The sequence below is a fragment of the Gordonia mangrovi genome (assembly GCF_024734075.1).
Lineage (GTDB): Bacteria > Actinomycetota > Actinomycetes > Mycobacteriales > Mycobacteriaceae > Gordonia > Gordonia mangrovi.
Genome location: NZ_CP102850.1, coordinates 3,506,846 through 3,622,188, shown reverse-complemented (window position 1 = coordinate 3,622,188; position 115,343 = coordinate 3,506,846). Strand labels below are relative to the sequence as shown.

Below are 115,343 nucleotides of genomic sequence, written 5' to 3'. Positions count from 1 at the left end.
CGGCGGCGGAAGCGGGCTATTCCGGATGGAACGAGTCGCCGCAATGCTCAACCACCTCGAGTGCGGTGACGATCCCGCCGTCCGCGAAGCATACGCACGCCTCCATTCCGGGGTGGTGTGCGCCAAAAACATGCGAGCACGCGCCGAGGCCGGCGCGAAAGCAGGCCACGCACTTGGACCGGAGATGTCATTGTCAAAGTTGGCTCTCACCGAAAACCTTGCCGCACTGTCGAACTTGATGAGCTTGGCCCTCGGACCCCGATTGTTGGCCGATACGGGCGAGTGGGGCACGTACGCATGGAGTGAGTTCGTTCTGGGCGTGCCCGGATTTCGCCTGGGCGGAGGGACCGACGAGATACAGCGAAATATCATTGGCGAGCGCGTGCTCGGACTCCCGAAGGAGCCATGACCAGTAGCACGGCTCAGATCAGATGGCCGCCCGGGCCAACTAGGTGATGCAGAGCACTTGACATCTTCGATGTGACAGTGACAACATCCGAAGGTCTACTACTCGACAATAGGGAACACGACTTTATCGCCGAGACGTCACCGAGGGAGCTTCCACATGGTTCGGTCAGCCGTTTTCAATCCGTTCAGGGCGGTCAAACCCCTTTTGCCTCATCCCGCTCGTGCTGCAACCTCGATCGCTGCGACATTGGTTGCAGTGTTGGCACTCTCGTCATGCGGGTCGACCGATGACAAGGAGGTAGGAGACGTCGGACCGTCGGGCGATGCGGCCTGGCAGACCGTGATCGAGGCCGCAAAAGAGGAAGGCCAGGTCAATATCTACTCGGGGAACATTCCGGACTCGTTGAAGTGTCTCGCAGACTCTTTCAAGAGCACGTACGGGATCACGGTCAACGTGACCAATGGCATCAACGCGGTCAATCAGACCAAGGTGGACACCGAACTCCAGACCGGCAACGTCACCGTGGACGTCATCGATCAAACCGAAGCATCGTGGTCTGTGCCTCACGCCGATGCTGGTGACTTCGCTGCGCCGACCGGCCCCGCGTTCGACAACCCCGACTTCAATGCCGCTGAGAACCTCAAAGAGGGTGGCTGGTTCATTTCGGATGCAAGTATGACGACTTTCGTATGGAACACCGATCTCTACAGCAAGGGGCTCAAGGACTACGACGGCGTCCTCGACCCTGAGCTGGCCGGAGGCAAGATCGGGGTCATCGAACCGAGCGCGCCCGTGCTAGTCGAGTTCTATCTCTATCTCGAAGAGCGATTCGGCCCCGGGTTCATCGAGAAGCTGGCAGCCCAGAAGCCGCGTCTGTACCCCAGCGCCTTCCCGCTTACCCAGGCCGTGACTTCAGGCGAGATTGCAGCCAGCATTTTCTCGGTTCCGGTAGTCAACGAGAAGGCCCAGGGCGCACCCGTCGACTTCGCACTGTCCGATCCGATCTTCGGCACACGTTTCAATACTGCAGTTCTGGCAGAAGCCCCTCATCCTAATGCCGGGCAGCTGCTCGCCAATTTCATGATTACTCCCGCTGGTCAGCAGTGCATCGCCAACCGAGCAGCAGCGATTCTTCCCGACATCCCGGGCACTCTCGCGACCAAGGATCAGATCATCGACCCGTCCGCCGATGGCGAACTCACCCCGGAAGAAGTGCAGGCGTTCAAAGACAAGTTCAACCGACTGTTCACCTGAGACATCACTCGCGTAGACAACAGAATCCGCCGAAATTCAGGAGTACACAGTGGCGTACGTTTCCATTGAGGGACTGACCAAGAACTTCAAAGGCAATCCGCCCACCACCGCGGTTGACGATCTCCACCTCGAGATCGAGGAGGGCGAGTTTCTCGTCCTCCTGGGTCCGAGTGGGTGCGGCAAAACAACGACCCTTCGTTGTCTCGCCGGTCTGGAACGGCCGGCCGAGGGGCGGATCGTGGCCGGAAGCTCCACTGTGTACGACAGTGCGCGACGCGTAGATGTCGCACCCGACAAGCGGTCGATCGGCATGGTCTTTCAGTCATATGCACTATGGCCGCACATGACAGTACGCAAGAACATCCGCTACCCACTGGCCGCGCGCCATCTCCGGGACAAGATCAAAGACGGTAGCGTCGAGCGGATCGCGGAGGCCGTCCACTGCGGCGGCCTTCTCGATCGGTACCCCGCGCAACTCAGCGGCGGTCAGCAGCAGCGAGTCGCCCTCGCACGCGGGCTGGTGTCGGAACCGGATCTGGTGCTCTTCGACGAGCCGTTGAGCAATCTCGACGCACGTCTACGCCAGCAGGTCCGGGCCGAACTGCACGAACTGCACCGTACCCGCCCGTTCACTGCGGTGTTCGTGACACACGATCAGTCCGAGGCGTTGTCGTTGGGACAGCGTATGGCCATCATGCGCACCGGCACAATCGAACAAATCGGCAACCCACGCGAGGTCTTCGAGCACCCTGTCAGCGACTATGTGGCCGAGTTCATCGGCATGTCCGAACGGCTCGAGCTGACCCGTAACGGAGACGGATGGTCGTGCGACGGCCAGGCGCTGGAGGCGAACGGCAATCATGTACCAATATCAGCTCCCGCCGGAGTGGTGCGACTACGTCCGGACGACCTCCGGCTCGTCGAAGACCTCTCCCTTTTGCGAGACAACGAACTGGGGCTCGAAGCCACGGTGATGGACGTGTCCTACGGGGGTCGTCATCTCGATGTCTCCGTTCAACTGACCGGCAGCGATACCCGTGTCAATGCCCAGGTCTCGACGAAATCCTCTGGCGGACAACTTGACAGGTGGGCGACAGGGGAACGTACAGTCATCGCGTTTGAACTCCGAAATGCCAGGTATTTCGAGCTCGAGAGCTCTCTGGCGGTGGCCGCATGACCGTCCTTCAGGCACGACCGGTGACAGCGTCCGGTCCCGTCGAACCATCTCGGTTCGCCAACCCGCTGCAGCCCAGGAACCTCAACCGTGCGGCCCTGATCGTGTTCATACTGATCCTAGGGTACTTGATCATCACTCCGCTGGTAAAGCTTCAGCGAGAGGCCTTCTCGGATGGGGCAGCGGGATATTCGCAGGCATTCGGTGCCGATCGGATCGGTCGGACCATCGGGTACACAATTGGATTGTCGCTCGGCTCGTTGGTCATCGCGTTGGTGCTCGGGACTGCTCTCGCTTGGTCCGCGAGCCGGCTACCGTCGGGTCTCGGATTTCTGCGAATCGTACCGATTCTGCCCATCGTCGTTCCAGCGGTAGCCAGTGTCGCAGGGTGGGCTTTTCTCTTCTCGCCTCGCCCCGGATATTTGAACGCGCTCTTGCGAAAACTGCCTTGGTGGTCCGATCTCACGGAGGGACCGGTAGATGTCTACACGCTGCCCTGGATCGTTTTCATCACCGGTATCGGGCTGAGTTCGTTTGTCTTTTTGTTCGTCAGCGCCGGCTTTCAGAACATCAATTCCGAGATACTTGAAGCCGCGCAGGTCAGCGGTTCATCCCAGATCAAGGTGTTCTTCAAGGTAACGCTGCCGCTCTTGCGACCGACATTGATCTACGGCGGAAGTGTGGCATTCCTGTTGGGGCTCGGACAGTTCACCGCACCGCTGCTACTGGGTACGAACAGCGGCGTCACGGTCATCACGACCGAGATGTACTTCCTGACGACTCAGACACCGGTTCAGACCGCAGCCGCGGCGGCTCTCGGTTCCCCACTGATGGTCATCGGCCTGCTGCTCGTGTTGTTCCAGAAGCTCGCGCTGGGGAACCAAAAGCGATTCGTCACACACGGCGGCAAGGCATTCCGGTCGAGCGGGCGGCCATCCTGGCTGGGCGCAAGCTTCATCGTCCTGTATTTCGTCATCTCCACGGCGCTTCCGATCGCGGCATTAACGTTCGTGTCCTTGTCTCGATTCTGGAGCAGCAAGATCGATCTGACGAAGCTGACCACCGCAAACTTCGACTCAGTGATGAGTGACAGCGTCGTGCCGACCGCGATCCAGAACAGCCTGATCTACTCGATCGTCGCGGTCGCCATCGCGTTGCCCGTAGGATTCATCGTCGCTCAAGTCCTCGTGCGGGGACAAGACTTCCCGGTATTGCGTACGATTTTGGATTTCGTCGTAGCGGTCCCACTCGGCGTCCCGGCAGTGATCTTCGGAATCGGGTTCCTATTCACTTACAGCGAAGGACCGTTCGTCCTCTACGGGACGCCGTGGGTGCTCATTCTCGTCTACGTCGCTCTGATGGTGCCCTTCGCGACGCGGATGCAACTGTCCACGATGCTTGCACTCGGCGACCAGTATATCGAGGCATCACGAGTGAGCGGAGCGGGGCGTCTGCGCACAAACATTCTGATCTTGTTGCCCCTCATGCGGTCGTCTCTAGCAGGTGCCGCCGCACTCATCTTTGTATTGCTGACGCACGAATTCAGCGCGTCGTTGCTGGTCCGCTCGTCCACGACCCAAGTCATGGGTACGGTTTTGTTCGACTTCTGGAATACCGGTACCTATCCACTTGCGGCGGCCGTCGCGCTGATAATGACGGGCGTGACCGCGGTCGGCGTTGGGTTGGCCGTCTTGCTCGGCGGTTCCGAATCTTTGTCGAAGTTGTAGACAGTGCATCGATCGGATCTCCAATACTCTTTGGCTCAATAGTCTAGTATGCGTGTATTGGTTCTAGACAAGAACTGATCGCAACGACTGGCAATCGGCCGAGATGCCCAACGTGCACCGCGGATCCACTCGCTGCGGGAGCGCCGACACCCGCGGGTGTTGGAGGCTCCTAGTACAAAAAGGCCTGACAGCCAACGACTACGGAACGGTGAACACTATGGATACGTCGCTGATCGACGAACTGAAGATCATTGATACCGACACGCACGTCATCGAGCCCCCGGACCTGTGGACGTCGCGGGTGTCGGTCAAGAAGTGGGGCGATCTGGTGCCTCACATCAAGCCCGACAATGACGGAAATCCGGCTTGGTATGCCGGCAGCAACCGGATGCTCGGAATCGCGGCCGCCGCTATGGCCGGGTGGAAGGAGTATCAGCCGGATCACCCACTGTCACTCGCGGAAGCCGAGCGCTCGGCGTGGGACCCGGTCGAGCGTCTGAAGCGGATGGACAGTGACGGAATCCACGCTCAGGTGCTGTATCCGAATGTGGCGGGCTTTGGCGGCGGCAACTTCACATCGGTCAAAGAACCGGACCTCATGCTCGATCTCGTTCGGGCGTACAACGACTTCCTGACCGACTATGCCAGCGTCGCTCCCGGTCGATTCATACCGATCAGTGCACTCCCCTTCTGGGACCTAGACGCCGCGGTCAAGGAAATTGAGCGCGTCGTCGATGCTGGACACAAGGGCGTCATCATGACCGCCGGGCCCCAGAACTGGGGCCAGCCGATGATCGAAGATCCCCACTGGGACCGTCTGTGGGCCACCGCGCAGGAGGCCGGCCTACCGATCAACTTCCACATCGGGTCCGGCGACATCGGTGACTACCCAAGGCATCCGGGGGGCAAGCACGCCAACTCCGCATCGTTGTCTTGCATCAACTTCATCAACAACGCGCAGGCGATCGTGCGCGTCATCTGCGGCGGCGTGTGCCACCGCTTCCCAGACCTCAACATCGTCTCTGTCGAGAGCGGCGTGGGCTGGATTCCGTTCATCCTCGAGGCACTGGACTGGCAGTGGTACAACTGCGGCGTTCCCGAAGAGCACCCCGAATACGAACTGTCGCCTCGTGAGTACTTCTTGCGCCAAGTGTACGGCTGCTTCTGGTTCGAACGTGACACCGCGATGAGCGCAATCGAACAACTCGGCGCGCGCAACTTCCTCTATGAGACCGACTATCCCCACCCCACCAGCATGTCCCCGGGGCCGGCGTCGATTGCCACCACACCCCGCGAATACCTCAAGAGCGCACTCAAAGACCTTCCAGAAGAAACAGTCCGACTACTGTTGCAGGACAACGCTGCTCGAATCTACAATCTCGACCTGAAGTAGCGCCACAGGCCGGCCGGCGTTCGATCACTCGACGCCGGCCGACCTTTCGCGTGTCACGACACTTGGATGAAGTCCCTCGAGAAGGCACGGATATCGGCGATAGCTGTGCTCGTACGGCCCCATGGCGCGACAATTACCCGTGACACGCCGGATGTTCGCCATCCCGCGACATCGACTTCGCCGGGCGGTGCGGCCACGGTCACGCTGAGCGGCTCCACCCTACCGGCGGCAGCGCAGAGTTCGTTCAACTTTTCGACGATCGGCGCTACAGATTCCGGGGTGTGATGCATTCCAATCCAGCCAGTTCCGGTTCGAACCGCTCTCCGCAGCGCGGGCGGCGACTCACCGCCGATGAGTAGCGGCAGGTCGGCTCCCTGGATCGGTTTGGGCTCGAAAGCGACCTCGGGGAACGAGTAGAATTCTCCCTCGTGGGCGACGGTTTCCTCGGTCCATAACCGTCGACAGACTGCAGAGACTTCGTCGAGACGGCGACCGCGACTGTCGAATGGGAGACCTGCGACCTGCCATTCGGCGCTGGACCATCCAGCGCCGACACCCAGCTCGACCCTTCCCCCGGAGACGACGTCCAATGTGGCCACGGCCCTCGCCGCGGAGAAAGGATCTCGCAATCCGAGCTGGTATACGAAAGTGCCCAGACGGATTGTGCTCGTCCGCGCCGCGATGGCCGCGAGATAGACCATCACGTCGAAGATCTGGGTGTTCGGCGCTATCGGTAGTTTTCCATCCGGGTAGTCACCACTGTCCAGATCGACGGGTAGTACCAGGTGGTCTGACATCCAGATGGATTCGAAACCCACTCGCTCGGCCTCTTGGGCCAGATCCGACCAGATTGCAGGGTTCGCGCGCAGTAACGAGATGCCAAACACTGTCATCCGGATGCCGCCCCGAGTCGCTCGACTACTTTTACCGACCGTCGGGCAAATCGCCAGCCCTCATCGAGACGCACGTACTCATCACGGTAGATGCCCCATTCCGCCAGACCGGTCGCGCGCAGGAGTGAGACATACGCCTGACCGCTGGCATGGGATTCGTCCTCGACGTCGATGATATGAGTGGTGGCGCTGTGGAACACGTACGCGGAGTTCCCCGCACTCGTCGATTCCGAGATCCACCGTCGCTGCATTGAGCGCATGAACTCCGCGATCTCGTTGCGGCCCTCGATGATCAACTGCTCGTTTCCGTCGCGATACTCGAACTGAGCCGTGGGCGCGAACAATTGCGTTTGTATATCGATCTTTCCCATGTCCCCGTATGCGTTGTATCTCGCCACGAGATCTCTGGCCGCCTCGCGGACCAGCAACTCCGTCATATCCATCTCGGCACTCACCAATTCGTCACTAGTTGTTCTCGGCACCTATGTGGCCGTCTGTCCGGCGTCCACGGGCATCACAGCACCCGTGATGTAGCGGGCGTCTTCGGACGCCAGGAATGCCACCAGCGCAGAGACGTCTGATGGATTGATCCACGGCACCGGTAACGCGTTCAACGCAGCGAAGCGGCTCGCGACGTCAGCCCTTGTGGGTATATCGATGTCGGGGGCGAACAGATCGTATGCGGCCTGATTGTGTATCAGTGGGGTGTCCACGCTGGTGGGCACAACCATGTTGACCCGGATATTCCGGTCGGCAAGCTCCAACGCGAGGGTCTTGCCCAAGCCGATGACTCCGTGCTTCGCGGCTGAATAATGAGCAATATTCGGAATTCCCCGGACACCAGCGGTCGAGCTCGTCAGAATCATCGAGCCACCGCGATCCGCCAGATGTGGAATTGAAGCCTTGGCGGTATGCCACACGCCGGTTAGATTGATTCCGATCATGTCACCCCACGCCTCGGCCGTCAACTCTTCCGCTTTCCCGAAACCCCCGATTCCAGCATTGGCACAAACGATGTCGAGCCTGCCGAGCTCGGCGACGCCCGCGTCAACCGCAGACTGCACAGCGTCGAAGTCGCGCACATCAGCGATTCGCCAACTCATTCGGCGATCGAGCGCCTCGACCTCTTTCGCAACGCTTTCCAGGTCTGCCTGCTCCGCCATCGGATACGTCACCGAGTCGATCGGCGCGCAAAGGTCGATGGCGATGATGTCGGCGCCCTCCCGGGCCATCGTCAGGGTGTGGCTACGGCCCTGCCCTCGTGCCGCCCCGGTGATGAACGCTACTTTTCCGTCGAATCGACCCATCGCTCAGTCCCTTAGGTAGTAGTCAGCTGACTGATATACTCTACCAATAGACTATCTATACAGGGACGACTTTGCGATATGCGGGTGCTAGTTTCTCTTCCATCAAGGTCGTGCGATCGTCCCCGGAGTGAGACCACTCCGGCCTCCGTCACAACCGGTAGGACAACGCCGGTGACGAACGAGGCTTCGTCTGACGCCAGGAACGTCACGACGTTTGCGATCTCATCGGGATTTGCCACTCGCCGTTGGGGAGTCTGCTGCGCGACGTGCCGCTGCTATGTGAGACCGACGGATCGATGGCGGCCGCCCGTGCTACTCATCACCCGAATTCCCCATTGCCCGATCTCCTCCGCCATCACACGCGTAAGCGTACTGATGGCACCCTTACTGACCGAATAGGCCGGGACCGATGGGTCACCGAGAGTGCCGTCGATCGACCCAAAATGCACAATCGCCCCCGAACCCGAACGTCTCAATGCTGGGAGGAACGCCTTCGCGCAAAGGACAGGGCCAGGACGTTGATCCGCAACGCGCGTTGCCAATCCTCAACGGACGCAGCGACAGAACCCCAGGCGGCTCCGTGTGGACCGTCACGAGTACGTCACCTAATCCTGACGAACGGGCCGGCAGCGCCTCGGCAACCCCACGATCTCGGCTCCAGATGCCAATTTGGCCCGCTAGAATTCCGATCCCGGATCAATCGTTCGCGGTGCCGCATCCGACCCGATCACTGTTACACGGGCTCCGTCGGCAACGAAACGTCAAACGCAGGCGTCTCGGATCACTCCGCCGGATCCAACGGTGACGACCAGCTTCTGCACTTGGCCGTTCTGCAACATGACCTCCTGAGGGCCCAACATTGTGTCTACACCTCTACTACTAATAATCTATGTAAACAGAGGGAATTGGCACCTTGCGGAAGTGCCTGCACACCCGGGTACCAAGAAAGCGAATTCGAACCGATGAGAGACCAAACTTGGCTATCCGGCGCCTGGAACTTTCGGGATGTCGGCGGTGTCCGCAGAACTGATGGCCGCACAATCAAACTCGATAAGTTCTTTAGATCTTCGCACCTTGCACGCCTGGATGAGGCTGGTCGCGCGGCACTCTCGCGCTCGGGGATCACCGATGTCTGCGACCTTCGACGAGACATCGAAGTTGAGCGCACCGGACAGGACCAACTCCCTCCACATGTCCGGCTGCATAGGTTGCCGTTCGACTATGACCACGACGCGCCGCACGAAGCCGAACTCCAGTCAGAGGAGTTCGCCGTCAATCACATGGTGTCGGTGTACCGAGAATTCCCGGTGCTCGAACGCGCCAACAGGACAATCCTCGAAGTGGCTTCGCTACTGGCACAAGGTGCCACTGTGCTCGTCCATTGCGGCGCAGGCAAAGACAGAGCCGGCTGGGTGGTGGCCACCATACTGAGATCTGTTGGGGTCACCGAATGCGACATTGTTACCGACTATCTAAGGAGCAACTCCGCCATTGCTGAGCTCCGGCAAGCGGTCGGCAGCAACCCCCGCCAAACCCCCGAGTCGATGATTCCCTTGCTCAAGGTTCGCGAGGACTACTACGAGTCCGGAATGAGCGGCATAGCTGAGTCATTCGGTTCCTTCGCCAACTACCTCACACACATCGGTTTCCACGACGACCTCCTCAGACGACTCGAAACTGCGCTCGTGCGCTGAGTAACGACGGCAGATGGTGGCCACAGCTCGACCCCCAAACCATGCAAGAATCGGCACGGGGGCCCTCGGCCCCGAGCATTCGCTAGTCGCGCTCGTAGACTGCCAACGCCGAAGCCACTACTTCGCGCCCTCCCAGGGTGCAGACATCTACGTCCACATATGTTCGGTTTTCGTAGGCGCCGACCAATCTTGCCTCGATCTTTACAGCCGCGTAGGACGGCGACGGTTCTGCAAAGTCGACACTGAGTTTTGCTGCCGTCGCTGGTAGCCCAGTCTGTTGTTGCGCATGGTCTGCGGCCTCGCAGTATCGCGGCGCTCAGGATACCGGGTCGGACGTGGCCGTCGGTGCCATAGGCTTGCCGTCCTATCGAAAACTTGGTCTGTACGCTGACTCCATACCCTGCATAGAAGTCGAGGCGCAGACCATCAGGGTTGCTTTGGCCGCACGCGTAACACATAGCACCATGCCGCCGAATCAGGTTTCCAGGAGCTGGTTCAGTCTTCGATCGATCTACTGCAACAATCACGTCGAACGGAATGGACCACTTCACACTCGCCAAATTAGTCGTAGACTAGACAAAGTTCAATTGACCGGCGTGAGTGCGGCGGAACCACGTGCCGCAAGAGCCCGCATCGCACGCTTGTCAAGCTTTCCTACGGGCGTCCGCGGCAGGTCGTCGACGAGATACGTCAACTTCGGCAGCTTGTACCCCGCAACGAGACGCCTGCTGAATACTTCGATGTCGAGAAGCGTCGGAGGTTCAAGTGCGTTCTCGGCTACGACGAGCGCGGCCAAGGTCTCACCCATCGCTTCATCAGGTATTCCAACGCATGCGACATCGGACACCAGTGGATGCTGAATCAGGACTTGCTCCGCTTCAGCTGGGTAGATGTTGACCCCACCGGACACAACCATGTCCGACTCGCGGTCGGTAATCCACACGTAGCCGTCATCGTCCATGCGTCCGATCTCACCGAGCGTGAATTCGGGCCCACTGAAATAACCAGAGGTGTAACGGATTCCGTGGCCTGAATCATCTCGAAACCAAAGTGGCCCCTCAGTGCCCGGCGGAGCGTGCCGGCCATCGGCGCCGCGGATGAATGCATGGAACGGCTCAATTGCCCGGCCGACCGAACCCGGACGTTCGAGCCACTCACCCGAACTGATCATGCAGGTAGTTCCAACTTCGCTGGCGCCGTAGCTCTCCCAAACGATTGGGCCCAACCAGTCGATCATGGCCTCCTTCACTCGGACTGGACACTTCGCACCAACCTGTAGCACGAACTCAAGCGACGAAAGGTCCGCAGACCTCCGCTTCTCCTCAGGCAACGCCAGCAGTCGCTGGAAGTGGGTAGGCACCATAAAGACAGACTTGATCCGATCGCGACCGATTGTCTCGAGAAGTGCTGCCGCATCGAACTTATCGAGGATGGTGACAGACGCTCCGCCAGTGAAGAACCGAGTTGATGCGAGTGGGCCTGAATGATACATGGGTCCAACGACCAGATGGCGCCCGTGACTGATCATGGCGTCTTCACCAAGTCGTTTCTGATGTTCATCGATGTCGAGTCCACCCACCCACGACGTATGTGGCAGCTCAACACCTTTGGGTCGTCCCGTTGTGCCTGATGTGTAAACCAGTGGTCGCGATGGCGCGAGATGTGTGCGCGGCTCGCGCGAATCGGTGCACAGGTCCGATATCGCGACAACGCCAGTCGGCAGGCGCCCGTCTCCCCAAGCGGCCACGGTAGAAACCTCGCTTGCTCGCGCAGCCTCAGCTGCCACGAAGGCCCTATCGCGATCGCAAAGTACCATTCGAGATTGCGAGTCTTCGAGAATGAACGCGATTTCAGAGTCGGTGAGATGCGAATTCACCGCCACAGCCGACGCGCCGGCGAGGGTACAGGCAACGTACGCGAGGAGTGTGTGCGCTGAGTTGCCTGCCACAATAGCCACACGCTTGTATGGTCCGAGGTCTGCCGCTTGCAGCATGTTGACGACTGGACGCAACCAATCATCGGCTTCCTGCCAGGTGAGCATGTGCTCATCATCTCGAACCGCGAATTCCAGAGGCTTCTTGCGCCCGACGGCAGCAGCGAACGTCATCGCGCACCCCGACAACTGCTCACGTGATCGGACTCGGGTTTACGCTCCGAGACAACGCCCGGCCTTGTATCCAGGGTGACCGCTCTCAATTTGGCTCCCGCAGCTCGTAGAAGTGAATCGGATCACATCCTAAGAACATGATAGACAAAAGTCTAGTATCTCGATCATGTGGCAGACTTCAGCCGTGGACGATTCGACGCAACAGGTCGACCGGCGGGAGAGGCTTGCCAACACGGCAGACGCACGGATCTTCCGGACGCGGACGAAGCTGGCCGATGCGCTCCTAAGCGAGCTGCGAGATGACTCCAAAGCAATCTCAGTTGGTTCGGTGGCTGCCCGGGCGTCCGTCGGTCGAAGTACCTTCTATACACACTTTGCCACCCTGGACGAATTAGTCTGTTACGCAGTTGATCTGCTGTTCGACGGTTTTGGCCCGGACGATCTGGTCAGCCGACGAAGTGCAGCGAGCTCAACGCGAGATGGCGCGCGGGCCGGCTTTGAGGACTTTCTGGATCGAATTGAAATGCGCGGACGTGACCTCTTGAAGTCGCGTGCGCCTACCGTCCGTGTGGTCGTACACGAACGCTTCGCGGCTAGGTTCGCGAGCAATCTCCAGGGAGTCCTGGTTGCCGAGCAACTCGCAACCGGTAGAGAGTGGATACTTGCGGAGTATGTCGCCGGCGGGGTGACGCGAGTCTTGGTTGCTTGGGCTACTGGTGTCGGCGAGCTAGATAGATTCCAGGCAATTGACTACATCATGGACTTCATGCCTTCGCAGATCATCGAAGGAACGATCGCGCCACCAGCAGAATCGACATCACCGAGGGAAGTGCCGAATTTGGACGACTAACCAATGCCAAGCAGCTCCCGATGTGGGCGAACCGGCAAAATTCCTCGACTGCCAGTGCGCCAGAGCGAGTACGGTCCCCCACAATGCGCGGTGCGGATTTCACGGCCTTTAACAAGGAAAGTAGATGTGAGCTGATACCCAATGATCCCTGGTAAGAGGCCCAATCGGCTGCCGTAGACAGGCATTTCCCCGACTAGTAAGCGCACGTTGTCGCGTGCTTCAGCATGTTGCGATACTCGTCGCCAACCACGAGGGTCGCTACCTACAGCGAATCCGGGCCGAGCGACGTGAGGAGCCAGTCAATAGTCTCGATCCGACAGGTAGCCGGGAAGTCTGCGGCGATCGGGGACCTGCCACGGGCGGTCACTCTCCACTTGATCTCCGATATGGCCTGCTATCAAGCCCCCTGAACACCAACGAAAGGTTCACTAAACGATGCCACGCCTGTTCACCAAGCCGACGTCCGACCACACCGCGGTTCAACTACTACTCCGCGCTGCCATCGGCGGCACCATGATCGCGCACGGCGTCAAGCATGGTCGCAGCCTCGAAGGCACCGCCGGTTGGTTCGGCTCCATCGGTTTCAAGCAACCCAAAATGCAGGCCCAAGCCTCCGCCGTCGTCGAAGTCGGCGCAGGTGCTGCCATCGTCGCCGGCGCCGGCACCCCGCTGGCCGCGGCCGCTGTTGTCGGCACCATGGCCGTCGCAGCGCGGTCGGTTCATCTGCCGAACGGCTTCTTCATCACGTCCGAAGGCTGGGAGTATGTCGCCAACCTGTCAGTGGCGGCCATCGCCCTGGCAGCAATCGGACCGGGTCGCTTGAGCGTTGACCGAGCGCTCGGAGTCGACGCCAAACTCAGCTCCGGCCAGGCGACCGCCGTCGCAACCGGCCTCGGATTGATATCCGCCGCGGCGCAACTGGCGGCGTTTCACCGCCCGCAGTAATCTGAACCTCCCCAGTTTGAGTGGACACCTGAGATAGCGGGACAGAGGGTCCTGCTGGAAGGATGTCTACATTTCCAGGACGCGTCGGTCGTTTACGCCTGGGTTCAAGGTGGAGGCTGTGGTTCCTCCGGAATCGTGGAGGACTCCTCTATACGGCTTCGGGTTCGGTCAGCGCGGCGTTCTCGTAGTCGACGGGACTCACCATCCCGATCGCGCTGTGCGGGCGCTGGTGGTTGCAGAAGCCGTAGCACCAGCCCAACACCGCGGCCTGCGCCTCCATGAGAGTATGGAAATCGTTGCGTGACAACACTTCCCACTCCAACGATGAAAAGAACTCCTCCGCTGCGGGGTTGTCGAAACACGATCCGACACGCCCCATCGACTGCCGGATACCCATCCGTCGGCACAGCTTGGTGAACTTCTTCGCGGTGTACGTGGACCCTCGATCGGTGTGGAAAATCAGCTTCTGCGCATCGTCATCACGCCATATCGCCTGCTTACCGCCCCGCGTGGCGACCGCCATCTCGATGGCCAGACACGCCAGCGCCGCATCCGGGTGGCGACTGGTGGCCGCACCCAGCAACCGACGGCTGTAGAGGTCGATGACCGTGGCCAAATACAGCTTGCCCGCCGCGGTCGGGATCTCGGTGATGTCGCCGACCCACCGCTGATCGGGGCACTGAGCAGCGAAATCGCGGCACAACAAATCGGGGACTTCGGGGCGCTCTTGTCCTGGCGGGTCAGCCCGTTGCGCCCACTGATCCGCCGCGCCACCAGGCCCTGGCGGCTCATCGACTCGGCGACGGTCTTCTCTGACACCGTCCGCCCCTCAGCACGCAAATCCGCATGCAACCGCGGTGACCCGTGCAGCCCGCGGGCCTTGTCGAAGGCCACTTTCACCGAGCGGTCGATGGTGTCTCTCCGGTAGTCGCGTGTGGTGTGTAAACCCGTTGCCGCGCCTGGAGATTGCGCCCTTTCATGCCATTTGTAGAACCTGGCCTCACTGACCTCGAGCAGTTGGCAGGTCACCGCGTGTGGCACTCGGTAGTTGGTCGGATGGTCGGCGATGAAGCGTGCCACGCTCACTTCGTCGCCTCCTTGACACCCGACCACCGATCGCTTGAGGACATCACGCTCCATCCGCAACTCGGCGACCTCCTCGCGCAGCCGTTTGAGCTCGACGGCGTGGTCTGCGGTCAGCTCACCGCGGCCCTCTCGCTCGGCGCGCGCCCGCTTGACCCAGTTGCCCAACGTGCCCTCGTTGATCCCCATGTCCCGGGCGACCTGAGCGATCGGCTTACCTGTCTCTTCGACGATCCGAACAGCAGCCAGAAATGGCACGGCGGCAGACTCGTGAGCTCACGCCACACAGACTCACTCGCGATCTTCGTACGTTTCGGGTGACGACGCTCTCACGAGTTGGGGCAAGCGATCACCAGTCCGCGTGGTCGGCGGCGTCAGCCGACCCCTTAGCTATGGCTGCGACCTTCCGCTTGATGACGGGTGCTCGTCGAGCTTCTGCCCCATATTTGCGCCCAATGGGGCGCGAGAATCCGACCCTGATGGAGGACCGGATCAAGAGAGAAAACTCTCTGACCTGGGAAACTAATGGTGGCCAGGGCCGGGATCGAACCGGCGACCTTCCGCTTTTCAGGCGGACGCTCGTACCAACTGAGCTACCTGGCCGGACGGCACCCGAACCGAATGCCAATCGCAAGAGACTTGCGACCCTGACGGGACTCGAACCCGCGACCTCCGCCGTGACAGGGCGGCGCGCTAACCAACTGCGCCACAGGGCCATGTTCTGTTGTGCACACTTCCTCCGACCCGCGAAGGTCTGAGCAAGCGTACCCCCTACGGGATTCGAACCCGCGCTACCGCCTTGAAAGGGCGGCGTCCTAGGCCGCTAGACGAAGGGGGCCGGTTCTCCGTGAGGAGGTCTCCGTTGGGAGCCGACTCAGCTTAGGACACTCTCTCGACAATTCACAAATCGTGAGGTCGGAGGTGGTTTCGTCGTCATCGGTGCGGTTCTGGTCCGAAGTGTCCGTAGTGCGGTCGAAAACGGCAACCCTTCACTGAAAACGATTCCGCGTTCATGATAGGCAATAGGGATGGGGGAACAACTCTTCGTGCGTCCGGCGGCCCCATCGGCCGATGGACAGACGGCGTCGTTCGACGGCGCTGCCATCCGGCGGTTCGTCGCACGGCACCTGCTCCCGATCCGGACGACGGAGCTCGACGCCGACGACGCCCCTACTGTCGACGGGCAGTACCGGGTCAATGGGACGACCTACGTCGATCGGTCCGGTATCCGGGTGGACGTCGGTCCCGAGGCGATTGTCGTCCATGACTCCGGAGTCGCGGCCGAACAGACGATCTTCGCCGCCCTGACCGAGATCGGCGGCATCGCGATCGATCCGGAACAAGCACTGGCGATCAGCTGCGACGCGACCTGGCTCGACGCCACCCGCAGTCCGATCGACACATTGGTCGTGGTGTCCACCGCCACCGAATTGAGCGCGGCGATGCGCGCGCCCCAGCCACGGTCGGGCATCGTCGACGGCCGGCGGTGAGCACGGACGCCGACGACGCACCGGCACGGCCCGGCGACGATGCCGTCGGTGATGCCTGTAAACTCGTCGTCGCCCTCCTCGCAGGGCACGCCCCTATAGCTCAGTTGGTAGAGCTACGGACTTTTAATCCGCAGGTCCCAGGTTCGAGCCCTGGTGGGGGCACGTACGCCGCCTCGTAAGGGCGGTTTTCGCTGTTCGAGACCGCTCCCCCACGTAGGTCGCCCCGCCATCACCCCGACACGCGGCGCCCGTGGCGAGTGTCGGGGTTTGCGTCGCCACCACCCACGACAACAAGCGCGTCCGGCTCACCATCGGCCACCTGCCCGCACAGAGCGTTGGCCGTCACCCATCAGCCGACCCCTGAGAACCGGATCGTCACGCCCGGTATGCGCGCGCGAGTACGGTCGCGTCCACATCGCGGTTGATGCTGCCCGGGGCGGCTATGAGGCCAGTCGTGCTTGATCGGCTCCGGGCGTGTTCGATGCCAGCTCTCGCGATCGACGAGGGCCTCCGTCCATGCCTCGTCGGGGATGTCGCAGAGTTCGCATGCCCGATCGACCGCCGTGAACCAGCCCCGGAAACGGAAGACCTGAGTCCCAGCCCTCCATGCATTTCATCCGCGCATCGAAGATCCGGCGCATCCCGAAGATCGGCCCCCTGTCGAGCCACCGCAAGGGACCGCCTTCCAGCAGCAGATCTCCACGAGAGTTGACCGAGACGTCGACCTGGGTCAGCATCTCCGGACCGTCACCGAAATAGTCGGTGATCCCCGCCGAGGCGGCGACCTTGACCGAGTTGAACCTCGTGGGTCCCGCCGAGTACTCGAAGGTGCCAGGATCGCCAGACTTTCCCGTTCCAGCTCGTCGCGGTAGCAATAGTGGGTCTCTGCGAACGGAACCATCCGGCTCGACCGGCTGCCGCGGCGTTATCGAATCGTTGCACATTCCGTCGCGCACTCGTCGACGACGATGCCGGAGGCGAGGTCCTCGTCCATGCCCAGGCCGTACCCATTGCTGGACTCCGGGGCCTCGATCCGGTCGTCCGAATCGTGTTATGACGGTTCGCCGCCAACGAAATGCTCTGGCCGAGTGGACAAATGGACGCCTCCGGCGCACTCGCGTCGGTGCGTGCGCCGACCCTGCTCATCGTGGGTGGGCGTGACAAGCGCGTGCTGATGCTCAACCGGCAGGCGCAGCAGGCCATGACGGCCGAGTGCCGGATCGAGGTCATCCCCGGTGCCACGCACCTCTTCGAGGAGCCCGGCACGCTGGAGAAGGCCGCGGAGTCGGCGCGTGACTGGTTCTCGACGCACCTGGCCCGGTGACATCAACCAGGCCGGAACTGCGCGAACACGCCGCCGCGCCGGTTCATCAGCGCCTGCTCAGTGGACTCGGGAGGTCTCGCGCCGCGCCCACACCGATTTCTCCGCCGCGACCACCAGGCTCGCCAGGACGGCGATGCCGACGATGCGCAGCCAGACGCCGACATCGAGCGGCGCGGTCTGGAAGACGGTGTTCATCACCGGCAGGTAGGTGATCGCGAGCTGCGCGATGGCCTGCACGGCGACGCCGACGACAAGCCAGCGGTTGGTGAACGGACCGATGCGCCAGGCCGAATGCGTCAGCGAGCGGCAGCTGAACAGATAGAACGCCTCGACCACGACGAACAGATTCAGCGCCGCCGTACGCGCCTCGGTCAGCGTGGCGCCGTGGGCCTGTTCCCATTCGAACAGCGCCCAGGACCCGGCGACGAGCAGACTCGACACCAGCAGGATCCGTCCGACGAGAGCCCGGGTCAGCAGCGGCTGCCTGGGGTCGCGTGGTGGGCGGGTCATGATGCCGGCCTCCTTGGGCTCGAAGGCGAGCATGAGTCCGAGCGCCACGGCCGTGGTCATGTTGATCCACAGGATCTGCGTGGGCAGGATCGGCAGCGCCGTCCCGAGAGCGATCGCCACCAGGATCACCAGCCCCTCACCGATGTTGGTGGGCAGCGTCCAGGTGATGAACTTGGTGAGGTTGTCGAACACGCCGCGACCCTCTTCCACGGCCGCTTCGATGGTGGCGAAATCATCGTCGGTGAGGATCATGTCCGCGGCGTCCTTGGCGACCTCGGTGCCTCCTCGACCCATGGCGACCCCGATGCTCGCCTGCCGCAGCGCGGGTGCGTCGTTGACGCCGTCGCCGGTCATCGCGACGATGTGTCCTCGGCCCTGCAGCGCCTCGACCAGCCGCAGCTTCTGCTCCGGTGAGACCCGGGCGAAGACGTCCGCGGCGTCGACGGCGTCGGCGAACTCCTCGGGGGCCAGCGCCGACAGTTGCGCACCGGTCAGGACCATCTGCCGGTCGGAATGGTCGCGGTCGAGCACCCCGACGCTGCCGGCGATGGACTCGGCGGTGCGGGCGTGGTCGCCGGTGATCATCTTCACCGTGATGCCCGCTGAATGACAGGCGGCCACCGCCGAGGTGGCCGCCGCCCGCGGCGGGTCGAGCATGGCCTGCAGACCGGTCAGCGTCAGCGTGCCCCGCAGCCCATCCTCGGTGAGGTCGGCGTCGCCTGCGGGGCTGCGCATGGCGGTGGCCAGCACCCGCAGCCCGTCGGCGGCGAGTGCGTCGGCGGCCCGCAGGACTGCGCCCCGGTCGATCGGTCCGCGGGAGCCGTCGGCGTGCATCTCGCTCTCGCAGAGGTCCAAGACGCGTTCGACGGCACCCTTGACGAGCACGACGCGGTCGTCGATGTCCGAGCCGTGCGCGGTCGCCATGTACTGCCGCTCGGAACTGAACGGGATCGTCGAGACACGGGGCAGCCGGACACCGACATGGTCGGTGGTCAGACCGGTCTTGGCGGCGACGACGAGCATGGCCGCCTCGGTGGGGTCCCCGGCGATGTCCCACCGCTCGTCGTCGTAGGTCAGGGAGGCGTCGTTGCACGCTGCGCCGGCCAGTAGCGACCAGCGCAGCGCGGCGTTCGCCTGCACCGGGGCCGGCGTGCCGTCTCGGTGGCGGATCTCGCCGTCGGGGGTGTAACCGGAACCGGAGACCTCCACCGTCGTGTCGGGTGTCCAGATCTCGCGTACCGTCATCTGGTTCTCGGTGAGGGTGCCGGTCTTGTCGGTGCAGATGATCGTGGTGCTGCCCAGGGTCTCCACGGCGGGGAGGCGCCGGATGACGGCCTTGCGCCTGGCCATCCGGGACACTCCGATGGCCAGGGTGATGGTCACCGCGGCGGGAAGGCCCTCCGGGATCGCGCCCACCGCGAGCGCGATGGCCGCGGTGAAGGTCTCCACCGCATCCTGTCGGCGCAGCAGTCCGATCGCGAAGGTCGCCGCCGCCAGCGCCAGGATGCCGACGGTCAGGATCTTGCTGAACCAGGCCAGCTTGGCGGTCAAGGGGGTGTCGAGCACCTCGGCGGCCCCGACGAGCCGGTGGATCTCGCCGATCTCGGTCTCCGCGCCGGTGGCGACGACGACACCCACACCACCACCCGAGGTCACCAGGGTGCCCGAATAGGCCATGTTGCGGCGATCGGCAACCGGCGTCGTCTCGGGCAGGACGATCTCGTCCTTCGACACCGATCCCGACTCGCCGGTCAACGCCGACTCGTCGACCCGCAGTTCGGTCTCCCTGAGCAGTCGCATGTCCGCGGGCACCTTGTCTCCGGCCTCGACCCGCACCAGATCGCCGGGCACCAATTCGTCGGAGGCCACGACCTGTTCGCGGCCGTCACGCACCACGGTCGCATCGGTGTGCACCATCGCGCGCAGCCCCTGCAGCGCCGCCTCCGCCCGGGACTCCTGGATCAGCCCGACGACGGCGTTGACGAGCACCACGCCGAAGATGACCGCGGAGTCGATGTACTCGTGCAGGGCCGCGGTGACCGCACCCGCCACCAGCAGGACATAGATCAGCGGGTGGTGGAACTGACGCAGAATCCTGAGTAGCAGACCCGCACCGCGCGGTTCGGGCAGCGCGTTGGGGCCGAACTGCTCCAGGCGCTCGCGGGCGGATGCGTCGGAGAGTCCTCGGTGCGCATCGGTCTCCAGCAGCAGCACCACCTCATGGCCGGGGAGCACGTGATGCGAGTTCGGTGCGGCGTCGTCCGGTGCAGTCATCAGATCAGTGCGGGGACGACGACCGGCGCTGCGGTGACCGCGGTATCCACTCCCTCAACAGTGCCAGACCGGACACATCGTCGCAGTTCGCCCGCCCCACAAGCCTCGAGGCAGCCGCCGAGCGGCCACAGCTGATGGGCTTCGTCCGTCACGGCCATCGAGCCGACGGGTGCGTGATCGCGGATCATCGAGGGCGCGAATGCCGCCGCGCGGTGCGTTCGACTGGGCGGGGTCTGCGTGGGGGGCGTACCCGCGGGGGTGCGGATACACGGTGGTGGGGGCAACGGGCCCACCTGGAACCGCAGCAGGCCGCGAGCTGATCAGCGCGCGACGACCGGCGGTGGCACGTAGGTGTTGTTGGCCGGACCCGAGCCGGGGATGACACCGTAGAGCCGGAGCATCACGTTGAACGGTCGGAACCCGACCGGCAGCCAATTGGCCTCCGGCACCCCGGCCGGCTTGACGCGCGCGATGTGGATCGTGATCGATCCGTCGCGATTGCGGACGAGTCCGGGAGTGTAGCCGGCGACCAGGTACTTGTCGGCGGCGTTGGGGATCAGCTCGATGGAATTCGGTGTGTACGCGGTCAGCGACCAGAAGCGGGAGGCGTCGGGGATCGCGTTGGCCGGGAACGTGAGGGTGTACCCGCCCGGCCGATTGCCGTCCAACGGTGCACCGTTGCCGTCACGGAACGCGTGATAGTAGGCGGCCGTGGAGATCCCGTTACCGAACTGGATGAACTCGTTCAGCGACGCGCGGTCGAGGACGTTGTTGCCCCACTTGCCGATGTTGGTGAAGTGAATCCAGTTGTTGCGGTCCCGATTGCTGAGGTAGTTGCCGATGATGGCGGCGTGCGCGGCCCTGGCACCTGATGAGACCGCGGGCCAGACGGCCGGGTCCGCGCCGCCGGCGAACACACGGTTGAACGCGTCGGCGAGGGCACGATGACGCGGCGCCAGCGGTGGTACCCGCAACCCGTCGCCCACGGCCCGCTGCGTCTGTCGCAGGAACTCCACCGGAGCGGTGTTGATGAGCGTGTCGGCCATCGTCTTCACCGGCAATGCGAACTCGGCCACGGAACGGACCGCGGTGGCGCCGCCTTGCGGGTTGGCACGCCAGGCGCTCAACGTCTGCATCTTCAGCGCCGCCCGGAACCTGCCCGCCTGCGCAGTCAGATCGCGGTTGTCGCTGAACCGGTCTGCGCGGAAGATCAGGATCATGAAGGGGTGCTGGAGGCGCACCCGGGTGACCCCCGCCGGCAGTCCGCCGCGGTAGCCGGGTGCCACCAGGCCGTAGACCTTGGTGGGTGTGTTCACCCCGGCCTGCTTGGACGGGATGTCGACCGGGTAGGTGTTGCCGAAGGCGTCGAGCAACAGCACCGAGTAGCTCGCCGGCGTGCGCGGTACGGTGACCATCACCGGTCCGCCGGAGGTGTCCACCGGCGAGCTGGCGTACAGCGTGTCGTTGTTGATCGCCACCACCCCCTGGTAGAGGGGGTTCACGATGTCGGGGCCGATCAGCCGATTGTGCGGTGCCACATCGAACTGCAGCTGGGTCAGCCACAGGGGATAGAACGTCTCGACGTAGCGTTTGGTCAACGCGCTGATCGTCTCCGCGCCGGCCGGGGCGGTCACCGTGGCGAGTGGCAGCAGGGCAGCAGCCATGGCGATCACCAACATCCAGATGGTCTTGCGTGCAACGGCTTTCGGAGCAGTCATGATGGTCTCCTACCGAGGGATACTGCTGTCGCCTTCACCTGCGCATCCGCCATCCACTACCCCGACGGCAGCTATGAGCCTAGGCTTGCCCCGAGCGTTTCACAGCATTTTCTCAGATTTAGGTGCGCGGGCTTGGGTCATCGGCCCGGGCGTTGGCGCTGATGGGCGCTCTCGGACAGCACTACGTGCTGCACGCCTTCACTCCGCAGGCCCCAGGTTCGAGGCCCGGGTGGCGGCATCACCGTCCCGACGGCCCGACCGCCGATCTCGCCGTTCGTCCTGCGCCACGCGCGTCGGACGGCAACGTCCTTCGCTTCCCCTCATGTGACGAAACGTTAAGTATCCATGACCATTCGGTTGGCTCGGGCCCGTGACCGAAGGATCGTTGCTAACGTTGCGATCCATGACTCAGCCGCCGTCAGAGCAGCCTGACCCGGACCACCAGCAGCCATCAACTCCAGGAGATGGCCAGCAGCCACCATCGCCCGAGTATGGCCAGCAGCCACCACCCCCTGGCTACGGGCAACAACCTCCGCCACCGGGCTATGGGCAACAGCCACCGCCCCCTCCCGGGTACGGACAGCAGCCGCCACCGCCGCCACCCGGCTACGGACAACAACCTCCGCCACCGGGCTACGGCCAGCAACCCCCGGGCTACGGCCAGCCCCCTCCCGGGTACGGACAGCCAGCGCCTCCCCCTCCGGGTTACGGCCAGGCGCCGCCACCCGGGATGCCACCGGCCGATCCCACAAAGGTCGATGTGGGCCGGGCGTTCTCGTGGGCGTGGGGCAAGTTCAAGAACAACGTCGGCGCCACGATCCTGCCGGGCCTCGCAGTGTTCGCACTGCTCCTGGTCGCCCTACTGCTCAGCATCTTCAACGCCGCAATCTTCGGCACCACGGAGACCACCACCTACGGCTCGGGCAGCGGCTACACCTATGAGATCACCACCGAGTCGATGGGGGCGGGCGGCTGGATCATCTTCGGCCTGATCCAACTCGTCGTCTACGTGGGCATCCTCTACCTGATGGCCAGCATCATCTCGGGGGCGATCCGAGTTGCCAACGGGGAGGCCGTATCCGCCAAATCGTTCCTGGTCCCCATGCGATTCGGCCCGGTGTTCCTCACTGCGATCCTGGTCGGCATCATCTCGGCCATCGGGTATGCGCTGTGCATCATCCCGGGTCTGATCGCCGTATTCTTCCTGCAATTCTCGGTGGTCGCGACGATCGACAGATCACTTTCCCCGATCGATGCGATGAAGGCATCCTTCGAGCTCGTCAAGACCAAGCCTGGCGACTCATTTCTCACCCTGATCGTCGCCTGGGCGATCAATTTCGTCGGCGCCATCCTCTGCTACATCGGACTGATCGTCAGCGCACCTATTGCGGCTTTGTATTACGTACATTGCTGGCGCACACTCAACGGCGCGCCGATCGCCCCACCCGACCCCGCGTAACCCCCTCTCGACCAAGCGTTTCCGCGCCGCCGTCGGCGCGCTGACTTCACTCCCTCGTTCCGTTCACGCTCCCTCGATCGATGCAGCGATGACGAGACGAGGGAGCGAAGATCGTTCGGAATTCATTGCGATGGACATTGTGATTTCGGGAATCCGCACAATGTCCGCAGGGTGACCGAACAAGATCGGCGGAGAATTGGCGCACAACTTCGGTCACGACGTGATAAACCTGTGCACGACGGCCTGGTTCACCGCAACGCTCCGTCGCAATCGGGCTGTCGAGTCGTCCGACCGTCTCGAGGAGTCCAAGTGCGTCGTGCCCTGAATTCGATTCTGATGTCCGGCATGGCAATTGCCACTGCCGGTGCCGTCTATGCCGGTACTGCCGTGAGTCCGATCGCCGCCAATCCACCCCCCGTTCCGCCACCGATCACCGCAACCGAAGTGGTGTCCACCCACGTCGTTCCGACCGCATTCGTGAACCCGTTCGTCACCTGGGGCGAGTTCATCGGGGACACCGCCGGAAACATCGGCAACATCGGCCGACTCGCCCTGTCGGAGCCACCCCCGATCATCATCAAGGTCACCGGAAATCAGATCGCCAACATCAGGTATCTGATCCGTGCCGGTGCAGGCAATGTCGCCGCGCTGGGCCCCGTGATCGCCAGTATCCCCGGCGCACTGCGCGACGGCGTCACCTACCTCATCAACGGTGAGCTCGTGCAGGCCCTCGGCGCAGTCCTTGCACCTGCCGGTCAGGCGGCCCGGATTCTGCTCGTCGGCACGGCCGGCGCGTTCGCAGCCGTCGGGGCCAACATCGTCGGCAACGCCGTACGCGCGGGAGCGCTGGCACTGTTGTTGGTGGCGCCGGCGGTACTCGGCACGGTCGCGTCGGTCGGCATCGTGGCGGGCGCCATCAGCGTGCGATTCCTCGGCTCACTCGTCCTGGGCAATTGGCCCACTGTGATCAGCGAGGTCCTCAATGCACCGCCACGTCTGCTCGACGCCGCACTCAACGGGGTCGAGGGCAATCTCGGCTTCAGCTTCTCGCTGCCGATCATCGGGTCCGTGGGCGTGCAGGCCACGCTGGGGCTGCCCGGTCTGTTGGGTGGTAACCCCACCGGGGTGACCGTCGATGCCCCGTTCTTCCGGCCGATCGACATCATGGTCGGTGGTAACGGCGGTGTCGTGCCCACGCTGCTGCGTATCCGCAGCATCATCGCCGACGCCCTGCGGCCCATCGATCCGGAACTGGTCCCCGGCGGCGGAGGCGGCTTCGGCAGCAGCGACTTCGGTAGCAGCGACTTCGGCAGCAGCGCCGCCGGCGCGACACAGACAGCCGCGCCCGCGCTGCCCGCAGCACCGATGCCGATCCCCACACCGATCCCGGCGATCGAGCAGGGTATCGCCGATGTCCAGCATGGGGTGACCGACATCCAGCACAAGGCCGCCGACGTCACCACGGTGGTCAACGACACGATCGATCAGGTGGCGGCCGGCCTCGCGCCCGCTCCGGCGGCAGCGGGTCCGCGTCCGAGCCCCGCAGACCTGGTGGGAGACATCCAGCAGGCCTCGCAGGACATCATGTCGATCGTCACGCGGCCGGCGGCATGACAGTGACCACAGCCCGCTGACGTGAGGAAGACGACGCCGGGGTGACTCCGATACATGCGGAGCCACCCCGGCTGTCGTTCGTCGTGCGATCAGTGCCGCACCGGTGTACTTCCCAGTGGGGCAGATCGATCGGATCGGCAGGTCGTCCTCCCGGCCATGATCTCCTGAAATCAGCTTCCTGACGTCGACCCGAGGGGATATCCCCTCGGGTCGATCTGTGAGTGCGGCTTCCAGTCATGCGGTGACCGCCGCCCGTTGACGTGAGGAACACGAAGCCGGGGTGATTCCGATACATGCGGAGCCACCCCGGCTGTCGTTTGTCGCGTGATCAGTGCTGGACCGGTGGCGCCATTCCCAGGAATGCCACGATCTCGTGACCGCCCGGATTGCTCTGGATCGGCACCTCGTCCCAGTTGTTGGCGACCCACACATTGCCCGACTGGTCCACCGCCACACCGGTGTTACGAACGAGGCCGTCGAAGGCGTAGCCGGTGATCTCCGGCGAGATCGGCGCCCCGGTCCGCTTCCCCGGCGGGCACGTCCGGGCGTTGACCCCGCAGAAGTGCGACAGGCGCTTGCCGCCGAAGTTGGCGACCCACACGTTGCCGTCACCGTCGGTCGCGATGCCCCATGGCAGGGTGGCGCCACCACCGTAGAACGGCCCCGCCACCGGCTTGCCGTCCGGGCTGATCAGACTGACCGAGCCGATCGTCGACGGTGTGCTGGGACGCTCCGGGCACGGCAGCGTGACCGCACCCGAGTTGGCAACCCACACGTTGCCGTCCTTGTCGCCGGCGATGCCCATCGGCTTCTGGAACCGCCCGGTGAGCGGAGGGCGGACCAGGGTGCCGTCGTAGTCGAACACGGCGACGTTGTTGGTCTCCATCCCGGTGACCATCACGTGCCTGCCGTTGTCGACCACCCCGAAGGCCTGCTTCAGCCCGGCGTCGATGGTCCGTGCCCGTGTGGGGTCACCGCCGGGATAGAGCGTGACCGTTCCCGAGCCGCAGTTGGCCATCCAGAGGTTGCCCTTCTGGTCGAAGGTGACTCCCTGCGGCCAGTCCAGCTTGCCCTGGGTGATACCCGTGGACGGTGAGATCGGTTTACCCTGCGCGGTGAACACCGACACCGAGTTGTGCGGCGGCTGATCGGTACAGCCGGGTGCGGCGAAGCCGTAGTTGGTGGCCCACACGTTGCCCGCCGGGCCCAGCGTCACGCCGAATCCGGAGCCCGACAGCCCGCCACCCCGATATGGCGAGCCGTCGACCAGGGCGCCGTCGGGACCGAACTTGAACAGCAGGTCGCTGGCGCAGACCGGTATCCGGCGGTCTGAGTTGTAGACGTAGTTGTTGTTGACCCACAGGTTGCCCTCCGGGTCGATGGCGAAGTTGCCGGGCCCGTCGAGCAGGCCACCGCCACCGTCGAAGCGCAGCGCCAACGTCCAGGAGGTGGGCGGCAGGCCGACTCCCGGACCGAACGCCGGACGCATCTTGGCGAGGGTGAACAATTCGAGTGGCTTGTTACCCGGATTGCGGGTGATCGAGGCGAACGCCCGGAAGCTGTCCGTCGGCGCCGGCCAACCCGGAGTGGTTGCTGCCGAACGCAACGCGTCACAACCCGACGGCGCGGCGACACAGGCGGCGAGCATGTTCGACATCGAGGTGAAGGTGGCCAGCGTCGACGTCTGTCCACCGTTGGGTGAGGTGGTGATCACCCGTCCCAGCCCACCGGTGGCCAGATCGACCAGATTGGGCACCATCGACGCGGCATTGGCGACTCCCGGAGCCCTCCCGGCGATGCCGGCACCGCTGATGAACTGGGCCATCGCGACACCGGCCGCGACCGTGGTGCGTTCATTGAGGACCACTCGCCCGCTGTAGCCGGCCGGCAGAACCGTCGCGAAGGTCGGCCGGTTGCCGGGTCCCGGCGCTGTCGCCGTCAGATAGAGGACGCCGCCGCGCCCCGGGTTCTGTGACACCGGCACCGCAAAGGATCCGTTGGGCGACGAAGTCGCCCGGCCCACGACACGTGCGGCCTGTGCCGGTGTCCCCGACACCGCCGCCGTGACCACCCATCCGGCGCCGTCGCCGGCCGACGGGCGCACCGCGCCGCCGACCGAGGCGCCGGGCGCGGCGAACGCGGGGACGGCGACGGTACCGGCCGCCACCATGGTGATCGCTGCGATCAGTGGGACGACGAGCCGATATCGCATCTTTCGCCCAGCTTGTCCGGGTGGTGCGGTCGGAGAGCCGACGAAGGAGTGAGAACCCTTGGTACGCAAGGTGTAAACCGCCTTGATCCCGGCGCGTCGGGATCGCGCGCGCGACGGACGCCGTGCTGAGGAGAGCCAATTCGGTGCTCTCGCATGGTAAGCGACCCTGCGGAGGATTGCTGTGTAAACAGTGAAAGCCGCGGTGGATATCCGCCTTCGTGTGCCCACCCTGGGCAGTGACCTTCGCCCCTGCTGCCGCGCGACGACGGATTCCATACTGGAATCGTGGACGGTCGCCGGTGGGCTGTGTTCGGACTGGTACTCGCGGGCGCGATCGAGGTTGCCTTGATCCGCCTTGGGCGCGGGTATGGATCGACCCCGGCCGAACGCCACCGCATCCTGCCCGGCGACGATCTGATCTCCCGTCCCGATACCTGTACCGACCACGCGATCACCATCGACGCCGCGCCCGAACAGGTGTGGCCGTGGCTCGTGCAGATGGGCTGGGGCCGTGGCGGCTGGTACACGGCGCGATGGGTGGATCGTCTGTTGTTTCCCGCCAACGGCCCCAGCACCGATCACGTCGTCCCGGAATTGCAGCATGTCGCCGTCGGCGATTTCATTCCCGACGGCCCTCCCGACACCGAATGCGGCTTCATCGTCGAGATCGTCGATCCCGGACATGCACTCGTCCTGCGCTCGATCAGCCATCTGCCGCGGAGTTGGCGCACCTTCGCCTCGGTCGACTGGTCGTGGGCGTTCATCATCTCCCCGGCCGAAGACGACACCGGCCGCAGCCGGTTCCAGTTCCGCTCCCGATGGACCACGTCCCCGTGGTGGTTCACCGCGGCCACCTATCTCACGGTGGTGCCCGCCGACTTCGTGATGTCGCGCAGCATGCTGACCGGGCTGCGCAGCCGCGTCGAAGGGACACGCGTTCGGGCATCGCGCTGCGGGTCTCCATCCGGTGATGGATGATCGCAGCATGAGGGTTGCCCTGTTCGCCACCTGCTTCAACGACACGATGTGGCCGGGTACCCCGAAGGCGACGGTGCTGCTGCTCGAACGGCTGGGTGTCGATGTAGAATTCCCGCTCGAGCAGACATGCTGTGGCCAGATGTTCACCAACACCGGGTACGCCGACGAGGCGATCCCCGGTGTCCGCCGATTCGTCGAGGTCTTCGACGGATACGACGCCGTGGTGGCGCCATCGGGGTCCTGCGTCGGCTCGGTCCGCCATCAGCATCGACTGATCGCCGACCGGAGCGGAGATCGAACGCTGAGGTCGGCGGTCGACGCCGGCGCACCAAAGGTCTACGAGCTCAGCGAGTTCCTCGTCGACGTCCTCGGGGTCGTCGACGTGGGCGCCTATTTCCCCCACCGGGTCACCTATCACCCGACGTGCCATTCGCTGCGGATGCTGCGCGTCGGCGACAAGCCGCTGCGGTTGTTGCGTGCGGTACACGGCATCGACCTCGTCGAGCTGCCCGACGCCGAACAATGCTGCGGTTTCGGAGGCACTTTCGCGATGAAGAACGCCGATGTCTCGGTGTCGATGGGATCGGACAAGTGCACCAACGTCAAACGGTCCGGCGCCGAAGTGCTGGTGGCCGGCGACAACTCGTGCCTGGCACACATCGGCGGCCTGCTCACCCGTGAACGATCGGGTATCCGCACGATGCACCTGGCCGAGATCCTGGCCTCCACCGAAGCCGAGCCCGCATGAACACCATGCCTTCGTTCGGCGAGCATCCGCATGTCGGGGTCACCGCCCAGTTCGTCGGCATGCCGAAGTTCCCGGATGCCGCACGCACCGAGTTGGCCGACGCCACCCAGCGCCGAAACCTTGCCCACGCAACCGGGATCATCCGGACCAAACGTGCCGAGGTCATCACCGAACTGGACAACTGGGAGGAGCTGCGGGCCGCGGCTGCGGCCATCAAGGACCGCACTCTGCGCCATCTGGATGAGTACCTCGTACGGTTCGAGGAACGCGCCACCGCCGCCGGTGCGGTGGTGCACTGGGCGCGGGATGCCGAGGAGGCCAATCGGATCGTCATCGACCTCGTGCGCGCCACCGGCGCCGACGAGGTGGTGAAGGTAAAATCGATGGCCACCCAGGAGATCGAGCTGAACGAAGCGCTCGCCGAGGCCGGGATCGACGCCTGGGAGACCGATCTCGCGGAGCTGATCGTGCAGCTCGGCGACGATTGGCCCAGCCACATCCTCGTCCCCGCCATCCACCGTAACCGCAGCGAGGTACGCGAGATCTTCCGGCGGCGAATGGGTCAGGTGGGACGACCCGCCCCGGACGACCTCACCGACGACCCCCGCCGGCTCGCCGAGGCCGCGCGACTTCACCTGCGGGAGAAATTCCTTCGGGCCAAGGTCGGGATCAGCGGCGCCAACTTCGCCATCGCCGACACCGGCAGCCTCGTCGTGGTGGAGTCCGAGGGCAACGGCCGGATGTGCCTGAGCCTGCCAGAGACCCTGATCTCGGTGGTGGGCATCGAGAAGATCTTGCCGACCTGGGCCGACCTCGAGGTCTTCCTGCAGGTGCTACCGCGGTCGAGCACCGGTGAACGCGAGAACCCCTACACATCCATCTGGTCCGGTGTCACGCCGGGCGACGGACCCCAACAGGTGCACATCGTGCTGCTGGACAACAACCGCAGCACCGTGCTGGCCGATGAGGTGGGACGAGATGCGTTGCGCTGCATCCGTTGTTCGGCGTGCCTGAATGTATGCCCGGTGTACGAGCGCACCGGCGGACATGCCTACGGCTCGGTCTACCCGGGTCCGATCGGGGCGATTCTGACCCCACAGCTGCGTGGCACGAACTCGGCCGTCGATGCGTCGTTGCCGTTCGCGTCGAGCCTGTGCGGCGCCTGCTCGGATGTGTGTCCGGTCCGCATCCCCATCCCGGAACTGTTGGTCCACCTGCGTACGCGGGTGGTCGACGAGCATCGCGGCGGCGTACCGACAGCGGAAGCCGGTGCGATGAAGGCGATGGCGTGGATGTTCGGCAGTCATCGTCGACTCGAGGCCGCGCAGAAGGCGGCAACAGCGAGCAACCGCTTCTTCGGCCGCCGCACGAGTATCGGCGCGCTGCCGGGTCCGCTCGCCGGGTGGAGTTCGGCCCGCGACATCCCGGTCCCGCCGGCCGAGTCGTTCCGTGAATGGTGGAAGCGGGAACGCGCCGGACGAACCGACGGCGACGGGGCACAGCCGTGAACGCCCGCGAGGAGATCCTCGGCCGGGTCAGGGCCGCGCTGGACGACGTGCCCGACCCGAACCCCGCCGAGACCACCGTCGACTGGACCTACGGCCAAGCCGTCGACACCGGCGATCTTTCCCCGGTGGACCGGTTCGCCGAGCGGGTGGCCGACTACCGCGCGGCCGTCGAGCAGGTGGCCGAGCCCGACCTGGCGGCGGCGGTCGCCGCGGCGTTGGCGTCGGTGCGCGGTCCGATCCTTGCCGACGACACCGTGCGCCGGCGCCTGGGCTCCTCGAGCCTCGAGTGGCTCGACGACGCGCAGCTGTCGGCCGACGATCTGGATGCAGCGGGCGCGGTGGTCACCACCGCTGCGGTCGGCATCGCCAACACGGGCACGATCGTGCTCGATCACGGTGCCGGACAGGGCCGACGGGCGGTGTCGTTGGTACCGGATGTGCATCTTTGCATCATCGACGCCGCCCAGGTCGTCAGCGACGTACCGGAAGCGGTCGCCCACCTCATCGACCACGGCGTGCAGCACCGTCCACAGACCTGGATCAGCGGTCCCAGCGCGACCAGCGACATCGAGCTCGACCGGGTGGAAGGGGTGCACGGCCCCCGCACCCTGCACGTGATCATCGTGCGCTGAGCGACGCTTCTCCTGTCGTCGGCGATGCCGCCGCGGCCATGGTCGCCACCTGCACCGCATCGACCGCCTCGACGAACGGCGGGATGAAGAACTGCGCGCCGAGTACGCAACAGGCGTGCCCGCCGTCGACCTCGAACCGGCGGGCCGACGGGATGCCGTCGACCAGCAACTGCTGGCGCGCGGGCTCCACCACGCGGTCACGGACCGAGACGACCACCGACGTCGGGACGTCGATGTCGGCCATCCAGGCGCGGGAGTCGAACCCGCCCAACCCCTCACCGAAATGACCCATGTGCGACAGCGGGGTGGAGAAGAACTGCCGCAGCGCCCACATCGAGGTGTGGCCGACCGGAGCGTCGAGCCGGCGCAGCCGTGGGCTCGGCAGCACACGGTAGAGACCGGTCATGACACGGCCGGTGCGATGCGACTGCGCACGCAGGTCCGGGTCGTTGGTGCTGAAGTACGGTCCCGTCGAGCACAACACCAACCCCGACACACGGTGCCGATGACGCCGCCACACGAGTTGGGCGATGCCCCCGCCCATCGAGAACCCGGCCGCGGTGAACCGGTCGATACCGAGTTCGTCGGCGACCGCGGCCACATCGTCGGCGCAGTCACGCAGGTCGAACCGCTCCGACCGGATACCGCGCCCGTGCCAGCGCTGATCCATGGTGATCACCCGGTACCGCTTGTTCAGCTCCGGGATGACCGGATACCAGCAGAGCAAACCGGTGGTGAGCACCGAATGCAGCAAGAACACCGCGGGCGCGTCGCGCGGGCCGGAATCGGTGACGAACACCGGACCGCGTCCCGGCAGTTCCAGTACCGCTCCCGACGGGACGTCGCGTGCCGGATATGGCCGCAGCACATGGCCGAATGCCCGGCCGACGCCACGGACGAACTGAGAACCCATGGATACGACGCTACGCGCTTTCGGTTGAGAATCAGTTGTGCTCACCACGGCCGACGCTCACCGGTAGTCGATCACCATCCGGCCCTCGATCTTGCCGTCCTCCATCCGGCCGAAGACGTCGTTGATCTCGTCGAGGCGCATCGTCGCGACGGTCGGCTTCACCAAACCGCGCGCGTAGAAGTCCAGTGCCTCGGTCATGTCCTGCCGCGTGCCCACGATCGAGCCGCGGATGGTGAGTCCCTTGAGCACTACATCGAAGATCGGTGCGGGAAAATCGCCGGGCGGCAGACCCACGAACACGATGGTGCCGCCGCGCCGGGCCATGCCGATGGCCTGCCCGAACGCCTGGGGATGGACCGCGGTGACGAGCACGCCGTGAGCGCCGCCGGTCGCGGCCTGGATCTGGTCGACGACGTCGGTGGTCGCGGCGTTCACGGTCACCTCGGCGCCGAGTTCGCGCGCGAGAGCGAGCTTGTCGTCGCCGATGTCGACGGCGGCCACCCGCATCCCCATGGCCGTGGCGTACTGCACGGCGACGTGTCCGAGACCGCCGATCCCGGAGATCACCATCCACTGGCCCGGTTTCGTCTCCGATACCTTCAGACCCTTGTAGACGGTGACACCGGCGCAGAGGATCGGGGCGACCTCGACCGGGTCGACCCCGTCGGGGATGCGTGCGGCAAACCGTTCGTCGACGAGCATGTGCGTTCCGAAGGACCCGTTCACCGAGTAACCGCCGTTCTGCTGTTTCTCGCACAACGTCTCCCAGCCGGTTCGGCAGTACTCGCAAGTACCGCAGGCCGACCACAGCCACGCGTTGCCGACCTTGTCACCCACCGACAATTCGGTGACCCCCGGTCCGAGGGCGACCACCGTGCCGTATCCCTCGTGGCCGGGCACGAACGGCGGGGACGGTTTGACCGGCCAGTCACCGTGCGCAGCATGTAGGTCGGTGTGACACACCCCGGACGTCTCGAGCTTCACCAGGGCCTGACCCGGCCCCGGCTCGGGCAACTCGAGTTCGGTGACCTCGAGTGGATCGCCGAAAGCGGTGACCACCGCCGCAGTGAATTTCCGATCTGACATCGTCTACCACCTGTCGTCGCACACGGATCCCCCGGCAGGTCCAGTCTTCGCGATTGTCAGCGCGCTGGTCGCGGTTTTCGTGTGAACAGTCGATTGCGATCACCTACCCGGCGCCGCCGCACCACCATGTCCAGCCGTCGACCCCAGGGCTCGTGATCCACACCACAGGCGAACGTGGGATGCTCGAGTACATGATCGACATCGACCGCCCCAAGATCGAGGGGTCAGTCAGCGTCGGAGCCGACGGCCGGCGCCGGATCGGCTTCGCCGAATTCGGGTCGGCCACCGGCCGTGCCCTGTTCTGGCTGCACGGCACACCGGGTGCGCGACGACAGATCCCGACCGAGGCCCGGGCGTTCGCCGCCGAGCACGGGCTCCGCATCATCGGCCTCGACCGGCCCGGCGTCGGTTCCTCCACGCCCTATCGCTACCGGAGCGTGGCGGAGTTCTCGCTGGATCTGGAGATCGTGGCCGACGCCCTGGGTATCGACGAGTTCGCCGTCATCGGGCTCTCCGGCGGCGGACCCTATGCCCTCGGTGTGGCGCGCGCCTTCCCCGACCGGGTCGTCGCGGCCGGCATCCTCGGTGGAGTCGCACCGACTGTCGGCCCGGACGCGACGCCGGGCGGCGCAATGCGGCTCGGTCGCGCCGCGGCACCCGTCCTCGACGTCGCCGGCGCACCGATCGGCAAAGTGGTCAGTTCGGTGCTCGGTGTCGCGCGTCCGATCGCCGATCCGGCGATCTCGATCTATGGGCGGTTTTCTCCGCAGGGAGATCGAGAGTTGTTGTCGCGGCCGGAGTTCCGCGCGATGTTCCTCGACGATCTGCTGCACGGTGGATCCCGGCGGATGGAGGCCCCGTTCGCCGACATCGTGGTGTTCTCCCGCGACTGGGGCTTCCGGGTGCCCGAGGTGACCGTGCCGGTGCGGTGGTGGCACGGCGACCGCGACCACATCATCCCGCACGCGCACGGCGAACACATGGTGGCGCTACTCCCCGACGCCAAACTTTTCACGATGCACGGTGAGAGCCATCTCGGGGCTCTCGGCCTGTCGGTCGACATCATCACCGAGTTGCTGACCGTCTGGGATCAGCCGCGCTGAACAGTCGACGACCGGGGAGCGGCCCGCTCAGCGCGTGATGAGTCCGGTCTCGCCGGCCCACTCCTGCACGCGGTTCATTCCCTCGTCGATGGAGACGAGCGGCTCGTAGCCGAGCACTTCGCGCGCCTTGCCGATCGAGTAGGTGCCCGGCCGGTTGAGCAGCCACATCGTGCCCGCGCACAGGTCGCTGGGCTGCCCGAGCCGACGCAGCAACCCGCCGAGCACGTCGGCGAGCGGGGCCGCGACCGACATCGGCAACGTGCGGATCGTGCCTCCGCTCATCTCGGCGAGATGGCCGAAGAAGTCGGCACAGCGCACCCCGACCCCGTCGGTGATGGTGAACACCTGGCCCGCGGCCCTGTCCGAGGCGATGGTGAGCACCATGCCGTCGACGAAGTTGTCGATGTAGACCGGCGAGAAGATGCCGTTTCCCCCGCTGGGCAGCGGGAAACCGGTTGGCTTGAGCATCTCGGCGATGGGCGAACGCACCCACACCGAGCCCGGGCCCCACACGTCGCCCGGCCGGATGATCGTGGTGTCGATCTCGCCGGCCCCCTGTGCGGCCAGCACCACGGCCTCCGAGTTCACCTTGGTGTCGGTGTAGACGTCGCCACACACCTGTACCGGATAGGTCTCGTCGACACCGTCGGGATAGTCGAATCCGTAGGCGGCCACCGACGAGAGGTGCACGAAGCGCGCCACGTCGGCCTTGATCGCCGCGCGTAGCACTCGGCTCGTGCCCATCACGTTCACCTCGCGCGATCGGTCCAGCGGGTGGGCGGCCCCGAGCAACGCGGCGGTGTGGATGACCGTGTCGACACCGGCGAGCGCGCCCTCCCAGGTGCCCGGTTCGACCGTGCTGCCGGCGACGACGTTGTTGTCGGCGTCGCCCGCCAGGTCCACACCGCCGACCGTGGCGCCGAGTTCTCGGAAACGCTGCGCCAGCGCGCGGCCGATGAAGCCGTTGGCGCCGGTGATGAAGATGGATCGGCCGTCGAGCGACGGAGCGGGACGGGTGGCGGGAGTGGTGTCGGTGACCGGTGTCATGTGATGCCTCTCAGCGATGGCGGTGCATGTGATGCCCATCATGGGATACCCGGCGATCGCCTCCTTGACTTGAAGAGACAGTTCCTTGACACTTTCGGACATGTCTGTGATCCGCGGCACATGCCTGACCGGATTCATGGAGGAAGCTGCTGCGCTCGGGGCGGACGCGCCGACCCTGCTTCATGCGGCCGGTATCCGGCCCTCGGATGTGGGCAACTTCGAGTCCTTCTTCACCTACGTCGCGATGATCCAGGTACTCGAGGCCGCCGCACAGACCACCGGGACCCCGGACTTCGGCCGCCGCCTGGCCCGCCGCCAGGGCATCGAGATCCTGGGTCCGGTCGGGGTCGCGGCCCGCACCACCCGCACCGTGGCCGACGCATTGCGCGTCTTCGAGAACTATCTGGCCGCCTACAGTCCGGCGATCACCATCGAGGTCACGCCGCTACCGAACCCGGACACCGCGTTCATGGAGTTCCGGCTGCTCATCCCGGATCCCCCACCCCACCGACAAGCGATGGAATTGTCACTGGGGGTGGCATTGCGCGTCCTGCGCTTCCTGCTGGGGTCGACGTTCTCGCCGCTGACCGTGCACATCCCGCACGAGCCGCTCGGCCCCCGCGACGACTATCTCACCGAGTTCTCCTGCACGCCGCGCTTCTCCCAGCCCAAGGCCGGTTTCACGCTGCAGGCCTCCGACCTGGCCCGGCCACTCGTCGCCGACGAGACCGCCCACCGGGCGATGGTGGGCTACCTCGACACCGTGATCGACCGGCAGGATCGGCGGCTGAGCGGCTCGGTACGTGAACTCGTCCGGCAGCTGCTGCCCACCGGCAGGGCCACCCTGGCCGTCACCGCCCGGCAGTTCCACCTCCACCCCAAGACGCTGCAGCGCCGGCTCGCTGCCGAGCACACCACCTATGCCGACATCGTGGACTCGGTACGACGTGAACTCGCCGAACACTGGCTGCGCGACACCGACATGACCCTGATACACCTCGCACACGAGCTGGGTTATTCCGAACAGAGTGTGCTGACCCGCTCGTGTCGCCGGTGGTTCGACTGCGGACCGGCCCAATTCCGCGCGGCCCATCGCCGCGCGGCCCACGCGACGCAGGTCGCCCCGGGATAGTCGGGCGACACCGCACCAACCTCAATGGTGCTCCGGATCACATTCTTGTCCCCTGGGGTCAAAAGACTGTCGCCTCATGTCAAGGAATACATCCGCACGCTTGGCATGGTGTTCATCACAGCCCAACCAGCGGTGAAAGGAACACCACAATGTCTGCACCCACCACCACAATCACCCCCGTCGGCCCGGTCTCCACCTCGTCCGGCGCCATGCTGCCCGTCGTGGCGCTGCCGCAGGGCGAGCTGCTCACCGTCAACGTGGAGAACAGCCCCCTGATCAAGGACTCCCTCGGCCCCGGCGTGCACTTCAAGCCGCTGCGCCTCGACCTGGAGAAGGGCGAGTGGGTCGTGCTGGCCACCTTCGCCCCCGGCGCCCGCGTACCGCTGCACTACCACACCGGCACCGTCGACGGGTACACCCTGAGCGGCAGCTGGCACTACGAGGAGTATCCGGATCAGCCGCAGACCGCCGGCTCCTACCTCTACGAGCCCGGCGCCTCGGCCCACACCTTCGTCTGCCCCGAGTCCAACACCGAGGACACCGTCGTGTTCTTCTCGATCACCGGCGCCAACATCAACTTCAGCGAGGACGGCACGTTCCACTCCATCCTCGACGCCGCACTGATCCAGCACCTCACCGGCACCCTGTCCGAGGCTCAGGGTCTGGGACCGGTCAACTACATCACCGGCGGCTATGCCGGCTACACCGTGGAGACCATCTGATGCGCGCCGTGTTGATGCAGGACGAGAAGTTGCGCGTCGCCGAGGTGCCGGAGCCCACTCCGGGCCCGGGCGAGGTTCTCGTCGATGTGCTCGCCTGCGGCATCTGCGGCTCGGACCTGCACGCCATGCATCATGGCGAAGACCTGAACGCCACGACGAAGGCAGTGGTCGGCTTCGAGATGATGGACCTGTCCAAGCCGCTGGTGTTCGGCCACGAGTTCGTCGGACGGGTCGCTTCGTACGGTCCGAACACCGATCAGAAGATTCCGGTCGGCCGGCGAGTCGTGTCCATGCCGATCCTGGCCCGCGAGGCGCCCGTGTTCCTCGGCTTCCAGGGTCCGGACGCGCCGGGCGCATACGCCGAGAAGATGCTGCTGTCGGAGCCCCTGCTGATCGAGGTCCCGGACGAGATGTCCACCGAGCTCGCGGCATTGACCGAGCCGATGGCGGTCGCCTACCGCGCGGTCGGACACGCCGGGCTGGGCGCCGATGACGTCCCGCTGGTCGTCGGCTGTGGTCCGATCGGGCTCGCCATCATCGCCGTCCTGAAGATGAAGGGCATCGGACCGATCGTCGCCGCGGACTTCTCTCCGGAACGCCGTGAACTGGCACAGCGTCTCGGCGCCGACGTGGTGGTCGATCCCGCCCAGAGCTCGCCCTACGAGGCGTTCATCGCCGCGGCCGCCACCGACGACCCCGCCCGGATGGCCCCGCCGACCGGAATGCTCGGTCAGATGCCGTTCCGTCGAACCGTCGCCTTCGAGTGCGTCGGTGTGCCCAACCTGATCCAGCAGATCATCTCCGGCGTACCGGCCGGATCGACCATCGTGGTCGTCGGCGTGAACATGGAGTCCGATGCCTTCATGCCTGCCCAGTGCATGATGAAGGAGATCGCACTCAAGTTCTCGGCGTACTACACGCCGCAGGAATTCGCGGAGACCTTCGCGCTCCTGGCGGCCGGGAAGATCGATGCCGCACCGTTGCTCACCGGCACGGTCGGACTCGACGGGATCGCGGACGCATTCGAGCGTCTGGCGAACAACCCGCACGACGCGAAGATCATCGTCGACCCGTCACTGTGACCGCCAACGGACACCACCGACCGCCCCCACCGGTCGGTGGTGTCCGTGGGCGCTGTGAGGCGGCCTCCCCCGCTGCCGTGTTGCGCCCCGAACGCACCCTCTCCCGCGAACGTCCGAGAAAGTCTCCCCCCACATGCGCGCCCTGACCAGCCTCGACAACTTCTTCCTCGCCGCCGAGGACGGCCGAACCGTCACCAACCTGTCAAGCCTCGTCATCCTCGAGCGGCCCGACGACGACGCCGCACCCCTGACCCGCGACGACCTCGCCGATCACGTCGCCGAACGCCTGCACCTGCTGCCACCGCTGCGCTGGCGTCTGGCCGAGGTTCCGTTCGGACTCGGTCACCCCTATTGGGTGGACGGCGACGTCGACCTCGACTTCCACATCCGCGAACTGGCACTCGTGGCGCCGGGCGACCGCGCCGCCCTCGAGAGTCAGGTAGCCCGCCTGTCCGCGCATCCGATGGACCGATCGCGACCGCTCTGGGAGATGTACCTGATCCACGGACTCGCCGACGGCGGCGTCGCGGTCCTCACCAAGCTGCACCACGCCGCAGTGGACGGCGTCTCGGCGGCCGAGGTGATGAGCACGCTGCTCGACGATTCGCCCGCCGGACGCAGGATCGCGCCGGCACCCCGCCACCGGGCCGAACAGGCCCCGAGCCAGGTCGGGATGCTCGCGCGCGGCGTCATCGCCGAACCACGACGACAGCTCGGCACCGTCGGCGCTGCCGGGCGGATGCTCACCAATCTCGATCACGTGGCGGTCCTACGCTCGATCCCCGGCATTCGTCCGGTCGGCCGGATGGTGCGGGGGATCGCCAAGCTCGGGCGGATCGAGTCGGTGGCCCCACCGGCGCCCTCGGTGACCGCGCCGCGGCTACGGCTCAACGGCAAGATCACCTCGCATCGCCAGGTGGCGCTGACCAGCGTCCCCCTCGAGGACGTCAAGGAGCTCAAACGCGCGCTCGACTGCACCATCAACGATGTCGTCGTCGCCTTGTCCACCGGCGCCGTGCGACGGTGGCTGGAACGACTCGGCGCATTGCCCGACCAGCCGCTGGTGGCGGTCATCCCGGTGTCGGTACGCACCGAACGCGAGGCCGGCGCCTACGGCAACAGCGTGGCGTCTATGGTCACCGCGCTGCCCACCGACGAGCCGAATCTTCTCGTCCGGCTGCGCCGCTGCCGTCGGGGCATGCTGGAGGCGAAGAATCGGCACAACACGGTGCCGACCACGCTGATGCGCGACGTGAACGACCTCGTCCCACCGATGCTGTTCGGCCAGGCCACCCGCACGGTCACCCGGCTGGCCTCCAGCGATTCGTTCGCGCCGGCGGCGAACCTGGTCATCTCGAACGTGCCCGGACCCCGCAATCAGCTCTTCTTCGCCGGCCGGGCGGTCCGCGAGAACTTCCCGATCTCCACGATCAGCGACAGTCTCGGACTGAACATCACGGTCTTCAGTTACTTCGACCGGCTGCAGATCGGCCTGGTCGGTGACCGCGAGATCGTCGACGACCTGGACGGTCTCGCCTGCGCGTTCCACACCGAACTGCAACTGATGCAGAAGGTCACCGCCGATATGCACGCCGAAGGAGCCACCCGATGAGACGACTCAGCAGCGTCGACGCCCAGTTCCTCGCCATCGAGGACGGCCGCACCCATTCCCACGTCTGCCAGCTCACCATCCTGGAGAACACGACCGTCGACGGTGACCCGGTGACCGCCGCGCTGATCGCCGACCAGATCGCCGCCCGCATCGATGAGCTGTCACCGTTCCGGTGGCGGGTCCGGGAGGTGCCGTTCGGCCTCGACTACCCGGTGTTCGTGGAGGATCACTCCTTCGACATCGATTCGCACATCTGGGAGACGGCGCTGCCTGCCCCGGGCACCGCCGCCCAGCTGTCGGAGGCCGTCGGTCAGATCGCTTCTCGCCCACTAATGGGAGCTACTGGGTCTGGTCGTGAGTTTGGGTCAGACTTGGTGTTGGTGGCTGCTGCTGGGTGAGCACTCGTGCCTACGGAACCGTTGATGGCGAGTTCTGGATCGAGACCGTGCCCCTGGTGGTCGGCCAAGAGGGTGTGATTGCTGCTGGGATGTCGTGCCGGCTCCGATGTGGTTTCGGGGTGTGAGCACTGAACCATTAGTTCGCGAGGGTCCTCCGGCCAGCTGCCGTGTTGAACAATCGACGGCTTGGTAGCTGTGAGGAGGCACCGGCAGTGGCAGTGTTGTTCGTCGGGGATGATTGGGCCGAAGACCACCACGATGTCGAGTTTCAAGACGAGCGTGGGCAGGTGTTGCGGCGGGCGCGGTTGCCTGAGGGGATCGCCGGGATCGAGAGGTTCGGGGAGATCGCGGCGACCTTCCTCGACGAGGGCGATCAGCCTGACCAGGTGCTGGTGTGTATCGAGATCGATCGCGGTCCGTGGGTCAACGCGTTGATCGCTGCGGGGTATCGGGTATTTGGAGTCGATCCCAAACAGGCCCATCGCTACCGCGAGATCGTGGTCAGTTCGGGCGCCAAGAGCGACAAGGGTGATGCGCATGCGCTGGCCGAGATGCTGCGGAGTCGTCGCCACCAGTTGCGGGAAAGTGGTGGGGACTCCGAGATCGCGGACGCGGTCAAGGTGGTGGCCCGCGCGCATCAGACGATGATCTGGGAACGCACGCGCCACATGCTGCGGGTGCGTGCGGCGCTGCGCGAGTACTTCCCGGCGATCCTGCTGGTGTGTTCGGCGTTGGATCTGGAATTGACGAGCCGGCCGATCCTGGGCTTGCTGACCAAGGCGCCGACCCCGGCGCGGGCGGCGAAGCTGACCAAAAGCCAGATCCTGCCCCTCCTCAAGGGTCGCCGCAACAAAGACACCAAAGCTGTTGAGATACAACAGATCCTACGCGGACAGCACCTCGGCCAACCTGATCGGGTCACCGACGCCTACGCGGCCTCGGTGCGCGCCTCGGTGGCGGTGCTGGGTGTGGTGATCGAGCAGATCGACGAGCTCGCCGGCGAGGTCGATGCCCATTTTTCCCAGCACCCGGACCATGAGATCTACCTCAGCCAGCCCGGCATGGGGCCGACCGTGGGACCCCGGGTGCTCGCCGAGTTCGGGGACGACCCGTTACGTTTCCGCAACAGCAAAGCCCGCCGCAACGCGGCGGGCACCAGCCCCATCACGAAACAGTCGGGCAAATCGCGGATCGTCTCCGCCCGCTACGTCCACAACGACCGACTCGTCGACGCCCTGATGGCCCAGGCCCACGGAGCCTTCATGCACGACGACGGCGCCCGCGCCTACTACCGCAAACAACGAGCCCGAGACGTCGACCACAACGCCGCGCTACGCCAACTCGCCAACCGCCTCGTCGGCATACTCCATGGCTGCCTGGCCCGCGGTATCCCCTACGACCCCGCCACCGCATGGAAGGACCAAACCCCCGCCGCGGCTTGACATCAAACCTTCAGGGATGTCTCGATCGGGCACGTCCACTGTGGGAGATCCACGTGATCCACGGTGTCGAGGACGGCCGTGTCGCGATGCTCACGAAGTTGCACCACGCCGCGATCGACGGCGTCTCGGGCATCGAACTGCTCAGCGCACTGCTGGAGCCGACACCGCGGCCCCTCCCACGCGAGGTCGTCGCAGACGAGAAGGGCTCGGTCGGGCACGAGCCCGGCGATCTCGAATTGTTGGCGCGGGCGTTCGCGGCACTCCCGATGCAACCGATCCGAATGATGCGCGCACTGCCGGCGACCCTGCGCCACATCGATCAGCTGCCGACGATGCGCAACCTGCCGGGCACCGAACTGCTGTCCGCCGCCGCGGATCGCGCGGCCCGGATCGCCACCCGCAACCGAGACGGACGCACATTGGAGCGCCCCACGGTGAGCCGCGCACCCAAGACATCGTTCGGTGGCCGGATCTCGCCACACCGTCGGTTCGCCTACGGCACACTGCCGTTGACGACGGTGCGGGCCGTCAAGGACGCGCTGCCCGGTGCCACCGTGAACGACATCGTGGTCGCGCTGTGCGCAGGCGCCCTGCGGCGACGGATGGCCGCGCGCGGCGACGATCCGAACACTGCGCTGGTCGCGATGGTGCCCGTCTCGGTGCGGACCAAGGATCCGGCGCAGGGCAACACGTACGGGAACCAGATCTCATCGATGATCGTCACCATCCCGACCGACGAACCCGACGCCCGGGCCCGGCTGGAGCGGACCGGGCATGTCATGCGGTCGGCCAAGGAACGTCATCGCGCGATACCTGCGCAGCTGCTGCGCGATGCGAACCACACGGTCCCGCCGGCACTGTTCGGGCGCACCGCCCGGATGATCTCCGCGACCACCGGTGCCGGCTGGATCCGACCGCCGTTCAACGTCACCATCTCCAACATCCCCGGATCTCCGAAGCCGCTCTACTGTGCCGGCGCCCGGGTGGTGTCCCAGCATCCGGTGAACGTCCTCATCGAAGGGGTGGGGCTGAGTCTCACGTTGCTCAGTTACGAGGATCAGCTGGACTTCGCGTTCACCGCCGACCGCGAGCTGGTCCCCGACGTGTGGCAGCTCGTCGCGGAGATGCGCACCGAGCTCGACCTGTTGGCCAAGGAGGTGGGCGTCGCCGATCAGGGTGCGGTGCCCGCGAGCCCCACCGCGAGCCCGAGTACCGAGCCCATCACGACGAGTTCGGCGAACGCGTAACGCAGCGAGGCCGTCTCGGCGAGCCGATGACGGCCGGCCTGCGGTACCCAGCGTCGCCGCGCGTGGACGCCGAACGCGACGAGGACGGTGAGACCCGCCGCCTTGGCCAGCAGGATGCGTCCGTATCCCGTGTCGAGGAGGTCGCCGACGCCGGTGTCCAGCAATCCGCTGACGACACCGGTGGCGGCGATGACCGCGACGGCCCACAGGGCCCGGGCGGAGAATTCCGGCAGTGCGACCGCCCATCCACGGCGCCCGCGCACGACGAGGATCATCGCGGCCAGCGTCCCGCACCACCAGGCGGCGGCCAACGCGTGCGCGCCGATCAGCACCGGACCGATCGAGTGTTGCCCGGGGTGACCGGTGATCGACGTCGCCAGCACGCCGATCGCCGCGAGGATCGCGTAGGCCGCCGCGGGGGGATCGGCACGTCCGAACAGGTGCACGCACACCAGCACGACCACCGCACACGACGCGAGGAGGGTGACGAGTTCCGGCGCTCCGGCGCGGAGGGTGTCGACGAACTGGCCGAGCCCCACGGCGGTCGGTGCGAGACCGGTCTGGTCGGCAGTCCGCATCCACGCGGTCAGCGCGACACCGACGAACCAGGCCGCGCCGGCGCTCCCCACCGCCACCGGCGACGGCTCGAGACCGAGGACGGGCAGCGCGCCGAGCCCCACCAGTAGAACCGCGGCGGCCAGTCCCAGAACTCCGGGCACCGCGGTCGCCTCCGGCCCGTCGGGCGCGGCGAGCAACCAGCACAGCCCGAGTCCGGCGAACATCGCCGTCAGCGCGGCGAAGATCGCCGCGACGCGCAGCCGCTGGTGTTCCTGCGGGACACTGCCCGCCGTCGAGGTCACCGCTCGTCGGTCAGGACGACCGGCGGCCCGACCGCCGCGAGAGCAGCAGCACGATGCCGAGTCCCCCGACGAGCACCACCACCGCCACCACGATGAACGGCCACAACGGCGGGCCGCCGTCGTCGGAGTCGGCCGCGGTGTCGGCGACCGGGCCGGGCGTACCGCTCCCGGCGACCGTCAGGTCGAAGCTGCGCTGGCCCTCGACGGGGTGCCCGTCGGCGGAGGTCACCCGATAGTTGAGCGTGTAGGTGCCCGCCGGGCCCAGTTCCCGCACCGCGACACTCAGTTCGGATCCGGTGACCGTCGGGTCGCCCTCCTGCCAGTAGCGCCCGTCCGGACCCACCACGGTGAGTACCGCGAACGACTCCTGCAACGGTTCGTTGAAGGTGACCGTCACCCGCTGCGGGCCGCTGCGCACGGTGGCCCCGTCATCGGGGTCCGACGACACGACCTGCGAATGCGCGGCGGCCATCGGCGCCAGTACGGTGCCGATGAGCAGCACCCCCATCATCAGCGCGAGAGTGGCCGGGATCAGTCGACGATCACGCATTGTCATCACTGTTCCCTTTCTCCCCGCCCCGGTTGGTCCGCCGCCCCGAGCGGGTCAATGCCGCCACCCCGACCACCGCGCCGAGCGCGCCGAGCGCGAGTCCGATGCCGCCGAGCCACCGCGCGGCGTCGTCGGTGGAGTCCTGCGCCGCTGCTGCCTGGGTCGTCGCGGAGTCGTCTGTCGCCGACCCGGTGGTTGCGCCGTGGTGGCCGGCGTCGGGGTCGGCCGCCGGCAACGTCACGGTCGGCGCGGGATGCTCGGGCTCCTCCCCGTCGGCACCCATCGGCTGTGTCCAGTCCACCGTCTCGCCGTCGCCGTAGGTCTGCGTCGCGGGCAGCATGACCGTCTCCTCCTCGGGGAAGGGACCACCGGAGATGCGGAACTGTGCGAACTCGCCGACCGGCACCCCCGGTGTGCCCGGCAGCGCGGTCCAGGTGATCGACGTGACCTCCTCGGTCGCGGGATCCGTGGTGACGTTTGATCGCCATCCGGACATCACTTCGGGCCGCGCGGATTTCAGGTTGGGCAGGGTCACGGTCAGCTCGGTGGTGGCGGCGGTGTCCGACTCGTTGGGGACCACGAAGGTCACCACGCCGTAACCGCCCTGGGTGAGGGTGGGCGCCGAGGCGCTGACATGTGCTGATGCGGCGCCGACGCCGACGAGCATTCCGGTGGCGGCCAGCGCGACGGCCGCGACGGTCGCCGCACACCGGCGGAGAACTCGGTGGGTCATGAAATGGGTCTTTCTGTCGGGTGGGCACGCGAGCATGCCCTGGTGAGCAGGTCGGCTCGTGGCAGACGGCGACCGGCGTGCGCCGATGGCCGGACGTGCCGACGGTGGTGGTCGGAGTTCAGACCCGAACCGGAGGACCGCGCATCCCGCCACCGCCGGCGAGGGCCACGGTGCGCAGGGTGGGAGCCACCCATTCGACGCGTGAAGCGACGGACGCGGCCACGATGGGCGGACCTGCGAGGGTGCGGATCGTCGAGGTCAGGGCTGCCAGCAGCCCGGCCGCCGCGACGATGAGCACGGCGCTGACCGGTATCGCGACGGCGTGGGTGAGGGCCATCGGCAGCAGGCCGCCGTGGTGGACGTGCATCGACGCAGGTGCGGCCCCCACCGACATCGCGAGGTGTGCGACCACTTGCGCGGCACTGAGGACGCCGGCTGCGGACAGCGTCGCGCCGCGCACCGATCGTCGGCGTGGACTGCGCAATCCCAGCGCCGCGAGCGCACCGATGCCGACGGTGAGCAGCATCCCGCCCGTCGTCGGGAGCCCGCCGGCACCCATCCCGTGCGCGGCCACCGCGACGACCGGCACCACGACCGCGGAGGCGACGCGCGTCACCGCATCATCTGCCCGATCGGACGCCGCTGTACCCATGATGGGTCAATGCTAGTGACCCGCGCCGCGACGCAGGGTGACGCGGTAGGTGTAGTGCTCGGGCAGGAAGTGGCTGATCGCCAACTCCACCGCGTGTCCGTCGGCGTCGCTGTAGAGCCGATCGACGCGCAGCATCGCATGTCCCTCCGCACAGTGCAGGTGTTCGGCCACCGTGGCGTCGGCCGATCCGACCGTGATCGACTGCGCGGCCTCGGTGATCGGGCGTGGCAGCAGCGGCTCCAACAGTCCGATCATCGTGTGGGTGCCGACGGCCCCTTCGGCGAGATCGTCACGATCGGCCACGAGTCGTCCCACCCAGTCCGGCCACCACACCGTGGTCGACACGAACGGAAGACTGTCGTGAAATCGCCGAAAGGTCAAGCGATGGACCAGGTCGGTGTCGAGACGGAGCCGGCCGGCCGCGTCCAGGTCGACCTGTCGCCGCGGCGCCGACACGACCTCCATCGTGGTGTCGGCCGACAGGTTCATCAGATCCTCGATGGAACCGAGCTGCCGCAGATAGCGCCCGGCCCCCTCCGTGGCGAAGGTGCCACGGCCGGGCACCCGATAGACCGCCCCCTCGGACACCAGATCCTGGAACGCGCGTCGAACGGTCTGCCTGCTCAGTCCGAACTCGTCGGAGAGTTCGGATTCGGTGGGCAGGCGCACCCCGCCGCGATAGCGCCCCTCGGCGATCCGCGCACGCAATGTCGCGGCGAGCGCCCGGTAGGCCGGTTCGGCGAGATCACGTGAGGTCATCGGGGTGATCCTATCGGTCGTCAGAGGCCGCCTCGGGCAACGAGTTGGGCGGCTATCACATTGCGCTGGATCTCGTTTGTGCCCTCACCCACGATCATCAGCGGGGCGTCGCGGAAGTAGCGTTCGACGTCGAACTCGGTCGAATAGCCGTATCCGCCGTGAATCCGCACCGCGTTGAGTGCGATCTCCATGGCCACCTCGGATGCGTAGAGCTTGGCCATACCCGCTTCCATGTCGCAGCGTTCGCCCTTGTCGTACTGCTCGGCGGCATGCCAGGTCAGTTGTCGCGCGGCGGTCAGTTTGGTCGCCATGTCGGCGAGGTAGTTGCCGATGGATTGGTGTTTCCAGATCGGTTGGCCGAAGGACTCCCGCTGCTGGGCGTAGGCCAGCGAATCCTCGAGCGCGGCGGTCGCCACGCCGAGGGCGCGGCACGCAACCTGGATGCGGCCCGTCTCCAAGCCCTTCATCATCTGTCCGAAGCCCTTACCCGGCGTCGCGCCGAGGATCGCCGACGTGGGCACGCGGTAGCCGTCGAAGGACAGCTCGCAGGTTTCCACGCCCTTGTATCCGAGCTTCGGGAGATCACGCGACACGGTCAGCCCGGGGCCGTACTCGCACAGCACGATCGAGATCCCGCGGTGGCGGGGCTCGGCGGCCGGATCGGTCTTGCACAGCAGGGCGATCAGGCCGGATCGGCGGGCGTTGGAGATCCACGTCTTCGATCCGGAGATCACCAGGTCCTCACCGTCCGGCATGGCGGCGGTCGACATGTTCTGCAGGTCCGAGCCCCCGCCCGGCTCGGTCAACGCCATCGTCGCGCGCATCTCGCCGGTGGCCAGCCGGGGCAGGTAGTTCTGCTTCTGCTCTTCGGTGCCGAACAGCGTCAGCAACTTGGCCACCACGGTGTGACCGCCCATCGCCCCGGCGAGACTCATCCAGCCCCGCGCCAGTTCCTGGGTGACCTGCGCATAGCAGGGCATCGAGACCGGCGACCCGCCGTATTCCTCGGGCACCGCGAGACCGTAGATGCCGATCTGCTTCATCTGCTCGATCCAGCGCTCCGGGTACTCGTTCGCGTGCTCGACCTCCTGCACGGTCGGCTTGACGTCCCGATCGATGAACGCGCGCACCGTCTCGACCAGGAACGACTCCTCCGAATTCAAGCTGCCCATATTCACCTCATCGAGTCCGGGCATAACGCACAACATTTGTACGGCCATTTCTTCCACAGCTTCCATCGCCTGTCAACCCGCACATCTCGACTTCACAAGCGACATCGAGATCTGGTAAGAGTCATGGGAAAGCTGATTTGGCCGCACATTTGTGAAACGGTTGATCAGTTCCCACTGATCGACACCCGATGGATCGAGGCTCTCGATGAACACAGCCAGACGACGAGCGGTTCTCGTCGCGCCCGCCTCCGACGCGCGCAAGGCGCGCAAAGCGCTGGGGTCGGCAGCCGACGAGGTCGTGCTGGATCTCGAGGACGCGGTGACCCCCGACAACAAGGCATCGGCCCGGACCGCGGCCGCCGCACTGGTCGCCGAGTTCGGCGCGCACCGTCCGGTGTCCATCCGCATCAACGCCTTCGACTCCGAGTGGTTCGCCGACGACCTCACCGCATGTGCCGCCATGGACACGCTTGCCGCGGCCGTAGTCCCCAAGGCCGAGTCACCCGCGCAGCTGACCGAGGCGGACCGCCTGCTGGGCCCGGCACCGGCCCGTCTGCAGATCCTGGTCGAGACACCGATCGGTATCCGCGACATCGCGCAGATCTGTTGTGCCACCGACCGCCTCGACGCGGTGATCATCGGCTACGCGGATCTCGCCGCGACATTGGGACGCCCCGCCCCGGTGGCGCAGTCGATGTGGCATCCGATCCAGGACGCCGTGCTGGTCGCCGCCCGCGCCGCCGGGGTGTCGGTGGTGGACGGGCCACACCTGACCATTGCCGACGACGACGCGTTCCGGTCCGCGAAGACGTGGGTACGCGACTTGGGCTTCGACGGCACCTGGGTGATCCATCCCGCCCAGATCGATTCGGCGCAAGCGATCTTCACCCCCACGCCGGCGGCCGTCGAGGACGCCCGGCGGGTGCTTGCGGCGCTGGACGAGGCGGCGGCGCGTGGCGACGGCGCCGCGAAACTCGATGGCCGCATGCTCGACGAGGCCCTAGCGGTCTCGGCGCGCCGAGTGCTGGCCAAGGCGAACCCGGTATGACCGGCCCAGTGGCCGTCGGCGGGCCCTACTTCGACGAGCTCGTCGTCGGACAACGTTTCGACGACGCACCGTCGGTGACGCTGACCTCGGGGCTGGCCGCCACCCATCAGGCCATCCTGGGTGATCGGATGCGTTTGGCACTCGACGCGACACTCGCCCGGCGGGTGACCGGAGCGCCGGAGCCGGTGGCCCATCCCGGGCTGGTCTGCGACCTGGCCATCGGTCAGTCCACGCTGGCCACCCATCACGTGAAGGCCAACCTCTTCTACCGCGGGCTACGCTTCCTTCGCTTTCCGCACATCGGCGACACGCTCACCACCACCACCGAGGTCGTGGGGCTGCGGGAGAACTCGGCGAAGCCCGGTCGGGCGCCGACGGGCTTGGCTGCGCTGCACATCATCACCACCGATCAGAACGGACGCGCAGTGCTCGACTTCCATCGGTGCGCGATGCTGCCGCTGAGCGCCTCCGTTGATCCCGGCCGCACCCGGCCCGCCGATGATCTCCACGAGATCGGTGACGCGTCGTCGACGCCCACGCTGCCCGAGTGGGACCTGGCAGCATTCCGGGAAACCGTTCCCGGACAGCACTTCTCCACCGATCTCGTCGGTACTGTCTTCGCCTCGAGCGGTGATGTGGTGTCGAGCGCACCGGAGCTCGCCCGTCTCACCCTCAACATCGCCGCCACTCACCATGACGTCCGGGTCGGGCGGCAGGGACGGCTGGTCTACGGCGGCCACACGATCGGACTCGCGCTGGCCCAGGCCAATCGCGCATTACCCAACCTCGTGACCGTGTTGGACTGGCAGTCGTGTGATCACACCGGTCCGGTTCACGAGGGCGACACCCTCACCAGCGAACTGCACGTCGAGGACGCCGCCGCACTCGACTCGGGCGGCGGGATCGTCGCACTGCGCTCGATGGTGGTCGCCCACGACCCCGATGGCGCCGAGCGACCCGTACTCGACTGGCGCCTGCGCGCCCTGATGGCCTGACCCGAGGAGGCTCATCGTGACCGATCACGACCGTCCGCTATCCGGCCTGCACATCGTCGAGGTGTCGAGTTTCATCGCGTCGCCGCTGGCCGGTCTCACCCTGTCGCAGTTGGGGGCCGAGGTGACCCGGGTCGATCCGGTCGGCGGCGCCGCCGATGTCCATCGGTGGCCGGTGACCGCCGACGGCGAGTCGATCTACTGGACCGGGCTCAACCGGGGCAAGTGGTCGGTGACCGCGGATCTGCGCAGCGAGGCCGGACAGTCGATGGTGCAGCGCCTCGTCACCGACTCGGGGCCCGGCGGCGGCATCCTGCTGACCAACCAGGCCGGCCGTTCGTGGATGAGCCATGACACGCTCGCGGCTCTCCGCCCCGACGTGATCACCCTGGAGTTGCTGGGCCGTACCGACGGCACGCCGGGCGTCGACTACACGGTGAACGCCGGACTCGGCTTCCCGCAGATCACCGGGCCGGTGGGGATTGCCGAGCCGGTGAACCACGCTCTCCCGGCGTGGGACGTCGCCTGCGGACTCTATGCCGCGCTGGCGATCTCGGCCGCGGTTCGCCGCCGGGAACGCACCGGCTCCGGAGCACAGATCACCCTGCCGCTCGAGGACACCGCGCTGTCGCTCGCCGGCACACTCGGATACCTGACCGAGCCGCAGATCAACGGCCGCGGCCGCGTCGGCACCGGCAACGACGTGTACGGCACGTTCGGAACGGATTTCGTCACCGCGGACGGCGGCCGGTTCATGATCGTCGCACTCACCCCCCGCCACTTCCGCGATCTCGTGGACCTCACCGGCGTCGGCGATGCGGTTGCCGCCGTGGCGAAGGCCCTCGGCGCCGATTTCCGTCGCGAGGATGACCGATTCACCCACCGCGCAGTGCTCAACGGCCTGATCGCACCCTGGTTCGCCGCCCGATCCACTGCGGAAGTGGAAGCAGCACTGCAGAACTCGTCGGTCCTGTCGCAGCGGTATCGTACATTCGACGAGGTGGTCGCCGACGGTGTCCTGAGCGCCAACCCGATGTTCACCGAGGTCGATCAGCCCGGCATCGGCCGCTACCTCGCCGCCGGCCTGCCCGCCGCCTTCGACGGCGAGCACTACGCCACCGGTCCGGCCCGCTCCCTCGGCGCCGATACCCCCCGCAACCAACCCGCCCAACCCACCTGACGGAGGCCGACAGAACCCGGAAATCCGCCGACAGAACCCAGCCCCCGCCACCTACCGCACTTCTGCGTCAACGCTGGGTTCTGTCGGCGGATTTCCGGGTTCTGTCGGCGTCCATGCTGGGCGCGATGAGTTGTCGGTTACGGCTCGTTCTTCTCGACCTGGGCCAGCTCCGCGAGGACGGCGGCGGTGTGTTGGCCGAGCGCGGGGACGTCGCCCATGGGGAGTTCGACGTCGGCGAAGGTCATCGGGGGCAGCACCGCGCGGACCGGGCCCACCTCGGTGCCGACGTCGCGCCATCGGTTCCGTTCGGCGAGCTGCGGGTGGCTGACCACACCCTCCAGGTCGCGGATCTCCGCGGCCGGCACGCCGGCGTCGGCCAGCTTTGCGTCCAACTCGTCGGTGGTGAACCGCTTGGTCTCCGCGGCGACGAGGTCGTCGACCTCGGCCCGCCGTTGCACGCGGGCGATGTTGGTGGCATAGCGCGGGTCGTCGGCAAGCTCGGGTCGACCCAGCACCTCGGCGATGAGTACCCGCCAGCCGCGGTCATTCTGCACACCGATGAGAATCTCGCCGTCGCTGGTCGGATACCGGTCGTACGGCACGATCGCCGCGTGGCCGACACCCGAACGCGGGGTCTGGCGGTCACCGTAGAGCCGCATGTACAGCGGATGACCCATCCATTCGACGGTGGCATCGAACATCGACACCGCCACCGAGGCGCCCGCGCCGGTGATCGCGCGACGCACCAGCGCACTGAGCACCGAGGTCAGCGCGTACATGCCGGCGGCGATGTCCGACGTCGGGATTCCGGTCTTGGCCGCGTCGTCGGCGGTGCCGGTGACCGAGATCAGACCGGTCTCGGCCTGCACGAGCATGTCGTAGGCCTTGCGATCACGATAGGGACCGGCGTCCCCGTATCCCGACATGTCGATGACGACCAGACCGGGATTCTCGGCCCGCAGCTCCTCGGCACCGAATCCGAGCCGCGCCGCGGCGCCGGGTGCCAGGTTCTGCAGGAACACATCGGCGCGCGCGATCAGTCGGCGCAGCACGTCGCGTCCGGTCTCCGTCTTCAGGTCCAGCTCCACCGACTCCTTGCCGCGGTTGAGCCACACGAAATGGGAGGCCAGGCCGTGGACCGCGTCATCGTAGTTCCGGGCGAAGTCGCCCTCGCCCACCCGCTCGATCTTGATCACGCGCGCTCCGAGGTCGGCGAGGTGGCGGGTGGCCAGCGGCGCGGCCACCGCCTGTTCCAGCGCGATGACGGTGATCCCGGCCAGTGGCGGTCCCGCAGAGTTGTCGATCACCGGGCAACGATCGCCCGAGCACGTCGGCCACGTCAACCGGAGCGTCCGGGCTCGAGGACGATCCGGCATAGGTAGTTCCTCATCGAGCGTGAGCCGGACCCACTTTGTCCGGGATTCGGCCCGCGTGATCGGATGGAAGTTGATGCGCGCAACTGTCTATCTGTGCGCGACGATCTGGAGGTGCAGATGACCACGATCGAGGTCACCGGACATCGTCAGCGGGAGGCGTGGGCCGAGAAGGTTCTCCCCCCGGTGGAGGAGGTCCGCCCGGGACTCTGGTCCATCCCCGTCCCGATGGCACCCAACCCGCTGCGCTATGTCCTGATCTACGTCCTGGCACTGCCCGACGGCATCGCCCTGATCGACACCGGTTGGCCCTCGGACGACTCCTGGCAGGCGCTGGTCGACGGCATCCACGCCACCGGCCACGACATCACCGACGTGCGGCACGTCTCGATCACGCATCTGCATCCCGATCACTTCGGCCTGGTGCCGCGCCTGCTCGAGCACGTCGATCCGGTGCTCGCGATGCATCGCAACGATGCCCGTCACCTGCACCATGTCACCGACACCGAGATCGAGCAGCAGCTCTCGAATGCCAAACGGGAGCTCGAGGCGCTGGGCGCGCCGGACGTCACCGACAACGGCTTCCGGCACATCGCGCGACTGCCCAAAGGCCGCCCGATGGACGTCGAACTCGAACACGACGAGCCGCTGAACCTGCCGGGGTGGAACGTCCGCGCGCTGTGGACGCCCGGACACACGGCCGGCCATCTCTGTTTCGCCGACGACGACGCCGGGGTCATCTTCACCGGCGACCACCTGCTGCCCCGGATCAGCCCGAACGTGTCGACCAATGCATTCCAGTTGCACAACCCGCTCGACCAGTACCTGGTCTCCCTCGCCCACACCGAGAAGCTCCCCGACCTCGAGGCACTCCCGTCCCATGAGTACCGGTTCCGCGGACTCGCCGACCGTGTCACGGACCTTCTCGAACACCACGAAGAGCGACTGCGAGAGATCACCACGGCGGTCGTCGAGAGTCCGGAGAGCACCGCGTGGGAGATCACTCGGTCGGTCACCTGGTCGCGTCCATTCGAGCAACTCGGCACCGATCTCGCCCGGATGGCGATGCGGGAGACCCACGCTCATCTCGTCGTCCTCCAACAGCGCGGCGTGCTCACTCCGACCGAGGGCTCGCCGGTCCGCTGGCATCTGGCTGTACCTGTCGCCTCCACCACCCCCGACGGGAGCCCCCGATGAACGCCTGCGGCGATGCCTTCGGCCACCTCGAGGTTGACCGCGTTCTTGGCCTCCGGCCGGTTGATGGTGATGACGGCGACGCCGTCGGCGAATTCGGTGGTGACATGGACCTCAAGGCCTTGACCCGAGGGGAGCGGCCGGGCACCCGTTGGACCGGCAAGTGACCGCTCGACGATGACCGAGCGCGCACTGCGCGCTCCGGCCTCCGTACGATGAGCCTGTGGATCTGCATCTGGTCACCTACTTCGTCGCGGTGGTCGACCATGGCGGGATCACGAAGGCAGCCCAGTCCCTGTACATCTCGCAACCGTCGCTGTCCCAGGCGATCCGGACGTTGGAACGCCGACTAGGGGTCACGTTGTTCGACCGGTCGGGTCGACGCCTCGAACTGACCGAGGCGGGCCGCAAACTCGACGTCGCGGCACGTCGAATCCTGACCGACGTGGACCGGGCCAAGGCCAAGGTCGACGCCGTCCGCGAACTCCGGTCGGGCCGCGTCGACGTCGTCACGCACAGCGCCTTCAGCATCGATCCGATGGTGGAGATCGTCCGGGTGTTCCGGGATCGCTTCCCACGTCTCGCCGCGCGCATCGTGGCCGCCGACGGCCCGAGCGGTGTGCTCGCCGCACTCCGCCGAGGTGATGCAGAGATCGGAGTGATGGACACCTCCGCCGAACATGCAACGTTCACGGCCGTTCCGCTCGGTACCCAGGAACTCGTGCTCGCGGTGCCCCCGGGTCTCACCGCCGGCCTGCCGGAACCGGTGCCGCGAGCCGATATTCGTCAGATCCCGCTCGTGGTCGACCTGGGCGATCCCGGCACCTCCGCAGTGCTCTCGGACGTGATCGCCGACAACGGTCGCAATGTGGTGGTCGATTGCGCACATCCCACGGCCACCTGGGACCTGGTGGCTCGCGGTACCGGTGCCACCATCGTCCCCGATGTCGTTGCACAGCAACAGATGCCGGACACACTTCGGTATCGCATCGACCCGCCGCTGACCCGCGGATTCGGGCTGGTGCTGCGATCGGGTCGACCATCGCCGGCAGCCATGGCATTCCTCTCGGTCGCCCGCGACCTGGCCGACGCGGCAGCCGGTGAACCGGCCGACGAACTGACCGACTTCGGCGATTGGTGAGGCAGTGGAACTCCGCCAGATCGAGTACTTCCTCGCGGTCGTCGAACACGAGGGCATCGGGGGTGCCGCAGGTGCCCTCGGCGTCGCCCAGCCGACGGTCTCGCAGGCACTGCGCGCTTTGGAACGCGAACTGGGCGTGCAGCTCTTTCACCGGATCGGCCGTGGCATGGTGCTCAGCTCAGCCGGCCGCACGATGGTCGGTCCGGCACGACAGATCGTGCGCGACGTCGACGCGGTCGGAGATCTGTTGTCCGCGTCCTCCGACGAGTTGACCGGGCGTCTCGACATCCTCGCGGTGCCGTCGGTGGCATCGGGCCCCCTCGTCGACCTACTGGTCCGATTCCGATCCGAGTTTCCCGGTGTCACGGTTCGTTTCGGCGAACTCCGCGACGAAACCCAGGCTGCGTCGGCCATCGAGGACGGCCACTGCGAGTTCGCCGTCGCCCATCTGCCGATCGCCGGCGACGACCTCGAGGTCATCGTCGTGGGCGAGCAGGAGTACTTGCTCATCTACCCACCCGGGACCCCGGTGCCCGACGGCCCGATCCCGCTGGAGGCGTTGCCCGCGGTACCAATGGTGTTCGTGCCGCGCGGGCAGTCCGTGGCCGACGAGATCGAGGAGGCGATCCGGGTCGCGGGTTCCCGACCGCCGCTGGCCGTCCTCTCCGAGCATCGGGAGGAACGACTTCCCATGGTGCTCGCCGGCATCGGTGGAACCATGCTGGAGAAGACGATGGCCGAGGCCGCCGCCGACCGCGCCGTGGTCCGGACGGTGGAACCGCGCTTCGTCCGTCCGTTCGCGATCGCCTTCGACCCCGCCACGTTGTCGCCGGTCGGTCGGGCGTTCGTGGACCTGATCCGCCTTGTCGTGTCGAGTGGTCGCTAGGAGACGCGCTCGAAGACCGCAGCGAGGCCCTGTCCGCCGCCGATGCACATCGTCTCGAGGCCGTAACGCACCTGCCGCCGGTCCATCTCGCGTGCGAGCGACGCCAGCATCCGAACCCCGGTGGCACCCACCGGATGTCCGAGAGAGATACCCGATCCGTGCACATTCGTGCGGTCGAAGTCGCCGCCGGAACCGAAGCGTCCGAAACCCCATGCACGGGTGACGGCCAGCGCCTGGGCGGCAAACGCCTCGTTGAGTTCGATGAGGTCGATGTCGGCCAGCGAGAGACCGGCCTTGGCCAGCGCCTTCTCGGTGGCGGGCACCGGGCCGATGCCCATGGTGCGAGGCGGGACGCCGGCCACCGCCCACGACACCAGCCGCACCAGCGGTCGCAACCCGTGCCGCTCGGCGACGTCGGGGGTGGTCACGATGCACATCGCGGCCGCATCATTCTGACCGCTGGCGTTGCCGGCGGTCACCGTGGCATCGGGATCCTGTTGACCCATGATGGGCCTGAGCTTGGCCAGCGCATCCACGGACACGTCCGGCCGGGGATGCTCGTCGGTGTCGATGACGCGTTCGCCACCCTTCCCGGCGACGGTCACCGGGATGATCTCCTCGGCGAGGATGCCGTCCTTCTGCGCGCGCACCGCGCGCAGATGCGATTCCACTGCCAACTCGTCCTGTTCGGCGCGACCGATCTCGTATTCCTTGCGCAGGTTCTCCGCGGTCTCGATCATCCCGCCGGGGACCGGATAGTGTTGGCCACCCGCGGTAGAACGCGCCCGAACCAGACTGTCGTGCATGGTGATACCGGTCCGCGCACCACCCCACCGCATGTCGGTCGAGTAGAACGAGGCGTTGCTCATCGACTCGGTACCCCCGGCGACGACGATGTCGTTGTCGCCGCCTGCCACCTGGAATCCGGCCTGGATCACTGCTTGCAGCCCCGACCCGCAACGTCGATCGATGTGCATGCCACCCACGGTGATCGGTAGACCCGCATCGAGCGCGACGACCCGTCCGATGGCGGGGGCCTCGCTGTTGCCGTTGCAGTGTCCGAGGATCACGTCCTCCACCGCCTCGGGCGCCAGGCCGGACCGCTCGAGCATGCCACGCAACGCGGTCACCCCGAGTTCGACTGCAGTGACATCGCGGAACATACCGCCGTACCGCCCGATCGGGGTGCGAACGGGTTCACAGATGACGATGTCCCTCATTGGGCGCCTTTCGTGGTCAACGGTCGGATGGTAGAGCCCGCGGCGGTCACATGAACCGCCCGCCGGTCACCTCGAGCACGGTGCCGGTCATGTACGACGACATGTCGGATGCGAGGAACAAGGCGACGGAGGCGACTTCGTCGACCTCGCCGGGCCGTTGCATCGGGATCTCGGCCATCTTCTGATCCCACGCCTTGGCCGGCATCGCCTCGGTCATCGCCGAACGAATGAGACCGGGCTGGATGGCGTTGACGCGTACCCCGTGGTGCGCCATTTCCTTGGCCGCAGCCTTGGTCATGCCGACGATGCCGGCCTTGGCTGCCGAGTAATTGGTCTGCCCGACCATGCCGACCTTGCCCGAGAGTGACGAGATGTTCACGATCGCACCGCGTTTGGCCTCCCGCATGATGGCGGCCGCCTTGCGCGTCCCGTTCCAGGTGCCCTTGAGGTGAACCGAGATCACCAGATCGAAGTCCTCCTCGGTCATCGTGCGCATGGTCGCGTCCCGCGTGATGCCGGCGTTGTTCACCATCACGTCGAGCGAGCCGAAGGTGTCGACGGCATCGGCGAGCAGGGCGTCCATCTCGGCCGCCACGGTGACATCGCACCGCACCGCTCGCGCCACCTGGGCACCGCCGAGTTTCTCGGCGGCCGCGGTCACGGCGTCCGGGTTGAGGTCGCCGATCACCACGCGCGCCCCCGCCTCGGCAAATGAACGAGCGATCTCGAAACCGATCCCCTGAGCGGCGCCGGTGACGACCGCGGTCCGTCCGTCGAGGAGCAGCTGGGATGAAGAATCCATGTGTCGGAATCTACCGCTCACCGACGCTGAGAACGCTCGTTGATCCATTCAAAGCAGCTAAGGGTGCGAAAGGGAGTTCGATGTGGACCGCCTACGTACGAACCGTCAGAGTGAGAGGATGACCAGTGTCATGAGCAACAGCACCCAACCGCAGGTCAGCGACGACGACTTCGCCGACATTCTCGCGGCGACACGCGAATTCATCCGGGAGAAAGTGCTTCCGCGGGAACAGGAGATCCTCGACGGCGACGCGATCCCCGAGGACATCCGCGCGACGGCCAAAGACATGGGGCTGTTCGGCTACGCCATCCCCCAGGAGTGGGGTGGACTGGGACTCGATCTCACCCAGGATGTCGAACTCGCGATGGAGTTCGGCTACACGTCACTGGCCCTGCGGTCGATGTTCGGGACCAACAACGGGATCGCCGGTCAGGTCCTCGTCGGGTTCGGCACCGACGAACAGAAGTCCACCTGGCTGGCGAAGATCGCCTCGGGCGAGGTCGTCGCGTCATTCGCCCTGACCGAACCGGGTGCCGGCTCCGACCCGGCCGGCCTGCGCACCAAGGCAGTCCGCGATGGAGCGGAGTGGGTGATCAGCGGTGAGAAGAGATTCATCACCAACGCACCGCTCGCCGATCTGTTCGTGGTGTTCGCGCGCACCCGCCCCAAGGACGAGAACGGCACGGGCATCGCGGTGTTCCTGGTTCCCGCCGACACCGCAGGCGTGACGGTGGGCAGCAAGGACCGCAAGATGGGACAAGAGGGTGCGTGGACCTCGGATGTGCACTTCGACGACGTCCGGGTGCCCGGCAGCGCCCTGGTGGGCGGCAGCGAAGATGTCGGCTATCGGGCCGCGATGACCTCCTTGGCTCGCGGGCGCGTACATATTGCCGCGTTGTCGGTCGGCACCGCCCAGCGCGCTCTCGACGAATCGGTCGCCTGGGCCGCCACCGCGACGCAGGGCGGCGCGCCGATCGGCACGTTCCAGCTGGTGCAGGCCATGCTCGCCGACCAACAGACCGGGGTGATGGCCGGCCGGGCGATGGTGCGCGACGCCGCCCGGGCCTGGGTGGACAACACCGATCGACGCATCGCCCCATCTGCCACAAAGCTCTTCTGCACCGAGATGGTGGGTAAGGTCGCCGACCTCGCCGTCCAGATTCACGGCGGCAGCGGTTACATGCGCGAGGTCCCGGTGGAGCGCATCTACCGCGACGTGCGACTGCTGCGACTCTACGAGGGCACCAGCGAGATCCAGCGTCTGATCGTCGGCGGCAACCTCGTCAAGCAGGCACAACGGTCCCGCTGACCCGACTCCGAGCCGGTAGGGCTGTTTTGTGTGTCCAGGGTCGGCGCAGCGACCTCACCGGTGTGCAGAGACCCTCCGCGCTCCCGAGGTCTTCGGCGAGAGGTGAGGTCTCTGCGTGGGACGTCAGAGCAGCTCGACGATGGTGGCGTTGGCCATTCCGCCGGCCTCGCACATCGACTGCATCCCGTACCGAATACCGTTGTCGCGCATGTGATGTACCAGTCGTGTCATCAGGATCGCACCGGAGCCGCCGAGCGGGTGTCCCACCGCGATGGCGCCGCCGAGCGGATTGACCCGGTCGGGGTCGGCGCCGGTCTCGATCTGCCAGGCGAGCGGGACGGGCGCGAAGGCCTCGTTGATCTCGAACGCGCCGATGTCGCCGATCGCCAGCCCGGATCGATCGAGCGCCTTGGCAGTAGCTGCGATGGGACCGGTCAGCATGATGACCGGATCATCACCGGCCACCACCGCGGTATGTACCCGGGCCAGCGGCGTGAGTCCGTGTTGTGCTGCGGTGTCCGATCCCATGACGAGCAGCGCCGCGGCGCCATCGGAGATCTGGGAGGCGTTGCCGGCATGGATGACACCGTCGTCACGGAAAGCGGGCTTGAGCGCCGCCATCGACTCGAGCGTGCCGCCACGACGAATGCCCTCATCCCCTTCGAGAACACCCGGGATGGGTGCGAGTTGACCGTCGAAGGCGCCGGCATCGGCTGCCTGCGCGGCCAGTTCGTGGGAGCGAAGAGAGAACGTGTCGAGAGTGGTCCGGCTCAGCGACCATTTCTGCGCCATCATCTCGGCCCCGATGCCCTGGCTGAAACGATCGACGCCGTAACGGTCGAGGACGGTGGGTGGCTGGCTCTCCCCGTTCGGGGCGGCGCTGCCCATCGGTACGCGGCTCATCGACTCCACGCCACCGGCCACCACGATGTCCTGCTGCCCGGACACCACCGCAGCGGCGGCCATGCTCAGCGCTTGTTGGCTGGAACCACACGCTCGGGTCACCGTGGTACCAGGCACCGACTCCGGCCACCCGGCCGCGAGGATCGCGGTACGGGCCACATTGCCGGCCTGCTCGGAGGTCTGACTGACACAGCCCCAGACCACATCGTCGACCGACGCCGGGTCGAGACCGGTGCGCTCGACCAGGGATTCGAGCACATGAGCCGACAGATCGGCCGGGTGTATCCCCGACAACGCTCCTCGACGGCGCCCGATGGGGCTGCGTACGGCATCCACGATCACTGCATCACGCATGGATCTCCTTCTTCCTTGGCTGACGAGGCGGGCGGCGCGGCCCGTGTGGCCCGCCTGCCGTCATCGCGTGGTCATTCCGCCATCTCGAATACACTCTGAGTGCGGCACGATCACAAGTCGTTTCACGCTCAGGGTCGGATAGGTCCCGCCTATGACTGCCCGATCCACGACCACGGCTCATTGGCTCCCGCTAACCATCCGATAGCCGATGTCCTCGTTCCGCCCGGGACCACGAGCGGGCATGCTGAGAGTGCTGTCACAGCGCAGTGAACGCCTCCAACGAGCGGAGAAAGAGGTCCCGATGGCCCGACTCGCACAGACCCTCGGATTGACCGACGTGCAGTCCGACATCGTCGCGAATGTGCGCCGGTTCGTGGACAAACAGGTCATCCCGGTGGCGCAGGAACTCGAACACAGCGACACCTATCCGCAGGAGATCGTCGACGGAATGGCCGAGATGGGCCTGTTCGGCCTGATGATTCCCGAGGAATACGGCGGCCTGGGTGAATCCCTGCTCACCTACGCGCTGTGCGTCGAGGAACTCGCCCGCGGATGGATGAGCGTCTCGGGCGTGATCAACACCCACTTCATCGTCGCCTACATGATCCGGCAGCACGGCACCGACGAACAGCGGCAACGCTTCCTGCCGCGGATGGCGACCGGCGAGGTGCGCGGCGCGTTCTCCATGTCCGAACCCGAACTCGGCTCCGATGTTGCCGCCATCACCACCACCGCCAAACGCTCCGGCGACGACGAGTACTCGATCACCGGGCAGAAGATGTGGCTCACCAACGGGGCGAGCTCCACACTGGTGGCGGCGTTGGTCCGGACCGACGAGGGCGCCGAGAAACCGCACAAGAACCTGACCACCTTCCTCGTCGAGAAGCCCGCGGGGTTCGGGGAGGTGCTGCCCGGAGTCACCATTCCCCGCAAGATCGACAAGATGGGGTACAAGGGCATCGACACCACCGAACTCATCTTCGACGGCTACCGGGCATCGGCGAGCGACATCCTCGGTGGTACGCCCGGCCGCGGTTTCACCCACATGATGGACGGCGTCGAGGTCGGTCGGGTCAACGTGTCGGCACGCGCCTGCGGAGTCGCCCAGCGCGCCTTCGAACTCGCCGTTCGCTACGCCCAGCAACGGTCCACCTTCGGCAAGCCGATCGCGCAACACCAGGCGATCGCGTTCAGCCTCGCCGAGATGGCCACCAAGGTCGAGGCCGCACATCTGATGATGGTGAATGCCGCCCGGCTCAAGGATTCCGGCGACCGCAACGACGTGTCGGCCGGCATGGCCAAATACCTCTGCAGCGAGTACTGCGCCGAGGTGACCCAGGCGAGCTTCCGCATCCACGGCGGCTACGGCTACTCGACGGACTTCGAGATCGAACGCCTCATGCGGGAGGCACCGTTCCTCCTCATCGGGGAGGGCACCAGCGAGATCCAGAAGCAGATCATCAGCAAAGGCCTACTCCGAGACTATCGCGAGAACTGAGGGGAAACATCGTGCAACGCACCGTGTTCAACGAAGATCATGAGTCATTCCGCAAGACTCTGCGCGACTTCATCGCCAAAGAGGTGGTGCCGCAGTACCCCGATTGGGAGGAACAGGGACACCCCCCACGCAGGTTCTACAACCGTCTCGGCGACCTCGGCGTGCTCGGGATCAAGTGTCCCGCGTCGGAAATTCGTTTCATGAGTTCGGCGGTCCAGGTGGATGCATCGCGAGGCGGCGGAGGAAGCAGGTACTGGATGTACCTGCGACAACGCCAACGAAGCGAGGCGCCGCCTGGGCGTCGAAATCATCAACGAATTTCCGACGCGGGACACTAGTAGGACTTTGTTAGGTCGGTGTGTCGCAACGGATTTCGCTGGTGCGGCTGGGATAATCGTGAGGTGGATGACAGGGAGTTGCGGCGGGTCGAGACGGAGCTGGATTCGTTTGTCGATCAAGTGTTCTCATCGTTGCTCCGCAAGGATCGGCGGGCTGTCGCGGGCTTGTATCTACGTGGCGTGATGCTCGATGGTCGACGCAAATCGATGCAGCCGATGGCGCAGCGATTGCGGGTGGATCATCAACGGCTACAGCAGTTCGTCACCACCTCGCCGTGGGATGTGGGTCCGGTGCGGCGAACACTGTCTCGCAAAGCGTGCGATCTGATCAGCCCGGATGCGTGGGTTGTTGATGACACCGGGTTCGCCAAAGACGGGCCGGCATCGGCGTGTGTGGCTCGCCAATACTCGGGCACCCTCGGCAAGGTCGGCAATTGCCAGATCGCCGTCAGCGTGCACGCCGCGACCGACATTGCCTCAGCTCCGCTGGATTGGCGACTATTCGTACCTGAGAGCTGGGACGATACCGGCGAGGACCTCGATGACTCCAGTCGGGCAGCGATCAGCCAGGCACGCCGCCGCTGCGCGATCCCGTCGGCCGAGCAGCACCGCCGCAAGTGGGAGATGGCCGTGGAGATGATCGATGAACTCATCGACTGGGGACGCATCCCACCGGTGGTCGTCGGTGACGCCGGCTACGGCGACGCCACCGAGTTTCGGCGCGCCCTGACCGACCGCGGCATCGACTACGTGCTGGCGGTCAAATCCGCCACCACCGCCCATACTGGCGATGCGGTACCGGTCACCACGGCGCCCACAGGCCGCCGAGGCCGTCCGGCCGGACCCCGATACCCCGACCCACCGGCGTCCTGCAAAGAACTCGTGATAGCCGCCGGCCGTGCCGCGGCCACCGAAATCACCTGGCGCCAGCCCACCAACCCCGACCCAACTGCTCATGCCACGGTGATGCGCTCACGCTTTGTCACCCTGCGTATCCGACCTGCCAACCGCGATATCCCCCGAGCCGCCGACGGCAGTCTGCCCGTACTCTGGCTCATCGCCGAATGGCCCAGCGGCAAAGCGGAACCCACCGACTACTGGATGTCCACCCTGCCACCCGACACACCCGCCAGCACCCTCGTACGCCTGGCCAAACTCCGCTGGCGCATCGAACACGACTACCGCGAACTCAAAACCGGACTCGGCCTCGACCACTTCGAAGGCCGCACCTGGCTCGGCTGGCACCACCACGCCACACTGGTCACCGCCGCCCACCTCTTCCTGACCACCCTGCGGCTGACCCACCCAAAAGCCTCTGGGCAGGCCTGACCCTCTACGGCGTACTGCGCGAAATCCAACGCGCACTGGCCCATTGGATCGGCACCTGCCCGCTCTGCCACCACACCTTTCCAACCTAACAAAGTCCTACTAGGCCCCCGAGGAGTTCGGGGGTGGCGGTATCAAGGATTTCACCTACTCGATGGTGGTCGCCGAGGAGACGTCGGCGGCGGGGGTGACCTTCGGCAGCTACTCGGTGCACACGAACCTGATCCTGCCCTACCTGATCGAATACGGTTCCGCGGAGCAGAAGCAGCGCTGGTTGCCCGGATTCTGTTCCGGCGACATCATGTTCGCCATCGCGATGACCGAACCGGGCACCGGCTCGGACCTCGCGAACATCTCCACCACCGCCAAGCTGTCCGAAGACGGCAGCCACTACATCCTCGACGGCGCGAAGACGTTCATCACCGGCGGCGCCCTCGCCGACCGTGACCTCGTCGTCTGCCGCACCTCCCCGTTCGACGCGCAGAACCGCCGCTCCGGACTCTCCATCCTCGTCGTCGACACCACCTCCGAGGGGTACTCGGTGGGCCGCAAGTTGGCGAAGATCGGGCTGAAGGCGTCGGACACCGCGGAGCTGTCGTTCAACTCGGTGCGGGTACCCGTCGAGGATCGGCTCGGCGAGGAAGGCGCCGGATTCTCCTACCTCACGCACAATCTCGCGCAGGAACGGCTGACCATCGCCATCGGCGCATCCGCAACCGCGGCCGCGGCCGTGCAGCACGCGCTGGCCTACACCAAGGAGCGCGACGTCTTCGGCAAACCGGTCGCGTCATTTCAGAACACCAAGTTCGTGTTGGCCGAGTGTTCCGCCGACGTGGAGGCGATCCGGCAGTTCGTCGATCGGGCCCTGGAGCTGCACAACGCGGGTGAGCTGTCGGTGCCCGACGCGGCGCGAGTGAAACTGTTCGCCACCGAGACGGCCGGACGGGTCATCGACAAATGCCTACAGCTGCACGGCGGATACGGCTACATCCTCGAATACCCGATCGCCCGCCTCTACGCCGACACCCGAGTGTCGCGCATCTACGGCGGCACCAACGAGGTGATGAAGACGATCATCGCGAAGGACCTGGGCCTCTGAGGCATCGACCATCACGGCCACGACATCGATGCACACCGACTGACCGACGTTTGGCCACACACACCTCGGGATAGGCTCGCAGGGTGTCTGTCTACGACCACGGATTCGCCAGGGTGACCGGAGCGGTGCCGCTCGTCTCGATCGCCGACCCGGCCACCAACGCCGAACGCACCATCGAACAACTGCGCGCGGCCGCCGACGATGGCGCGTCGCTCGTCGTGTTCCCCGAACTGGGCTTGTGCGGCTACAGCATCGACGACCTGTTCCACCAGGATGCGGTGATCGATGCCTGTCTGACGGGTCTGGCGACGATCGTCGAGGCGAGTGCGGGTCTGCGACCGGTGGTCGCCGTGGGCTTGCCCTTGCGCGTCGGTGACGGGCTGTACAACTGTGCCGCGGTGATCCACGACGGCGAGGTGCTGGGTGTGGTACCCAAGTCGTATCTGCCGAACTATCGGGAGTTCTACGAGCAGCGCTTCTTCGCCGCCGCCCGCGACGCACCGGTCACCACCGCCACCGTGCTCGGACGCGAGGTCCCGTTCGGTGCCGATCTGATCTTCGAGGCAGACGACCTCGAGGGTTTCCGTGTGCACGTGGAGATCTGCGAGGACGGCTGGGTCCCCATCCCGCCGAGCACCTGGGCCGCGATGGCGGGTGCGACGGTCCTCGTCAACCTCTCTGGCAGCCCCGTCACCGTCGGCAAAGAGAGCTACCGAAAAGCTCTGTGCACCAGTCACTCCGCACGATGCATCGCCGCCCACGTGTATGTGGCCGCCGGGTTCGGCGAATCCACCACCGACCTCGCCTGGGACGGGGACGCCCTGATCACCGAGAACGGCACCCTGCTGGCCCGGTCCGACCTGTTCGAGATGCAGCCGCAGACCATCACCGCCGACATCGACCTCGATCGCCTCCGGCAGGAGCGGATGCGGATGATCAGCCTGCGCGACCAGGTCGGCGACTTCGCCGACGATCTGAAACCGCTGCGCCGAATCCGGTTCACCCTGGGTCAGGCGACGTCCACCGACGACACCCTGCGCCGCGAGGTGCCGCGCTTCCCGTTCGTGCCGGCCGACTCCGCCGACCGAGATGCCCGATGCCGCGAGGTCGGCAACATCCAGGTGCAGGGCCTCGCGGCGCGGCTACGCGCCACCGGCATGGAGAAGATCGTGATCGGTGTCTCCGGCGGGCTGGACTCGACCTTGGCGTTGCTGGTCGCGGTGGACACCTTCGACCGGCTCGGACTGCCGCGACAGAACATCCTGGCTTACACGATGCCCGGTTTCGCCACCGGTACGGACACGCTGCGACGCGCACACGTGCTGATGGACACCCTCGGCGTGAGCGGCAGTGAGATCGACATCCGACCGTCGTGTGAGCAGATGCTGGCCGACCTCGGACACCCGTACGCACGTGGCGAGAAGGTCTATGACGTGACGTTCGAGAACGTGCAGGCCGGTGAACGCACGTCGCATCTGTTCCGGTTGGCCAACCATCAGGGCGCGTTCGTGCTGGGCACCGGGGACCTGTCCGAGCTGGCGCTGGGGTGGTGCACCTATGGTGTCGGTGATCAGATGTCGCACTACAACGTGAACTCGTCGGTGCCCAAGACACTCATCCAGCATCTGATCCGGTGGATGATCGCGACCGGCGCGTACTCCGACGAGACGGCCGAGGTACTGACCGAGATCCTCGACGACGTGATCTCCCCGGAGCTGGTGCCCGCCGACGACGACGGGCGGATGCAGAGCACCGAGGACACCGTGGGCCCCTATGAGCTGCACGACTTCTTCCTGTACTACCACACCCGCTTCGGCTACCGACCCGACAAGATCGCGTATCTCGCCGGGCAGGCGTGGGGGGATCGTGACCGCGGCGCGTGGTCGGCGCTGATGGCGGTCGAGCGGCGCAACGAATACGACGCGGAGACGATTGACAGCTGGCTGCGGGTGTTCTTGACGCGGTTCATGACCAGCCAGTTCAAACGCAGCGCGATGCCCAACGGACCGAAGGTCGGTTCGGGTGGTTCACTGTCGCCGCGCGGGGACTGGCGGGCGCCGAGCGACGCGGGTGCGCGCACGTGGCTGGAGAGTTTCTGAACCGACGTCCGTGATGTCACCCCACCGTCGTCACCCACCGACGTCGACCCGATCTCAGTCGCAGACTTCGAGGAGCTGTTTGAGTTCCTCGTCGAACGCATGCGCGATCGACCAGACATCGGGCGTCTGATCGGTACACGCGACGACGCCGACGTTGAGGTGACCGTCGGCGGAGAAGACGGTGATGTTGAGGCCGAGACCATGGAAGATCGGCCCGAGCGGATACACCGAAGTCACCCGGGCACCCAGGAAGTACAGCGGGAAGTCGGGACCGGGAACATTGGAGACGAGCACGTTGAAGATCGGCGGATGACTGGTCGCCAGGTGGCGGTCACCGTAGAACTTCATCAACGTCGACATCGTGGTGCCCGGCGCGAACTGCGCCCAGCCCCGCAACATGTTCGCGTCGATCTCGGCGTGGTGTTCCTTGGAGGTGCGGGTGAGTTCGGCGGCGCGCTCCACCCGCTCGACCGGGCCGGCCAGGTCCGACGGCAACCGCGTGAACATGCCGGTGACCTTGTTCGTTCCGGTGGTGACCAAGGAGCTCTCGTCCGAACCGTGCACCGACACCGGCACCATCGCGATGAGCGGTTGCTCGGGGAGCTCGTCGTGTTCGAGCAGGTAGCTGCGCAGCGCTCCGCCGGTGATGGCGAGCACCACGTCGTTGACCGTCACCCCGAAGTGGTTCTTCACCCGTTTCACGTCTCCGAGTGAGAGCTGGGTCAGGGCGATCGCCCGGTGCGGTGTGATGGGGCTGTTGAAGCGGGTCCGCGGTGCCTGAAACGGTGCGGGCATCGCCGACTTCGAGCGACTGCGGCGGAACCACCCGATCGGGACGCTGACGGTGCCCGGCACCAACTTGGCCATCGCGATCGGTCGCTGCACAAAGAAGTTGACCGCACCGCCCACCGCCATCGAGGTTCGCGATGACGGGCCCGCCGTCTCCTCCACCTTGTCGTGATCGAGATCCGGCGATTCGGGTGTGAGCGTGCACAGTTGGGCGAGCATCTCGGCGCTGGTCACCCCGTCGGTGCCGGCGTGATGCATCCGGAGCATCGCCGCGATCTTCCCGTCGGACAGACCTTCGATGATCCAGAGTTCCCACAGCGGCTTTCCGCGGTCGAGGGTCTGACCGGCGAGATGGCCGCACAGTTCGGCCACCTCGAGTTCACCACCCGGCGCCGGCACCGCGACCCGATGCACATGTCGTTCGATGTCGAACCGGTCGTCCTCGATCCAGACCGGATGATCGATGTTGAGCATCGAGTTGTCGAGTTTGCGGCGGAACGTCGGCATCGCGGCAATCCGGCGTTCGAGTTCGTCGCGCATCTTCTCGAAGCTGTAGCCGCCGGGCACAGTGGAGGGGTCGATCTCCATCAGCCCGATCACTTGCATCAGCTGAGATCTTGTCTCCAAGTACAGAAATGACGCGTCGAGTCCACTCAACCGCTGCATGCGATCACCACCTGCTCCCACCGATCTACCTACACACCCACCTGGTGGCGCCCGAATCGCGACGTCGCCGGCCGGCCCCCTCCGAATATGCGAGCCGCACTCAATCATGCCTGAGCACCCCACCCACCCGCGCCGGTTCAGCTCAGGTGGCCGGGCGCCGGCGAAGCGGCACGAACGAGAACATGTTCAGGGTAGGGTCGCACCCCGATGAGCACATTCAGCCACGCCGAACTCGACGACGCATTCCGTGGATTCCAGCAGACGGTCGCCGAGATCGCGGTGTCGCGCGACTGGGACCGGTTCGCCGAGATGTTCACCACCGACGCCCGGTACATCGAACACGCACTGGGCACCATGTCCGGTCGCGCGGAGATCCGGGCATGGATCTGGAAGACGATGACCGCATTTCCCGGCAGCCACATGACCGGGTTCCCGTCGCTGTGGCACGTCGTCGACGCACCGACCGGCCGGGTGATCTGCGAGGTCGACAATCCGATGCGGGATCCCGGCGACGGCACACTCATCACCGCCACCAACATCACGATCCTCACCTATGCCGGAGAGGGGCTGTGGAGCTGCGAGGAAGACGTGTACAACCCCATGGAATTCGGGCGGGCCGCGGCGAGCTGGTGTGAGAAAGCGGAGCAACTCGGTACCCTTGACGCCGAAGCGGCTCGATGGCGGGCGAGCATCGGGACCATGTTCGCCCGACCCACCTGAACCGCACTGCACCGAGCGTCGGGGTCGGTGAGAAGCCGGTGGACGCCATCCTCCGGCCGGTGGTGAATCCGCCCGATCGGCTGTGAATTCACTGCGAACGGTACCGGCACGAGCCGGTATCGGGCACCATCGACGAGGCGTCGCAGACAACGTCATCGCAGGTGACCGAGGACACGTGAGCCAGACGTAACGAAGCGTGGCCGCGGTTACGATTGCGTAGGTATGGACTTGGGTCGACCGGCCCGGTGACGTACGCTGGACGACTGATCACCGTGTCAGTCGGGCGCCGAGACCACCAGACACGATATGCGGACAACACCGTTCGGAGGAAAGAATGGCACGCGAGCTGACCCAGCTTGAACTGCTCAAGGAGCTGTCGCCGGTCGCCGAGGAGAACGTCAACCGGCACCTGAAGATCGCCAAGGACTGGAATCCGCACGACTATGTCCCGTGGGACGAGGGACGTAACTTCGCAGCACTCGGTGGCGTCGACTACGACCCCGAGCAGTCGCAGCTCGACGAGGTCGCCAAGGCCGCGATGGTCACCAACCTGCTGACCGAGGACAACCTCCCCTCGTATCACCGGGTGATCGCCGAGAACTTCTCGATGGACTCCGCATGGGGTCACTGGGTCGGCCGATGGACCGCCGAGGAGAACCGGCACGGCATCGTCATGCGCGACTACCTCGTGGTGACCCGTGGCGTCGACCCGGTTGCCCTCGAGGAAGCCCGGATGATCCACATGACCAACGGCTACGATCCGCTGCTGGCCGCCGCCGACCGCGCCGAGGAGATGAAGGAGAAGGGCGAGGAGGTCGGACTGCTACATTCCGTCGCCTACGTCACCTTCCAGGAGCTGGCCACCCGCGTCAGCCACCGCAACACCGGCAAGGCCTGCGCAGACCCCATCGCCGACAAGATGCTGCAGCGCATCGCCGCCGACGAGAACCTGCACATGATCTTCTACCGCAACATCTGCGGCGCCGGCATGGACATCTCCCCGGACCAGACGCTGCGCGCGGTCACCGACATCGTCACCAATTTCCAGATGCCCGGTGCCGGGATGCCGAACTTCCGCCGCAACGGCGTGCTGATGGCCAAGCACGGCATCTACGACCTGCGCCAGCACCTCGAAGAGGTCATCATGCCGGTCCTGCGCAAGTGGAAGGTCTTCGAGCGCGAGGACTTCACCGCCGAGGGGGAGAAGACCCGCGAGGAACTCGGCGCCTTCCTCGAGCAGCTCGAGAAGGACACCATCCGGTTCGAGGAGATGCGCGACCGCTCGCTGGCCCGCGAGGCCAAGAAGCGGGAACGGGAGCAGCAGGCATCCTGAGCACCACCACGATCAGCCGACCGGCGCCTTCGGACACCGAAGGCGCCGGTTCGACGTTGCCCGCGCCCCACCCTGCCCTGCGCATCGGCTCCATCGAACTCGCCAGTCCGGTGGTGCTCGCGCCGATGGCCGGCGTCACCAACGTCGCCTTCCGCACCCTGTGCCGCGAGCTCGAGCTCGCCCGCACGGGCACCGTGTCCGGCCTGTACGTCTGCGAGATGGTCACCGCCCGCGCGCTCGTCGAGCGGCATCCGGTCACCATGCACATGACGACCTTCGGTCCGGATGAGAATCCGCGATCGATGCAGCTCTACACCGTCGACCCCGAGAACACCTACGCGGCCACCAAGATGATCGTCGACGAGAATCTCGCCGACCACATCGACATGAACTTCGGCTGTCCGGTGCCGAAGGTGACCCGTAAGGGTGGCGGGTCGGCAATTCCCTACAAGCGCAAGCTTTTCGAGCGCATCGTTGCGGCCGCGGTGAAGGCCACCGAAGGCACCTCGATCCCGGTGACCGTGAAATTCCGCATCGGCATCGACGACGACCACCACACCCACCTGGACGCCGGCCGCATCGCCGCCGCCGAAGGCGCACAGGCCGTCGCGCTGCATGCGCGCACCGCATCCCAGCGTTATTCGGGGACCGCGAACTGGGACGAGATCGCGCGACTCAAGGAGCACGTCAGCGAGGTGCCGGTACTGGGCAACGGCGACATCTTCGAGCCCGCCGACGCCGTCGCCATGATGCGCCGCACCGGTTGTGACGGCGTGGTGATCGGACGGGGTTGTCTCGGCCGACCGTGGCTGTTCGCCGAACTCGCCGCCGAGCTGAACGGATTCGACGCTCCCGCTGCACCCGACCTCGGTGAGGTGTCGAAGATCATCGTGCGCCACGGCGAGCTCCTCGCCGCGCACCACGGCGAGAACAAGGGCATGCGCGAGATCCGCAAGCACGTCGCCTGGTACCTGCGCGGCTTCCCGGCCGGCTCGGATCTGCGCAACCGGCTCGCACTCGTCGGCACCCTCGACGAACTGCGAGAACTGGTCGCGACGCTGCCCGACGATGCACCGTTCCCGGAGGACGGCCACGGACCGCGAGGCCGGCAGGGTTCGCCGGCGAAGGTGGCGCTGCCGGAGGGATGGCTCGACGATCCGTACGAGGACGTCGTACCCGAGGGTGCCGAGGTCATGCACTCGGGCGGATGACCACCGGCGCGCACGTCCGCGCGGTGGCTGAGAGATCTTCTCAGGTGCAATCAGTACTATGACGCGGAGGTTCCGCGTGCGCGGGGCCATGTCATGGTGCGCCAGAAGTGGTGCGCGAGAGCCGACAACCCGGCGCATCGCGTCGGGGTCGAGGGGAATCAGAGTTGAGTCGTAGGCGATCGGGACCGGACGAACCGGCCGACGAGGGCAACACGCCCCGGCGGAGTCGTCGCGCGGGCCGCTCCGGAGCCTCCAACGACTTCTCGGAGATGTTCGGGCAGGCGCCCGCCAACGACATCCCGGCCCACGGCGCACTCCATGAGCCGCGCGCCACCGACCGCTACGTGCGTGGCCGCACCCGGCTCACCGTGCGTGAGCTGATGGAACAGATGAACGCCGGCGGCGAGGCCACCGGAGCGGCCGAAGATGCCGGCCCGCGCAGGCAGCCGCCGGCCGACGAGGCGCCGACCGAGGTACACCGGTTCGACGACCTCGAACGCTTCCCCAACGCCAACGACGTCACCCAGAAGATCCCCATGGTCCGGCCGCCGGAGACGGTGTCCGACGCCGGCGTCGACCTGTCCGACGACGCCACCCGCGAGCGTGTCACCGCCGAGTCGCGCGGCCAGGGCAGCCGGGTGCGGCCCCTGCAGCCCACCCCGGACCTCTCCGACACCATTCCCCCGCGGTCCCGCCCGCTGCGCCACCCCGGCGCCGGCGCCCGTACCGACCGAGCCACCCTCGGCCACAACGTCACGGTCACCGGCCGCATCCTGGTCGCCGTCGCCTGCGTGATGGCACTGGTGGGCACCGGGTTCGTCTGGGGATATCTGCAATCGGTGGACGGCAACTGGAAGACCATCAACGCGGTCAACCCCGAAGACACGAACATCCGCAACAAAGAGGCGCAGTACGGCGACGAGAACTATCTCATCGTCGGCACCGACACCCGCGCCGGGCAGAACGCGAAGGTCGGCGCCGGTACCACCGACGACGCGGCCGGCGCCCGCTCCGACACCATCATCCTGGTCAACATCCCGGCCAACCGCAGCCGTGTCGTCGCCGTGTCGTTTCCGCGCGACCTGCAGGTGGACCGGCCCGAGTGTCAGCAGTGGGACAACGAGACCGGCACCTACGGCGAGCCCCTATCCGCCGCATACGGGGTCAAGCTGAACGGCGTCTACGCCGATGGCGGGCCGAAGTGCCTGGTCAGCGTCATCACCCAGATGAGCGGCCTCAACATCAACCGATTCATCGCGATGGACTTCTACGGGTTCGAAAAGGTGGTGCGCGCGGTCGGTGGCGTTCAGGTGTGCTCCCCGACCCCGCTCTACGACTACGAACTCGGCCAGGTCCTGCGCAAGCCGGGTACCCAGACACTGAACGGACGCCGCGCGCTGAACTACGTGCGCGCCCGCAACATCGCGTCGGAGGGCAACGGCGACTACGGACGCATCAAGCGGCAGCAGCTGTTCATGTCGTCGCTGCTGCGGTCGACACTGTCGGGCAATGTCCTGTCGAGTCCCAACAAGCTCAACAGCATCGTCAACACGTTCATCGAGTACAGCTTCGTCGACGGCGTCGACACCCAGTCGCTGCTGAATCTGGCCGAGTCGATGCAGGGCATCGAAGCCGGACGGGTCACCTTCCTGACCATCCCCACCTCGGGTACCACCACCGATGGTCTGAACAACGAGATCCCGCGCACCGACGACATCAACGCGATCTTCAACGCGATCATCGACGATGCACCGCTGCCCGGTGAGCAGGCCAGGGAGCAGGCGTCTTCCTCGAGCAGTTCGGCGACGTCGTCGACGACATCGAGCAGCACGGCGTCGGAGGCGGAGGTGGCGCCGACCCAGCTGTCGGCGACCGCGCAGAATCCCGGCAATGTGGGTGTCCGGGTACTCAACGGAACCGGGCGGGCCGGGGCCGCCGGCGACACCTCCGATCAACTCGTGTCGATGGGCTTCGACGTACGCGGGGTGGCCGATGCGTCGGAGAACCGCGAAGACACCGTCATCCGGTACGGCGCCGGTGAACAGGACTCCGCCGCCACCGTGGCCACGATGTTCCCAGGTGCGTCGATCCAGCTCGACCGCACGGTGAAGTCCGGAGTAGAGGTGATCCTCGGGTCCGACTACGACGGGTCGGTGGGGTCTGCGGCCGCGGTCGGCAGCACCATCTCGGTCCCCCACCTGCCGCCTGCCTCGAACTCGTCGGGACTGCCCAACGATCTCGCGGTGACCAACGCGGGCGACACGACCTGCAGCTGACCTGCGGGAACGCACCGAACAGAACAGTTTGCACCGGGCGTTCACGGCTCGTTCATCCACAGGGTACGCAGTCGGACGGATGTGCCACGTATTGTGGTGACCATGCGTACCGCCTACCATGAGCAGCTCGATGCGCTCAACACCATCCTCGGCGAGATGTGCGAACTCGCCGGCTCCTCGATGGCCCGCGCCACTCAGGCCCTTCTCCAAGCCGACCTGTCGGTCGCCGAAGAGGTCCTTTCCGAGACCGAGAAGATGAATCAGCTGTCGGCCCGTGCCGAGGAGCAGGCGTTCGCCCTACTCGCCCTGCAGGCGCCGGTGGCCGGCGATCTCCGTGGCATCGTCAGCGGGTTCCAGATCGTCGCCGATGTCGACCGTATGGGCGCACTGGCACTGCATGTGGCCAAGGTGGCCCGCCGCCGCCACCCGGCCAAGGCCCTGCCCGAAGAGGTGAACGGCTATTTCGCGGAGATGGGCCGCCTGGCCGTCCAACTGGCCACCACTGCCCGTGAGGTGCTGAACTCGCAGAACCCGCAGGATGCCCTCCGCCTCCAAGAGGACGACGATGCGATGGACGACCTGCACCGGCACCTGTTCACGGTCCTGATGGACCGTGAGTGGAGCCACGGTGTGGCAGCAGCCGTCGACGTCACCCTGCTCGGCCGCTACTACGAGCGGTTCGCCGATCACGCGGTGCTGATCGGTCGCCGCGTGGTCTTCCAGGCGACCGGGCAGACGCCTGAGCAGTTCCAAGAGGTCTCCTGAGACACTCCGTTGCCTTCTGGTGAGCAAACGTGAGCATTGCTGCTGTGTCTGCGGTGTCATCAGGCAGCCTCGCCTTGCGGTGAGGCGGTCCCCGTCTGACCAACACTGGTGGTGTTGTGCGGGGTTGACGTTTCATCGCCTCCTGCGTCGCCCGCTTGCGCGGGGTCGGTCTCCTGGCTGGCTCCACGTCCTGCCACCGAGCCACTCTCGGTGGGACTCTGTTCACCCAGGGTGCGGGTGTCGCCGAGTCGGGCGAGGTTGATCGCGGCGTTGCGATCACGATCGATCCGCACGCCGCAGTTGTCACACACGAACACCCGATCCGCCAGCGACAGTTTGGTTTTCACTGCCAGGCAGGCCGAGCATGTTTTCGATGACGGATACCAACGGTCGGCCTCGACGAGAACCGAACCGTACCACCGTGTTTTGTAGCCGAGCAGCCGCCGGATTTCGGCAAGCGACGCATCAGCTAACGCCCGATTCAGGCCACGTTTGCGCGAACCCCCGGCCGAGCCCATCCCGGCCGCGTTCAATGTTTCCACCACGATCACCTGATGGTGCTGAGCGAGTGTGGTGGTGGCCTTGTGTAGGACGTCGCGGCGTACCGCTGCGGCGCGGGCGTGGGTACGCCCGATCCGCTGCTGCGTGACGCGCCACCGGTTCGACGGCTGCTGCCGAGTCTGGGTGGCCGAATCATAGCGGCCACGCTGGCGGGCAGCGCGCCGCTGCAGCGCCCGTAGCCGATGCTGGGCGGCGGTCAACGATTTCGGCGCCGCGACCCGCGCCACTTCACGCCCGTCCGGGGTAGCCACAACCAGCAGACTGTCAGCCTTCACCCCGACATCAACACCCACCACCGGCGCCTGGGCACCGACATGGCCGGGTACCGCGACTGCTCGCTGCACGACGACCTGAAATGCCACATGCCAGCGGCCTGACGCGTCTTCGGACAGAGCGGCCGAGAGAACCCGGGCTGTCCCGTTATCGATGCGGCGAGCCAACTTTCGGGTCGACTCGTGCGTCTTGATCCGCCCGATCCTGGGCAGAGTGATGTGGTGGCGGTCGGTCTCGACCCGGATAGTGCCGGTCGTGAACCGCACCGACCTACGTGCCCGCGCGGACTTGAACCGCGGGAACCCGACCGGTTTCCCCGCACGTTTGCCTGCACGCGACTTGCCCCACGCGTCCAAGCCCCGAGCCAAGGCGTCGAGTCCGGAGCTGTAGGCCTCTTTCGAGTTGTCACCCCACCACGGGGCGACCTCGTCCTTGCGCGCATTCCACTGCTTACGTAAACCAGCCAACGACCAATTCAGTAGCGGCGTCAACTCAGCCTCGACGATCCCGTACGAGCGTTCCGCGGCCCGTTGATCGATCACCGCCTTCACCACCGCCAGCATCACATTGTGGGCAAATCGTGCACCCCCGGCATGAGACCGGAACGCCCGCACCTGCGCAGGCGTGGGATCGAGCGCGAACCGGTACGCCTGGACCGTCCAACCCGCGGGCACCTCGAACCGGGCCATCAGCCGAGCCCGGTCGTCTCGGCATGTTTGGTAGCGGTGACAGCGCGCATCGCCCGATTGCGTGCACCACGACGGCCATACAAACGCGCGCACATCGACGTCAACACCTCGATCATGTCGCGGACCAGATCATCGTCGGTCTCACCCTCATCAGTCACCACGATCCGACGCCCCTGCGCCGACAACGCCGCTTCGAGATACTCCACCCCGAACCGCGCCAGACGATCACGATGCTCCACAACCACCACACTGGCAGACGGGTCCGACAACACCCGCCGCAGTTTCGGACGCTTCCCATGCAGTCCCGACCCGACCTCACACACCACCTCACCAACCTCGTGGCCATTCGCAGTCGCCCACTCGGTGAGCCGGGCCACCTGACGATCCAAGTCCGCGCGCTGATCATGGGAACACACCCGCGCATACACCACCACCCGGCCACCACCACCGACCTCAGCAACATCGACCCAGATCGTGCCCGACTCCAGACGACGAGCAGACACCGGCATCCGATCCTCCCGAAACCACCGATACGCAGTCTGCGGATGCACCCCCTGCGACCGCGCCCACTCAGCCAACTTCACCCCACTCAGCAAAACACACATTCGATCACGTTTACTCACAACGTAAGGAACAGTTCACAACCCCGACCGCACCGCCGGACCCGTGTGACGAGGCCGGCGGTGCGGTCGTCTGCGGGGTGTGTCGTCAGTGGCGTCCGATGCGAGGCAGGCCCCTGCGCCACCCCACTGAGATGGCGCTCACCATGTCTGACTTGGGATTTCGTCGACCGCCCCGACGCACGCTATGGTGTCCGACATGGATCGACACCATCGTGTGGAACCAGATTTCAACGCCGCCGACGACGACGATCACGCAGCGGCGGCGCATCGTCGGCAGATCCTCACCTACAGTGGCGTCACCCTGTCGCTGATCGCGCTGCTGGTACTGCTGATCGCCAGTATGTGACCTCGGCAGCTCGGTAGATCCCCAACCCGGTAGATGACCGGCAGATCCCCTCGGGCAGGGACGACTCCACACAGAAATGACTTCGCGCCGCGACCCGGTGGGGTTCGCGGCGCGAAGCCTTCGAGTGGTCCTCGGCGGATCAGCCGAAGCGACCGGAGATGTAGTCCTCGGTCTCCCGCTTGGTGGGTGCCGAGAACATCGTCTCGGTGTCGTTGATCTCGATCAGCTGTCCGGGCTGCCCCACACCTTCGAGATTGAAGAACGCCGTCTGGTCGCTCACACGCGCGGCCTGCTGCATGTTGTGGGTGACGATGACGATGGTGTACTCCTTTTTGAGCTCACCCATCAGGTCCTCGATGGCCAACGTCGAGATCGGGTCGAGCGCCGAACACGGCTCGTCCATCAGCAGCACGTCCGGGGAGACCGCGATCGCGCGGGCGATACACAGACGCTGCTGCTGGCCGCCGGACAGGCCACCACCCGGCTTGTCGAGCCGGTCCTTGACCTCTTCCCAGAGGTTCGCGCCGCGCAGGCTGCGCTCGCACACCTCGTTGAGCTGCGACTTGTTGCGCACACCCTGCAGCTTGAGTCCGGCCACCACGTTGTCACGAATCGACATGGTGGGGAACGGGTTGGGCCGCTGGAAGACCATGCCGATGGTGGTGCGCACCGCGGTGGGGTTGATGCCCTTGGCGTAGATGTCCTCGCCGTCGAGCAGCACGCTGCCGACCGCGTAGGCGCCCGGGATCTCCTCGTGCATACGGTTGAGCGTGCGCAGCACCGTCGACTTGCCGCAGCCCGACGGGCCGATGAACGCGGTGATGCTGCGCGGCGGGACCGACAGCGTGACGTCCTTGACGGCGTGGAACTTGCTGTAATAGATATTCAGATCTTTGATGTCGAGGCGCTTGGCCATGATGGTGCCTTTGCTGTCTGGCGGCGGTCGGAGGCCGTTACTTGGTCTTGGGGGCGAGGAACTTGGCCGTCATCGCGGCGATGAGGTTGAGCACCGCGATGATGATGATCAGCGTGAGCGCAGCACCCCAGTAGTAGAAGTCCGATGCCGGCTGCGCCGCGGCCCACATGTCCTTGATGAACAGCGGCAGCGAGTTCATCCCACCCTCGAACGGGTTCGTCTGTACCTGGGAGCTCGCCGGGCCGGCCAAGATCAGCACCGGGGCCGTCTCGCCCATGATGCGGGCGATGGCGAGGAAGATGCCGGACAGCATGCCCGACAGGGCGGTCGGGACGACGACCCGCACGATGGTCCGCCACTTGGAGATACCGAGCGCATATGACGCCTCGCGCAGCTCGTCGGGCACGAGCTTGAGCATCTCCTCGGTGGAGCGCACCACGATGGGGATCATCAGCAGGATGAGCGCCAAACTCACCATGAAGGCGCTCTGGCCCATCGACAGACCGATCACGAAGACGGTGAAGATGAACAAGGTCGCCACGATGGACGGCACACCGGCCAGGATGTCGACCATGAAGCTCACCGGCTTGACCAGCGGACTGGTCGGATACTCCACCAGCATGATGCCCGTCATCACTGCGATCGGCACCGAGATCACGGTGGCGATCAGGGCCTGGATCAGCGTGCCGACGATCGCCTGGGCGATACCGGCGCCGAACTGGGTGGTGGTGTCGATGCCGTAGGCGTTGCCGAACCACCAGTTCGGGTCACCCAGTGCGGGCGCGCCCTTGGAGATGACGGTCCACAGCAACCACACCAGCGGGATGACACCGAGCACGAAGCACAGCGCGAAGATCCCGCGGGCCATTTCGTTGCGCATCCTGCGGCTGCGCGACACCTCACGGAACGCGGTCGGTGCGGATTTGACCGGCCCACCGGGTGTCGTATCGACGGTCACGGTCATCCGTTCACCTTTCCACCTGCGATCACACGGGCGATCGCGTTGACGACGAATGTGAGGACGAAGAGGACGAGGCCGGCCGCGATGTAGGCCCCGGCGGACGACTCACTGCCGACGAATTCGCCGACGTCGCGCGCGATCTTCGAGGCGAATGTGTCGCCGCCCTCGAACAGCGACCAGTTCAGTCGACCGACGGCCGCGCTCAGGATGATCATCAGCGCGATGGTCTCGCCGAGTGCGCGACCGAGCGCCAGCATCGAGGCCGCGATCATGCCGGATCGGCTGTACGGGAAGGCGGTCAGCCGGATGACCTCCCACTTGGTGGCGCCGAGTGCCTGTGCAGCCTCTTTGTGCCCGGAGGGGGTCTGGCGCAGCACCTCGCGGGTGATGGACGTGATGATCGGCAGCATCATGATCGCCAGGACGATGCCCGCCGTGAAGATGGTGCCGCCACCGGTGATGGAGGTCTTCCCACTCGAAAAGAGGAAGAACCAGCCGAAGGTGTCGTTGAGCCACACCGCGAACGGTGCGATCACCGGGGCGAGGATGTAGATACCCCACAGGCCGAAGATGATCGACGGGACCGCCGCCAGCAGGTCGATGACCGCGCCCAGAGGCCGGGAGATCTGCCTCGGGGCGTACTCGACCAGAAAGACGGCGATGCCGATCGCGACCGGTGTGGCCAGAAACAGCGCGAAGAACGACGACAGCACCGTCGCGCGGAAGAGTTCCCAGACGCCGAAGGACGCCGTCCCGTCGGCGAAGGCCGCACCGCTGGTGTTCCAGTCCGAGGAGAAGAGGAAATTCGCATTGTTGGCGGCGATCGCCGGGATGGCATCGATCAGCAGCGAGATCCCGATCCCGGCGATCAGGATGATCACCAGGAGGCCGGTGCCCTGGGCCAGGTACGAGAAGACGCGGTCGCCCACCTGTCCGCGACTGCTGCGCAGCCCCGGGTGCAGCTGTTCGTCCAAGTCGCCGTCATCGGGGGTGAGGTTCGGATCTTGCTCGGGTGCCGGCGCCGAGCCGGACGAGTGTTTACCCGTCCGGTCTCGGCCGACACCGGTGGTGTCATCCACTGACATGATGGTGAATCGCTCTTCTCTCGGTCGAGTTCGAGCCGCAGTTACTGAATGGCCTCAATCGAGCCCTGCAGCTTGGTCTGGAACTCCTGCGGCAGCGGGATGTAGCCTGCGGCCTGCAGATCCGCACCCTGGTTCTGCGGTGCCGAGGCGACCTTCAGGAAGGTCTTGACGCCCTGCGCGGTCGCATCGTCAGCGTAATCGGAGCAGACCATCTCATAGGTTGCCAGCACGATCGGGTATGCGCCCGACTCGGTCGGCTTGTAGAACGACGAGGTGTCGATGACCATGTTGTGGCTCTCGTCGCCGTTGGCCAGCGTCGCGCCGTCGATCGTCTTACCGCCGGACTCGGCCGTCAGCGCGACGCCCTCCGGATCCTGTTCGGTGATGACCTTGGCCATCGACAGGTCGTTGGACTGCGCGTACGCCCACTCGACGTAGCCGATCGAGCCGGCGGTCGGGCCGATCGCCGAGCCGACGCCCGGGTTGCCCTGCTTGCCCTCACCGACACCGCCGTTGAAGGTCTTGCCGTCACCCTTGTCCCAGCCGCCGGCGGCGGTCAGGTACTTCTGGAAGTTGTCGGTGGTGCCCGACTCCTCGGCGCGGTAGATCACGCTGATCGGCAGATCCGGCAGCTCGACGCCTTCGTTCTCGGCGGCGATGGCCGGGTCGTTCCAGTTGGTGATCTCACCACTGAAGATCGCGGCCAGGGTCGGGCCGGACAATGCCAGATCGTCGACGCCCTCGACGTTGTAGGCCACTGCGATCGGGCCGAACACCAGCGGCAGGTTCCATGCCTCGGAGCTGCAGCGCTCCTGCGCGGCGGCGGCGTCATCGCCTTCCAACGGCGAGTCCGAGCCGCCGAAGTCGGTCAGGTTCTGCACGAAGTCCGACACGCCCTGTCCGGAACCGCCACCGCCGTAAGCGAGTTCGAAGCCGGGACAGGTCTGGGCGAACGACGTCGAGAAGATCGTCATCGCGTTGGCCTGGGCGGTGGAACCGCTGGCCTGCAGGTTCTGCTTGCCCTCACACTGGATGTCCGGCACCGCCGACGCAGGCGCGGCGCTGCTGTCCCCCCTATCCGAGTTGTCACTGCACGCACTCAGGATGAGTGCGGATGTGGCCATCAACGAGGCCACCGCAACACCGGAACGACTCAATTTCACAGGATTCCTCCAGCATCAGATCATGGCGCACCGCAATCACGGCATCACCCGGTCGCAGGAGACATTAGGTTTCGCTGGTGGACAGTCCGCGCCGCGAGAGTGAACGGAAGATGAATTACGAACACTATACCTTCGGGAATGTGATCCGGCGCGCAACCGATTTTGCCACATGTCCGGCAGCATGAAGCGCCGATCCACGATGGTCGGGAATCGCCATGGCCCATAGTAACGTTCGTCCTCCGCACAGTCGCCGGGAACACAGAGGACGGGTGAACAGGAGGTGAACCGCGCGGGCTGTCAGGCACCCGGTGAGACCGACTTCATCCGGCTCGTGAATTAGGCAAGGGTTACCTAAAGTGCCTATGCTCTGGCGAGACGACGTGACGGCGCTCCACCGAGTTCCCTCACGTGCACGGACTCGATGATGGAGGGGCCGCCGTGACCGGAACACCAGCGACATGATCGACGACATCAGAACCCAGGTGGCCATCGTGGGCGCCGGACCGGCCGGCCTGACGCTGGCCCACATGCTCCATCTCCAGGGCATCGACACCGTCATCATCGAACAGCAGTCGGAGTCGTATGTCCGCGCCCGGATTCGGGCCGGCGTCATCGAACAGACCACCGTCGATCTGCTCGACGAGATCGGCCTGTCCGACCGGCTTCACCGTCAAGCCATGGTGCACAACGGTTTCTACCTGCGTTTCGATCGCACCACCCATCACCTCGACTTCCACCGCCATCTCGGTCGGCACGCGTTCGTCTATGGCCAGAGCGAACTTGTCGCCGATCTGATCGATGCGCGCCACACCACCGGACGTCCCTTGCACTTCGATGCGACCGACGTCCGCGTGCACGAGACCGGAACCGACAGGCCGGTGGTCGAGTTCGTCGCGGACGGCAGCGCGCAGCGGGTCCGAGCCGACTTCGTCGCGGGTTGCGACGGTTTTCACGGCATCTGCCGACAGACCCTCGATCGCGGCCGGACCGCTGTGATGGAGCGGACCCATCCGTTCGCCTGGCTCGGCATCCTCGCCCGGACCACTCCGGTGACCGACGAGGGCATGTATTGCGCACATCCGGACGGGCTGTCGGTCCACAGCATGCGTGGTCCGCATCTGACACGCCAATACCTCCAGGTGCCGGCGGACACCGACCTCGGCGCCTGGCCCGACGACCGGATCTGGCGCGAGCTGCGCCGCCGTAGCGCCGCCGACGACCACCCGGAACTCGAGACCGGCGAGATCATCGAACGGTCACTGGCCCCGCTGCGCAGCGTGGTCACCGACCCGATGCAGCAGGGCTCACTGTTCCTGCTCGGCGACGCCGCCCACATCGTGCCCCCCACGGGTGCCAAGGGGCTCAATCTCGCGATCTCGGACGCCTGTGTACTGTCCCACGGCCTGGGCCTCTACTACGCCACCGGAGACCGCACATACCTCGACCGCTACGGCGAGACGGCCTTGCCGAGAGTGTGGCAGGCACAGGCGTTCTCCTGGAATCTCACCACCACCCTGCATCGCCTCGGCGACGACCAGTTCGATTGGCAGCTGCGTCGGGCCCGGCTGAAGCGGTGGACCGGTTCGATCGATGAAGAGCGGGCGCTCGGGGAGATCTACCTCGGCCTCCCCTTCCCGACGCCGTGGCGCCCGTGAACCGTCGCGGCGCCGAACCACCCGGATTGCCGCCCCCCGGATTGCCGCTCGTCGATAGGCGAGGCTAACCTTATTTTCGCGTCATCAGTGCTCTACCCGACGACGTGTCGGCATCCGCACACGCTCAGCGATCGGAGAACAGTGTGATCGACAACCCCGATGCCCGCAGGCACCTACCGGCAGGCAAGCAGATCCGACTGTCCCGGATCTTCGGTGCCGTCAATCGTCGAGCCCTGGTGGTGCCGTTGGATCATTCGGTGACCATCGGTCCGCTCGGCCGGGCCGGGCATGCCGATCAGACCGCTGCGATCCTGGAGCGGGCCGGCGCCGATGCCCTCATCGTGCACAAGGGACGGGCCCGCACGATCACACCGACCCGGTTCGGATCGATGAGTCTGATCGTGCACCTGTCGGCCGGCACCAATCTGGCCGTCGACGAGACCCGCAAGGTGCTCGTCGGATCCGTGGAGGAGTGCCTCGCGCTCGGTGCCGATGCGGTGAGTGTGCACGTGAACGTGGGGTCGCCCGGCGAGTCCCGGCAACTGGCAGATCTCGGACTGGTGGCTGCGGCGTGCGACCGCCTAGGGGTGCCCCTGCTGGCGATGATGTACGCGCGCGGCGGCGCCGACACCGCACCCACCTCGGTGGCGACGCTCGCCCACCTCGGCGCCATCGCCACCGATCTGGGCGCCGACATCGTGAAACTCGACTACGCCGGCTCCCCCCACCAGATGGACGAGGTGGTCGAGACCTGCCCGCTGCCCATCCTGGTGGCCGGCGGCCCGGCGACTGCCACCGACGACGACGCCATCGGCTTCGGCATGCGGGTCGCCGAATCCAAGGTGGCCGGGCTGAGCTTCGGTCGGCTCATCTTCGGCGCCGATCACCCGCACGCGGTGGCGACCGCACTGGCCGAGCGCCTCCATCGGGACTCGGACCCGAGCCGACCACTCGCCGCAGCCCTCGAACTCGCCTGACCACCCGGCCCGAGTCCACACCGAACCCGACCGCCCCCGACAACAGGAAGACCATCGTGAACGCCTCCACCGATATCGTCACCGACGACATCACCCCGCTGAGCGCAGTGCCCACCACCGACACCGCCGCCGTGCCGCCGAGCGACGCCCGGTCGCACTTCGCCTGGATCGATATCCGGGGCACCGCGGGAGACGTCCGGGCCGCACTCGTGCAGGCGGCCATCCACCACCGCATCGACGGCATCGTCAGCGACGACGCCGACATCCTGTCCGACCTCCCGCCCACCGTCCGCCGGGTCCTCGCCGTCGGTGCGCTGTCGGTTGACCCCGACGTCGCCGCGCGGGTCGACATCGTGCTCGCCGACCACACCGGCGATGACGTGAGCCCCATCGTGGATGCCGGCCCGGCGGCCGAGGCGGGTGTCCATGTGGCGGTCTCCGACGCCGACACCCTGCGGCACGCGTGTGAGACGGTGCGCCGGGCGCCGTGGACGCTGCTGACCTTCACCGATCCCACCAAGATCCCACTGGAGATCGTGATCGCGGCCGCCGAGAACTCCGGTGGCGCAACGGTGACCGTGGTCAACGACATCGAAGACGCCGGTATCGTCAAGCTGGTCCTCGAGCACGGCTCCGACGGATTGCTGCTGGCCCCGCGAAACGCCGACGACGTGGCGACTCTCGCCGACGTGATCCGGCCGGGCGCCGACCACATCGAACTGGGCGAGCTCACCGTCACCAAGGTCGAGCACATCGGCATGGGCGAACGGGCCTGCATCGACACCTGCTCGCTGTTGGCGAAGGACGAAGGCTGCCTCATCGGCTCCTTCTCCACAGGAATGTTTTTGTCCTGCAGCGAAACCCATCCCCTGCCCTATATGCCGACGCGACCGTTCCGATGGAACGCCGGCGCGGTGCACTCCTACGTCCTGGTACCCGACAACCGCACGCGATACGTCAGCGAACTGCAGGCGGGTCAGCCGATCCTGGCCGTCCGCAGCACCGGCGAGGTCCGTGAGGTGCGCATCGGTCGGGTGAAGATCGAACGGCGGCCGCTGATCTCGGTGACCGCGACCACGTCGGATGGACGCGTCGTCAACGTGATCGCCCAGGACGACTGGCACGTCCGTCTGCTCGGGCCGGGCGGATCGGTGAACAATGTGACCGACCTGAAGCCCGGCGACAAGCTGCTCGGCCATGCACCGCCGGAATCCCGGCATGTCGGCCTGCCCATCACCGAATTCTGCGACGAGCGATAGCGCCGTGAGCATCTCCGAACTCGTGACCGGTGAGGCGGCAACCGGATCCGACCGGGCAGATCCGGCAGACACCGGGCCACAGGTTCTCTGGTACATCAATCCGACCGACGGCGATGTCCCCTGGGAACCGTCGCAGCGGGTGACCCCGACGTTCGAGGTGATCCGGCATCAGGCGCGTACCCTCGACCGGCTCGGCTACTACGGGGCGCTGACCACCGCGCGGGAGGCCATCTCGCTGGTGGCCGACACCGAGCGGTTGCGCTTCCTGATCCCCGAATACCCGGGAGTGAAACCGCCGGCGCTGCTCGCCGAAGAGGCCCAGGTCTTCGATCAGTACTCCGGTGGTCGGCTGATCTACAACCAGGTCAACGGCGCCGACCCGGTCCTGCACCGCTACGGCCGGTTCGGTTCCACAACCGAACGCTACCGCGCCTCGGCCGAGTTCTGGACCCAGGTCAAACGCCTGTACCTCGACGACACGGACGCCTTCGAGGGCGAGTTCTTCTCCTATGGACCGCGATACAAGCCGGCCATCCCGGGCTCCCGCCAACCGGGCGGCATCGAGGTATGGGGAACCGGGGCCTCCCCGGAGGGTATCGAGCACGCAGCCGAGGTGCTCGACGTCTACCTCTCGTTCATGTCCGAACCCACTGTGCTGACGGGCTTGTTCGACCGTGTCCGCGCCGCCGCGGCCGATCGTGGCCGTGCCCTCCGGTTCGGGGTGTTGGCCAGTGTCATCGTGCGGGAGACCGACGCGCAGGCGTGGGAGCGCTTCGAATGGCAGCTGAGCCGCACCCGTCCGGAGACGGTGCTCGCCACCGCCGATCGCAATCTGCACAGCTTCGGCTATCCGGCCCTCGCCGAACTCAGCAGCGACGATCCGCAGGTCCGCAACCGAATCCATGCATTGCGAGCGGGCCGTCTGCCCGGCCGCGCCGACCTGGAGTTCGCGCCGAACATGGCTGCGGGCCTCACCACGTGGACGGCAGCCGAACCGCCGTTCGACATCGCCGGCAAGGGCACGGGCACCTACTTCGTGGGTAGCCCCGAGAATGTCGCGGCCGCGATGTCGTCGGTGGCGCAGCAGGCCGGTATCGACATCTGGATCCTGTCCGGGTGGCCGCTGGCCGCCGAGGCCGAGATCACCGCCGAACTGCTTCTGCCGCTGTTGACTTCGCCCGCTCGAGCCCGAACCTGACCCGGGGGCGGCTCAGCCGTAGGCGACGTCGATGGCGTAGCGGGTGAATCCGAGACGTTCGTACGTACGCAATGCGGCGGCGTTGTCACCCTCCACGTAGAGTTCCACCTCCGCCATCCCTCGGTCGGCGAGATGGTGCAGTCCGGCGAGAGTCAGCAACCGCCCCAGTCCGCGACCCTGCGCCGCCGGGTCGACACCGACGATGTAGACCTCCCCGAGGTCGGCGTCGTGTCGCTTGGTCCAGTGGAAACCCAGCAGCGTTGTGGGATCGGCGGCATCGAATGCCAGGAACAGGCCCTCCGGATCGAACCAGGAGCTGTGCACCCGCTCGGAGATCTGCTCGACCGACCATCCACCCTGCTCCGGATGCCAGTCGAACGCCGCATTGTTCACCCGCAGGATCTCGGCGTCGTCCGCGGCTCCCGCATACGTCCGCAACACGATGTCGTCGGCCACCTCGAGCGCGGGCAGGTCGTCGGCGTCGCCGCCCACCGGGCGTCGCAGCTGCAGCAGTTCGCGACGGCGGGACAGGCCCAGCGACGCCGCGGTGGCCACCGCGGCGGGTAGATCACCGTGCGCCCACACGCGCGGAGCCGGCTCGGCGACCATCTCGCGGGCGACCGCGAAGGCGGCCTGGAGTAGCTCGCGGCCATGTCCGTGACCTCGAGACGCGGGGTGCACCACCGCCTCGATCATCGCCGGCTCGTCGTCGCGGCCAATGCTGATGTTGGCGTAGCCGACATCGGTGACGACATGCCGGAGGGCCGGTGTGGCAACGGATTCGATCGCCTGCTCGGACTGTTCGGAGAGCGGGGCGACGCCGTCCGCCGCCTTCGCCGCAGTGACCGTTCGGTGCGCGTGCGCGACCATCTCCGGGGTCAACCGATCGACCACCATCGGTTCGCCTGCGGACCTGTCAGTTTCCGGTACGCGCACTGAACTCCTCGTACGGACCGTCGAGTTCGTCCGCGCCGATGTCGCCGTCGCCGATGTCGTCACCGCCGTCGACGTCATCGGCCACCACATCGAGTGCGTCGGCACCGGCGCTGCCCCGACCACGGTTCGGTCGCACCGCCTTGTAGCCGACGTTGCGCACCGTGCCGATCAACGATTCGTGCTCACTGCCGAGCTTGGCGCGCAGCCGTCGCACGTGCACATCGACGGTGCGGGTGCCGCCGAAGAAGTCGTATCCCCACACCTCTTGCAGCAGTTGCGCTCTGGTGAACACTCGGCCGGCGTTCTGGGCCAGGTACTTGAGTAGCTCGAATTCCTTGTAGGTGAGATCGAGCGGGCGACCGCGCAGCCGCGCGGTGTAGGTGCCCTCGTCGATGACGAGTTCCCCGAGCGTGACCTTGCCGCTCGCCTCCTCGGTGGTCATGCCGCGCGTGCGGACCACCAGCAGTCGCAGGCGCGCATCGAGCTCGGCCGGACCGGTCCCCGGCAACAGGAATTCGTCCAGCCCCCAATCCGCGTTGACCGCGACAAGGCCCCCCTCGGTGAGCACCGCGGCCACCGGCACCGACGACCCCGTGCTGCCGAGCAGACGGCACAGCCCTCGTGCGGCCGCCAGATCCGTGCGTGCATCGACAATCGCGACGTCGGCGTTGCCCGCCTCCATCAGCGACGACACCTCGGTCGGCGCAGTGCGCACGGTGTGCGCCAGCAGCGACAACGACGGCAACACTGCTTCCGGGTTCGGATCGGCTGTCAACAGCAAGAGATCCATGAACCACTCCGATCTCGTCGTTCCCCAACCCTCGGTCACGCACGCCCGGGCACCCCTGTGAGCCCGGTCCGACGCAGGTGGCAGCGGCGTGGGATTGTTTACGCCGCCTTACCAACGTGTGCGCGATAGATGACAGAATAGCGCCAATGGGGCGTTTCGCTGTTAACAAGGCGACCGGGGAGGGTCGGCGACAGCCATCCGAGCGTCCGCGCCGCATGGTCCGTCGCATCATCGGCGCCGGCGTTGTCTGCATCATCGCACTCGGTGGACTGGCCGTGCTCGTCGACACTCTTGCCGCCATGCGTGCCGAGCACTCGTTCTCCCGGGCGTTGCTCACATCGCCCCGACTGACCTACGACCCCGAGGTCACGATCAGCGGTTTTCCGTTCACGAGCCACGCCCGCGCGGGTGAGTTCGGCGGCGCGGTCATCACGGCGCGCGGCGCCGCGGTGGACTGTCCGCCGGTCGGCGGCTGCCACGCCGAGATGGGCGCGACGCTCGGGTCGATGGCGGTGCCCGACGGCTTCGAGATTCAGGCAAGTGACTTGATACACACCTCGTCGGTGGCGGCCTACACCCGACTCGATTCGGTCAATCTGGGACGGATGCTCGGCATCCTCGATCTCACCGTGAACACGCCGGCGCCGGCCGACCGGCCCGGCGGTGGCGGACCCGGCGACGGACTCCTGCGACGCACGAGCGGCGTCCTGCTGACGGGGACCGTCGCGCTTGCACCGCTGGATCTCGCCTCGGATGTGCCGGCCTCGGCGTCGGCGTACCCCGGACCCACCGCGACGGTGAGCGTCGAGGTCGACCTCTCCGTTGTGGACGGTCGGCTACAGCTCACGGCGACCGATTTCTATCGGGGACCCGAGGACCACGTGGAGCCCGGGGTCGCCGACGATCAGCGCGACTACGTCCTGTCCCGCTTCAGCACCGCCCTGCCGCCAATGCCGATGCCGTGGGACATCGCCCCGACCGGCGCCACCAGTGAGGGCAGCGACGTCCTGCTCACCGGCGAGGCCGGGCCCCGCGATCTCCGCCCGGACGAGTTCTGAAGCCCACGCGTTCACCCCGAGCCATTTGGGTGGGCCGACGGCCCCCTGTATGGTGAGTCGCATGCAACTGCGCCGTGAGTTCATGCTCACTCGCCGTCGTGCGATCGACTTCTGTCGTATCGCCGACTGTTGCTGTCGTTAGACGGTGGACGTGGCGTCATCTTCGACGCGTTCACCTTCACGATGGCGGCCGGGCAGTTTGCGCACCTCATCCTCTGTGTCCGATCCGGACCTCACCGTCGGTGACGACATCTGCCATCACGGTTCGGCCTCCATCATCTGAGCTGTACATCGCACACAACTCTCCGAGTCCGGGAAGGAACCACCATGGCACGCAGCGACGTCCTGGTCAGCGCCGATTGGGCTGAGCAGAACCTCAACGCCGACAAGACCGTCTTCGTCGAGGTCGACGAAGACACCTCCGCATACGACGGCGGCCACATCGCCGGCGCCGTCAAGCTCGACTGGAAGACCGATCTGCAGGATCCGGTCCGCCGCGACTTCGTCGACGCCGACCAGTTCTCCAAGCTGCTCTCCGAGCGCGGCATCGCCAACGACGACACCGTCGTCCTCTACGGCGGCAACAACAACTGGTTCGCCGCCTACGCGTACTGGTACTTCAAGCTGTACGGCCACAACGACGTCAAGCTGCTCGACGGTGGCCGCAAGAAGTGGGAACTCGACGGCCGTCCGCTGTCGACCGACTCCGTGAGTCGTCCGGCGACCAGCTACAAGGCCGCCGAGCCGGACACCTCGATCCGCGCCTTCCGCGACGAGGTCGTCGACGCGATCGGCGCCAAGAACCTGGTCGACGTCCGCAGCCCCGACGAGTTCACCGGCAAGATCCTCGCTCCGGCGCATCTGCCGCAGGAACAGAGCCAGCGTCCCGGTCACATCCCGAGTGCGATCAACGTGCCGTGGAGCAAGGCGGCCAACGAAGACGGCACCTTCAAGAGCGACGACGACCTCGCCGAGCTCTACAAAGACGCCGGTCTCGACGGCGAGAAGGAGACCATCGCCTACTGCCGTATCGGCGAGCGGTCGAGCCACACCTGGTTCGTGCTGAAGGAACTGCTCGGCCATCAGAACGTGAAGAACTACGACGGCAGTTGGACCGAGTACGGTTCGCTCGTCGGCGTCCCGGTCGAGCTGGGGGAAGGTAAGTAATCATGTGTGCTGCACCCAAACAGGGCCAGAAGCTGCCCGCCGGCGTCGACGTCGAGAAGGAGACGGTGCTGACCGGCACCGTCAACGATGAGTCGGGCACCCCGGTGGCCGGCGCCTTCGTCCGGCTGCTCGACTCCACCGGCGAGTTCACCGCCGAGGTGGTGGCCAGCCCGACCGGCGACTTCCGCTTCTTCGCCGCACCCGGCAAGTGGACGCTGCGTGCACTGTCCTCGTCGGGCAACGGCGACGTGACCGTCTCGCCCGAGGGCCCCGGCGTCCACGAGCACGACATCGTCGTCACCAAGTAGGCCGCAACCCCCACGAGGCCCCCGGGTACGCCCCGGGGGCCTCGTCGCGTTCTGTCGTGACCGGGCGAGAGCCACCGCGCTGTGGGCGGTAGACTTCTCGCGTGGTCATCTTCTTCGAAATTCTGCTGATTCTGGCAGCGATCCTCATCACCTGGTTCGGTGTCTACGTCCTCTACCGTCTGATCACCGACGAGTCGTGAGCTCCGCAGGCGCGGACGGCTCCGAGCGCCACGCCGGCCCGGTGGGACGCCGGTCCGGCGACGAGGCCATCAATCAGGCAGCCGAGCGTGCGCAGGAGACCGCCGAACGCAACCTCCCCGAGTGGGGCGACATCCCGCTCGCACACGACACCGCCAACCTGCGCCATGGCGCGGACCTGCATTCCGGTCTGCTCGCTCTCCTGCCGCTCGTCGGGATCTGGCAGGGCGAGGGTGAGGCGAACGATCCCGAGACCGGCGAGGACTACCACTTCGCGCAACAGATCGTGGTGAGCCACGACGGGCAGAACTTCCTCAACTGGCAGGCACGATCCTGGGTCATCGACGAGGACGCCCACTTCGTCCGGCCCGATCTGCGCGAGACGGGCTACTGGCGGATCGGCGACGACGACACCATCGAACTGCTCCTCGCCCATGCCGAGGGCTCGATCGAACTCTTCTACGGGGCGCCGCTCACCCAGACGTCGTGGGAACTGGCCACCGACGTGGTGATCAAGGCCGACTCCGGACGCCGCACCGGCGGGGCCAAGCGCCTGTATGGTCTCGTCGAGGACGGCGACCTGGCCTACGTCGAGGAACGGGTGGACACCGACGGCGACCTCATCCCGCGGCTGTCAGCCAAGCTGCGCCGCGTCGCCGGCTGAGCGACGGCACCTCCACCGAGTCAGCGGTGCGACCGACGATGCCGACGGCGACGACCTGACCAGGGACGGTCTGACCAGGCAAGATAGAGGTTCTTCTTCGGGATGGCGCTGTAGACCACGGTTCCGAGCATGACCACCACCGAACCGTAGTTGGTGGGGGTGCCGGGCCGTCCGGAGGTACCCGGCACCAACCCGCCGGCTGAGTCCACACTCGCCGCACGTCCGGGCGTCCCGCCTCGCCGCACGCCCACGACCGAGAAGACCTGGCCGGTGTCGGCGTCCGACCGAACCGGGAAGGTCCGCTTGCCGCGGGGCGCGATCTCGGCCACCGCCCGGTCGGAACCGAGGTTGTAGATCACCGCGATCGACTCCTCGCCGGTGTTGCGGATGGTCAGCGTCTCGGCGCCCGCACGGTATTGGTAGGTCACCCCGTCGGCCTCGGCGTCGAGGTGGTTCTGTTGCGGGTACCCGCAGTCCCAGTCGGCACTCCACGGTGTCAGGTAGTGGCGGTCGAGATGGTCGCGACGGTCCGGGATGGGCAGCGAGCTGGGCATCAACTGGCCGCCGGCGAACCACATTACCCCCAGGATCGTCGGGCTCCCGTCGATTCTGGGCGCCTGCACGTAGCAGACCTGGTCCCCGGGCGGCACCGGAACCGATTCCCCCGACTCGGCGACCACGAGGTCGAGCGGGCCCTCAGCGCCGACGGTCAGTACCGCGACGGGTCCGTCGGAGCGGTTGTGGATAGTCACCTCGGAATCGATGCGGGTGTGATGAACGCCGTGCTCCAATGGGTCGAGAAAGACGAACGACGGCGAGGCCGGCACCCCGAAATCGACGTCGCCGGGACGCCAGAACCTGGCGTCGGGATCGCGCTGGTCCCAGTCCACCTCGCCGGGGTTCGGGCCGTCGAGCAGCATCTGCGGTTCGCCGGTGTGCGCGTCACGGCCTTCGAGGATCTGGCCGACGAGCACCGGTCGACCATCGATCCGGGCCGTCTGCAGCACATGGGAGTCGGCCGCCGGCACATCTACCGAGCAGCCGGCGGGCAGGTGGGTGAAGACATTGTCGGAGATGCCGGGCCGCTCCGGGACCGACAGCACTCCCAGGTCGGACACACCACGGTTGTGCAGCACCAGATGGTCGCCGCCGGGCGCGTGGGAGTAGGTCAGCCCGGAGACGTGGCCGGGTAGCCAGTTCGCGGCGCCGTCATTGGTCCAGTCCGCGTCGTCGGGCGTGAGAAACCGCGCTCGGACGTGCTCGTCGATGTGCCCGTCGAGCTCGTGAGCGATCGACGCGCGCGGACCTTGCGCGGCCGGTTCGTCCAGGACGGACACCACGTGTGCGTGCGTCGTGGTCATGGCGGTCTCCCTTGGCGAGTATGTCGTTCATCTGTGGTTCGCGCCCCGGCCCGGTCTGGATGGGTCGGTCTGATCGGTTCTGATCGACGCCTGTGACCAGTTCACGTCACGATCAGGTCGCAAACACGAGTAGTCGACTACGTGAATTACGCATCGGGCCCGCGGTGATCTGCGTTACATCCCGCGGGGTGGGGTCCCGCCCCTCCCGCGGACGCAGACGGCCCCCGTACCGCCCGCGAGCGGGCCTGGCCGATCGGACAAGGATCGGGGTACGGGGGCCGGGTGACCACCTGGGATTCGCCGGCGCGGACCGGTGCGGCGTCACGGTTCGCCGTGGGCGATCCGCCGCGCACTCCGCGGAGGTGAATACCTCGGTCCGCGCTAGCGGATGGTCACCTCACGTGTCCAACAGTCATACAACTTCGAACCACCTCCTTCCTCGTGTACCGATGAAGATACGCTCGGCGCACGCGGGCGGCAACCAGTTTTCAGCCCGCCTGCGGCGGCACCATCCCGAACACGGCGCATCGCGGATTGCCTGTCGAAATCTGTTGCACTGCAGGATGATGCGTGATCACCACGACGATCCGACGAGAATCGAACAAGTCGCCGGACCGCCCGAGTATCCGCTGCAACATCGCCGCCGAGTCGTCGGCGTCGAGGTGCTCGGTCGGCTCGTCGAGCACCACCACCGGTGCCGGATGCAGCACGGCGCGCGCGAGCAACAGCCGGCGACGCTGACCGCCGCTGACGGCCGCCGCACCGCCGACGAGGTCGGTGTCGAGTCCGTCGGCGAGGCCGTCCAACCAGGAGCGCAGACCGACGGCCCCGAGCGCCGCGACGAGTTCCTCGTCGGTCGCGTCGCCACGGGCCACCAGCAGATTCTCCCGGAGAGTGGTGGAGAACAGGTGGCCTTCTTCGGCGAAATAGCAGGTCGACGAGCGGACGTCCACCGCGTCGCCATTCTGGTCGCGGATGTCGACGTGGCCCACGCGTGGCGCCAACAGTCCGGTGAGGGTCAGACCGAGGGTGGTCTTGCCCGCGCCGCTCGGCCCCACGATGACCCATCGGTCTCCTGGTGACAGACGCAGATCCAGCCCGCCGGCCGGGCCCAACGGCGGTCCGGCGGGCCACCCCCAGCGCAGGCCCGCCATCTGAATGGTGACCGGGCCGTCGTAGATGGTCCGGTCGGTGGCGTCGGGGTCGGCGTCCCCGTCGGCGACGTCCACCCCGGCACGATCCACCAGCGACATCACCCGCCGCGCGCTCTGGCGGCTGCGTTCGAGCTGGATACCCGCCTCGGTGAGCGGCCCCGTCGACTCGAACGCCGACAACGGCAGCAGGATCAGCACTCCCAGGATCATCGGGGTGAGCCCCTCCCCCGACGCCACGTCCGCCAACGAACCGGGGACCTGCGACGCGAGGTGCACGCCGATCAGGCAGGCCGCGACGAGTGAGGCACCCAGCGACAGCGGCGTGGCGGCGCTCGCGGCGGCCTCATAGCGCAGACCGCGGTCGGTCGCGGCCAGTGCCTCGGCCTCACTGCGCCGAGCGATGTCCAGTACCGCGCCACGACGACGGGCCACGGTCAGCTCCGGCGCGTGCCAGAGCGCGGTGACCGCGGCGTCCGCGGCGCGGTCGTTGGCGGCCGCGGAGTCGGCGATGGTCCGGGCCGATCCGCGCGCTGCCATCGCCGGCGCGAGGAGACCGCTCACGATCAGTGCCACCGCGAGCACCGCTGCGGCCCACCACGAGACCAGCGCCATGATGACGACGGCCGCCACGCTGGTCACCGCGCCGACCGCGATCGGGATGACGCCGCGGATCAGGGCGTTGCCGATCTCGTCGATGTCGTCGCCGGTACGCCCCAGCAACTCCGCGCGCCGCAGGCTCACCGAGTAGGCGGGCGAGCCGGCTGCCAGCGTCCGATACACACGTTCACGTGCGGTGGCCATCGCGCCGAGGGCCAGGTCATGGGTGGCCAGGCGCTCGAGGTAGCGGAACACCCCGCGCGAGATGCCGAGCGCACGCACCGCGGTGATCGCGACCGACAGGTAGAGCACCGGCGGCATCTGCCAGGCACGGGTGATCAGCCAGGCCGACAGCGCGGCGAGTCCGAGCGCGGACAACGCGCCGCCGACCCCGAGGAGGATCGACTTCACCAGCGGGCGGCCGCGCAACCCCAGGAAGGCGAACGCCCGGCGCAGCGGGGCCTCCATCATCTCCTGGTCGGCCGCCGCGGGAGCCGCATCAGTACGCATGGTCATGTGCTCCCCCCACCGACGACGACGATCTGATCGGCGAACGCCCGTGCCGCCGGCTGATGGGCCACCACCACCACGGTGTCGCCGGCGGCGGCCCGGGCCGACAGGACCTCGAGCACGGCACGCACCGATTCGTCGTCGAGGTGGGCGGTCGGTTCGTCGAGCAACAGCAGCGGTGCCGGGGAGGCGAGGGTTCGGGTGAGTGCGAGACGCTGACGCTGCCCGGCCGACAACCCGGTACCGTCCGCGCCGATCGGCGTGTGGTCACCATCGCGCAGCGCCGCGATCACCGTGTCGAATCCGGTGGCGGCCGCGGCGCGCTGCAGCGCCGCCGGGTCGAGCGGACCGAACAGCGCGAGGTTCTCATCGACCGTGCCGGGCACCAGCACGGGCTGTTGCGGGAGCCAGGCGATCTGCTCGTGCAGCGCACCGGGCTCGAGTTCGGCGACCGGGATGGACCCGATGAGCACCGAACCGGCGTCGGGCGCCACGAGGCCCATCACCGCCAGCAGGGCCGTCGACTTCCCGGACCCGTTCGCACCGGTCACCACCGTGAGCCGGCCCGGCTCGAACACCGCATCGAGGTGTTCGGGCGCCCAGCCGTCCCGGCCGTGCACGCCGACGTCGAGGAGCCGGACCGGTTGCCCGGCCACCGAGCAGCTGCGGCGGCCCGGCGCGATCACCGCGTCGTCGGGCTCCGACTCGATCAGGTCGATGACCTCGCCCGCCGCGGCGACACCGTCGGCGGAGTTGTGGAACTGTGCGCCCACCTGCCGCAGCGGGTGATACGCCTCGGGGGCCAGGATGAGCGCCAGCACACCGGCATACAGACTCATGTCACCGTGCACCAACCGCAGACCGATGCCGACGGCGACCACCGCCACACACAATGTGGCGAGCAGTTCCAGGACCGCGCCGGACAGGAACGCCACCCGCAACGCCGACATCGTGCTGCGTCGATGGGCCCGCCCCAGGTCGGCGACCCGCGCTGCGGGACCGCGAAAACGGTTGAGCGCACGCAGCGTCGGCAGCCCGGCGATCAGGTCGAGCAGCTGAGCGGCCAGCCGGCTCGTCGCCGCGAGTTTGCGGTCGGTCCGTTCCCGGGTCATCAGACCGATGAGGACCATGAACAGCGGGATCAGCGGCAGGGTGATGAGGATGACCAGCGCCGACGGCCAGTCGGTGAGCCCGACGACGACCACGACCGTCGGCGTGACGGTCATCGTCACGATCAGGGCAGGCAGATACCCGGACAGGTAAGGGCCCAGCGCATCGAGTCCGCGCAGCACCACCGTCGCCGCATGTTCGCGTCGTGCCACCAACGCGCGTACGGAGGTCTGCGCCGGGTCCGTCAGCACCTGGAGTGCGCGGCCGCGCAACTGGGCGATCACCCGTGCCGATGCACGGTGGGCGTAGCGGTCGTGCAGGTAGGTCAGCAGTCCGCGGGTGAGCAGCGCCCCGGCCAGCACCCACAGATGCAGTTGCTGCGCGCCCAGCGACCGTCGACTCGGGTCGACGATGAGTTCGGACACGATGGAGGCGGCCATGGCCGCGGTGACGATGGTCATCGCGACGCCGGCGAAGGAGAACATCGCGGTGGCGACGACATAGCCGCGCGCGATCGTGGAGTGCCTGAGCAGTCGCGGATCGATGGGCCCGGAACGGCGTGCGGTGGCCGTCCCGGGCTCCGGCGAACCGGAGTCCGGCGTGGCGGGAACGGTCTCGGTCGAGGTGCGGATGCGTCCGGTCACCACGAGCGTGCGCGCAGCGACGACAGTCCGGTGCTGGCCGGGATCTGCTCGACGGACAGGCGCTTGCGGAAGACCCAGTAGGTCCACGCCTGATAGCCCATGACGACAGGGGTGATCAGCACGGCGGCCCACGTCATGATGGTCAGCGTGTAGTTGCTCGACGAGGTGTTGTCGATGGTGAGGTTGTAGGCCTCACTCGTGCTCGACGGCAGCACATTCGGGTAGAGCACGGCGAACAGGGTCGCCACGGTGCCGCCGATCGCGACGAAGGTCGCGGCGAACGCGATGCCCTCGCGGCGTATCTGGGTGGCGCCGACCATCACCACGGCGGCGACCGCCGCGATCAGCACCGGAATCCAGGTCCACCCGTTGCCGTAGGCGAACTGCGTCCACAGCAGGAACACCGCGGCCACCACGAGCGTCGGAATCGCCAGCCGCGCAGCGTAGGTCATCGCGTCCTGCTTGAGCACGCCGGAGGTCTTGAGGGCGAGGAAGACCGCACCGTGGGTCAGGAACGCCAGCAGCGTGGTGAGCCCGCCGAGCAGGGCGTACGGATTGAGCAGGTTGAAGAAGCCCGCGGTGTACTGATGGTCGGCGTCGATGGGGATGCCGCGGACCACGTTCGCGAACGCGACACCCCAGAGGATCGCCGGGATCCACGAGCCCAGACCGATACCGATATCCGCGGCCCTGCGCCACTTCGGGTCATCGATCTTGCCGCGCCATTCGATGGCGCAGACCCGGGTGATCAATCCGATCAGGATCAGGAACAGTGGGAGATAGAAGGCGCTGAACATGGTCGCGTACCACCCACCGAACGCCGCGAACAACGCCGCGCCGGCGGTGATCACCCAGACCTCGTTGCCGTCCCAGACCGGCCCGATGGTGTTCAGGATGGTCCGTCGCCGGGCGTCGGGATCGGCGATCTCCTCGCCCGGTGCCACCGATTCGTCACCGCCGGTGTGGCTGCGGCCGAGGAACGGCATGAGCATGCCGACACCGAAGTCGAAGCCCTCCAGGACGAAGTAGCCGACGAACAGGAACGCGATGATCAGGAACCAGAATTCGGGCAGACCCATCGTCGATCTCCTCAGTACGCGAACGAGAGTTGTTTGGGCTCATCGGAGTTTGACGGTTCGTCGGGCGGCACCGCATCGTAGGTGGCCGGTCCCTCGATGATGTAGCGGCGTTGCAGCATGAACCAGACCACCCCGAGCGCTCCGTAGATCAGGGTGAAGCCGATCAGCGTGACCCACACCGTCGCCGCGACGTGGTTGGACACCCCGTCTTGTACCAGCATGTGTATCCGCAGCGGGTCGAGGTCGTCTTCCCAGTTCGGCACCACCACCCAGGGTTGACGTCCCATCTCGGTGAAGATCCACCCGGAGGCGTTGGCCAGGAACGGGGTGGGGATCATCCACAGCGCGAACAAGCCGAATCTGCGGGACTCCACGACCCGCTTCTTGCGGGTGAGCCACAGCGCGCCGAACGCGAGCAGCGCCGAGCCGAGCGCCCAGGTGATCATGGCGCGGAAGCCCCAGTAGGTGACGAACAGGTTCGGCGCGAAGTTCTGCCCCGGCATGCCGAATTGCTCCTGGTATTGCGCCTGCAACTCGTTCACACCCTGCACGGTGCTGTTGAAGTCACGGTTGGCCAGGAACGACAGCATGTTCGGGATCTCGATGACCTGGGTGATGTTGTCGCAGTTGTTCTGCCGGCCGATGGCGAGCACGGAGAACGGCGCGCCGGTCTCGGTCTCACACAGCGATTCGGCCGAGGCCATCTTCATCGGCTGCTGCTTGAACATGATCTCGGCCTGGATGTCACCGGTGATGAACAGCGCGACGCCGGACACCATCACGACCCACAGCGCGAACCTCGTCACCGGTCGCCAGAGGCGGTGGGCGTCGTGTTCGAGATCGTCCGGGGTGGCGTCGATCTGGCTCGGCGAGGTGGTCTCCGGCATGTCCGAGGTGTCGCCGGTCTCGATGGCTGCACGGAGTTTCTTCGCGCGCCACATGTTCCGCGCCATCCACCAGCAGCCGATCGCGGCCACAAAGGTTCCCGCGGTGAGGAACGCGCCGGCGATCACGTGCGGGAAGGCCGCCAGGGTGGTGTTGTTGGTCAGCACCGCCCAGAAATCGTTCATCGCCGGCCGGTCCCGGGAGTCGTCCCAGGCGACACCGACCGGGTGCTGCATCCAGGAGTTGGCGGCGATGATGAAGTACGCCGACGCGTTGACCCCGATCGCGGCCAACCAGATACAGGCCAGATGTACCCGGCGCGGCAGTCGGCCCCACCCGAAGATCCACAACCCGATGAAGGTGGATTCCAGGAAGAACGCGACCAGACCCTCGAACGCCAGCGGGGCACCGAAGACGTCGGCGACGAACCGGCTGTACTCGCTCCAGTTCATGCCGAACTGGAACTCCTGCACGATGCCGGTGGCGACGCCGAGGGCGAAGTTGATCAGGAACAGCTTGCCGAAGAACTTGGTGGCGCGCAGCCACTGTTCATTGCCGGTCACGTGCCACACCGTCTGCATCACCGCGATCATCGGCGCCAGACCGATGGTCAGTGGGACGAGAATGAAGTGATAGACGGTGGTGATCCCGAATTGCCAACGGGAGACATCAAGAGCGTCCATGTCGCCTCTATCAGAGTCGGTGCATCGGGCTGCGATGCACGGGCCGGTCCGGCTGTGCGAACTCCTGACCACCGAACCACGCCTACTACGAAAAGTAGTAGGCGTGCGGACCACGCTACGCCGCGCGGATCGTCCGGTTCAAGCACTCACAGCCAGATCGCACCTGGATTCAATTGTGGGGCGCATCTCCCGCCTCGGCAGCGCGGAGCACAGATCACCGCCGCCGGGGACGACCCGATGCGCCATCATTCTCAGTCAACGCAAATGGCCCGGTCCACCAAATCGGCGAAATCGTGGCGGTTCGGTGACACCGGCATGACGTAGCGATTGAGCGACGTGACGCGCGCGGCCAGGGCGACACTGCTGATCAACCAGACCGAATCCGCCGCTATGAGGTCTGCGCGACGCAGCACGTCGGTGCGGGTGGTCCACCCTTCGGACGCCGCGGTCTCGAACACCGCGCGTTGGGTGGTGCCCGGCAGGATGCCCGCCTCCGGCGGCGGCGTGGTCAGCGTGGTCCCGGTGACGGTGACGACCGTGGAGCGCGGCCCCTCCAGCACCGAACCCTCACTGCTGAGATAGATCACGTCGTCGAACCCGTTGGTGGCCGCGTAGCGCAGTGCGGCCATGTTGGTGGCGTAGCTCAGCGTCTTGGCTCCCAGCAGCTGCCAGGGTGCGCGATCGGCGAGATCGGTGGAGAACCCCCGATCCAAGGTCACCACCGAGATTCCCTCGGACCGGGCCCGGGCGACCCGGTCGGCGACCGGCCCGGCCATCACGTAGGCGGTGGGCCCGCCGTCTGGCGCACTCTCCCGGCCCCGGGAGTAGACCAGTCGCAGCCATGCCTCCGCGTCGGGGTGCTCGCTGTTCCACTGCTTCTCGGCGACTTCGATGGCCCCGCCCCACTGCTCACGATCCGGTGCGGGCAATTCCATCATCGCGGCACTGCGCTCGAGCCGGTCGAGGTGGGAGGCCACCCTGCGGGTGCGTCCGGACCGGATCAGCAGCGTCTCGAACACGCCATCGCCGCGGAGCGCGGCGAGGTCGTCGGCGTGCAGGAACGGGACGTCGGGATCATGCACCGTGCCGTCGAGGGTCACCAGGATCTGCGCAACAGCCATGGCACGAGGCTAATCTCGCCACGCGCCATTGCGCCCGCAACGACGCGAACGTGTCGACCCGTAGGATGGATGGCGTGGCCGCGTCACCCATTCTGACCAGGTACTCCGACCAGGGCGCTGTGCCCGGTCCCGATCCCGCCGACGACCTGCTACACGTCGCCTGGCACTACGGGGATCCACTCGGGGAGCAGCGGGCAGCGCAACGCACCGCAGTGATCGTCGACAGATCCGATCGGGCCGTCATCGAGATCCCCGGCGCCGACCGACTGACCTGGCTGCACACCATCTCCAGCCAGCACGTCGAGTCGCTGGCCGACCGGCACAGCGCCGAGAACCTCTCCCTCGACCTGAACGGTCGCGTCGAGGAGCATTTCGTGCTGACCGACATCGACGGGATCACCTGGGTCGACTGTGAGGGCAGCCGCGGCGGCCCGCTCACGGACTTCCTGACCAAGATGGTGTTCTGGGCGAAGGTCGAACCCGCAGCGCGACCCGACATGGCCGTGCTGACGCTGATCGGCCCCGACATTCTCAGTGGCCCCATCGCGGAGTTGCTGGAACTGACCCCGGACGCCGAGGTGTACACCGCCGGCAGTCTGCCCGAACTCCACCACGAGGACGAACCGCTCGGTTTCTGGCGGGTCATGCCCGGCCTCGGCGACGGCGGGCAACTGCCGGTGATCGATCTGGTGGTGCCCGACTACGCGGTGCAGGCGTGGTGGGGGCAACTCACCGAACTCGGCGTCCGGATGGCCGGGAGCTGGGCCTATGACGCGATGCGTGTCGCCGCCCTGCGGCCGCGGCTGGGTGTCGACACCGACGAGCGCACCATCCCCCACGAGGTCAACTGGATCGGTGGTCCGGAAGCGCACGGCGCGGTCCACCTCGAAAAAGGTTGCTACCGCGGCCAGGAGACCGTCGCGCGCGTACACAACCTCGGCAAGTCCCCCCGGCGACTGGTCCTGCTGCATCTGGACGGCAGTGCCGACGAGCGGCCGGCCACCGGCGACCCGGTGACCGCGGGCGGCCGCACCGTCGGCCGGGTCGGCACAGTGGTCGATCACTTCGAGCTGGGCCCGATCGCGCTTGCACTCGTGAAACGGTCGGTGGGGCCCGACGTCGATCTGCTCGTCGACGGCGAACATCCGGTGAGTGCCCGGATCGACCCCGACTCGGTGCGCACCGACGACCACGTGCAGGCCGGGCGTGCCGCCGTCGAACGGCTCCGACACGGCGGGGTACGCGGTTCGTGAGCCTCGAGCCCGGCACCGGCACCGTCCTGGCCGTCTGTGCCGCCGGTCATGATGTGATCCTCGACAACGTGGGCGCCAGCGCGATCGACAAACGCCCGCAATCGGGTCGGGTCCCGGTCACCGACCAGGGACTGGTCGGTGACCATGTCGTCAACACCACCCACCACGGCGGCCTCGACCAGGCCCTCTACGCCTACGGCGAACACGAGGCACAACGGTGGGCCGACGAATTGGGTCGCGAACTCCCGCACGGCTGGTTCGGCGAGAACCTCCGCATCGACGGGCTCGAGACGACCGACGCGGTGGTGGGCGAGCTGTGGGAGATCGGCGACCACGGCCTGGTGGTGGAGGCGACGATCCCCCGCACCCCGTGCCGCACCTTCAGCGCCTGGTCCGGCGAACCGAACTGGGTCAAGCGGTTCATGACCCGCGCCGACACCGGCACCTACCTGCGGGTTCTGCGGCCGGGCAGCGTCGGCGCCGGTGACCTCGTGCGGGTGGTGCACCGGCCCGGCCACGGCGTCCTGGTGCGCCATCTGCTCCCCGGCACCGCGGCCGATGCCGATGCGTTGTCGGTGCTGCTGGCCCAGGAGGGGCTCGCCCCCAAGGTGCGTCGCGAAGCCTCCCGGAAGCTCGCCCGGGTCTGACTCATCGGCGCTCTGCGCAGCGCATTCTCGGTCGCTGTCGGCGTGTCGGCAGGGCGATCCGCATTATCGAGAGGAGCGCGCTAAACTGGTGCCACGACAGATTCACTACCTAGAGAACGGGGCCGCCAAATGTTTGGCCGCCCCGTCATTGTGCGAGGGGGTCCCATATGGGCCGCGGCCGGGCAAAAGCAAAGCAGACGAAGGTTGCTCGTCAGCTGAAGTACTCCACTCCCCACACCGACTTCGACAGCTTGCAGCGCGAGCTGTCCGGGTCGGAGGACTCGGCGGATCGCCGGGATCCGGTGGATGAGTGGGCCGATGAGGACGAGTGGCGTCGAGCCTGACTCTCCGTTCGACGTCGGCATGACCCTCATGCCTCTGCACCGGGTTCGGTGCGCACCACACGAAGCCACACCTGAGTGGCGGGAGCCGGGCAGCGGTGCCCGCCTTCTGACGACCCAGGTGTGGTTTCGTGATGGCTCGTCGGCGCTCCGCCTACGCTGACGGACGGTTACTGCGACTCCTCGCAGACGGTTCTCCCGTTGCGAATCGGACGCCACCAGCAGCTGTCATCGGGGTCGGGCTCCATGGTCGCGATCACCTCGTCTCGGTGGGCGTCGGGCACCACGTGACAGCAGATGCTGCTGCGTTCGCTGACCAGCGCCAGGGGCCACCACAGCGCTCGGACATAGGCGATCGCGAGGTCTGCGTCGTCCCATTCGTATACCCCGCGGTATCGGCCGGCTTCGTCCGCAGCCATCCACAGCTTCGACACGAAGCCCGGGAAGCCCACGAACAGCGGGGTGTTCAACAGGCTCTCGACGCGGAACAGCCGGTGGGCGAAAGCGTTGGAGCCGATCCACCGCAGCCGGAACGCGACGACCAACGTGGTCGGTTCGGTGACCGTGTCCACCTCGAGCTCGGTCTCGCGATACACCCGGCCGGTGGTGCCGTCGGCAAAGCAGATGGTGCGACCCACGTTGTGGGTGGGCAGATGGACCCGCCCGGCCGACAGCAGCCGGAGCGTGGCGAACAGACAGCGCAACAGTGCCCGCAGCCCTGCGCCCGCAGCCAGCGGACGGACCCGGTCCGCGGTGTTCATCGGTGCGTCCACGACAGAGCCTCTCGCCGAGGGGTATGCACGTCTCACGGTGCGTACTGTCAGTGAACCGCGGATGCCGGCCGGCCGCGAGGGTCCAATGGCCCGTGGGAACTCGACCTCAGGCCGTTTCGGGCAGTTCGGGTCGGTCCGATGTCATCGCCCGGTCAGAACCGGGGGTGTTCCCCCGAGAGCACCACGTGGGGCAGGTCCGGATTCTTCGGTTCGGCGGATCGCTTGATGGAGCCGAGAACCCAGTTGTCCACATGTCGGGCGGTCAACACCGCCTGGGCGCGCTCGGTGTCCTCCGGCGCGACCACGGCGACCATGCCGACGCCCATGTTGAAGGTGCGTTCCATCTCCTCGCGCGCCACCCGCCCGCGCTGCGCGATGAGCGCGAACACCGGTGCCGGCGTCCAGGTCTCCCGCTCGATCTCGGCGACGAGGCCGGCGGGGATGACCCGTGCGAGGTTCTCGGCGAGTCCACCGCCGGTGACGTGGGCGAAGGTCCGGACATCGGTCTCCGCCGCAACGGCGAGACAGTCCCGGGCGTAGATGCGTGTCGGCTCCAGCAGTTCCTCGCCGAGGGACCGACCGAACTCCTCGACGTGGCCGGCGAGATCCATGTGTCCCCACTCCAGCAGCACCTTGCGGGCCAGAGAGTAGCCGTTGGAGTGCAAACCCGAGGAACCCATCGCGATCACGACGTCGCCGGGACGTACCCGCTCGGGCGAGAGGATCGAATCGGCCTCCACGACACCGACCGCGGTGGCCGACAGGTCGTAGTGGTCCTCGTCCATCAGGCCGGGATGTTCGGCGGTCTCGCCGCCCAGCAGCGCGCAACCGGCATCGACACAGCCGTCGGCGATTCCGGCCACGATCTGTGCGACGGTTTCGGGCACCACCTTGCCGACGGCCACGTAGTCCTGCAGGAACAGCGGCTCGGCGCCACACACGACGAGATCGTCGACGCACATGGCGACCAGATCGCGGCCCACGGTGTCGTGTTTGTTCATCGCCTGCGCGATGGCCAGTTTGGTGCCCACACCGTCGCTGGCGGCGGCCAGGACGGGTTCACGGTAGTTGCCTTTCAGCGCGAAGAGACCCGAGAAACCGCCGAGTCCGCCCATGACCTCGGGGCGAGACGCCCGTTTGGCGTGCGGGGCAAAGAGTTCGACGGCACGCTCACCGGCATCGATGTCGACGCCCGCAGCGGCGTAGGAGAGGCCGTCGCCCGCGGTGCCGCGGTCGTTGGCCTGACTGTCGGCAGCCGAATCCCGATCGGTCATCTAGCTGAGCACCCCTTGTCGAAATCCAGGTGGTCGGATCTCCGGGCGTCGGAGCCTCCGTCGGTCGTACGGTCGGCTCGCACCTGAGGTCACCCACGAGTCCCGACGCCGAATACGCTACCCGACCCGGCGGACGCCCGGTGCAGGGCATCGGACCGCGATGTGGGGCCCGTCAGGGCCGCATCACCGCGCTGACGTTGTCGTTCGGGGCGGTCAACGGATCGCGGCCATCGCCCGCCGCGCTGGCCAGCATCTGTTCCAGCACCGCCTTACCCATGGACGTCTCCTCGGGCAGTTCGATCGGGTAGTCACCGTCGAAACATGCGGCGCACAGGTTGTCGGCCGGCTGGTCGGTGGCGGCGATCATCTCATCGATCCCGATGTAGCCGAGTGAGTCGGCGCCGATGGCCTGACGGACGCCCTCCACCATGCCTTCCTCGGATTCCATGCCATTCGCGATCAACTCGGCCGGCGAGGCGAAGTCGATTCCGTAGAAACACGGCCAGCGCACCGGGCTCGACGCGATGCGGACATGCACCTCGGCCGCGCCGGCTTCGCGCAGCATGCGGATCAGCGCGCGCTGGGTGTTGCCGCGCACGATCGAATCGTCCACCACCACCAGGCGCTTGCCGCGGATGACTTCCTTGAGCGGGTTGAGTTTGAGACGGATGCCGAGCTGACGGATCGTCTGCGATGGCTGGATGAAGGTGCGTCCCACGTAGGCGTTCTTCATCAGGCCCTGGCCGTAGGGGATACCGGATTCCTGGGCGTAGCCGACGGCTGCGGGAGTACCGGACTCCGGTACCGGGATCACCAGATCGCCCTCGGCCGGGTACTCACGGGCGAGCCGTCGCCCGATCTCCACACGCGTGGAGTGCACCGAGCGGCCGTGGATGACGCTGTCCGGGCGGGCGAGGTAGACGTACTCGAAGACACAGCCGCGTGGGGTGGGCTCGGCGAATCGTGAGCTGCGCACCCCGTCGGCGTCGATGGCGAGCAGTTCGCCGGGTTCGATGTCGCGCACATACGAGGCGCCGACGATGTCGAGGGCGGCGGTCTCCGACGCGACCACCCAGCCGCGATCGAGTCGGCCCAGACACAGCGGGCGCACGCCGTGCGGGTCACGCGCCGCGTAGAGGGTGTGCTCGTCCATGAAGGTCAGACAGAAGGCACCCTTGAGCAGCGGCAGCAGTTCCATCGCGGCCTGCTCCACACTGCTGTCGGCGGCGCCATGGGCGAGCAGCGCGCCGACGAGGTCAGAATCCGACGTCGCGGCGGTGCTCATCACGCCCAGCGCACGAGCCCGGCTGGCCAGGTCGGCGGTGTTGACCAGATTGCCGTTGTGTCCCAGCGCCACGCCGGTGCCGGCGGCGGTCGTCCGGAAGATCGGCTGCGAGTTCTCCCAGGTGGTCGAGCCGGTGGTGGAATACCGGCAGTGCCCGATGGCGACGTGACCGACCATCGCGCCCAGGGTCTGTTCGTCGAAGACCTGACTGACCAGACCGAGGTCCTTGAAGACCAGCACCTGGGAGCCGTCGCCGACGGCGATGCCGGCCGCTTCCTGACCGCGGTGCTGTAGCGCATAGAGCCCGTAGTACGAGAGCTTCGCCACGTCTTCGCCCGGCGCCCACACACCGAACACGCCGCACTCTTCGCGCGGCTCGTTCTCCGGCTCATCGGAGATGGGGGCGGTACCGCAGGTACACGCCGGCGCGAGAAGGTTCTTGCTGGTGATCGACAAGTCGGTCATGCGGCTGCGCTCCCTGGGGCTCTACACATCTCACGGCGGGACAACACGTCGACGCGGCTGTACGTCGGCGGATTGGGAGATACCCCGAGTTTACCGGCCGGTAGCCCGCCATTGCGAATCATGCAGCGGTGCGCCGCCACCGGGTATTCCGCGATGTGAGGTACGGCACTCAGTCCTGATCGTTCCCGGTGCCCTGGCGTGCAGCCCGATCGAGCGGGATGACCGGCAACAGTTCGGCGATCGCCGGAGCCCGATGGCCGGACGCACTGATCTCACCCGCGGCGACGGCCTCGTCGAAATCCGCGAGTCCGGTCGCCAACAGCAACCACTCCCGGGGGCTCGTCTCGATCACGTTCGGTGGTGTTCCCCGGGTGTGACGCGGACCTTCGATGCACTGCACGGCCACGAAGGGCGGTACCCGGACCTCGACGGAATTGCCGGGGGCGAGCTCGGCCAGGGTGCGGACGCTCAGGCGCACCGCGGCAGCGAGTTCGGCGCGCGACGGTGCGCCGACGGCTTCGTCGAGCAACCAGGGCGCGACAGCCAGGACCGCCTCGCGCACGGCGACCGGATCGATCGGTTTGCGCGCTGCCACGCCGACCATCATGCACCATTGACCCATGGGAACCGACGTGGCCAACCGGGAGTTCACCGGCGAGGACCGGGTGCGATTTCGCAGGCAGGTCAGCCGCGGTACCGAGGCGATCGCGCGGATGCTCGCCGACGGTCTGTTCACCGACCAGGGACGCCCGCCCGAGCCGTTGCTGGGCATGGAGGTGGAACTCAACCTGGTCGACACGGACATGAATCCGGCGATGGCCAACGCGACGGTCCTCGACGCCATCGCCGATCCCGACTACCAGACCGAACTCGGACAGTTCAACATCGAGATCAACGTCTCCCCCCGCCCATTCGTCACCGACGACACGATCTCGCTCGAGCAGGCGCTGCGCACGTCGCTCAATCGCGCCGAGGAGAGGGCGTCACAGACCGACAACCACCTGGTGATGGTCGGCATGCTGCCCACACTCACCTCAGAGCACTTCGCCCATCACTGGATCTCGGCCAACCCCCGCTACGACCTGCTCAACCAGCAGATCTTCGCCGCGCGCGGTGAGGACATCGAGATCGACATCAGCGGCATCCCGCTCGGCGATGACCGCGCCACCGAACGGCTGCACACCACCAGCGACTCGATCCTGCCCGAGGCCGCCTGCACATCACTGCAGTTGCACCTTCGGGTGGCGCCGGAGAATTTCGCCGCGTACTGGAACGCCGCGCAGTCCATCGCCGGGGTGCAGGTGGCGTTGGCCGGCAACTCACCTTTCCTCGCCGGTACGACCCTGTGGCATGAAAGCCGCATACCGGTGTTCGAGCAGGCCACCGACACCCGGCCGCTGGAACTGAAGAATCAGGGGGTGCGGCCCCGCGTCTGGTTCGGGGAACGGTGGATCAACACCATCTTCGACCTGTTCGAGGAGAACACCCGGTATTTCCCGGCCCTGTTGCCGGTGTGCACCGACACCGACCCGATCGATGAGCTCGACGAGGGACGCATTCCCGACCTCGACGAATTGCGCATGCACAACGGCACGGTCTATCGCTGGAACCGACCTGTCTACGACGTGGTCGACGACACCGCACACCTGCGGGTGGAGAATCGCGTGTTGCCGGCCGGTCCGACGGTCGTGGACACGATGGCCAACGCCGCGTTCTACTACGGCCTGGTGCGCGGATTGGTGGAATCCGACCGCCCCCTCTGGTCGCAGATGTCGTTCAATGCGGCCGCCGAGAACCTGCAATCGGGGGCCCGCGCCGGACTCGAGTCACAGCTGTACTGGCCGAACGTCGGCTGGGTACGGCCCGACGAACTCACCCTGCGGCGACTGCTGGACATCGCCGACCGGGGGCTGCGGGCCTACGGCGTCTCCGGCAAAGCCCGGTCCCGCTACCTGTCGGTGATCGAGGGCCGTTGCATCACGCATCAGACGGGATCGGTGTGGCAGCGCAGGGCGGTGCTGGCCCGGGAGAACGCCGGCGAGACCAGAACCCAGGCGCTGCACGGGATGCTGCGCGATTACGTCGTCCAGATGCACGAAGGCGAACCGGTGCACACCTGGGAGTTGTGACCAGAGATCTCGATCTCGACACCGATCGGCAGCACCGCGCTCACGGCCCCGATACGAGTCTCCGCCCACTCACCGGCGGAAGATCCAGCACGGTCACCAGCCCCGGCTTCGCGTCCACCACCGCGGCAACCGAATTCACCAACCGCATAGCGGTCACGATCATGCCGGAGACGTTGTGGTCGCCGTTCTCGCCGCGGTGGGTGAATTCGACCTGCATCTCGGGTTCGCCCGAGATCAGAACCCGATAGCAGCCGTCGCCCTGCGCCGGGGTCGGCCAATCGGGACACTGCTCCGGGTGGGTGCGGGTGAAGTGTTCGAGCACGATCCGATCGACGCCGTCCACCTGCCCGACCACCTCGAAATGCAGTGCCGCCATGGTCCCCTCGGGGATGTCGACCGACACGGTCGAGTAGCGGCGGTCGGCCGCAACCCGGTCGAAACGCTCGACGAGCGGCTCGTCGAGGGTCAGCCCCAGGCCGGCGGCGAGCTGACGGACCACGCTGCCCCAGCCCATCGCGAGCACACCCGGGTACAGCAGGATGGGGGTGTGGTCCATTGGCTGTCCGAATCCGAAGATGCCCGTCATGACGACGGGCTGATAGTAGGTCGAGTAGTCGGCGATCTCGAGACACCGAACCTCGTCGATCCGCTGTGACAGGCTCGTCATCGCCAGCGGCAGCACGTCGTTGGCGAAGCCGGGGTCGATGCCGTTGACGTGCAGGCTCGCGTTGCCGGTCCGTCCGGCGGCGGCGATCCGGTCGAGAAGATCCTGGTCGAGGATGCCTCGCGGAAACTGCAGCACCACCGGCCCACTGGAGACCACATTGATGCCCGACTCGACGAAGAAGATCAGGTCGTCGATGGCCTCGAAGATCCGGTCGTCGGTCATCGCGGTGTGCACGATGCAGTCGGGCTTGAGTGCGATCAGGGCGTCTCGATCGTCGGTCGCGGCCACACCGAGGTCGCGGCCGAGACCGGCCAGCTCGCCGGCATCTCGGCCGACCTTGGCCGGATCGGACACCCAGACCCCGACCAGCTCCAGATCGGGGCGGGCGTCGATCCCGGCGATGGCGTGCCTGCCCACGGTTCCGGTCGACCACTCGACCACGCGAAGAGTCATACACTCAAACTAGAACACGTTTCACTTTCCGGTGGCGGGTTCGGCGAAGCGGCGGCTCGACGGCGCAGCCACCAGCCGGTGATGGTCGCGACCATGAGCGCCATGCAGATACCCGCCACGGCGAAGGAAGTCACCAGAACTGCTGTCGATGTGTCCTCGTCGACAAACGGGCCGGGCACGAAGGTCGCCACCAGGCCGACCGACCAGGCAGCCACATTCACCGGTATCCACCCCACCGCGTGCGGCATCACGTCGCGGAGCACCAGGAATTGCGCCGTCGGAATGCTCAGCAGGAGCAGGACCGCGCCCACCCCGAACGCGACCCACACGGCCGGATTCGACATGTCGGCGAGCACTCCCGCATCGTTCAGGGTCGACGGCAACATCCCCAGCATCCACGCGAACGCCGCCGCAGCCGACGTCACCGCCACCCACCTCAGCACCGGCACGGCCACCTCGGTGCCGTGCAGCGCCTCGGCCTGCCCCAGCCCGAGTAGTGCGCCCTCGCCGGCGCCGAAGACCGCCACGGTCAGCCAGGTCAGCCACGGCGAGCAGCCCGCGGCCGCACAGATACCCATGCCCGCCACCGGAATCAGGAAGCCCACCGATTCCGCAACCGTCACGAAACCGATCCATCGCCCTAAACTGAACCGCATCGACGCCTTCCGTTCATCCGGGCGGCGTAGCGTCTCGCCGATGCACACCGACCCGGCCTTCACGCCTTCCACGCTGCCACCGGTGGAAGTGATCCACGAGGGCCATAGGACCTGCATCAAGTGGCATCGTGCGCGCCGTCGCCCCACCGATCCGCCATTCACCGCGCATCGGATCGTCGAGGGTATGACGGCGGGGGCGAGCGTCGAGATCGACCTGGTGATCCACGGCGAACGCGGTTTCGCCGTCCTGCACGATCTGGAACTCGGGCACACCACCACCGGGCGTGGCCGGGTGACCGCGGCTTCGGTCGCGCAGTTGCGCACCGTGCACCTCCGGGACAACGACGGGGTGCCCGTCGATCAACCGGTCCTGCTGCTGGAAGATCTTCCGGACCTGTTCGCGCATGGTCGGATTCATCCGTCCGCGAGGTTGCAGCTGGACTTCAAACAGGACGCTTCGGCACTCGACGACACGGTGATCGGCCACTTCGCGGACGCGATCGCCGACATGGCACCCAACATGATCCTGTCCTGCGGTGACGCCGAGGCCGTCCGGCTCCTGACCGACGCCGTGCCCGGTATCCGGATCGGCTACGACCCTTGCCATCACGGCGCCCTGCGGCGCGTCCTGCGTTCCGAGGACTTCGAGGGATTCGTGCGTCGCGCCGTCATCGCCTCACCACACGCCGAGATGGTCTATCTGGAACGCCGCCTCATCTTGGAGGCCGACCGCCGAGGCTTCGACATGGTCAGCGCTTTTCACAGCCGAGGGCGCACCGTCGATGCGTACACGATCACCGGGGTCGACGATGACTCGGTGCGGCAAGCGCGGCGCCTGATCGAACTGCGCGTCGATCAGATCACCACCGACGATGCCGAAGGGCTCGTCGCCGCGGTGTGAACGGCACTGTGCGAGCTCCTCAGCGCGCCGCGTTCTTGATGAACTCCGCAACACCCGCAGCAGGTTTGGCGCCTCCGAAGTAGCCACCACGCACATGTCTGCGCCGCGAGTCGTCATCGGTCGCGCGGGCCGCGGAGTGCCACAGGTAGCAGTCGTGCAGCAGGATGTCGCCGCGCTCGGCGTACACGGCGACCTCGCCCGGCACCTTCTCGAACCGCAATGGCATGTCGAAGGGTGGCCGCCGATCCGTGCGGCCGCCGGCCGGACGCGCCGTCGCGGGCACCTCGACGCCGTTGACGTTCCGGTAGGGCGCCGGCGTCGCCCACAGGTGCGAGCCGGGGACGACGCGCAAGAAACCGTTGGCAGGGCTGGTCCCGTCGACGTGGATGGTGAACGCCGTCGACGGCCACACGTCGAGGCTCGGGCCCGCCTGCCAGTCCGAATGCCAGCCGATCCGGGCATAGCCGGACTCCCGGCCGGGTCGGGCATCCTGGTAGACCACGCCGAACTGTTCATGCGCACGCAGCCAGGCGCGTTCTCCGAGCAGCCGAGCCATTGCGTCGGCGAGAATCGGGTGGGTGACGGCCGCTCGCACCGCCGGCGAGATCTCGCTGACGTACTCGACGTAGTTGGCGAACCGCCGGGCCTTGGCCGCCTCGTCGAGGAACACCGTCGAGCCGTGGCGGGCGTCGAGTTCACCGGCGATGACCGCGTGTTGTGCGGCGGTGCACTCGTTTTCGACCGCCGCGACGTCGGATTCGGTCAGCAGCCCACGCAACGTCGCGTAGCCGTGCATGTCGTAGAACCACACCAGCGCGCCGAGCTCGTGTGGTCCGAACACCCCCGGCTCGGAGGACATCAGCCGAACAGCTTCGGCAGAGTTCCCTCGTGGGTCGCGCGGAGGTCGGCGAGGGTGACCTCGAACTGGTCCTGCACGGTCACCGAGTCGCTACCCTGGTCCACCACCCCGATCCGCGTCCACGGCATGCCGCGCGCGTCGAGCATCGAGCACAACCGTGACTCCTCGGTCCGGGGCACCGCCACCACGGCGCGGCCCGCCGACTCGGAGAACAGCCACACGAAGGGATCAGCGCCTTCGGGAAGCAGAATGCGACAACCGGTTTCCCCGGCGAGCGACGATTCGACGACCGCCTGGAAGAGTCCACCCTCGGACAGGTCGTGGGCGGCCGAGACCAGCCCATCCCGTGATGCGGCGACCATGATCTCGGCGAGCAGACGTTCGTGCTCGAGATCGACCAGCGGTGGCTGCCCACCGAGGTGATCGTGGGCGACCTGCGCCCAGATCGAGCCGTCGAACTCGTCGCGGGTCGCACCGAGCAAGATCAGTGTCTCCCCCGGCTCGGTGCCGAATCCGGTCGGCACCCGACGATGGACGTCGTCGATGATGCCGAGGACGCCGACGACCGGCGTCGGCAGGATGGCGGTGGAGCCGGTCTGGTTGTAGAAGCTGACGTTGCCGCCGGTCACCGGGATCCCCAGTTCGGCGCAACCGTCGGCCAGCCCACGCACGGCCTGCTGGAACTGCCACATCACTGCGGGGTCCTCGGGCGAACCGAAGTTGAGGCAGTTGGTGACCGCCTTGGGCGTCGCACCGGACACCGCGACGTTGCGGTAGGCCTCGGCGAGCGCGAGCCGCGCACCGCGATAGGGATCGAGGTAGGTGTAGCGCCCCGACGCGTCGGTGGCCAGGGCGATGCCGCGTCCGGAGGTCTCATCGATACGGACCATGCCCGAATCGGCGGCCTCGGCGAGCACCGTGTTGCCCCGGACGTAGCGGTCGTACTGCTCGGTGATGAACTTGCGGCTGCACAGCGCCGGCGACGCGAGCAGCTCGAGGGCCGTGGCGCGCAGCTCGTCGGCGGTCTGCGGGCGCTTCAGCGACCCGGTCGTCGACGCGATGACGCTGTCCTGCCAGTCCGGGCGGGCGACGGGGCGGTTGTACACCGGCCCCTCGTGGGCGACGGTGCGCGGCGGGACGTCGACGACGGTCTCGCCGTCCCAGGTGATGACCAGGTGGTCACCGTCGGTGACCTCGCCGATCACCGTCGCGAGCACATCCCACTTCTTGCAGACCGCCATGAACGCGTCCACGTTGTCGGGGGTCACGACGGCGCACATGCGCTCTTGGGACTCGCTGGAGAGCACCTCGGCCGGGGTCATGCCCTCGGCACGCATCGGCACCTTCTCCAGATCGATGTGCATGCCGCCGTCACCGGCCGCGGCCAGTTCGGAGGTCGCGCACGACAATCCCGCGCCACCGAGGTCCTGGATGCCGACCACGAGGCCGGCGTGATACAGCTCCAGGCAGCACTCGATGAGCACCTTCTCGGTGAACGGATCACCCACCTGGACGCTCGGCAGCTTCTTGCGACTCGGCCCCGACGCACCGTCGTCGTCGAAGGTCTCCGAGGCGAGCACCGACACGCCGCCGATGCCGTCGAGGCCCGTGCGGGCGCCGAACAGGATGATCTTGTTGCCCGCACCCGATGCGAAGGCCAGGTGCAGGTCCTCGGCTCGCAGCACACCTGCGCAGAGCGCGTTGACCAGCGGGTTGCCGGCGTAGCTGGCATCGAAGACGGTCTCGCCGCCCACGTTGGGCAGGCCGAGGGAGTTGCCGTAGCCGCCGACGCCGCGGACCACGCCGTCGACGACGCGGCGGGTGTCGGGCGCATCGGCCGGTCCGAAGCGCAACTGGTCCATCACCGCGATCGGTCGGGCGCCCATGGCCATGATGTCGCGGACGATGCCGCCGACGCCGGTCGCCGCACCCTGATAGGGCTCGACATAGCTGGGGTGATTGTGCGATTCGACCTTGAAGGTGACCGCCCAGCCGTCGCCGATGTCGACGACGCCGGCGTTCTCGCCGATCCCCGCGAGCATGCTCGCCCGCATCTCGTCGGTGGTGGTCTCGCCGAAGTAGCGCAGATGCACCTTCGACGACTTGTAGCTGCAGTGCTCCGACCACATCACCGAGTACATGGCGAGTTCGGCGTCGGTGGGACGGCGGCCCAGGATCTCCTTGATCCGGGCGTACTCATCGTCCTTGAGGCCGAGTTCGCGGAACGGTTGCGGTTGGTCGGGGCTGCCGGCTGCGGCTGAAACGGTATCCACCTGCGCACTCACTCTGCCGAGTCTATGTCAGAGGTCGCAGTGGCCGCCTGCGGGCGTGCGGAGACCACACCGCTACGCTGGGCACCTGACACGGACAGGTCACCGGCACAACGCGACCTGCACGGAGTTCATTGCAGGGAAGCACGGACTGGGGGACCCGATGGCTGACGTCCGCAAAGCGAGGCAACTGTTCGAACTCGGGGTGCTCTCGCTCGGCATCGCCGTCGAAGGCCAGGAACCGATCAACAACCCGGCCCAGGCCGCCAAGGCGTTCACCCGGGCCAGTGAATGGGACCCGACCATGGCCGACGCGTGGCTGGGACGGTTGGCCTGCGGTGAGGACAGCGACGAGGTCCTGCTCGCCCTGTACCGCACCCGCAGCGCGATCGGGCATGAGCAGCGGCGGCTCGGGTTGCCGCAACGCACGCTGGTCGGCAGGTGGACGGTGTACCAGATCACCTATCCGATGACCGATGCGACCGAAGCCGCGGCCGCCTACGCCTCGTCGTTGACCCGAGGCCAGGACTTCCCTGGTGCCCAGGAGGTCCTCGACGAGGTCCCCGCCGCGCACCGCACGCCGATCATCGAGTTCGTGCAGGCCTTCCTGTACCTGTCGACGCAACGCTGGCCGGACGTTCTCACCGCGCTCCGCCGGTCGGACCGCTGGAGCGACACTTTCCTGCAGACCGCCGCGGACAGCATGGTCGGCTCCGCCTGCGTCCAGATGGGTATGTTCGGGGAGGGCATCCGCCGATTGCAGAACGTGATCGACGGACCGATCCAGTCGATGGCCACCCAGGCGATGTTCACCCACGGCATGGCATTGCGGGAGCAGGGCCACGAGGACAAGGCTCGGGCCATGTTCGAGCAGGCCTACGCCCGGGACCCGAACTCACCCGCCGGGGAAGCCCTGAAATCACCGAACTTCCGGTTGATCATCACTTCCCCCGACACGATTGCCGAGCGCCGCGACCCGTGGAACCCGGACTCGGTGCCCGATCCCGCCGAGTCCCTCGTCTCCGACACCACCGACCGACCCGAGATGTCGGAGATGGTGACCG

At 66.5% G+C, this 115,343-nt stretch carries 99 protein-coding genes, 4 tRNA genes and 7 pseudogenes (2 of these 110 running past the window's edge); 60 read left to right on the top strand and 50 right to left on the bottom strand.

All coding sequences use genetic code 11. The features are described 5' to 3' along the window. The 6 genes and pseudogenes from NWF22_RS16410 to NWF22_RS16390 form a co-directional block, all read left to right on the top strand. On the top strand, nt 1-409 hold the end of the coding sequence (locus tag NWF22_RS16410) for an acyl-CoA dehydrogenase family protein (RefSeq protein WP_160904392.1). The gene continues 809 nt to the left of window position 1, outside the view; 409 of the gene's 1,218 nt are visible here — the last part of the coding sequence; its start codon lies off the left edge, out of view; it ends in the stop codon at nt 407-409. Nucleotides 410-565: 156 nt separating this feature from the next. Then, nucleotides 566-1,663 carry an extracellular solute-binding protein gene (locus NWF22_RS16405; protein ID WP_160904393.1) on the top strand — a complete coding sequence of 366 codons (1,098 nt, stop codon included), beginning with the start codon at nt 566-568 and terminating at the stop codon, nt 1,661-1,663. Between the two features lie 49 nt (nt 1,664-1,712). After that, nucleotides 1,713-2,162, top strand: a pseudogene (locus NWF22_RS24585) (ATP-binding cassette domain-containing protein); the annotation flags it as partial. A 21-nt stretch (nt 2,163-2,183) separates the two neighbouring features. Then, entirely contained in the window at nt 2,184-2,840 is a 657-nt protein-coding gene (locus NWF22_RS24580; RefSeq protein ID WP_373692018.1) for a TOBE domain-containing protein, read from the top strand. Next, nucleotides 2,837-4,564 (top strand): ABC transporter permease, encoded by a 1,728-nt coding sequence (locus tag NWF22_RS16395; RefSeq protein ID WP_160904395.1) that lies wholly within the window; start codon nt 2,837-2,839, stop codon nt 4,562-4,564. The genes NWF22_RS24580 and NWF22_RS16395 overlap by 4 nt, the downstream gene beginning before the upstream one ends. 217 nt (nt 4,565-4,781) lie before the next feature. After that, nucleotides 4,782-5,957, top strand: coding sequence for an amidohydrolase family protein (locus NWF22_RS16390; RefSeq protein WP_160904396.1), 1,176 nt, complete (start codon nt 4,782-4,784; stop codon nt 5,955-5,957). 53 nt (nt 5,958-6,010) lie between these two features. Here NWF22_RS16390 and NWF22_RS16385 read toward each other — a convergent pair whose 3' ends face one another. From NWF22_RS16385 to NWF22_RS24575, 4 genes and pseudogenes are all read right to left on the bottom strand, one after another. Next, nucleotides 6,011-6,850 carry a TIGR03619 family F420-dependent LLM class oxidoreductase gene (locus NWF22_RS16385; RefSeq protein ID WP_160904397.1) on the bottom strand — a complete coding sequence of 280 codons (840 nt, stop codon included), beginning with the start codon at nt 6,848-6,850 and terminating at the stop codon, nt 6,011-6,013. Continuing rightward, on the bottom strand, nt 6,847-7,305 hold the full coding sequence (locus tag NWF22_RS16380) for a nuclear transport factor 2 family protein (protein WP_160904398.1): 459 nt from the start codon (nt 7,303-7,305) through the stop codon (nt 6,847-6,849). The genes NWF22_RS16385 and NWF22_RS16380 overlap by 4 nt, the downstream gene beginning before the upstream one ends. A 27-nt stretch (nt 7,306-7,332) precedes the next feature. Then, on the bottom strand, nt 7,333-8,157 hold the full coding sequence (locus NWF22_RS16375; protein ID WP_160904399.1) for a mycofactocin-coupled SDR family oxidoreductase: 825 nt from the start codon (nt 8,155-8,157) through the stop codon (nt 7,333-7,335). 11 nt (nt 8,158-8,168) lie between these two features. Further along, nucleotides 8,169-8,633, bottom strand: a pseudogene (locus tag NWF22_RS24575) (SDR family NAD(P)-dependent oxidoreductase). Nucleotides 8,634-9,119: 486 nt separating this feature from the next. Between NWF22_RS24575 and NWF22_RS16365 the strand changes: the two are divergent. After that, nucleotides 9,120-9,851, top strand: coding sequence for a tyrosine-protein phosphatase (locus NWF22_RS16365; RefSeq protein ID WP_160904402.1), 732 nt, complete (start codon nt 9,120-9,122; stop codon nt 9,849-9,851). A 583-nt stretch (nt 9,852-10,434) separates the two neighbouring features. On the opposite strand, the gene NWF22_RS16360 is transcribed toward NWF22_RS16365, so the two are convergent. Continuing rightward, entirely contained in the window at nt 10,435-11,958 is a 1,524-nt protein-coding gene (locus tag NWF22_RS16360) for an AMP-binding protein (protein WP_160904403.1), read from the bottom strand. 166 nt (nt 11,959-12,124) lie between these two features. Here NWF22_RS16360 and NWF22_RS16355 point away from each other — a divergent pair, with 166 nt between their 5' ends. Further along, complete coding sequence (locus NWF22_RS16355) at nt 12,125-12,808, top strand: TetR/AcrR family transcriptional regulator (RefSeq protein ID WP_160904404.1); 684 nt, start codon at nt 12,125-12,127, stop codon at nt 12,806-12,808. 435 nt (nt 12,809-13,243) lie between these two features. After that, the gene (locus tag NWF22_RS16350) at nt 13,244-13,753 is read left to right on the top strand and encodes a DoxX family protein (RefSeq protein WP_160904405.1); all 510 of its coding nucleotides are present in this window, start codon (nt 13,244-13,246) and stop codon (nt 13,751-13,753) included. A gap of 148 nt (nt 13,754-13,901) precedes the next feature. On the opposite strand, the pseudogene NWF22_RS24505 reads toward NWF22_RS16350, so the two are convergent. The 5 genes and pseudogenes from NWF22_RS24505 to NWF22_RS16320 form a co-directional block, all read right to left on the bottom strand. Beyond that, nucleotides 13,902-14,839: pseudogene (locus NWF22_RS24505) on the bottom strand (IS3 family transposase). A gap of 111 nt (nt 14,840-14,950) precedes the next feature. Next, a pseudogene (locus NWF22_RS24570) lies at nt 14,951-15,025 on the bottom strand (hypothetical protein); the annotation flags it as partial. 337 nt (nt 15,026-15,362) lie between these two features. Beyond that, nucleotides 15,363-15,439, bottom strand: a tRNA-Phe gene (locus NWF22_RS16330). A gap of 39 nt (nt 15,440-15,478) precedes the next feature. Then, nucleotides 15,479-15,552 (bottom strand) — tRNA-Asp (locus NWF22_RS16325). A 49-nt stretch (nt 15,553-15,601) separates the two neighbouring features. Further along, nucleotides 15,602-15,674: transfer RNA gene (locus NWF22_RS16320), tRNA-Glu, on the bottom strand. Between the two features lie 190 nt (nt 15,675-15,864). Here NWF22_RS16320 and NWF22_RS16315 point away from each other — a divergent pair. Beyond that, nucleotides 15,865-16,326 (top strand): hypothetical protein, encoded by a 462-nt coding sequence (locus NWF22_RS16315; RefSeq protein WP_160904406.1) that lies wholly within the window; start codon nt 15,865-15,867, stop codon nt 16,324-16,326. Nucleotides 16,327-16,415: 89 nt separating this feature from the next. Continuing rightward, a tRNA-Lys gene (locus NWF22_RS16310) sits at nt 16,416-16,488 on the top strand. Between the two features lie 278 nt (nt 16,489-16,766). Here the strand turns inward: NWF22_RS16310 and NWF22_RS16305 are convergent. Next, on the bottom strand, nt 16,767-17,270 hold the full coding sequence (locus NWF22_RS16305) for a DUF4166 domain-containing protein (RefSeq protein WP_233752067.1): 504 nt from the start codon (nt 17,268-17,270) through the stop codon (nt 16,767-16,769). A gap of 146 nt (nt 17,271-17,416) precedes the next feature. On the opposite strand from NWF22_RS16305, the pseudogene NWF22_RS16300 reads away from it, so the two are divergent. Further along, nucleotides 17,417-17,650: pseudogene (locus NWF22_RS16300) on the top strand (phosphoribosyltransferase); the annotation flags it as partial. Nucleotides 17,651-17,707: 57 nt separating this feature from the next. Here NWF22_RS16300 and NWF22_RS16295 read toward each other — a convergent pair. Then, entirely contained in the window at nt 17,708-20,434 is a 2,727-nt protein-coding gene (locus NWF22_RS16295) for a cation-transporting P-type ATPase (protein WP_160904407.1), read from the bottom strand. Between the two features lie 320 nt (nt 20,435-20,754). Next, a complete protein-coding gene (locus tag NWF22_RS16290; RefSeq protein ID WP_160904408.1) occupies nt 20,755-22,152 on the bottom strand; it encodes a DUF1214 domain-containing protein in 1,398 nt (465 codons plus the stop codon). A 403-nt stretch (nt 22,153-22,555) separates the two neighbouring features. On the opposite strand from NWF22_RS16290, the gene NWF22_RS16285 reads away from it, so the two are divergent. Then, nucleotides 22,556-23,611 carry a YciC family protein gene (locus NWF22_RS16285; RefSeq protein WP_202399094.1) on the top strand — a complete coding sequence of 352 codons (1,056 nt, stop codon included), beginning with the start codon at nt 22,556-22,558 and terminating at the stop codon, nt 23,609-23,611. Nucleotides 23,612-23,956: 345 nt separating this feature from the next. Beyond that, on the top strand, nt 23,957-25,225 hold the full coding sequence (locus NWF22_RS16280) for a hypothetical protein (RefSeq protein ID WP_160904410.1): 1,269 nt from the start codon (nt 23,957-23,959) through the stop codon (nt 25,223-25,225). Between the two features lie 328 nt (nt 25,226-25,553). On the opposite strand, the gene NWF22_RS16275 is transcribed toward NWF22_RS16280, so the two are convergent. Beyond that, nucleotides 25,554-27,437 (bottom strand): NHL repeat-containing protein, encoded by a 1,884-nt coding sequence (locus NWF22_RS16275; RefSeq protein ID WP_233752068.1) that lies wholly within the window; start codon nt 27,435-27,437, stop codon nt 25,554-25,556. 285 nt (nt 27,438-27,722) lie between these two features. Here NWF22_RS16275 and NWF22_RS16270 point away from each other — a divergent pair, with 285 nt between their 5' ends. From NWF22_RS16270 to NWF22_RS16255, 4 genes are read left to right on the top strand one after another with little or no spacing between them, the layout of a single operon-like run. Then, on the top strand, nt 27,723-28,415 hold the full coding sequence (locus tag NWF22_RS16270) for an SRPBCC family protein (protein ID WP_160904411.1): 693 nt from the start codon (nt 27,723-27,725) through the stop codon (nt 28,413-28,415). Nucleotides 28,416-28,422: 7 nt separating this feature from the next. Then, complete coding sequence (locus NWF22_RS16265) at nt 28,423-29,163, top strand: (Fe-S)-binding protein (RefSeq protein WP_160904412.1); 741 nt, start codon at nt 28,423-28,425, stop codon at nt 29,161-29,163. Between the two features lie 5 nt (nt 29,164-29,168). Beyond that, nucleotides 29,169-30,671: a LutB/LldF family L-lactate oxidation iron-sulfur protein gene (locus NWF22_RS16260; protein ID WP_373692017.1), complete on the top strand. Its 1,503-nt coding sequence runs from the start codon at nt 29,169-29,171 to the stop codon at nt 30,669-30,671. Continuing rightward, nucleotides 30,668-31,303 (top strand): LutC/YkgG family protein, encoded by a 636-nt coding sequence (locus NWF22_RS16255; protein ID WP_160904414.1) that lies wholly within the window; start codon nt 30,668-30,670, stop codon nt 31,301-31,303. Before NWF22_RS16260 ends, NWF22_RS16255 begins: the two co-directional genes overlap by 4 nt. On the opposite strand, the gene NWF22_RS16250 is transcribed toward NWF22_RS16255, so the two are convergent. Together NWF22_RS16250 and adhP are read right to left on the bottom strand one after the other, a co-directional pair. Beyond that, nucleotides 31,290-32,216, bottom strand: a complete 927-nt coding sequence (locus NWF22_RS16250) for an alpha/beta fold hydrolase (protein WP_160904415.1) — start codon at nt 32,214-32,216, stop codon at nt 31,290-31,292. The two genes, NWF22_RS16255 and NWF22_RS16250, sit on opposite strands and share 14 nt — an antisense overlap. Before the next feature lie 57 nt (nt 32,217-32,273). Continuing rightward, on the bottom strand, nt 32,274-33,302 hold the full coding sequence (gene adhP, locus NWF22_RS16245) for an alcohol dehydrogenase AdhP (RefSeq protein WP_160904416.1): 1,029 nt from the start codon (nt 33,300-33,302) through the stop codon (nt 32,274-32,276). Nucleotides 33,303-33,493: 191 nt separating this feature from the next. On the opposite strand from adhP, the gene NWF22_RS16240 reads away from it, so the two are divergent. Beyond that, complete coding sequence (locus NWF22_RS16240; protein WP_160904430.1) at nt 33,494-34,405, top strand: alpha/beta fold hydrolase; 912 nt, start codon at nt 33,494-33,496, stop codon at nt 34,403-34,405. Between the two features lie 27 nt (nt 34,406-34,432). Here NWF22_RS16240 and NWF22_RS16235 read toward each other — a convergent pair whose 3' ends face one another. Beyond that, entirely contained in the window at nt 34,433-35,554 is a 1,122-nt protein-coding gene (locus NWF22_RS16235; protein WP_233752069.1) for an NAD-dependent epimerase/dehydratase family protein, read from the bottom strand. On the opposite strand from NWF22_RS16235, the gene NWF22_RS16230 reads away from it, so the two are divergent. The 7 genes from NWF22_RS16230 (at nt 35,553) to NWF22_RS16200 (ending at nt 43,087) form a co-directional block, all read left to right on the top strand. Next, the gene (locus NWF22_RS16230; protein ID WP_160904417.1) at nt 35,553-36,584 is read left to right on the top strand and encodes an AraC family transcriptional regulator; all 1,032 of its coding nucleotides are present in this window, start codon (nt 35,553-35,555) and stop codon (nt 36,582-36,584) included. The genes NWF22_RS16235 and NWF22_RS16230 overlap by 2 nt on opposite strands. A 149-nt stretch (nt 36,585-36,733) precedes the next feature. Next, the gene (locus tag NWF22_RS16225; protein ID WP_160904418.1) at nt 36,734-37,306 is read left to right on the top strand and encodes a 2,4'-dihydroxyacetophenone dioxygenase family protein; all 573 of its coding nucleotides are present in this window, start codon (nt 36,734-36,736) and stop codon (nt 37,304-37,306) included. Further along, on the top strand, nt 37,306-38,388 hold the full coding sequence (locus NWF22_RS16220; RefSeq protein WP_160904419.1) for a zinc-binding dehydrogenase: 1,083 nt from the start codon (nt 37,306-37,308) through the stop codon (nt 38,386-38,388). The genes NWF22_RS16225 and NWF22_RS16220 overlap by 1 nt, the downstream gene beginning before the upstream one ends. Before the next feature lie 133 nt (nt 38,389-38,521). Beyond that, nucleotides 38,522-40,000 (top strand): WS/DGAT/MGAT family O-acyltransferase, encoded by a 1,479-nt coding sequence (locus NWF22_RS16215; protein WP_160904420.1) that lies wholly within the window; start codon nt 38,522-38,524, stop codon nt 39,998-40,000. Further along, nucleotides 39,997-40,398 (top strand): wax ester/triacylglycerol synthase domain-containing protein, encoded by a 402-nt coding sequence (locus NWF22_RS16210; RefSeq protein WP_233752070.1) that lies wholly within the window; start codon nt 39,997-39,999, stop codon nt 40,396-40,398. The genes NWF22_RS16215 and NWF22_RS16210 overlap by 4 nt, the downstream gene beginning before the upstream one ends. A gap of 218 nt (nt 40,399-40,616) precedes the next feature. Further along, on the top strand, nt 40,617-41,840 hold the full coding sequence (locus tag NWF22_RS16205; RefSeq protein ID WP_373692009.1) for an IS110 family RNA-guided transposase: 1,224 nt from the start codon (nt 40,617-40,619) through the stop codon (nt 41,838-41,840). A gap of 53 nt (nt 41,841-41,893) precedes the next feature. Continuing rightward, nucleotides 41,894-43,087, top strand: coding sequence for a WS/DGAT domain-containing protein (locus NWF22_RS16200; protein ID WP_258321173.1), 1,194 nt, complete (start codon nt 41,894-41,896; stop codon nt 43,085-43,087). On the opposite strand, the gene NWF22_RS16195 is transcribed toward NWF22_RS16200, so the two are convergent. The 6 genes from NWF22_RS16195 to NWF22_RS16170 all read right to left on the bottom strand — a co-directional run bounded on the left by NWF22_RS16195 (nt 43,012) and on the right by NWF22_RS16170 (nt 47,813). Beyond that, nucleotides 43,012-43,947, bottom strand: coding sequence for a CopD family protein (locus tag NWF22_RS16195; protein ID WP_258321172.1), 936 nt, complete (start codon nt 43,945-43,947; stop codon nt 43,012-43,014). The genes NWF22_RS16200 and NWF22_RS16195 overlap by 76 nt on opposite strands. A 10-nt stretch (nt 43,948-43,957) precedes the next feature. After that, nucleotides 43,958-44,497, bottom strand: a complete 540-nt coding sequence (locus NWF22_RS16190) for a copper resistance CopC family protein (protein WP_160904599.1) — start codon at nt 44,495-44,497, stop codon at nt 43,958-43,960. Beyond that, nucleotides 44,490-45,230, bottom strand: a complete 741-nt coding sequence (locus NWF22_RS16185) for a YcnI family protein (RefSeq protein ID WP_160904600.1) — start codon at nt 45,228-45,230, stop codon at nt 44,490-44,492. The genes NWF22_RS16190 and NWF22_RS16185 overlap by 8 nt, the downstream gene beginning before the upstream one ends. A 118-nt stretch (nt 45,231-45,348) precedes the next feature. Continuing rightward, a complete protein-coding gene (locus NWF22_RS16180; protein WP_160904601.1) occupies nt 45,349-45,882 on the bottom strand; it encodes a YtxH domain-containing protein in 534 nt (177 codons plus the stop codon). A gap of 12 nt (nt 45,883-45,894) precedes the next feature. Beyond that, the gene (locus NWF22_RS16175; RefSeq protein ID WP_160904602.1) at nt 45,895-46,641 is read right to left on the bottom strand and encodes a GntR family transcriptional regulator; all 747 of its coding nucleotides are present in this window, start codon (nt 46,639-46,641) and stop codon (nt 45,895-45,897) included. A gap of 20 nt (nt 46,642-46,661) precedes the next feature. Beyond that, a complete protein-coding gene (locus NWF22_RS16170; protein ID WP_160904603.1) occupies nt 46,662-47,813 on the bottom strand; it encodes an acyl-CoA dehydrogenase family protein in 1,152 nt (383 codons plus the stop codon). 205 nt (nt 47,814-48,018) lie between these two features. Here NWF22_RS16170 and NWF22_RS16165 point away from each other — a divergent pair, with 205 nt between their 5' ends. Genes NWF22_RS16165 through NWF22_RS16155 form a run of 3 tightly spaced genes read left to right on the top strand, consistent with a single transcriptional unit; the run spans nt 48,019 to nt 51,033 of the window. Beyond that, nucleotides 48,019-48,861, top strand: a complete 843-nt coding sequence (locus tag NWF22_RS16165) for an HpcH/HpaI aldolase/citrate lyase family protein (protein WP_160904604.1) — start codon at nt 48,019-48,021, stop codon at nt 48,859-48,861. Continuing rightward, nucleotides 48,858-49,856 carry a MaoC family dehydratase gene (locus NWF22_RS16160; protein ID WP_160904605.1) on the top strand — a complete coding sequence of 333 codons (999 nt, stop codon included), beginning with the start codon at nt 48,858-48,860 and terminating at the stop codon, nt 49,854-49,856. The genes NWF22_RS16165 and NWF22_RS16160 overlap by 4 nt, the downstream gene beginning before the upstream one ends. 13 nt (nt 49,857-49,869) lie before the next feature. Then, the gene (locus NWF22_RS16155) at nt 49,870-51,033 is read left to right on the top strand and encodes a CoA transferase (protein WP_373692016.1); all 1,164 of its coding nucleotides are present in this window, start codon (nt 49,870-49,872) and stop codon (nt 51,031-51,033) included. Between the two features lie 137 nt (nt 51,034-51,170). On the opposite strand, the gene NWF22_RS16150 is transcribed toward NWF22_RS16155, so the two are convergent. Beyond that, complete coding sequence (locus tag NWF22_RS16150; RefSeq protein ID WP_258321437.1) at nt 51,171-52,337, bottom strand: CaiB/BaiF CoA transferase family protein; 1,167 nt, start codon at nt 52,335-52,337, stop codon at nt 51,171-51,173. A gap of 189 nt (nt 52,338-52,526) precedes the next feature. Here NWF22_RS16150 and NWF22_RS16145 point away from each other — a divergent pair, with 189 nt between their 5' ends. Genes NWF22_RS16145 through NWF22_RS16130 form a run of 4 tightly spaced genes read left to right on the top strand, consistent with a single transcriptional unit; the run spans nt 52,527 to nt 55,627 of the window. Then, a complete protein-coding gene (locus NWF22_RS16145) occupies nt 52,527-53,603 on the top strand; it encodes an MBL fold metallo-hydrolase (protein ID WP_160904617.1) in 1,077 nt (358 codons plus the stop codon). After that, nucleotides 53,600-53,767, top strand: coding sequence for a hypothetical protein (locus NWF22_RS16140; protein ID WP_202399135.1), 168 nt, complete (start codon nt 53,600-53,602; stop codon nt 53,765-53,767). Before NWF22_RS16145 ends, NWF22_RS16140 begins: the two co-directional genes overlap by 4 nt. 56 nt (nt 53,768-53,823) lie before the next feature. After that, nucleotides 53,824-54,741 carry a LysR family transcriptional regulator gene (locus NWF22_RS16135; RefSeq protein WP_160904608.1) on the top strand — a complete coding sequence of 306 codons (918 nt, stop codon included), beginning with the start codon at nt 53,824-53,826 and terminating at the stop codon, nt 54,739-54,741. Nucleotides 54,742-54,745: 4 nt separating this feature from the next. After that, nucleotides 54,746-55,627: a LysR family transcriptional regulator gene (locus NWF22_RS16130; protein WP_160904609.1), complete on the top strand. Its 882-nt coding sequence runs from the start codon at nt 54,746-54,748 to the stop codon at nt 55,625-55,627. Here the strand turns inward: NWF22_RS16130 and NWF22_RS16125 are convergent. Both NWF22_RS16125 and fabG read right to left on the bottom strand, forming a co-directional pair. Further along, nucleotides 55,624-56,847 carry an acetyl-CoA C-acetyltransferase gene (locus NWF22_RS16125; RefSeq protein ID WP_160904610.1) on the bottom strand — a complete coding sequence of 408 codons (1,224 nt, stop codon included), beginning with the start codon at nt 56,845-56,847 and terminating at the stop codon, nt 55,624-55,626. The genes NWF22_RS16130 and NWF22_RS16125 overlap by 4 nt on opposite strands. Nucleotides 56,848-56,893: 46 nt before the next feature. After that, nucleotides 56,894-57,649 (bottom strand): 3-oxoacyl-ACP reductase FabG, encoded by a 756-nt coding sequence (gene fabG / locus NWF22_RS16120; RefSeq protein ID WP_160904611.1) that lies wholly within the window; start codon nt 57,647-57,649, stop codon nt 56,894-56,896. Nucleotides 57,650-57,767: 118 nt separating this feature from the next. Between fabG and NWF22_RS16115 the strand changes: the two genes are divergently transcribed. After that, nucleotides 57,768-58,958: an acyl-CoA dehydrogenase family protein gene (locus tag NWF22_RS16115; RefSeq protein ID WP_160904612.1), complete on the top strand. Its 1,191-nt coding sequence runs from the start codon at nt 57,768-57,770 to the stop codon at nt 58,956-58,958. Nucleotides 58,959-59,081: 123 nt separating this feature from the next. On the opposite strand, the gene NWF22_RS16110 is transcribed toward NWF22_RS16115, so the two are convergent. Beyond that, nucleotides 59,082-60,215, bottom strand: coding sequence for a thiolase family protein (locus NWF22_RS16110; protein WP_160904613.1), 1,134 nt, complete (start codon nt 60,213-60,215; stop codon nt 59,082-59,084). A gap of 301 nt (nt 60,216-60,516) precedes the next feature. On the opposite strand from NWF22_RS16110, the gene NWF22_RS16105 reads away from it, so the two are divergent. From NWF22_RS16105 to NWF22_RS16085, 5 genes and pseudogenes are all read left to right on the top strand, one after another. Beyond that, a complete protein-coding gene (locus NWF22_RS16105; protein ID WP_160904614.1) occupies nt 60,517-61,713 on the top strand; it encodes an acyl-CoA dehydrogenase family protein in 1,197 nt (398 codons plus the stop codon). Nucleotides 61,714-61,724: 11 nt separating this feature from the next. After that, nucleotides 61,725-61,895: pseudogene (locus NWF22_RS16100) on the top strand (acyl-CoA dehydrogenase family protein); the annotation flags it as partial. A 219-nt stretch (nt 61,896-62,114) separates the two neighbouring features. Further along, nucleotides 62,115-63,380 carry an IS701 family transposase gene (locus NWF22_RS16095; RefSeq protein WP_258321171.1) on the top strand — a complete coding sequence of 422 codons (1,266 nt, stop codon included), beginning with the start codon at nt 62,115-62,117 and terminating at the stop codon, nt 63,378-63,380. Nucleotides 63,381-63,483: 103 nt separating this feature from the next. Continuing rightward, nucleotides 63,484-64,476, top strand: a pseudogene (locus NWF22_RS16090) (acyl-CoA dehydrogenase family protein); the annotation flags it as partial. 83 nt (nt 64,477-64,559) lie between these two features. Further along, a complete protein-coding gene (locus tag NWF22_RS16085; RefSeq protein ID WP_160903422.1) occupies nt 64,560-66,575 on the top strand; it encodes an NAD(+) synthase in 2,016 nt (671 codons plus the stop codon). Nucleotides 66,576-66,629: 54 nt separating this feature from the next. Here the strand turns inward: NWF22_RS16085 and NWF22_RS16080 are convergent, their stop codons facing one another. After that, nucleotides 66,630-68,030: a WS/DGAT/MGAT family O-acyltransferase gene (locus NWF22_RS16080; protein ID WP_160903423.1), complete on the bottom strand. Its 1,401-nt coding sequence runs from the start codon at nt 68,028-68,030 to the stop codon at nt 66,630-66,632. Nucleotides 68,031-68,237: 207 nt separating this feature from the next. On the opposite strand from NWF22_RS16080, the gene NWF22_RS16075 reads away from it, so the two are divergent. From NWF22_RS16075 to phoU, 5 genes are all read left to right on the top strand, one after another. After that, entirely contained in the window at nt 68,238-68,750 is a 513-nt protein-coding gene (locus tag NWF22_RS16075; RefSeq protein WP_160903424.1) for a nuclear transport factor 2 family protein, read from the top strand. A gap of 334 nt (nt 68,751-69,084) precedes the next feature. After that, the gene (locus NWF22_RS16070; RefSeq protein WP_160903425.1) at nt 69,085-70,083 is read left to right on the top strand and encodes an acyl-ACP desaturase; all 999 of its coding nucleotides are present in this window, start codon (nt 69,085-69,087) and stop codon (nt 70,081-70,083) included. A 125-nt stretch (nt 70,084-70,208) separates the two neighbouring features. Then, nucleotides 70,209-71,294 carry a tRNA dihydrouridine synthase DusB gene (dusB, locus tag NWF22_RS16065; RefSeq protein ID WP_233751641.1) on the top strand — a complete coding sequence of 362 codons (1,086 nt, stop codon included), beginning with the start codon at nt 70,209-70,211 and terminating at the stop codon, nt 71,292-71,294. 164 nt (nt 71,295-71,458) lie between these two features. Next, nucleotides 71,459-73,570: an LCP family protein gene (locus NWF22_RS16060; protein ID WP_202398885.1), complete on the top strand. Its 2,112-nt coding sequence runs from the start codon at nt 71,459-71,461 to the stop codon at nt 73,568-73,570. 102 nt (nt 73,571-73,672) lie between these two features. Further along, nucleotides 73,673-74,335: a phosphate signaling complex protein PhoU gene (gene phoU / locus NWF22_RS16055; protein WP_160903426.1), complete on the top strand. Its 663-nt coding sequence runs from the start codon at nt 73,673-73,675 to the stop codon at nt 74,333-74,335. 59 nt (nt 74,336-74,394) lie between these two features. Here the strand turns inward: phoU and tnpB are convergent, their stop codons facing one another. Continuing rightward, on the bottom strand, nt 74,395-75,858 hold the full coding sequence (gene tnpB / locus NWF22_RS16050; RefSeq protein WP_160903427.1) for an IS607 family element RNA-guided endonuclease TnpB: 1,464 nt from the start codon (nt 75,856-75,858) through the stop codon (nt 74,395-74,397). Further along, the gene (locus NWF22_RS16045; protein WP_160903428.1) at nt 75,858-76,442 is read right to left on the bottom strand and encodes an IS607 family transposase; all 585 of its coding nucleotides are present in this window, start codon (nt 76,440-76,442) and stop codon (nt 75,858-75,860) included. Before NWF22_RS16045 ends, tnpB begins: the two co-directional genes overlap by 1 nt. A gap of 235 nt (nt 76,443-76,677) precedes the next feature. On the opposite strand from NWF22_RS16045, the gene NWF22_RS16040 reads away from it, so the two are divergent. Next, the gene (locus NWF22_RS16040; protein ID WP_202398887.1) at nt 76,678-76,827 is read left to right on the top strand and encodes a hypothetical protein; all 150 of its coding nucleotides are present in this window, start codon (nt 76,678-76,680) and stop codon (nt 76,825-76,827) included. A gap of 139 nt (nt 76,828-76,966) precedes the next feature. On the opposite strand, the gene pstB is transcribed toward NWF22_RS16040, so the two are convergent. The 4 genes from pstB to pstS are packed head-to-tail and all read right to left on the bottom strand — an operon-like array spanning nt 76,967 to nt 80,913. After that, entirely contained in the window at nt 76,967-77,743 is a 777-nt protein-coding gene (gene pstB / locus NWF22_RS16035) for a phosphate ABC transporter ATP-binding protein PstB (protein WP_160903429.1), read from the bottom strand. Between the two features lie 37 nt (nt 77,744-77,780). Then, nucleotides 77,781-78,707, bottom strand: a complete 927-nt coding sequence (gene pstA / locus NWF22_RS16030; protein WP_160903430.1) for a phosphate ABC transporter permease PstA — start codon at nt 78,705-78,707, stop codon at nt 77,781-77,783. Next, nucleotides 78,704-79,789, bottom strand: a complete 1,086-nt coding sequence (pstC, locus tag NWF22_RS16025) for a phosphate ABC transporter permease subunit PstC (protein ID WP_160903431.1) — start codon at nt 79,787-79,789, stop codon at nt 78,704-78,706. Before pstC ends, pstA begins: the two co-directional genes overlap by 4 nt. A 41-nt stretch (nt 79,790-79,830) precedes the next feature. After that, nucleotides 79,831-80,913: a phosphate ABC transporter substrate-binding protein PstS gene (gene pstS, locus NWF22_RS16020; protein ID WP_202398888.1), complete on the bottom strand. Its 1,083-nt coding sequence runs from the start codon at nt 80,911-80,913 to the stop codon at nt 79,831-79,833. On the opposite strand from pstS, the gene NWF22_RS16015 reads away from it, so the two are divergent. The 5 genes from NWF22_RS16015 to NWF22_RS15995 all read left to right on the top strand — a co-directional run bounded on the left by NWF22_RS16015 (nt 80,822) and on the right by NWF22_RS15995 (nt 86,041). Further along, nucleotides 80,822-81,055 (top strand): hypothetical protein, encoded by a 234-nt coding sequence (locus tag NWF22_RS16015; protein ID WP_202398940.1) that lies wholly within the window; start codon nt 80,822-80,824, stop codon nt 81,053-81,055. The genes pstS and NWF22_RS16015 overlap by 92 nt on opposite strands. A 355-nt stretch (nt 81,056-81,410) precedes the next feature. Further along, entirely contained in the window at nt 81,411-82,607 is a 1,197-nt protein-coding gene (locus NWF22_RS16010) for a 4-hydroxybenzoate 3-monooxygenase (protein WP_202398889.1), read from the top strand. 143 nt (nt 82,608-82,750) lie between these two features. After that, complete coding sequence (locus NWF22_RS16005) at nt 82,751-83,584, top strand: 2-amino-3,7-dideoxy-D-threo-hept-6-ulosonate synthase (RefSeq protein ID WP_258321170.1); 834 nt, start codon at nt 82,751-82,753, stop codon at nt 83,582-83,584. 56 nt (nt 83,585-83,640) lie between these two features. Continuing rightward, nucleotides 83,641-84,843: a 3-dehydroquinate synthase II family protein gene (locus NWF22_RS16000; RefSeq protein WP_160903433.1), complete on the top strand. Its 1,203-nt coding sequence runs from the start codon at nt 83,641-83,643 to the stop codon at nt 84,841-84,843. A 22-nt stretch (nt 84,844-84,865) separates the two neighbouring features. Continuing rightward, nucleotides 84,866-86,041 (top strand): LLM class flavin-dependent oxidoreductase, encoded by a 1,176-nt coding sequence (locus NWF22_RS15995; RefSeq protein WP_373692015.1) that lies wholly within the window; start codon nt 84,866-84,868, stop codon nt 86,039-86,041. A 12-nt stretch (nt 86,042-86,053) separates the two neighbouring features. Here the strand turns inward: NWF22_RS15995 and mshD are convergent, their stop codons facing one another. Further along, nucleotides 86,054-86,938 carry a mycothiol synthase gene (mshD, locus tag NWF22_RS15990; protein ID WP_233751531.1) on the bottom strand — a complete coding sequence of 295 codons (885 nt, stop codon included), beginning with the start codon at nt 86,936-86,938 and terminating at the stop codon, nt 86,054-86,056. Between the two features lie 19 nt (nt 86,939-86,957). Continuing rightward, nucleotides 86,958-87,767, bottom strand: a complete 810-nt coding sequence (locus NWF22_RS15985; RefSeq protein WP_160903434.1) for a winged helix-turn-helix transcriptional regulator — start codon at nt 87,765-87,767, stop codon at nt 86,958-86,960. 146 nt (nt 87,768-87,913) lie between these two features. Here NWF22_RS15985 and NWF22_RS15980 point away from each other — a divergent pair, with 146 nt between their 5' ends. From NWF22_RS15980 to NWF22_RS15965, 4 genes are all read left to right on the top strand, one after another. After that, complete coding sequence (locus tag NWF22_RS15980) at nt 87,914-88,825, top strand: LmeA family phospholipid-binding protein (protein ID WP_160903435.1); 912 nt, start codon at nt 87,914-87,916, stop codon at nt 88,823-88,825. A 327-nt stretch (nt 88,826-89,152) separates the two neighbouring features. Further along, a complete protein-coding gene (locus tag NWF22_RS15975) occupies nt 89,153-89,992 on the top strand; it encodes a sulfurtransferase (protein WP_160903436.1) in 840 nt (279 codons plus the stop codon). Between the two features lie 2 nt (nt 89,993-89,994). Then, nucleotides 89,995-90,300 (top strand): DUF1416 domain-containing protein, encoded by a 306-nt coding sequence (locus NWF22_RS15970; RefSeq protein WP_160903437.1) that lies wholly within the window; start codon nt 89,995-89,997, stop codon nt 90,298-90,300. Nucleotides 90,301-90,496: 196 nt separating this feature from the next. Then, nucleotides 90,497-91,162 (top strand): heme-binding beta-barrel domain-containing protein, encoded by a 666-nt coding sequence (locus NWF22_RS15965; RefSeq protein WP_160903438.1) that lies wholly within the window; start codon nt 90,497-90,499, stop codon nt 91,160-91,162. 20 nt (nt 91,163-91,182) lie between these two features. On the opposite strand, the gene NWF22_RS15960 is transcribed toward NWF22_RS15965, so the two are convergent. The 6 genes from NWF22_RS15960 to NWF22_RS15935 all read right to left on the bottom strand — a co-directional run bounded on the left by NWF22_RS15960 (nt 91,183) and on the right by NWF22_RS15935 (nt 100,306). Next, nucleotides 91,183-92,523: a hypothetical protein gene (locus NWF22_RS15960; protein WP_160903439.1), complete on the bottom strand. Its 1,341-nt coding sequence runs from the start codon at nt 92,521-92,523 to the stop codon at nt 91,183-91,185. 488 nt (nt 92,524-93,011) lie between these two features. Then, nucleotides 93,012-94,745, bottom strand: coding sequence for a thiol reductant ABC exporter subunit CydC (gene cydC, locus NWF22_RS15955; protein ID WP_160903704.1), 1,734 nt, complete (start codon nt 94,743-94,745; stop codon nt 93,012-93,014). A 41-nt stretch (nt 94,746-94,786) separates the two neighbouring features. Then, nucleotides 94,787-96,439, bottom strand: coding sequence for a thiol reductant ABC exporter subunit CydD (gene cydD, locus NWF22_RS15950; protein ID WP_258321435.1), 1,653 nt, complete (start codon nt 96,437-96,439; stop codon nt 94,787-94,789). Nucleotides 96,440-96,534: 95 nt separating this feature from the next. Continuing rightward, on the bottom strand, nt 96,535-97,617 hold the full coding sequence (cydB, locus tag NWF22_RS15945) for a cytochrome d ubiquinol oxidase subunit II (protein ID WP_160903440.1): 1,083 nt from the start codon (nt 97,615-97,617) through the stop codon (nt 96,535-96,537). An 11-nt stretch (nt 97,618-97,628) separates the two neighbouring features. After that, nucleotides 97,629-99,185, bottom strand: coding sequence for a cytochrome ubiquinol oxidase subunit I (locus NWF22_RS15940; RefSeq protein ID WP_160903441.1), 1,557 nt, complete (start codon nt 99,183-99,185; stop codon nt 97,629-97,631). A gap of 251 nt (nt 99,186-99,436) precedes the next feature. Then, nucleotides 99,437-100,306 (bottom strand): aminodeoxychorismate lyase, encoded by an 870-nt coding sequence (locus NWF22_RS15935; RefSeq protein ID WP_160903442.1) that lies wholly within the window; start codon nt 100,304-100,306, stop codon nt 99,437-99,439. 74 nt (nt 100,307-100,380) lie between these two features. On the opposite strand from NWF22_RS15935, the gene ygfZ reads away from it, so the two are divergent. From ygfZ to NWF22_RS15920, 3 genes are all read left to right on the top strand, one after another. Next, nucleotides 100,381-101,559: a CAF17-like 4Fe-4S cluster assembly/insertion protein YgfZ gene (ygfZ, locus tag NWF22_RS15930; RefSeq protein ID WP_160903443.1), complete on the top strand. Its 1,179-nt coding sequence runs from the start codon at nt 100,381-100,383 to the stop codon at nt 101,557-101,559. Then, nucleotides 101,556-102,206, top strand: coding sequence for an MOSC domain-containing protein (locus NWF22_RS15925; RefSeq protein ID WP_160903444.1), 651 nt, complete (start codon nt 101,556-101,558; stop codon nt 102,204-102,206). Before ygfZ ends, NWF22_RS15925 begins: the two co-directional genes overlap by 4 nt. A 167-nt stretch (nt 102,207-102,373) precedes the next feature. Continuing rightward, nucleotides 102,374-102,550: a DUF3073 domain-containing protein gene (locus NWF22_RS15920; RefSeq protein WP_160903445.1), complete on the top strand. Its 177-nt coding sequence runs from the start codon at nt 102,374-102,376 to the stop codon at nt 102,548-102,550. A 167-nt stretch (nt 102,551-102,717) separates the two neighbouring features. Here the strand turns inward: NWF22_RS15920 and NWF22_RS15915 are convergent, their stop codons facing one another. The 4 genes from NWF22_RS15915 to NWF22_RS15900 form a co-directional block, all read right to left on the bottom strand. Then, on the bottom strand, nt 102,718-103,308 hold the full coding sequence (locus tag NWF22_RS15915; protein ID WP_202398890.1) for a hypothetical protein: 591 nt from the start codon (nt 103,306-103,308) through the stop codon (nt 102,718-102,720). A 164-nt stretch (nt 103,309-103,472) separates the two neighbouring features. Then, complete coding sequence (purM, locus tag NWF22_RS15910) at nt 103,473-104,594, bottom strand: phosphoribosylformylglycinamidine cyclo-ligase (RefSeq protein ID WP_160903446.1); 1,122 nt, start codon at nt 104,592-104,594, stop codon at nt 103,473-103,475. 172 nt (nt 104,595-104,766) lie between these two features. Next, nucleotides 104,767-106,344 carry an amidophosphoribosyltransferase gene (purF, locus tag NWF22_RS15905; protein ID WP_160903447.1) on the bottom strand — a complete coding sequence of 526 codons (1,578 nt, stop codon included), beginning with the start codon at nt 106,342-106,344 and terminating at the stop codon, nt 104,767-104,769. A gap of 169 nt (nt 106,345-106,513) precedes the next feature. Further along, a complete protein-coding gene (locus tag NWF22_RS15900; RefSeq protein ID WP_160903706.1) occupies nt 106,514-106,948 on the bottom strand; it encodes a sterol carrier family protein in 435 nt (144 codons plus the stop codon). Between the two features lie 16 nt (nt 106,949-106,964). On the opposite strand from NWF22_RS15900, the gene NWF22_RS15895 reads away from it, so the two are divergent. Beyond that, the gene (locus tag NWF22_RS15895; RefSeq protein WP_160903448.1) at nt 106,965-108,473 is read left to right on the top strand and encodes a glutamate-cysteine ligase family protein; all 1,509 of its coding nucleotides are present in this window, start codon (nt 106,965-106,967) and stop codon (nt 108,471-108,473) included. 40 nt (nt 108,474-108,513) lie between these two features. Here the strand turns inward: NWF22_RS15895 and NWF22_RS15890 are convergent, their stop codons facing one another. Next, complete coding sequence (locus NWF22_RS15890) at nt 108,514-109,593, bottom strand: NAD(P)H-dependent amine dehydrogenase family protein (protein WP_160903449.1); 1,080 nt, start codon at nt 109,591-109,593, stop codon at nt 108,514-108,516. Beyond that, nucleotides 109,590-110,321 (bottom strand): hypothetical protein, encoded by a 732-nt coding sequence (locus tag NWF22_RS15885; protein ID WP_258321169.1) that lies wholly within the window; start codon nt 110,319-110,321, stop codon nt 109,590-109,592. Before NWF22_RS15885 ends, NWF22_RS15890 begins: the two co-directional genes overlap by 4 nt. Between NWF22_RS15885 and NWF22_RS15880 the strand changes: the two genes are divergently transcribed. Then, a complete protein-coding gene (locus tag NWF22_RS15880) occupies nt 110,290-111,150 on the top strand; it encodes a glycerophosphodiester phosphodiesterase (protein WP_160903450.1) in 861 nt (286 codons plus the stop codon). The genes NWF22_RS15885 and NWF22_RS15880 overlap by 32 nt on opposite strands. Before the next feature lie 19 nt (nt 111,151-111,169). Here the strand turns inward: NWF22_RS15880 and NWF22_RS15875 are convergent, their stop codons facing one another. Together NWF22_RS15875 and purL are read right to left on the bottom strand one after the other, a co-directional pair. Beyond that, on the bottom strand, nt 111,170-112,009 hold the full coding sequence (locus tag NWF22_RS15875; protein WP_160903451.1) for a phytanoyl-CoA dioxygenase family protein: 840 nt from the start codon (nt 112,007-112,009) through the stop codon (nt 111,170-111,172). Continuing rightward, entirely contained in the window at nt 112,009-114,294 is a 2,286-nt protein-coding gene (gene purL, locus NWF22_RS15870) for a phosphoribosylformylglycinamidine synthase subunit PurL (RefSeq protein WP_258321168.1), read from the bottom strand. Before purL ends, NWF22_RS15875 begins: the two co-directional genes overlap by 1 nt. Nucleotides 114,295-114,442: 148 nt before the next feature. Between purL and eccA the strand changes: the two genes are divergently transcribed. Then, nucleotides 114,443-115,343, top strand: the 5' portion of a protein-coding gene (eccA, locus tag NWF22_RS15865; RefSeq protein WP_160903453.1) for a type VII secretion AAA-ATPase EccA. 875 nt of this gene lie beyond the right edge of the window; the window shows 901 of its 1,776 coding nt (coding positions 1-901); it begins with the start codon at nt 114,443-114,445; its stop codon lies off the right edge, out of view.

What these genes read in the sequence shown, in the direction of transcription:
- dusB (WP_233751641.1), top strand. Translation starts at nt 70,209, where the DNA reads ATGGCCGGCGTCACCAACGTCGCCTTCCGCACCCTGTGCCGCGAGCTC.
- tnpB (WP_160903427.1), bottom strand. Translation starts at nt 75,858, where the DNA reads ATGGCCCGGTTCGAGGTGCCCGCGGGTTGGACGGTCCAGGCGTACCGG.
- NWF22_RS15985 (WP_160903434.1), bottom strand. Translation starts at nt 87,767, where the DNA reads ATGGATCTCTTGCTGTTGACAGCCGATCCGAACCCGGAAGCAGTGTTG.
- NWF22_RS16220 (WP_160904419.1), top strand. Translation starts at nt 37,306, where the DNA reads ATGCGCGCCGTGTTGATGCAGGACGAGAAGTTGCGCGTCGCCGAGGTG.
- NWF22_RS16140 (WP_202399135.1), top strand. Translation starts at nt 53,600, where the DNA reads ATGAACGCCTGCGGCGATGCCTTCGGCCACCTCGAGGTTGACCGCGTT.
- NWF22_RS16175 (WP_160904602.1), bottom strand. Translation starts at nt 46,641, where the DNA reads ATGACCTCACGTGATCTCGCCGAACCGGCCTACCGGGCGCTCGCCGCG.
- NWF22_RS16180 (WP_160904601.1), bottom strand. Translation starts at nt 45,882, where the DNA reads ATGGGTACAGCGGCGTCCGATCGGGCAGATGATGCGGTGACGCGCGTC.
- NWF22_RS16015 (WP_202398940.1), top strand. Translation starts at nt 80,822, where the DNA reads ATGTCCGGCACCGCCGACGCAGGCGCGGCGCTGCTGTCCCCCCTATCC.
- NWF22_RS16315 (WP_160904406.1), top strand. Translation starts at nt 15,865, where the DNA reads ATGGGGGAACAACTCTTCGTGCGTCCGGCGGCCCCATCGGCCGATGGA.
- NWF22_RS16125 (WP_160904610.1), bottom strand. Translation starts at nt 56,847, where the DNA reads ATGAGGGACATCGTCATCTGTGAACCCGTTCGCACCCCGATCGGGCGG.
- NWF22_RS16080 (WP_160903423.1), bottom strand. Translation starts at nt 68,030, where the DNA reads ATGCAGCGGTTGAGTGGACTCGACGCGTCATTTCTGTACTTGGAGACA.
- NWF22_RS15915 (WP_202398890.1), bottom strand. Translation starts at nt 103,308, where the DNA reads ATGAACACCGCGGACCGGGTCCGTCCGCTGGCTGCGGGCGCAGGGCTG.
- purF (WP_160903447.1), bottom strand. Translation starts at nt 106,344, where the DNA reads ATGACCGACTTGTCGATCACCAGCAAGAACCTTCTCGCGCCGGCGTGT.
- NWF22_RS15880 (WP_160903450.1), top strand. Translation starts at nt 110,290, where the DNA reads ATGCACACCGACCCGGCCTTCACGCCTTCCACGCTGCCACCGGTGGAA.
- cydC (WP_160903704.1), bottom strand. Translation starts at nt 94,745, where the DNA reads ATGATGGAGGCCCCGCTGCGCCGGGCGTTCGCCTTCCTGGGGTTGCGC.
- NWF22_RS16115 (WP_160904612.1), top strand. Translation starts at nt 57,768, where the DNA reads ATGACCAGTGTCATGAGCAACAGCACCCAACCGCAGGTCAGCGACGAC.
- pstC (WP_160903431.1), bottom strand. Translation starts at nt 79,789, where the DNA reads ATGTCAGTGGATGACACCACCGGTGTCGGCCGAGACCGGACGGGTAAA.
- NWF22_RS16240 (WP_160904430.1), top strand. Translation starts at nt 33,494, where the DNA reads ATGATCGACATCGACCGCCCCAAGATCGAGGGGTCAGTCAGCGTCGGA.
- NWF22_RS16390 (WP_160904396.1), top strand. Translation starts at nt 4,782, where the DNA reads ATGGATACGTCGCTGATCGACGAACTGAAGATCATTGATACCGACACG.
- cydB (WP_160903440.1), bottom strand. Translation starts at nt 97,617, where the DNA reads ATGGGTCTGCCCGAATTCTGGTTCCTGATCATCGCGTTCCTGTTCGTC.
- NWF22_RS16185 (WP_160904600.1), bottom strand. Translation starts at nt 45,230, where the DNA reads ATGACCCACCGAGTTCTCCGCCGGTGTGCGGCGACCGTCGCGGCCGTC.
- pstB (WP_160903429.1), bottom strand. Translation starts at nt 77,743, where the DNA reads ATGGCCAAGCGCCTCGACATCAAAGATCTGAATATCTATTACAGCAAG.
- NWF22_RS16230 (WP_160904417.1), top strand. Translation starts at nt 35,553, where the DNA reads ATGTCTGTGATCCGCGGCACATGCCTGACCGGATTCATGGAGGAAGCT.
- NWF22_RS16215 (WP_160904420.1), top strand. Translation starts at nt 38,522, where the DNA reads ATGCGCGCCCTGACCAGCCTCGACAACTTCTTCCTCGCCGCCGAGGAC.
- NWF22_RS16210 (WP_233752070.1), top strand. Translation starts at nt 39,997, where the DNA reads ATGAGACGACTCAGCAGCGTCGACGCCCAGTTCCTCGCCATCGAGGAC.
- NWF22_RS16250 (WP_160904415.1), bottom strand. Translation starts at nt 32,216, where the DNA reads ATGGGTTCTCAGTTCGTCCGTGGCGTCGGCCGGGCATTCGGCCATGTG.
- NWF22_RS15960 (WP_160903439.1), bottom strand. Translation starts at nt 92,523, where the DNA reads ATGACCACGACGCACGCACACGTGGTGTCCGTCCTGGACGAACCGGCC.
- NWF22_RS16350 (WP_160904405.1), top strand. Translation starts at nt 13,244, where the DNA reads ATGCCACGCCTGTTCACCAAGCCGACGTCCGACCACACCGCGGTTCAA.
- NWF22_RS16070 (WP_160903425.1), top strand. Translation starts at nt 69,085, where the DNA reads ATGGCACGCGAGCTGACCCAGCTTGAACTGCTCAAGGAGCTGTCGCCG.
- NWF22_RS16165 (WP_160904604.1), top strand. Translation starts at nt 48,019, where the DNA reads ATGAACACAGCCAGACGACGAGCGGTTCTCGTCGCGCCCGCCTCCGAC.
- NWF22_RS15920 (WP_160903445.1), top strand. Translation starts at nt 102,374, where the DNA reads ATGGGCCGCGGCCGGGCAAAAGCAAAGCAGACGAAGGTTGCTCGTCAG.
- NWF22_RS15975 (WP_160903436.1), top strand. Translation starts at nt 89,153, where the DNA reads ATGGCACGCAGCGACGTCCTGGTCAGCGCCGATTGGGCTGAGCAGAAC.
- NWF22_RS16355 (WP_160904404.1), top strand. Translation starts at nt 12,125, where the DNA reads ATGTGGCAGACTTCAGCCGTGGACGATTCGACGCAACAGGTCGACCGG.
- NWF22_RS16040 (WP_202398887.1), top strand. Translation starts at nt 76,678, where the DNA reads ATGGATCGACACCATCGTGTGGAACCAGATTTCAACGCCGCCGACGAC.
- NWF22_RS15890 (WP_160903449.1), bottom strand. Translation starts at nt 109,593, where the DNA reads ATGACTCTTCGCGTGGTCGAGTGGTCGACCGGAACCGTGGGCAGGCAC.
- mshD (WP_233751531.1), bottom strand. Translation starts at nt 86,938, where the DNA reads ATGGTGGTCGATCGGTTGACCCCGGAGATGGTCGCGCACGCGCACCGA.
- NWF22_RS15875 (WP_160903451.1), bottom strand. Translation starts at nt 112,009, where the DNA reads ATGTCCTCCGAGCCGGGGGTGTTCGGACCACACGAGCTCGGCGCGCTG.
- NWF22_RS16395 (WP_160904395.1), top strand. Translation starts at nt 2,837, where the DNA reads ATGACCGTCCTTCAGGCACGACCGGTGACAGCGTCCGGTCCCGTCGAA.
- NWF22_RS16110 (WP_160904613.1), bottom strand. Translation starts at nt 60,215, where the DNA reads ATGCGTGATGCAGTGATCGTGGATGCCGTACGCAGCCCCATCGGGCGC.
- NWF22_RS15940 (WP_160903441.1), bottom strand. Translation starts at nt 99,185, where the DNA reads ATGGACGCTCTTGATGTCTCCCGTTGGCAATTCGGGATCACCACCGTC.
- NWF22_RS15935 (WP_160903442.1), bottom strand. Translation starts at nt 100,306, where the DNA reads ATGGCTGTTGCGCAGATCCTGGTGACCCTCGACGGCACGGTGCATGAT.
- adhP (WP_160904416.1), bottom strand. Translation starts at nt 33,302, where the DNA reads ATGTCAGATCGGAAATTCACTGCGGCGGTGGTCACCGCTTTCGGCGAT.
- pstS (WP_202398888.1), bottom strand. Translation starts at nt 80,913, where the DNA reads ATGGCCACATCCGCACTCATCCTGAGTGCGTGCAGTGACAACTCGGAT.
- NWF22_RS16170 (WP_160904603.1), bottom strand. Translation starts at nt 47,813, where the DNA reads ATGGGCAGCTTGAATTCGGAGGAGTCGTTCCTGGTCGAGACGGTGCGC.
- NWF22_RS16360 (WP_160904403.1), bottom strand. Translation starts at nt 11,958, where the DNA reads ATGACGTTCGCTGCTGCCGTCGGGCGCAAGAAGCCTCTGGAATTCGCG.
- NWF22_RS16385 (WP_160904397.1), bottom strand. Translation starts at nt 6,850, where the DNA reads ATGACAGTGTTTGGCATCTCGTTACTGCGCGCGAACCCTGCAATCTGG.
- NWF22_RS16290 (WP_160904408.1), bottom strand. Translation starts at nt 22,152, where the DNA reads ATGACTGCTCCGAAAGCCGTTGCACGCAAGACCATCTGGATGTTGGTG.
- NWF22_RS16405 (WP_160904393.1), top strand. Translation starts at nt 566, where the DNA reads ATGGTTCGGTCAGCCGTTTTCAATCCGTTCAGGGCGGTCAAACCCCTT.
- NWF22_RS16280 (WP_160904410.1), top strand. Translation starts at nt 23,957, where the DNA reads ATGGCAATTGCCACTGCCGGTGCCGTCTATGCCGGTACTGCCGTGAGT.
- NWF22_RS16375 (WP_160904399.1), bottom strand. Translation starts at nt 8,157, where the DNA reads ATGGGTCGATTCGACGGAAAAGTAGCGTTCATCACCGGGGCGGCACGA.
- NWF22_RS16260 (WP_373692017.1), top strand. Translation starts at nt 29,169, where the DNA reads ATGCCTTCGTTCGGCGAGCATCCGCATGTCGGGGTCACCGCCCAGTTC.
- NWF22_RS15900 (WP_160903706.1), bottom strand. Translation starts at nt 106,948, where the DNA reads ATGGTCGGCGTGGCAGCGCGCAAACCGATCGATCCGGTCGCCGTGCGC.
- NWF22_RS16010 (WP_202398889.1), top strand. Translation starts at nt 81,411, where the DNA reads ATGATCGACGACATCAGAACCCAGGTGGCCATCGTGGGCGCCGGACCG.
- NWF22_RS16365 (WP_160904402.1), top strand. Translation starts at nt 9,120, where the DNA reads ATGAGAGACCAAACTTGGCTATCCGGCGCCTGGAACTTTCGGGATGTC.
- NWF22_RS16145 (WP_160904617.1), top strand. Translation starts at nt 52,527, where the DNA reads ATGACCACGATCGAGGTCACCGGACATCGTCAGCGGGAGGCGTGGGCC.
- NWF22_RS16285 (WP_202399094.1), top strand. Translation starts at nt 22,556, where the DNA reads ATGACTCAGCCGCCGTCAGAGCAGCCTGACCCGGACCACCAGCAGCCA.
- NWF22_RS16075 (WP_160903424.1), top strand. Translation starts at nt 68,238, where the DNA reads ATGAGCACATTCAGCCACGCCGAACTCGACGACGCATTCCGTGGATTC.
- fabG (WP_160904611.1), bottom strand. Translation starts at nt 57,649, where the DNA reads ATGGATTCTTCATCCCAGCTGCTCCTCGACGGACGGACCGCGGTCGTC.
- NWF22_RS16305 (WP_233752067.1), bottom strand. Translation starts at nt 17,270, where the DNA reads ATGTGCAACGATTCGATAACGCCGCGGCAGCCGGTCGAGCCGGATGGT.
- NWF22_RS16160 (WP_160904605.1), top strand. Translation starts at nt 48,858, where the DNA reads ATGACCGGCCCAGTGGCCGTCGGCGGGCCCTACTTCGACGAGCTCGTC.
- NWF22_RS16265 (WP_160904412.1), top strand. Translation starts at nt 28,423, where the DNA reads ATGAGGGTTGCCCTGTTCGCCACCTGCTTCAACGACACGATGTGGCCG.
- NWF22_RS15970 (WP_160903437.1), top strand. Translation starts at nt 89,995, where the DNA reads ATGTGTGCTGCACCCAAACAGGGCCAGAAGCTGCCCGCCGGCGTCGAC.
- phoU (WP_160903426.1), top strand. Translation starts at nt 73,673, where the DNA reads ATGCGTACCGCCTACCATGAGCAGCTCGATGCGCTCAACACCATCCTC.
- pstA (WP_160903430.1), bottom strand. Translation starts at nt 78,707, where the DNA reads ATGACCGTGACCGTCGATACGACACCCGGTGGGCCGGTCAAATCCGCA.
- NWF22_RS16295 (WP_160904407.1), bottom strand. Translation starts at nt 20,434, where the DNA reads ATGACTGCACCGGACGACGCCGCACCGAACTCGCATCACGTGCTCCCC.
- NWF22_RS15895 (WP_160903448.1), top strand. Translation starts at nt 106,965, where the DNA reads ATGGGAACCGACGTGGCCAACCGGGAGTTCACCGGCGAGGACCGGGTG.
- NWF22_RS15980 (WP_160903435.1), top strand. Translation starts at nt 87,914, where the DNA reads ATGGGGCGTTTCGCTGTTAACAAGGCGACCGGGGAGGGTCGGCGACAG.
- NWF22_RS16235 (WP_233752069.1), bottom strand. Translation starts at nt 35,554, where the DNA reads ATGTCCGAAAGTGTCAAGGAACTGTCTCTTCAAGTCAAGGAGGCGATC.
- NWF22_RS16225 (WP_160904418.1), top strand. Translation starts at nt 36,734, where the DNA reads ATGTCTGCACCCACCACCACAATCACCCCCGTCGGCCCGGTCTCCACC.
- NWF22_RS16190 (WP_160904599.1), bottom strand. Translation starts at nt 44,497, where the DNA reads ATGCGTGATCGTCGACTGATCCCGGCCACTCTCGCGCTGATGATGGGG.
- NWF22_RS16275 (WP_233752068.1), bottom strand. Translation starts at nt 27,437, where the DNA reads ATGCGATATCGGCTCGTCGTCCCACTGATCGCAGCGATCACCATGGTG.
- purM (WP_160903446.1), bottom strand. Translation starts at nt 104,594, where the DNA reads ATGACCGATCGGGATTCGGCTGCCGACAGTCAGGCCAACGACCGCGGC.
- NWF22_RS16105 (WP_160904614.1), top strand. Translation starts at nt 60,517, where the DNA reads ATGGCCCGACTCGCACAGACCCTCGGATTGACCGACGTGCAGTCCGAC.